Annotated in this window: 83 protein-coding genes, 4 tRNA genes and 3 pseudogenes (2 of these 90 running past the window's edge); 42 read left to right on the top strand and 48 right to left on the bottom strand. The window is 64.8% G+C overall.

Translation table 11 applies throughout. From position 1 onward, the window contains the following. The 16 genes from KF745_11015 to guaA form a co-directional block, all read right to left on the bottom strand. Positions 1 to 225, bottom strand: the 5' portion of a protein-coding gene (locus KF745_11015; GenBank protein ID MBX3358943.1) for a hypothetical protein. Its footprint begins 1,092 nt before the window's first position; only the first 225 of its 1,317 coding nucleotides appear in the window; its start codon is at positions 223 to 225; its stop codon lies off the left edge, out of view. Between the two features lie 14 nt (positions 226 to 239). Next, on the bottom strand, positions 240 to 704 hold the full coding sequence (locus tag KF745_11010; GenBank protein ID MBX3358942.1) for a hypothetical protein: 465 nt from the start codon (positions 702 to 704) through the stop codon (positions 240 to 242). A gap of 167 nt (positions 705 to 871) precedes the next feature. Continuing rightward, on the bottom strand, positions 872 to 1,777 hold the full coding sequence (locus KF745_11005; GenBank protein ID MBX3358941.1) for a hypothetical protein: 906 nt from the start codon (positions 1,775 to 1,777) through the stop codon (positions 872 to 874). A gap of 62 nt (positions 1,778 to 1,839) precedes the next feature. Beyond that, positions 1,840 to 2,409 carry a prepilin-type N-terminal cleavage/methylation domain-containing protein gene (locus KF745_11000; GenBank protein ID MBX3358940.1) on the bottom strand — a complete coding sequence of 190 codons (570 nt, stop codon included), beginning with the start codon at positions 2,407 to 2,409 and terminating at the stop codon, positions 1,840 to 1,842. 96 nt (positions 2,410 to 2,505) lie between these two features. Next, positions 2,506 to 2,991, bottom strand: a complete 486-nt coding sequence (locus tag KF745_10995; protein ID MBX3358939.1) for a prepilin-type N-terminal cleavage/methylation domain-containing protein — start codon at positions 2,989 to 2,991, stop codon at positions 2,506 to 2,508. Between the two features lie 89 nt (positions 2,992 to 3,080). Further along, positions 3,081 to 3,641, bottom strand: coding sequence for a hypothetical protein (locus KF745_10990; protein ID MBX3358938.1), 561 nt, complete (start codon positions 3,639 to 3,641; stop codon positions 3,081 to 3,083). Between the two features lie 54 nt (positions 3,642 to 3,695). Beyond that, complete coding sequence (pilO, locus tag KF745_10985) at positions 3,696 to 4,256, bottom strand: type 4a pilus biogenesis protein PilO (protein MBX3358937.1); 561 nt, start codon at positions 4,254 to 4,256, stop codon at positions 3,696 to 3,698. Then, positions 4,253 to 4,876 (bottom strand): hypothetical protein, encoded by a 624-nt coding sequence (locus KF745_10980; protein ID MBX3358936.1) that lies wholly within the window; start codon positions 4,874 to 4,876, stop codon positions 4,253 to 4,255. Before KF745_10980 ends, pilO begins: the two co-directional genes overlap by 4 nt. Then, positions 4,873 to 5,943, bottom strand: coding sequence for a hypothetical protein (locus KF745_10975; protein MBX3358935.1), 1,071 nt, complete (start codon positions 5,941 to 5,943; stop codon positions 4,873 to 4,875). Before KF745_10975 ends, KF745_10980 begins: the two co-directional genes overlap by 4 nt. After that, entirely contained in the window at positions 5,944 to 7,167 is a 1,224-nt protein-coding gene (locus KF745_10970) for a type II secretion system F family protein (protein MBX3358934.1), read from the bottom strand. Next, positions 7,164 to 9,302 carry a Flp pilus assembly complex ATPase component TadA gene (gene tadA, locus KF745_10965; protein ID MBX3358933.1) on the bottom strand — a complete coding sequence of 713 codons (2,139 nt, stop codon included), beginning with the start codon at positions 9,300 to 9,302 and terminating at the stop codon, positions 7,164 to 7,166. The genes KF745_10970 and tadA overlap by 4 nt, the downstream gene beginning before the upstream one ends. A 41-nt stretch (positions 9,303 to 9,343) precedes the next feature. Then, complete coding sequence (locus KF745_10960) at positions 9,344 to 11,065, bottom strand: PAS domain-containing protein (protein MBX3358932.1); 1,722 nt, start codon at positions 11,063 to 11,065, stop codon at positions 9,344 to 9,346. A 343-nt stretch (positions 11,066 to 11,408) separates the two neighbouring features. Next, on the bottom strand, positions 11,409 to 12,224 hold the full coding sequence (gene tsf / locus KF745_10955; GenBank protein MBX3358931.1) for a translation elongation factor Ts: 816 nt from the start codon (positions 12,222 to 12,224) through the stop codon (positions 11,409 to 11,411). 140 nt (positions 12,225 to 12,364) lie between these two features. After that, positions 12,365 to 13,216, bottom strand: a complete 852-nt coding sequence (rpsB, locus tag KF745_10950; GenBank protein MBX3358930.1) for a 30S ribosomal protein S2 — start codon at positions 13,214 to 13,216, stop codon at positions 12,365 to 12,367. Between the two features lie 334 nt (positions 13,217 to 13,550). Beyond that, positions 13,551 to 13,955 (bottom strand): secondary thiamine-phosphate synthase enzyme YjbQ, encoded by a 405-nt coding sequence (locus tag KF745_10945; protein ID MBX3358929.1) that lies wholly within the window; start codon positions 13,953 to 13,955, stop codon positions 13,551 to 13,553. A gap of 3 nt (positions 13,956 to 13,958) precedes the next feature. Beyond that, on the bottom strand, positions 13,959 to 15,578 hold the full coding sequence (guaA, locus tag KF745_10940; protein ID MBX3358928.1) for a glutamine-hydrolyzing GMP synthase: 1,620 nt from the start codon (positions 15,576 to 15,578) through the stop codon (positions 13,959 to 13,961). An 81-nt stretch (positions 15,579 to 15,659) separates the two neighbouring features. Here guaA and KF745_10935 point away from each other — a divergent pair, with 81 nt between their 5' ends. From KF745_10935 to KF745_10920, 4 genes are read left to right on the top strand one after another with little or no spacing between them, the layout of a single operon-like run. Beyond that, complete coding sequence (locus KF745_10935; GenBank protein ID MBX3358927.1) at positions 15,660 to 16,034, top strand: HEAT repeat domain-containing protein; 375 nt, start codon at positions 15,660 to 15,662, stop codon at positions 16,032 to 16,034. A gap of 32 nt (positions 16,035 to 16,066) precedes the next feature. Next, on the top strand, positions 16,067 to 16,576 hold the full coding sequence (locus KF745_10930; GenBank protein MBX3358926.1) for an ATP-binding protein: 510 nt from the start codon (positions 16,067 to 16,069) through the stop codon (positions 16,574 to 16,576). A 10-nt stretch (positions 16,577 to 16,586) separates the two neighbouring features. Further along, positions 16,587 to 16,940 (top strand): STAS domain-containing protein, encoded by a 354-nt coding sequence (locus tag KF745_10925; protein MBX3358925.1) that lies wholly within the window; start codon positions 16,587 to 16,589, stop codon positions 16,938 to 16,940. 32 nt (positions 16,941 to 16,972) lie between these two features. Next, positions 16,973 to 17,818, top strand: coding sequence for an ABC transporter permease (locus tag KF745_10920; protein ID MBX3358924.1), 846 nt, complete (start codon positions 16,973 to 16,975; stop codon positions 17,816 to 17,818). Positions 17,819 to 17,860: 42 nt separating this feature from the next. Here the strand turns inward: KF745_10920 and treY are convergent, their stop codons facing one another. The 5 genes from treY to KF745_10895 all read right to left on the bottom strand — a co-directional run bounded on the left by treY (position 17,861) and on the right by KF745_10895 (position 27,902). Next, on the bottom strand, positions 17,861 to 20,317 hold the full coding sequence (gene treY / locus KF745_10915; GenBank protein MBX3358923.1) for a malto-oligosyltrehalose synthase: 2,457 nt from the start codon (positions 20,315 to 20,317) through the stop codon (positions 17,861 to 17,863). Next, positions 20,314 to 22,707, bottom strand: a complete 2,394-nt coding sequence (locus KF745_10910; protein ID MBX3358922.1) for a DUF3536 domain-containing protein — start codon at positions 22,705 to 22,707, stop codon at positions 20,314 to 20,316. Before KF745_10910 ends, treY begins: the two co-directional genes overlap by 4 nt. Then, positions 22,704 to 24,530, bottom strand: a complete 1,827-nt coding sequence (gene treZ / locus KF745_10905; GenBank protein MBX3358921.1) for a malto-oligosyltrehalose trehalohydrolase — start codon at positions 24,528 to 24,530, stop codon at positions 22,704 to 22,706. The genes KF745_10910 and treZ overlap by 4 nt, the downstream gene beginning before the upstream one ends. Further along, positions 24,527 to 26,548, bottom strand: a complete 2,022-nt coding sequence (malQ, locus tag KF745_10900; GenBank protein MBX3358920.1) for a 4-alpha-glucanotransferase — start codon at positions 26,546 to 26,548, stop codon at positions 24,527 to 24,529. The genes treZ and malQ overlap by 4 nt, the downstream gene beginning before the upstream one ends. Before the next feature lie 157 nt (positions 26,549 to 26,705). Further along, positions 26,706 to 27,902 (bottom strand): redoxin domain-containing protein, encoded by a 1,197-nt coding sequence (locus KF745_10895; GenBank protein ID MBX3358919.1) that lies wholly within the window; start codon positions 27,900 to 27,902, stop codon positions 26,706 to 26,708. A 138-nt stretch (positions 27,903 to 28,040) separates the two neighbouring features. Between KF745_10895 and KF745_10890 the strand changes: the two genes are divergently transcribed. Next, positions 28,041 to 28,748 carry an LON peptidase substrate-binding domain-containing protein gene (locus tag KF745_10890; GenBank protein ID MBX3358918.1) on the top strand — a complete coding sequence of 236 codons (708 nt, stop codon included), beginning with the start codon at positions 28,041 to 28,043 and terminating at the stop codon, positions 28,746 to 28,748. Here KF745_10890 and KF745_10885 read toward each other — a convergent pair. Both KF745_10885 and ligA read right to left on the bottom strand, forming a co-directional pair. Next, entirely contained in the window at positions 28,745 to 29,311 is a 567-nt protein-coding gene (locus KF745_10885) for an SIS domain-containing protein (GenBank protein MBX3358917.1), read from the bottom strand. The genes KF745_10890 and KF745_10885 overlap by 4 nt on opposite strands. 50 nt (positions 29,312 to 29,361) lie before the next feature. Then, positions 29,362 to 31,599, bottom strand: a complete 2,238-nt coding sequence (ligA, locus tag KF745_10880; protein ID MBX3358916.1) for an NAD-dependent DNA ligase LigA — start codon at positions 31,597 to 31,599, stop codon at positions 29,362 to 29,364. 69 nt (positions 31,600 to 31,668) lie between these two features. Here ligA and KF745_10875 point away from each other — a divergent pair, with 69 nt between their 5' ends. The 4 genes from KF745_10875 (at position 31,669) to KF745_10860 (ending at position 33,754) form a co-directional block, all read left to right on the top strand. Next, positions 31,669 to 32,607, top strand: coding sequence for a bifunctional 5,10-methylenetetrahydrofolate dehydrogenase/5,10-methenyltetrahydrofolate cyclohydrolase (locus KF745_10875; GenBank protein ID MBX3358915.1), 939 nt, complete (start codon positions 31,669 to 31,671; stop codon positions 32,605 to 32,607). Then, complete coding sequence (locus KF745_10870; GenBank protein ID MBX3358914.1) at positions 32,607 to 33,197, top strand: hypothetical protein; 591 nt, start codon at positions 32,607 to 32,609, stop codon at positions 33,195 to 33,197. The genes KF745_10875 and KF745_10870 overlap by 1 nt, the downstream gene beginning before the upstream one ends. A 117-nt stretch (positions 33,198 to 33,314) precedes the next feature. Beyond that, complete coding sequence (locus tag KF745_10865) at positions 33,315 to 33,614, top strand: twin-arginine translocase TatA/TatE family subunit (GenBank protein MBX3358913.1); 300 nt, start codon at positions 33,315 to 33,317, stop codon at positions 33,612 to 33,614. A 65-nt stretch (positions 33,615 to 33,679) separates the two neighbouring features. Beyond that, a tRNA-Met gene (locus tag KF745_10860) sits at positions 33,680 to 33,754 on the top strand. A 272-nt stretch (positions 33,755 to 34,026) separates the two neighbouring features. On the opposite strand, the pseudogene KF745_10855 reads toward KF745_10860, so the two are convergent. The 3 genes and pseudogenes from KF745_10855 to KF745_10845 all read right to left on the bottom strand — a co-directional run bounded on the left by KF745_10855 (position 34,027) and on the right by KF745_10845 (position 36,326). Then, positions 34,027 to 34,545, bottom strand: a pseudogene (locus tag KF745_10855) (site-specific integrase). A gap of 195 nt (positions 34,546 to 34,740) precedes the next feature. Continuing rightward, positions 34,741 to 35,208, bottom strand: a pseudogene (locus tag KF745_10850) (site-specific integrase). 5 nt (positions 35,209 to 35,213) lie between these two features. Beyond that, positions 35,214 to 36,326: a hypothetical protein gene (locus KF745_10845; GenBank protein ID MBX3358912.1), complete on the bottom strand. Its 1,113-nt coding sequence runs from the start codon at positions 36,324 to 36,326 to the stop codon at positions 35,214 to 35,216. Positions 36,327 to 36,682: 356 nt separating this feature from the next. Between KF745_10845 and kdpF the strand changes: the two genes are divergently transcribed. The 7 genes and pseudogenes from kdpF to KF745_10810 all read left to right on the top strand — a co-directional run bounded on the left by kdpF (position 36,683) and on the right by KF745_10810 (position 45,733). Then, positions 36,683 to 36,775 carry a K(+)-transporting ATPase subunit F gene (gene kdpF, locus KF745_10840; GenBank protein MBX3358911.1) on the top strand — a complete coding sequence of 31 codons (93 nt, stop codon included), beginning with the start codon at positions 36,683 to 36,685 and terminating at the stop codon, positions 36,773 to 36,775. Further along, positions 36,772 to 38,592, top strand: coding sequence for a potassium-transporting ATPase subunit KdpA (kdpA, locus tag KF745_10835; protein ID MBX3358910.1), 1,821 nt, complete (start codon positions 36,772 to 36,774; stop codon positions 38,590 to 38,592). Before kdpF ends, kdpA begins: the two co-directional genes overlap by 4 nt. 9 nt (positions 38,593 to 38,601) lie before the next feature. Further along, on the top strand, positions 38,602 to 40,689 hold the full coding sequence (gene kdpB, locus KF745_10830; protein ID MBX3358909.1) for a potassium-transporting ATPase subunit KdpB: 2,088 nt from the start codon (positions 38,602 to 38,604) through the stop codon (positions 40,687 to 40,689). After that, entirely contained in the window at positions 40,686 to 41,306 is a 621-nt protein-coding gene (kdpC, locus tag KF745_10825) for a potassium-transporting ATPase subunit KdpC (GenBank protein MBX3358908.1), read from the top strand. The genes kdpB and kdpC overlap by 4 nt, the downstream gene beginning before the upstream one ends. 30 nt (positions 41,307 to 41,336) lie before the next feature. Beyond that, entirely contained in the window at positions 41,337 to 44,114 is a 2,778-nt protein-coding gene (locus tag KF745_10820) for a sensor histidine kinase KdpD (protein ID MBX3358907.1), read from the top strand. Continuing rightward, positions 44,111 to 44,854, top strand: coding sequence for a response regulator (locus KF745_10815; protein MBX3358906.1), 744 nt, complete (start codon positions 44,111 to 44,113; stop codon positions 44,852 to 44,854). The genes KF745_10820 and KF745_10815 overlap by 4 nt, the downstream gene beginning before the upstream one ends. Before the next feature lie 711 nt (positions 44,855 to 45,565). Further along, positions 45,566 to 45,733: pseudogene (locus tag KF745_10810) on the top strand (transposase). A gap of 136 nt (positions 45,734 to 45,869) precedes the next feature. On the opposite strand, the gene KF745_10805 reads toward KF745_10810, so the two are convergent. From KF745_10805 to KF745_10795, 3 genes are all read right to left on the bottom strand, one after another. Next, complete coding sequence (locus KF745_10805) at positions 45,870 to 46,454, bottom strand: thioredoxin family protein (protein MBX3358905.1); 585 nt, start codon at positions 46,452 to 46,454, stop codon at positions 45,870 to 45,872. A 452-nt stretch (positions 46,455 to 46,906) separates the two neighbouring features. Beyond that, on the bottom strand, positions 46,907 to 47,335 hold the full coding sequence (locus tag KF745_10800; GenBank protein ID MBX3358904.1) for a hypothetical protein: 429 nt from the start codon (positions 47,333 to 47,335) through the stop codon (positions 46,907 to 46,909). Positions 47,336 to 47,421: 86 nt separating this feature from the next. Beyond that, positions 47,422 to 50,598, bottom strand: coding sequence for a S8 family serine peptidase (locus KF745_10795; GenBank protein ID MBX3358903.1), 3,177 nt, complete (start codon positions 50,596 to 50,598; stop codon positions 47,422 to 47,424). A gap of 185 nt (positions 50,599 to 50,783) precedes the next feature. On the opposite strand from KF745_10795, the gene KF745_10790 reads away from it, so the two are divergent. Continuing rightward, positions 50,784 to 51,188, top strand: a complete 405-nt coding sequence (locus tag KF745_10790) for a hypothetical protein (GenBank protein ID MBX3358902.1) — start codon at positions 50,784 to 50,786, stop codon at positions 51,186 to 51,188. A gap of 14 nt (positions 51,189 to 51,202) precedes the next feature. Here the strand turns inward: KF745_10790 and KF745_10785 are convergent, their stop codons facing one another. Beyond that, on the bottom strand, positions 51,203 to 52,477 hold the full coding sequence (locus KF745_10785; GenBank protein ID MBX3358901.1) for a hypothetical protein: 1,275 nt from the start codon (positions 52,475 to 52,477) through the stop codon (positions 51,203 to 51,205). Positions 52,478 to 52,606: 129 nt separating this feature from the next. Between KF745_10785 and thiS the strand changes: the two genes are divergently transcribed. Next, positions 52,607 to 52,807, top strand: coding sequence for a sulfur carrier protein ThiS (gene thiS / locus KF745_10780; protein ID MBX3358900.1), 201 nt, complete (start codon positions 52,607 to 52,609; stop codon positions 52,805 to 52,807). Positions 52,808 to 52,838: 31 nt separating this feature from the next. Next, the gene (locus KF745_10775; GenBank protein ID MBX3358899.1) at positions 52,839 to 53,705 is read left to right on the top strand and encodes a thiazole synthase; all 867 of its coding nucleotides are present in this window, start codon (positions 52,839 to 52,841) and stop codon (positions 53,703 to 53,705) included. A 183-nt stretch (positions 53,706 to 53,888) separates the two neighbouring features. Here KF745_10775 and KF745_10770 read toward each other — a convergent pair whose 3' ends face one another. After that, on the bottom strand, positions 53,889 to 55,754 hold the full coding sequence (locus KF745_10770) for a thioredoxin domain-containing protein (protein ID MBX3358898.1): 1,866 nt from the start codon (positions 55,752 to 55,754) through the stop codon (positions 53,889 to 53,891). Between the two features lie 155 nt (positions 55,755 to 55,909). Here KF745_10770 and KF745_10765 point away from each other — a divergent pair, with 155 nt between their 5' ends. From KF745_10765 to KF745_10745, 5 genes are all read left to right on the top strand, one after another. Then, positions 55,910 to 57,832 (top strand): hypothetical protein, encoded by a 1,923-nt coding sequence (locus KF745_10765; GenBank protein ID MBX3358897.1) that lies wholly within the window; start codon positions 55,910 to 55,912, stop codon positions 57,830 to 57,832. Between the two features lie 632 nt (positions 57,833 to 58,464). Beyond that, a complete protein-coding gene (locus KF745_10760) occupies positions 58,465 to 59,883 on the top strand; it encodes a TolC family protein (protein MBX3358896.1) in 1,419 nt (472 codons plus the stop codon). Then, entirely contained in the window at positions 59,880 to 61,928 is a 2,049-nt protein-coding gene (locus tag KF745_10755) for an efflux RND transporter periplasmic adaptor subunit (protein MBX3358895.1), read from the top strand. Before KF745_10760 ends, KF745_10755 begins: the two co-directional genes overlap by 4 nt. Next, a complete protein-coding gene (locus tag KF745_10750) occupies positions 61,925 to 65,584 on the top strand; it encodes an efflux RND transporter permease subunit (GenBank protein ID MBX3358894.1) in 3,660 nt (1,219 codons plus the stop codon). Before KF745_10755 ends, KF745_10750 begins: the two co-directional genes overlap by 4 nt. 59 nt (positions 65,585 to 65,643) lie before the next feature. After that, positions 65,644 to 68,055 (top strand): copper-translocating P-type ATPase, encoded by a 2,412-nt coding sequence (locus KF745_10745; GenBank protein ID MBX3358893.1) that lies wholly within the window; start codon positions 65,644 to 65,646, stop codon positions 68,053 to 68,055. Positions 68,056 to 68,075: 20 nt separating this feature from the next. Here KF745_10745 and KF745_10740 read toward each other — a convergent pair whose 3' ends face one another. Continuing rightward, a complete protein-coding gene (locus KF745_10740) occupies positions 68,076 to 68,294 on the bottom strand; it encodes a DUF3185 family protein (protein MBX3358892.1) in 219 nt (72 codons plus the stop codon). Positions 68,295 to 68,455: 161 nt separating this feature from the next. Then, a tRNA-Val gene (locus KF745_10735) sits at positions 68,456 to 68,529 on the bottom strand. 1,761 nt (positions 68,530 to 70,290) lie between these two features. Here KF745_10735 and KF745_10730 point away from each other — a divergent pair. Continuing rightward, positions 70,291 to 71,070 carry a VOC family protein gene (locus tag KF745_10730; GenBank protein MBX3358891.1) on the top strand — a complete coding sequence of 260 codons (780 nt, stop codon included), beginning with the start codon at positions 70,291 to 70,293 and terminating at the stop codon, positions 71,068 to 71,070. 686 nt (positions 71,071 to 71,756) lie between these two features. On the opposite strand, the gene KF745_10725 is transcribed toward KF745_10730, so the two are convergent. Next, positions 71,757 to 75,194: a protein kinase gene (locus KF745_10725; protein MBX3358890.1), complete on the bottom strand. Its 3,438-nt coding sequence runs from the start codon at positions 75,192 to 75,194 to the stop codon at positions 71,757 to 71,759. 42 nt (positions 75,195 to 75,236) lie between these two features. Then, the gene (locus KF745_10720) at positions 75,237 to 75,878 is read right to left on the bottom strand and encodes a sigma-70 family RNA polymerase sigma factor (GenBank protein ID MBX3358889.1); all 642 of its coding nucleotides are present in this window, start codon (positions 75,876 to 75,878) and stop codon (positions 75,237 to 75,239) included. Positions 75,879 to 76,118: 240 nt separating this feature from the next. On the opposite strand from KF745_10720, the gene KF745_10715 reads away from it, so the two are divergent. The 7 genes from KF745_10715 (at position 76,119) to KF745_10685 (ending at position 82,683) form a co-directional block, all read left to right on the top strand. After that, positions 76,119 to 77,183: an NAD(P)-dependent alcohol dehydrogenase gene (locus KF745_10715; GenBank protein MBX3358888.1), complete on the top strand. Its 1,065-nt coding sequence runs from the start codon at positions 76,119 to 76,121 to the stop codon at positions 77,181 to 77,183. Positions 77,184 to 77,290: 107 nt separating this feature from the next. Further along, positions 77,291 to 78,028 carry a hypothetical protein gene (locus KF745_10710; protein ID MBX3358887.1) on the top strand — a complete coding sequence of 246 codons (738 nt, stop codon included), beginning with the start codon at positions 77,291 to 77,293 and terminating at the stop codon, positions 78,026 to 78,028. A 293-nt stretch (positions 78,029 to 78,321) separates the two neighbouring features. After that, entirely contained in the window at positions 78,322 to 79,188 is an 867-nt protein-coding gene (locus KF745_10705) for an alpha/beta hydrolase (protein MBX3358886.1), read from the top strand. A 174-nt stretch (positions 79,189 to 79,362) separates the two neighbouring features. Continuing rightward, positions 79,363 to 80,193 (top strand): alpha/beta hydrolase, encoded by an 831-nt coding sequence (locus tag KF745_10700; GenBank protein ID MBX3358885.1) that lies wholly within the window; start codon positions 79,363 to 79,365, stop codon positions 80,191 to 80,193. Between the two features lie 534 nt (positions 80,194 to 80,727). Beyond that, a complete protein-coding gene (locus KF745_10695) occupies positions 80,728 to 81,135 on the top strand; it encodes a hypothetical protein (protein ID MBX3358884.1) in 408 nt (135 codons plus the stop codon). A gap of 271 nt (positions 81,136 to 81,406) precedes the next feature. Then, positions 81,407 to 82,477 (top strand): hypothetical protein, encoded by a 1,071-nt coding sequence (locus tag KF745_10690; protein MBX3358883.1) that lies wholly within the window; start codon positions 81,407 to 81,409, stop codon positions 82,475 to 82,477. Beyond that, positions 82,474 to 82,683, top strand: a complete 210-nt coding sequence (locus tag KF745_10685; GenBank protein MBX3358882.1) for a hypothetical protein — start codon at positions 82,474 to 82,476, stop codon at positions 82,681 to 82,683. Before KF745_10690 ends, KF745_10685 begins: the two co-directional genes overlap by 4 nt. Before the next feature lie 150 nt (positions 82,684 to 82,833). On the opposite strand, the gene KF745_10680 is transcribed toward KF745_10685, so the two are convergent. The 8 genes from KF745_10680 to KF745_10645 all read right to left on the bottom strand — a co-directional run bounded on the left by KF745_10680 (position 82,834) and on the right by KF745_10645 (position 95,870). Beyond that, positions 82,834 to 83,811: a hypothetical protein gene (locus KF745_10680; GenBank protein ID MBX3358881.1), complete on the bottom strand. Its 978-nt coding sequence runs from the start codon at positions 83,809 to 83,811 to the stop codon at positions 82,834 to 82,836. Between the two features lie 74 nt (positions 83,812 to 83,885). Next, the gene (locus KF745_10675) at positions 83,886 to 87,665 is read right to left on the bottom strand and encodes a hypothetical protein (protein MBX3358880.1); all 3,780 of its coding nucleotides are present in this window, start codon (positions 87,663 to 87,665) and stop codon (positions 83,886 to 83,888) included. A 621-nt stretch (positions 87,666 to 88,286) separates the two neighbouring features. Further along, a complete protein-coding gene (locus KF745_10670) occupies positions 88,287 to 89,801 on the bottom strand; it encodes a hypothetical protein (GenBank protein MBX3358879.1) in 1,515 nt (504 codons plus the stop codon). 235 nt (positions 89,802 to 90,036) lie between these two features. After that, positions 90,037 to 91,212 carry a tyrosine-type recombinase/integrase gene (locus KF745_10665; protein MBX3358878.1) on the bottom strand — a complete coding sequence of 392 codons (1,176 nt, stop codon included), beginning with the start codon at positions 91,210 to 91,212 and terminating at the stop codon, positions 90,037 to 90,039. Between the two features lie 139 nt (positions 91,213 to 91,351). Next, positions 91,352 to 91,425: transfer RNA gene (locus KF745_10660), tRNA-Met, on the bottom strand. Between the two features lie 76 nt (positions 91,426 to 91,501). After that, positions 91,502 to 92,722 carry an esterase-like activity of phytase family protein gene (locus KF745_10655; GenBank protein MBX3358877.1) on the bottom strand — a complete coding sequence of 407 codons (1,221 nt, stop codon included), beginning with the start codon at positions 92,720 to 92,722 and terminating at the stop codon, positions 91,502 to 91,504. Positions 92,723 to 92,815: 93 nt separating this feature from the next. Beyond that, positions 92,816 to 94,708 carry a lamin tail domain-containing protein gene (locus tag KF745_10650; GenBank protein ID MBX3358876.1) on the bottom strand — a complete coding sequence of 631 codons (1,893 nt, stop codon included), beginning with the start codon at positions 94,706 to 94,708 and terminating at the stop codon, positions 92,816 to 92,818. Between the two features lie 184 nt (positions 94,709 to 94,892). Further along, the gene (locus tag KF745_10645; protein ID MBX3358875.1) at positions 94,893 to 95,870 is read right to left on the bottom strand and encodes a prepilin-type N-terminal cleavage/methylation domain-containing protein; all 978 of its coding nucleotides are present in this window, start codon (positions 95,868 to 95,870) and stop codon (positions 94,893 to 94,895) included. 268 nt (positions 95,871 to 96,138) lie between these two features. Between KF745_10645 and KF745_10640 the strand changes: the two genes are divergently transcribed. The 4 genes from KF745_10640 (at position 96,139) to KF745_10625 (ending at position 101,980) form a co-directional block, all read left to right on the top strand. Then, entirely contained in the window at positions 96,139 to 96,867 is a 729-nt protein-coding gene (locus KF745_10640; GenBank protein ID MBX3358874.1) for a hypothetical protein, read from the top strand. A gap of 84 nt (positions 96,868 to 96,951) precedes the next feature. After that, the gene (locus KF745_10635; GenBank protein MBX3358873.1) at positions 96,952 to 97,758 is read left to right on the top strand and encodes an inositol monophosphatase family protein; all 807 of its coding nucleotides are present in this window, start codon (positions 96,952 to 96,954) and stop codon (positions 97,756 to 97,758) included. A 103-nt stretch (positions 97,759 to 97,861) separates the two neighbouring features. Continuing rightward, the gene (gene mutS, locus KF745_10630) at positions 97,862 to 100,585 is read left to right on the top strand and encodes a DNA mismatch repair protein MutS (protein MBX3358872.1); all 2,724 of its coding nucleotides are present in this window, start codon (positions 97,862 to 97,864) and stop codon (positions 100,583 to 100,585) included. Positions 100,586 to 100,825: 240 nt separating this feature from the next. Then, entirely contained in the window at positions 100,826 to 101,980 is a 1,155-nt protein-coding gene (locus KF745_10625) for a patatin-like phospholipase family protein (GenBank protein ID MBX3358871.1), read from the top strand. 10 nt (positions 101,981 to 101,990) lie between these two features. Here the strand turns inward: KF745_10625 and KF745_10620 are convergent, their stop codons facing one another. The 4 genes from KF745_10620 to KF745_10605 form a co-directional block, all read right to left on the bottom strand. After that, positions 101,991 to 103,922 (bottom strand): NHL repeat-containing protein, encoded by a 1,932-nt coding sequence (locus KF745_10620; protein MBX3358870.1) that lies wholly within the window; start codon positions 103,920 to 103,922, stop codon positions 101,991 to 101,993. 181 nt (positions 103,923 to 104,103) lie between these two features. Beyond that, entirely contained in the window at positions 104,104 to 104,796 is a 693-nt protein-coding gene (locus tag KF745_10615; GenBank protein MBX3358869.1) for a hypothetical protein, read from the bottom strand. 175 nt (positions 104,797 to 104,971) lie between these two features. Then, positions 104,972 to 105,883 carry a hypothetical protein gene (locus KF745_10610; protein ID MBX3358868.1) on the bottom strand — a complete coding sequence of 304 codons (912 nt, stop codon included), beginning with the start codon at positions 105,881 to 105,883 and terminating at the stop codon, positions 104,972 to 104,974. 710 nt (positions 105,884 to 106,593) lie between these two features. Then, positions 106,594 to 108,366, bottom strand: coding sequence for an acyl-CoA carboxylase subunit beta (locus tag KF745_10605; protein MBX3358867.1), 1,773 nt, complete (start codon positions 108,364 to 108,366; stop codon positions 106,594 to 106,596). 662 nt (positions 108,367 to 109,028) lie between these two features. Here KF745_10605 and KF745_10600 point away from each other — a divergent pair. The 6 genes from KF745_10600 to ribD all read left to right on the top strand — a co-directional run bounded on the left by KF745_10600 (position 109,029) and on the right by ribD (position 114,651). Further along, positions 109,029 to 110,090: a LacI family DNA-binding transcriptional regulator gene (locus KF745_10600; GenBank protein ID MBX3358866.1), complete on the top strand. Its 1,062-nt coding sequence runs from the start codon at positions 109,029 to 109,031 to the stop codon at positions 110,088 to 110,090. A 412-nt stretch (positions 110,091 to 110,502) separates the two neighbouring features. Beyond that, the gene (recA, locus tag KF745_10595) at positions 110,503 to 111,783 is read left to right on the top strand and encodes a recombinase RecA (GenBank protein ID MBX3358865.1); all 1,281 of its coding nucleotides are present in this window, start codon (positions 110,503 to 110,505) and stop codon (positions 111,781 to 111,783) included. 89 nt (positions 111,784 to 111,872) lie between these two features. After that, positions 111,873 to 112,274 carry a DUF4259 domain-containing protein gene (locus KF745_10590; protein ID MBX3358864.1) on the top strand — a complete coding sequence of 134 codons (402 nt, stop codon included), beginning with the start codon at positions 111,873 to 111,875 and terminating at the stop codon, positions 112,272 to 112,274. Between the two features lie 47 nt (positions 112,275 to 112,321). Next, positions 112,322 to 112,405, top strand: a tRNA-Leu gene (locus KF745_10585). Positions 112,406 to 112,503: 98 nt separating this feature from the next. Further along, entirely contained in the window at positions 112,504 to 113,508 is a 1,005-nt protein-coding gene (locus KF745_10580) for a hypothetical protein (GenBank protein MBX3358863.1), read from the top strand. Positions 113,509 to 113,511: 3 nt separating this feature from the next. Beyond that, the gene (ribD, locus tag KF745_10575; protein ID MBX3358862.1) at positions 113,512 to 114,651 is read left to right on the top strand and encodes a bifunctional diaminohydroxyphosphoribosylaminopyrimidine deaminase/5-amino-6-(5-phosphoribosylamino)uracil reductase RibD; all 1,140 of its coding nucleotides are present in this window, start codon (positions 113,512 to 113,514) and stop codon (positions 114,649 to 114,651) included. A gap of 14 nt (positions 114,652 to 114,665) precedes the next feature. Here the strand turns inward: ribD and KF745_10570 are convergent, their stop codons facing one another. Beyond that, positions 114,666 to 115,343, bottom strand: partial view of an aminomethyltransferase family protein gene (locus KF745_10570; protein ID MBX3358861.1) — the 3' portion only. The gene runs 552 nt beyond the window's last position; the window shows 678 of its 1,230 coding nt (coding positions 553-1,230); its start codon lies off the right edge, out of view; its stop codon occupies positions 114,666 to 114,668.

Raw genomic sequence — 115,343 nt, 5'->3', positions numbered from 1 at the left:
GGCAAGGGCCAGGTCAACAGCGGACTGTGCCAGGACGCTGCACTCATCAAAGTCACGAAGATCAGCCACGGTTCGTGTCGAGAGTCTCGACACCGCGATTGCGGATGCTCCGATGAGTGCGCACACGGCGGCCAGCCCGAGAACGAGGATGTAGATGCCGCCGCGCGGCATGCGGCGGCGGTGGCGGCAGCAACGTGCGGCAGTGATAGCGTGGGGTGGAGTCATGTCGCAGTCTCAGCTCATTGAAAAGGCAGATTGAGCGTGCCGGTAGCTGAAGTGACCGGCGCCGCATCGGTGCCGAGTTGAAGTGTGATGGTGACGCCCGTCGTGACGGTGGCGCCGGGATCTGGAACGAAGTCAAAGGCGCCTTGCGGCGACCGGAATCCAACGAGCGTGACCGCGCCGCCCCGCGGGCTGGTGGCGGTTACGGTTATGCGCTTCAAGCCGAGATCGGTGCTCAACGCGGACCCCATCGGGTCGGTTGGTGAGACCCTTGCGACCGCGACCGCCCGCTGCCAGCCAGCGCCGGCCGCCAAAGATCCGCCGGCGCGATCGGTGAGCTGCTTTTCAACGTACCCGTTGTAGTCGTCGACATCGTCCCAGGCCGATCGCGACGACTCGCCGACTTCGGGACCGAACAGCGGAGTCGCGCACGGTTCGCTGTACCGCGTTTGCATGATTTCGGCCATCAGATCCCGTGCCAAGCATTCGCCGGTCCGGATGTCAGCGTGACGCCGAGTGGACGAGATGGCAGCGCCGACCGTTCGCAGCGAGGCGACCACAAGAACGCCGACAATCACTGTGGCGATCGCGGCCTCAGCGAGGCTGAACCCGGCTGTAGCCGGCCGGTTGTGGTGCGGTCGTTGCCGAATCATGGTGTCTTGCAGTCATTGCGAGTCGAGACGGTCCCGACCAAGGCGAACCTCAGGTCGAGATCGTCCGAAGGAATGGTCCACGTGGAGCCCTGATTCGAGGAGGTCATCATGTGCGTGCCGTTGGCCAAGCCGCCGGACAGTTCTTCGTACTCGACATCGCAGGTGTCGCCGCTCGAGTGAATCAGGCGGATGCAAACGCTCTGGCCGGGGACAAGCCCGGTAATCGGGCCGATATCTAAGGTCTTCGTGGAGTACGATCCCGACAGAGACGACATCGGCACCGCTGTTTGTCCTAGGACACGTGTGGTTGGCAGGCGATCGCCGTCTGCCGCGACGATCTGAATCCACATCGAGCCGCTGTTGCCGCCATGCTGCCTCAGATTGAGCCGTACGGCAGTGATGCTCCATTCGACAGCGCTTGCTGGAAACTCGGGTTGGACGTATTGAGCGGCCCACCTGTCGGACTTGATTTCGTAGTTCTTCTTGCTTGCCAGCAGGGCATGGTCAAACGCCGCAAGGGTGCCTGGCGCGCTGGTCGACATGGGTGGGGTGGACCTTGTCGTGTACCCAAGAGCGAACTCCTGGACCTCACGAGCAATGGGCACAGGGGTCCCCGAGTTGTGCGTGCGTGTCAGAAGGCGGCTCGACTTTGACCACTCGTATCGGACCGAATCGGGCTTGCCATCGCCGTCGCGATCAGGTACAACCAGAGAGATAGCGATTGATGAAGCATCGTCGATCTGGCTGGCCACCTGAATGTCCGCTTTGATATCGTCAATCACGCTCGCCGCGGAGAGCTGGCGCCCCGCCACGGTCGCAGACTGGTCGATCGCCTTGGCTGAGATGAGCATGACCGACCCGAGCGTTGCGACCAGGATGCCAACGATCGCGGCGGCGAGCACGACCTCAACGAGCGTAAAGCCCGGCCGTGGACTACAACCATATCGACTGGTGTGACGGGGCATCATGGCCGCAGCTCCGTCACGCCGCTGCCTGCCGAAGTGTGGCGAAGGGTGCCGGCGCCGACGATTGACGTCGTTCCGGTCGTCGAATCAAAGAGAACCCGACGACGCTCCCCGCCGGCCGCGACGATGACCTCGCCGCTGCTCTTTGCTACGCCCATGTAGTTGAACAGGATCACATTGCTTCCACCGAAGTCCACGGACTGGATCGAGGCGTGGTACGGCTCGCCGGTCAGGACGATTTCGTAGCCTTGACCGGGCTTGTCGAGCGAGGCCTCCCCGGACACGGTGTACCCGCGTCCGCCGGAGAGAAAGCTGATCGTGATGTCTCGGCTGGAGATGCGAGAGGCTACGCGGACACGCTCGATATCCATGGCCATCCGCTGGGCTGCGAGATCCGCCCGGTAGCGGGCTGTCGCGGCCGCGAATCGCGGGAGAGCTACCGCGGCCAGGACGGCCGCGAGGGAAAGCACGATGACCAGTTCGAACACAGTGAACGCACGATGCGAGACGGCCGCGCTGCGGCATGCCAGGCCAGCGGCGTGAGGTCCTGACTCGTGTTTGGGGATCATCGTGACGCTCGGGCTGTAGTGGGGGAGGGCTGGAACAAAGCCGCCCAACCACCGTGGTGATTGGGCGACGAGAGGTGCGGCACAGGAGTTAGGGACTTAGTACGTGCTGTACGCGTTGCCTTCGGTGTCCTTCTCGGTGGCGGGCAGGTTCGCCGTAATGGCCCCAGTCGCGCTGTCGTAGACCCAGCCCGCGGTCGTGCCGCCTTGTGTCGCGACAAACGCCCGCTGGCCCTTGTTGGAGCCGATGGGCAGGGCGGGAATCTCGCGGGCGATGTAGGGGCCGTACACATGGGTCAGTGTCTTCGTTGCCGAGACGGCGCCGGACGCGTCCGAGTACTGGATGAGCTGGTTCGTGATGCTCGTGACATCGGTGGGGAACTTGCCGTCGTGCTCGGCGGCATAGAGTTCCACTGCGCGGCGGAGGACCGATAGGTTGCCGCGAAGGGCGTTCTCCGAGGCGCTGGTGCTGCCGCGGCTGAGCCGCGGGATGGCGATGGCGCCGATGATCCCGATGATCACCACCACAATGACCAACTCGACAAGGCTGAACGCACGGGGCTTGGTACGCATCGCAACGGCCATTGGGCGGCTCCTCTTCTTCGTGAAGAATCGTGCTTAGGCCGCGTCCATTCGCGCGGCTTGAAGTGCTATCGACAGCAACCTGACCTGAGTTAAGGGCGGCTGGCCTTCTGCAGAGGAACATGCAGCGTGATTCTGGTGTTCTCGGACTCGAATACCGCGGCGGCGGTCGGGTCGTTGCGCGTGGGGATCGACGCAGAGACGAGCGTAAACTCGTCCAGCACGTCTCCCACCTTGTAGTGGCGGTCTCCGATCACGGCAATTGGTGAGCCGTCGAACTCAATGACGCCGCGGAGCGTGTACTTCGACGTGAACGCTGCCGCGGCCTTGTCATCGAGGGCGGTGAGCGGTCCTTCGTTGTTATCGGTCTTGGACGCAGCTTTCCCCAGGCGGAACGCATCGCGGACTGTGGGCGACTCCGTTGATGCCGCGATCTCCCGGAGCTTTGAAGCGAGAGCCGCGGCGGAATCTACCCGAGGCGAGATCTCCGGCTTGTCACTCGGCTTGGCGCCAACCTGGATCGCCTCGACAGGCGATGCGGCGGCGGACTCCGGGCCGGCTCCACCACCCAGAAAGAGGCGGTCCACGAGGAACGCGCCCACGGTGATCCCGAGGGCTGCGCCAAACATACGGCGGGTGTTCTTCTTGCTCATGATGGGTGAACTGACGATTCACCCGGCGCGGATGCAAGGGCCGCGGCAGAAAAGTCAGGTGCGCTGTTCCGGTGGCGCCACGTACCACAGTAAGTCCAGCACGATCAACGGTGAGTTATTGGCATCGCTGCCGTTACCGGACAGATCGATGGCTGACGTGCCCAGGTCGTGGCGAGCGGTGATCTTGCGGATGAAGTAGGTGCACTGGGAGTACGTTCCGCGTGCCTGGAGCCGGATCGGGACCGTGCCGAACCGCTCTTTGTAGGTAGGCGGGCTCTGCTGCAGGCTCTCGATAACGATGCCTGTCTCTGCTGCAAGCGCTGTGAGCTGCGACATGCACTCGTTGATCCTCCCTGCCGGGTGCAGGCGGACCGGGGAGGCGTCGAGGTCGGCTTGAAGTCTCGCCTCCTCGCTCTGCTGGGTGCCGATCATGGAACCAAGGCTGCCGATCTGCGACTGCGCCTCGGCCAGCGCCGATTGGGCTGCGGAGTAGGTCGACTTCGACCGCAGAATCGGGGCCAGGCCGGCAAAATATGCCACCGCGGTTGCGGCCGCGAGTGTCGCGATCGCAGCGGCTGTGACACTCTCGTTGCTCATTGTGGAAGGCAGTTTCATTCCTTCTGGCCTCCCAGGCGGCACTCGACCTCGAACGCGACAAGCTGAACGCCCGAGGTGCTCGGCTCAAGGCGTGTTTCGAGCAGTTTTACCGTATCAAACAGGTGAGAGTCCTGGAGCTTCTGGACGAGCTGCGGCGGGACGCTCTGTTCCTTCGCGATGCCGCTGATCTGCACGACAAAGAGCGTGGTGGTGGCACGGGCTGGCGGAACCGAGGCCGCATCGCCTGTCGGTTTGGCGGGAGGCGGAGGCTGCTCCACACGGAGCCGGAACCGGCGCAGGGCCGCATCATCACCGAGGCACTCGGCGAGCAGCGAAAGCAGGACACTCCAGTCGGGCTGCTCCGTGACCGCACGATTGGCTGCAAGGCGCCGCTTGAGATCATCGATCCGACGCGACAGACCGTGCGACTCAGCTTCACGGGATTTCAGGCGTGATTGCTGTTCGGCAAGGCGGTATTCCAGGTCTGTGCTCTCCGTACTCCATGCCGCGGAGGCGGCGCCCAGTCCGCCTACGAGCCCCATCGCGTACAGCGTTCCTCCGATGATCCATCGGCGGGCCGTTCGGCGGGCTGCTGTGACCTTGAGTCGCCGGGCGGGGATGAGGTTGGCCGTCATCATGAGGTGAATCCCGATTGGAGCGCCAGACCCAGTGCTGTCGCGAGCGGCGCCGACGGGCAGACTCCGCTGTAGCCGTCCCCTCCCGCAAGTACTCCGAGTGGATCCGCGATGCGGATCGGTGTGTGAAGACGCTGCTCCAACGCGAGCGCAAGCCCGCGGATACCGCACGCGTCGCCCGACATCAGCACCAGGTCCACGCTGGCCTCTGGATAGCGGTGCAGCACGTAGGAAAGTGCCATGCTCAACTCGCGGGCCAGCGACTCGCCCTGCTCGGCCACAAGCGCATCCACGGAACGATCTACGGGCTGAGCGGCTTGGCCATCAGTACTCGTGCCCGTCCGTACCAGGGCACGCCGAGTCAGGGATCCGTTGAACCCCAACTGACGGGACGCCAGATCGAGGATCGGCGGTGCGCCGACTTCTGTCGTCGATCGCTGATACACGATGGCACCGTTGTAACTCAGGACAATCGTGGTGTCGCTCCAATCCATGTCGACATTCGCCACGATGTGCTTGGACGACGGCGCCAGCGTTCGCATAGCCCTTGCGAGTGCCAGCGGCCTCGGTTCCAATGCGACCGCCTCGAGCCCTTTGCACTCCAGGGCGTTGAGCAACGCATCCGCGTCACGGTGGGTGCAGCCGAGGGCCAGAATCGGAGTGGAGGCCTTCGATCGGGCGGGGCGAGGCAGAGGCCAACTCGCCGACTCAACCTCCTGTGGCCCGCACCCCGCCGCACGCCCGAGCTCAACCCGGGAGATGACGCCGAGTGCGGCGCCGGATGAAGACGGCACCGTAGCCTGTTGGTCAAGTTCAAACATCGTCGCGATGAGGGTGGGATCCGGAAGGGAGATCACAGTGCTGGTGCCGACGAACCCCTGCCGTTCGAGCACCTCGACGAGCCGGGCCGTATCGCGGTCCGAGGGGATCGCGAGCCCGGGATCCAGCCGCTTTACCACCGCGGCCGCGACGATCGCATATTGACTTCCGCGTCGCTCGATCTGGAGAGCGCGGAAGGTCTCGGCGGCAAGATCGAGTCCGAACGGGCTTGGTGGGAGTACCAGTGTCACTCATCCACCCCCTGATCCGGCGGCAGCCGTGAGGTCAAACAACGGAAGGAAGATACTCAATGCTACGAAACCGACGATGCCGCCCAGCACGACAAGGATTGCAGGCTCGATCAGGCTCATCGTCGACTTGACGACAACCTCGTTGTCTTCGTCCAGGAACTCCGACAGATTGACCAGGATCGGTCCCACCTGCCCCGATCGCTCGCCAGTGACGAACGCCTCGTACACCGCGGGCGAGATAAGCGGGTTCTCCCGCATAACCGAGCTGATCGGCTTTCCATGAATCACGGCCTGTTCCGCCTTGTCCATGAGTCGGCGGTACGGGTCGCTCCCCGCGGCGTCGCGCGTGAGCACGATCGCGTCCAGGAGCGGAACCTTTGCTTCGCTGAGCACGCCCAGCGTGCGGACAAGGCGGGCCGTCGCCATGGAGCGAAGGAAGGGTCCAACCACCGGGGACTTCATGGCAAGCGCTTCGCAGGTTCGTGGGCCGCGCTCGGACCTGATGAACCAGGCCAAGGTGCCGCCGGCCAGCCCCGCGGCGATTAGGTACGCCCACCAGTATCCGGTCAGCGAATCGCTCACGTCGAGCAACATCTGAGTCGAGGCGGGCACTTTGGCGCCGAGCGTCTGAAACAGACCGGCAAAGCGGGGCAGGACCCCGACCAGCATTGTGATGACCACGGCCACCGACATGGTCATGAGCATGATGGGGTAGGCGAGGGCCCCGGTCACGGTGTTCCTGATCTTCAGCGTCTTGCGGGTCATCTGGGCGAGCCGGTCCAGCATGACCGAGAGCTGACCGCTGGCCTCACCCGCCGCGATCAGGCTGCGGTACACGGCGTCGAAGTATGCGGGGTGGTGCGACATGGCGTCCGAGAGGGGTTCGCCCTCTTCGACACGCCTGAGCACGTCGGCAATGACCGTTCGGAACTGGCATCGGTCAAGCTGACGCTCAACGGCAGCAAGGGCCTGCACCACGCTTGTTCCGGTCGATGTGAGCACCGCGAGTTGACGGGTGGCCGATGCGACAGTTTTCAGGCGGTTGCCGCCCAGGCTGAACCGAAACTGAGCCTTTGGCATGTCGGCGGTCGCTGCCGAGGTAATGCCAGTGACGTACACACCGGTCGCATACAGGGCCTCGGTGGCCTCGTGCGCGCTGGCGGCCTCGATCTCACCGCTGACCGCCTCCCCGAGCCGGTTGTAGGCCTGATACACGAGTTTCACGCGGCCTCCTTCACCGGGGCTGCCACGGTCGGGTTCGTAGCATCATCGTCGGTGTGGGTGACGCGAAGGACTTCCTCAAGGCTCGTCTTGCCGTCCAGGGCCAGCATGACGCCCTCCTGCCTGAGCGGCAGCCAGCCCTTCTCGGCGAGTTTGGCCCTGAACTCATGGCTTGGCGCGCTGTTGTGGACCATACGCCGAAGCTCCTGCGTGACCTCCATGACCTCATAGATTCCCAGCCGGCCTTGGAATCCGCTGTCGTGGCACTGCCGGCAGCCGGTTCCCTTCCGGAATGGGCGGCCCGTCATGTGGGGGAGCCCCGCGTCCGCGAGCACATCCGCCGATGGGTAGTAGTTCGTAATGCAGGCCTGGCACAGCGTCCTCGCGAGCCGCTGGGCCACCACGCCGTTGATCGCGCTCGATAGCAGGTACGGCTTGACGTTCATGTCAACGAGCCTGGTCACCGCGCCGGGGGCATCGTTGGTATGCAGGGTTGCCAGCACGAGGTGGCCGGTCAGGGCGGCCTGGACCGCGACGCGTGCGGTCTCCTCGTCTCGGATCTCTCCGACCATGATCACGTCCGGGTCCTGGCGGAGCGTGCTGCGCAGCACCCGGGCAAAGTTCAGGCCAATCTGATCCATGACTTGGATCTGGTTGACCAAGTCGAGCTGGTACTCGACCGGATCTTCAACGGTCACGATGTTTGTTTCTGGGTCGCGGAGGAGATCGAGAGCTGAATAGAGCGTGGTCGTCTTCCCGCTTCCGGTCGGCCCGGTGACCAGCACCAGCCCGTGCGGCCGGTCCAAGATCGAACGGAAGGTGGTCAGGGCGTCCGCGCGGAAGCCCAGGTCTTCGAGTCGCACCTTCAGGTTCTGCTTGTCGAGCACGCGGAGGACGAGTTTCTCGCCCAGCAGCGTCGGCATACTGGACACACGCAGGTCAATCTCGCGGCCTTCGGCGATGATGTGAACGCGGCCCTCCTGGGGCAGCCGTTTCTCGGCGATGTCCATCTTGCCGATGACCTTCACGCGGGAAACGATCGCCGCGTGCATGCCCGCCGGCGGCTTCATGAGATCGCGGAGCGCCCCGTCGATCCGGTAGCGGACTCGGGTTCCCCTCTTCTCCGGCTCAATGTGGATGTCGCTGGCTCCATCCTTGACGGCCGTCAGCAGGGCCACGTTGACCAAGTTCACGATTGGATTGCCGGCGACCATCTTGTCGAGATCGGTGGCCGGTCCCTCGTCGACGGTCTCTCGCTCGACTACACGCACGTCGGAGTCGGTCAGCGATGTCAGGAATGCCTCGACATCAACATCGCCGCCCGCGTATTTCTTGATGTATTCAAGAACGTTGCTCTCAAGGGCAAGCACCGATCGGACCTTGAGGCCTGTGACCTTCTTAAGCCGGTCGATCGCGGGAAGGGACTGCGGCTCGGCCATCGCCACTGTCAGGGTGCCCTTGACCCGGAACATCGGGATGAGCTTCAGCCGCTCCGCCTCCTCGGCCCCGATCAACTTTAGCAGCGAGGGATCGATCAGGCCGTGGCGCAGATGGCAGCCCTTGACGCCAAGACGTCGTGCCAGAGACCTTACCAGCGAGCTCGGCTTGACGATTCCCTGCTCAACGAGCATCTCTCCCAGCATCCGACCGGTTCCTCGTTGAGCCGCGAGGGCCTGCTGCAACTGTTCGTTGGAGAGGACCCCGTCTTCGACCAGCGCTTCACCTACACGGAGGGCCCGACCGGAAGGAACGGTGACCAGCGATGACGCATCGGCTGATGCCGGGAGGGAGCCCTGGCCGGCAGCGACAAAGCTCCTCGTCGCATCGGAGACCTCGAGAAAGTGCTCGAAGAGCGGCGTGACGTCGGTAAGATCGAACACCTCGCGGAGTGTCTCACCCGCGGCAGCGATCTTGAGCGATTGCCCGGTTTCGTTGACCTGCTCGGCGGCCGCGACAAGCGCCTCCAGGCCCGCGCTGTCGAGGAACGGGATAGCGGAGGCATCGATGACGCTGCGCCCGAGTGATCGGGTCCACGTTACCGCCATACGCTGCGAGAAAACCTGTGCCTCACCCTGGACCAGCGGCCCGATTGGTTTGAGGATGGTAATGGCGCCGTGCTTGGTCTCGCGGATTTCCATGCCGCGTATTCTCCTGGCGTCGCCGTCGACGACGTCGTGCGTCAGGCGGCCTGGGCCAGCCGGGGGAGCGTCAGGGTGAACGTGCTGCCTTGATCCAACTCGGAATCGACGGTGATGTCGCCGCCGTGCAGGCGGATCACGTCACGAGCGATGGCAAGACCCAGGCCGGTGCCGGTGATCTTTGCAATACGGCGGTCACGGCTCCGATAGAACTTCTCAAAGATCCTTTCCCGCTCCTCCGCGGCGACACCGATGCCGCTGTCCTTCACCATGACCATCACCGAAGTCGGCGTGTCCTGAAGCGTAACCACGACGGTTCCGTTTGCAGGTGTGTACTTGATGGCATTGCCGATGAGGTTGTGCAGGGACATCGCGATCTTGTCCCGATCGCCGCGGATGACAGGGAGTTTCGGTGGCAGGTCGAAGTTGAGCGTGATGTTCTTCTCCCTGGCCATCGCCTGGTAGTCGGCCCGCAACTCCTCGAGTAGGGCATCAAACCGGACGTCATCTGCGTGGAGCTTTAGAGACCCGGACTCCATTTCGGCAACCGACAGCATGTCGCTGACCATCCGTTCGAGCCGGCGGGCCTCCTGGTTGATCACATTCACACACTCGCCCCTCGTTGTCGCGCTCTCCTCGCCGGATTCGAGAAGGGTCTCGATGTAGAGGCGGATATTCGTCAGCGGGGTCCGCAACTCGTGGGTGGCCTGGGCGACAAAGGAGTCGCGGGCTCGATCCGCCACGCGCTGCTGGGTCAGATCATCAATGATCAGCAGGCCGGCCCCGGATGCGTCGCCCGCGGGGCGGAACAGGCTGTATCGAAGCACGCTGGCATCGTCGCCGGTTCCGGAGGTGACCTCGATTGAAGCCCTGCGGCGCTGTCCGCCGCCCTCGCCGAATACGCCGTTGATCATGAGCTTGACACGATCGTCCTCGATGCGCTCGACGAGAAGGCGACCTGGCAGGTCGACTTTCTTCGCGCCCAGGAGCACGCTCGCCGCTCCGTTCGCGAAGCGGATACGTCCAGCGCCATCGAGCAGCACCATCCCCTGGGGGAGGGCATCGCAGCCGCGTTCGAGCAGGCTCTCAACGCCCTGCGTCGACGAGGCCGTTCCGTCGATCTGCTCATCCAGCGAGGCGCTTCGATCGGACTCCCTCGTAGCGAGGTAGGAGTTCCAGGCTGTGGCTTCGTCGCCAAATCGCGGGCTGATCGAGAGGGCATCAGGCGACGTGTCTCCGGCTGCCAGGGCCCGCATGGAGCTTTGGATGGCCCGCAGCGGCCGCAGGGTTCGGACTGTCACCCGAATCAGGGCCAGGATCGAGAGCGCCGCCAACAGGCCGATAACGAGGAGACCGCCGGCGAACAGGCCGTCGTTCCAGGGCAGTGCAGGACGGGCGGCCCGTACAACCACGGTCGCGGTCTTGCCATCGCCTAGATCCAGAGCTCGATGCGCTTCGACGGGGCTGGCGCGGGGCGAGTCGCCCGTGAGCCGAGCCTGGGAGGGCCATACGGCCGGGATCTCCTTGACCGTCACACGCTGCGGATCGACGTGGGCAAGAATCCCGCCGTCCGGAAGCTCAATGTAGCATTCCTCAAGCCCCGACCGCTGGGCGACCTCGCTGACCAGCATGCGGAGGGGCGTCAGATCATTGCGCTCAATTAGACTCTGGGCGGAGGTGGCGACGGCGTCGGCAATGCGAGAAGCCAAGTCCAGGCGCTGACCGGTCTGAAGGTCCTGCCAGGAGCGGAGCGTCCAGCCCAAGCACGCAGCAGCTGTGAGCAATGGGATGACAACCGCCAATAGCCCGATGAGAGCGATCGGAGTTCGTCGGCGCCAGCGACTCATGGCCGTCGGCCGGGGCGCCGGCGGAGTCGAGTTGACGTCGTCAGGCGGCATCGATAGATCCTCGTTCTTGGACGCGAGTTGGGCCGGGTAATCAGCCCGTCGATGGACTATCGGCCGCGCAGGCAAGACGGTGAAGCCCGATTCGCGGTGGCGAGATGGCCGTGGTGTTACCGGACCTGTGGTGTTTGTCGGGCTGCCAACGAAATAGGGCGGCCGCCAATCGGCGCCGCCCTGCTCAAGTTCAAGTCAACCAGCGGAATCAGGCCTGGCCGACCTGCCAGCGATAGAACCCGACGATCCGGGCGCCCGCTCCAACAATGTCCTTGACCTTCTTTGTTGGGTCCTTGATGAACGGCTGCTCCAGAAGCGCAATCTCCTCGAAGAACTTGCGCATTCCGCCCTCGACCATCTTCTCGGCAATCTCCTTCGGCTTGCCGGACTCGATCGCCTGCTCGATGCGGAACTTCCGCTCCTTCTCAACGACGTCGGCCGGGATGTCGTCCGCCGAGACGCCGAGCGGCCGGGGGTGCGCGGCGGTGATGTGCATGCACACCTGCCGGAGCGTGTCATCGCTGATCGAGCCCTCGGCGTGAACAAGGACCCCAGTCTTGCCGTCATGGTGGACGTAGGTGCCGTAGGCCGTCTCGCCCGCCTTTCCGATCACCTTGTGGCCGCGGGCCAGTGCACAGTTCTCGCCGGTAGTGATGCGGAGGTCGTCGACGATCGACGTCATCGGCGCGGTCGCCGTGATCTCCCCTGCATGCGCATCGAGCGCCAACTCTGCGAGACGATTGGCAACGCTGATGAACTTCTCGTTCTTCGCCGTAAAGTCGGTCTCGGCACGCAGCTCGATAATGGCCGCGGAACCGGCCCCCGGATTGGTAGCGATGGCGATCCGGCCCTCGCCCGCGGCACGCTCGGTGCGGGCGTCCATCTTGCCCTTGAGCTTCTTGCGGAGCAGGTCCTCCGCCGCCTCCATATTGCCCGAGGACTCCTGGAGCGCCTTCTTGCACTCCATCATCGACAGCCCGGTCTTGTTCCGCAGGGCCATCACCGTCTTGGCATCAATCTCCATCGAACCGCTCCTTCGCGATCGGCGTCCAGGTACCGAGACCCGGCTGGTTAGACTTGGGCACCGCACGCATGCACCAATTCGGGCGCGAGAGTGCGGAACTGAGTTCGTGACGTGCGCGGCGAGAGGCTCACCGCGCCTGCTTACCCGGGCTTGGCCGCCAGCGACTCGCCGGTCGCGGGGGATTCTTCCCCTTCACCCTTGCCGGCCCGGGCATCATCAGCCCGGAACTGCGCCCGACGGGAGCGGCGAGGCTGGGCCTCGCCCGATGCGTTCTGCGCGGGTTCTTCGCCGCCGGACTTGGCGGTGTCACGCATCTGCTTGCCCTCGGCCACGGCTAAACACAGTTCGCGGATCACCACATCGATCGACCGCATCGAATCGTCGTTGCCCGGGATCGGGATGTCGGCCATATCCGGGTCGCCGTCGGTGTCGATCAGGCAGATCGTGGGAATGCCGAGCTTGCGGGCCTCGTTGAGCGCGTTGACCTCTCGCTTGACGTCGATGACGACCATCGCGCCGGGCAGCTTTTCCATGTTCCGGATGCCGCGGAGGTTGCGATCGATCTTGGCCTTCTCTCGCTTGAGCTGGCTCTCCATCTTCTTGGAGTAGGAGGCGAAATTGTCGGTCTTCTCGATCGTCTCGAGCTCCTCGAGCCTTTTGAGCCGCTGACGGATGGTTCGGAAGTTGGTCAGCGTGCCGCCGAGCCACCGCTCCGTCACCCAGTGCTGCTTGACATCCCCAACCCGCTGTTCGAGAACCGACCGGGCTTGCCGCTTCGTTCCCACGAAGCACACGTCCTTGCCGTCCGAGACGACGCGGGCAAGGTACTTCTTTGCCAGCAGGAGACCTTTCACGGTCTCCTTGATATCGATGATGTGAATCCCGTTGCGCTTCCCGTAGATGAACGGCCCCATCTTGGGGTTCCATCCGGACGAGCGCTGGCCGAAGTGAATTCCGGCCTCGATCAGATCCTGCACAAGAGTCGTCGACATGGTCCACCATTTCCTTGCAGCGACACCGCGTGAAGCGAATCGGCAACCGCCACTGGCGGTCGGGCCGACGCGGAACCTGCCGCGCCGAACCCTCGCTCACGCACAAGGGCGCTTCCGCTCCGAGCCGGGCCCCGTTGGCCCGAGTCTCCGGATTTGACGTCTTGAACTGCCTCGCCCGTGCCTGTCACGGGCCCCGGCCCCGGGCGCCGATCACGCCCGATGCCGCAGTATAGGCCCTCCCATCACCCGGACAAGCGGCCTACGGCAGCGGGTAGCAGCGGGCCAGGGTGACCCACTCCCAGGTAGGCCAACCGACAGCCCCTTGGCGCGAGAATCAGCTGATCGAAACGAGCACCGAACGAGACCTTGCCCCGTTCCGGTGTTCCCAGAGGTAGACGGCCTGCCAGGTTCCCAGCCCAAGGCGCCCTGCGACCACAGGAATGCCCACGCTCGTCGCGGTCAGAACCGAGCGGATGTGCGAGGGCATGTCGTCCGGACCTTCGTCGGTATGGGTGAACAAGGGGTCCCCATCCCGAACCAGGCGGGACATCCATGATTCCAGATCACGCCTGACCGCCGGATCGGTGTTTTCCTGGATCACGATGCTTGCCGAGGTGTGCTGAACGAACACAGTGCACAACCCCTCGGTGGTTGCTGCGAGATCCACGACCGCCTGGACCTGGTCGGTGATGTCGTGCAGGCCCTTGCCGCGGGTTTCGACCGTGATGCGGCGGACCATGTCCTACTCCCACTCGATTGTTGCGGGAGGCTTGCTCGAGATGTCATAGACCACACGGTTGACCCCGCGGACTTCGTTGATGATCCGGTTCGATATGGTCGCGAGCAACTCGTGTGGGAGCCTTGCCCAATCGGCGGTCATGAAGTCCTGGGACTCGACCGCCCGCAGGGCCACCACGCTCTCGTACGTGCGTCCGTCGCCCATAACGCCCACGCTCCGCACCGGCAGAAGCACCGCAAAGACCTGGCTCGTGCTGCGGTAGAGATTGGCCCCCATGATCTCTTCGAGCAGGATCTCATCACACCGGCGGAGCAACTCGAGCTTCTCGCGGGTCACCTCCCCGAGTACACGCACGGCCAGGCCGGGGCCCGGGAAGGGGTGTCGCCAGATCATCATTTCGGGCAGGCCGAGCACGCCGCCGAGCTTCCGCACCTCGTCCTTGAACAGATCCCGCATCGGCTCCACAAGATCAAAGCCCAGGTCCTTGGGCAGGCCGCCAACATTGTGGTGCAGCTTGATCGTCGCGCTCGTGCCCGCGTGGCCGTACCCCGATTCGATGACGTCGGGATACAGCGTCCCCTGGGCCAGGAACTTCACGCTCGGGAGATCCGCCGAGGCCGCCTTGAACTCCTCTATGAACCGATGGCCGATGCGGCGGCGTTTCTCCTGCGGGTCTTCCACCCCTCGAAGATCGGCGAGAAATCGCTCGCCGGCGTCCACGACTCGGAGGTCGATCGAGAAGTGATCCCGGAACGTCGTCTCGACGAACTCTCGCTCAGCGTTCCGCAACAGACCCGTATCGATGAAGATGCACGTCAGTCGGTCACCGACGGCCCGGTGCAGCAGCGCGGCCGTCACCGCCGAGTCAACGCCGCCTGAGAGGCCGCAGACAACCCGGTGATCGCCGATCTGCTCGCGAGCCTGCGCGATCGCGGTCTGAACATAGTCCGACATCGTCCATGTGCCGGCGCACTTGCAGATTTCGTACAGGAAGTTCTGCAGGAGCGTTGATCCGTGTGGGGTGTGCGTCACTTCGGGATGGAACTGGACGCCGTAGAAGCGGCGGTTCCCGGCGTGCAGCCGCACCGCCGCGAGCGGGCACGATTCCGTGCCCGCGACCACCTCGAGTTCGCCGGGTGCAACCTCGGCTTCCGCATCCGGTTCATTGAGGACTTGGTCGCCATGCGACATCCACACGACGGTTCGCTCGGGAACTGCCGCAAAGAGCTCCGAGCCTCGGGCGACCGTGATGTGCGCCTTGCCGAACTCGCGATGATCATGCCTGGCAACCCGGTATCCCATGGCCCGGCACGCCCATTGCATGCCGTAGCAGATGCCCAGAACCGGGATTCCCAGGTCCAGCAGGCCTGGATCGCATTGTGGCGATCCCTCCTCGTACACGCTCGCCGGGCCGCCGGAGAGGATGATTCCCTTGGGCTTGTACGCCGCGATTGTGGCCGCCGGGGTTGCGGGGGACACCAGAAACGAGAAGACACCTGCCTCCCGAACGCGTCGGGCGATCAGCTGAGCCGTCTGCGACCCAAAGTCGACAATGACCACCACCTCGTCGTGGGGAAACCGTCGGGGGCTGGCGGGGTCAACCGTGCTGCCGGGTCGTGTCATGGCGAACTATAACCAAGACCACTCGCCGCCCCCGCGAGGGCCCCGCTTTCGTCGTGCGGTTGGTTGAGGTACCATGACCACGTGAGTATCGCAGACAGTCAGGCCGCTGTGATCGCCCTGCTGGCCGCCGGGATGATGATCCCGATAGCCGTGTGCGGATGCGCCTCGGCCCCACCGCCATCCTTTGACTCGTACAGCCCCGACAGCCGTCTGAATGCCATCCGCATCGCCGTTCAGTCCGACGATCGTCGCGCCATCCCCTCGATTGTTTCTCTCCTGGACGACGACGATGCGGCTGTTCGGCTGTACGCCATCACCAGCCTGAAGTACTTTACCGGTGAAGACCTGGGCTATGACTACGCGGCTCCTGTGTGGGACCGCCGCGTGGCGGTCGATCGATGGGTCGAGTGGTGCAAGGTCAATGCTCCCATCGAAGGGAGCGAGCAGCCCGCCTGATGTGGGCGTGTGTCCTCGCGTGGGTCGTTCATATGGACCAGCCATCCGAGATCCGTATCGAAATGATGAGCAACCCGCTGTACCTCAGCGGTGCCCGGGAAATGGTTGCCTCTGTGGCTAGGCGACTGGCCTTTACCGACGAGGCCTGCGGCCAGATTGCCCTGGCCGTCGACGAGGCGCTGTGCAACGTGATCCGCCACGGCTATGGGCGTGCTCCCGACCGCCCGATCTGGATCAGCCTGACCCCCGTCGGCGGCGTGGCCACTCCCGGGTCTTCAGACAACCCCACCGTGGCGCTCAGAATTGTCATCGAAGATGACGCTAAACAGGTCGATCCCACCACGATCAAGTCAAGGAATCTTGAAGACGTCCGGCCGGGGGGGCTCGGGGTGCACATCATCCGACACGTCATGGACGATGTGTCGTACGAACGCCGCAGCGACAACTCAGGAAGAGGGATGCGGCTCACAATGACCAAGAAACGGACGGAATCTGCCACCGATCCGGCGGGCGACCCTTCCCGGGCCGAGCCGACCGCGTAAGGATCCACTCATGGGTGAACTCAACGGAGACACGATCAAGATCACGTGGACGCCCCGCGGTGGCGCCACAGTGGTGCTGCCCGAAGGAGATATCGACCTCACGGCGTCGCCCGTGTTCCGGCAGGCCCTCAAACAGGTGCAGTCCACCAAGCCCGCGACTATGGTGGTCGACCTTTCGCAGGTGCCGTACATGGATTCCTCTGGGGTCGCAACTCTTGTCGAGGCGATGCAGATTGCTCGGAAGAGCGGTTCGACGATGGTTCTCGCCGCGCTCACCGACAAGGTGCGGTCGATCTTCGAGATCGCCAGGCTCGATACCGTGTTTAAGATCACCACCACTGTCGACGCGGCTCTCGGTGCCTGATCCGAGGTGCGGGTACGGACCATACAGGACACATGGCTGACGACGTTGTCAACACGCAATCCGCGCCGACCGGTATGGCCGGAGTTGTCGCCGCGATAGGTGAGCGGCTCTTCGATGTTCTCGACCAAATCGGGTCCGCGTGGTTTCTGGTGGTCGAGATGACCCACTGGATCCTTCGGTGGGCCGTGTACCGCCGGGTGCGGCTGGGCCGCCCGGCGATTGTGTCGCAGATCGTTCGGATTGGTGTGAGATCGATCTTCATCATCTCGCTCGTCTCGGGCTGCGTGGGGCTGATCCTGGTCCTGCAGATGGCTCCGCCGCTGGACGATTTCGGCAGCAAGGATCTTGTGGCCAATATCACCGGCGTCGCGGTCTTCCGCGAACTCGGCCCGCTGATCGCCGCGATCGTGCTGACCGGTTTTGCCGGAGCCGCCATCGCCGCCGAGATCGGCACGATGGTTGTTGGAGAGGAGATCGAGGCCCTCGAAGCCCACGCCCTGAACCCCGTCAGGTTCCTGGTGATTCCACGCGTCCTTGCGTCGGTCATCAGCATGACCTGCCTCGCGGTGCTCTCCGACCTTGTCGCGGTCACCTCCGGCCTCTTCACCGCCGCCTTGGCCCTGGGGATCGCCCCGCAGAAGTACTACTCGAACATGGTCGACCAACTCAAGTTCGTGGACTTCGCAACGGGCATCGGCAAGTCTGTGGTCTTCGGGCTGCTCATTGGTCTTATCGCGTGCACCAACGGGCTGAAAGTCACCGGCGGCGCTGCGGGCGTCGGCAAGGCGACCACCGGTACCGTCGTGCAATCGGTCGTCGCCATCGTCATCGCCGACTTGATCTTCACCGCCATCTTCTACGCGTGGAAGTTGACCTGACTCTGTGCAACACATCCCGGCTTGCGGGATCCGTTCGGCTGCCTACCACGTTTCCCAGACGCCTTCGACGACGATGCTGGCCCAAAGCGCGGACAGCCCGGACACCGTCCCTCGCAGTTGATCAGCACCTGCTGGTGTAACGGTCTGCTGATGATCGTCCGGCCGCAGGGCCACGCTCGCCGAGCACCGGTGTTGGTCGGCTGTGACACGCCATTGGCAATGGCTTGGGCTGCGCTCGAATGATTCAAGTGTCATGCGAGCACCTTCGGCCAGCAGCCGTCGTCGGACGGTTAGTACCCGCCACGTGACAAAGAGCTTGGCCGCATCGCTGTCGGGGTCGTCCAGGAGCGAGGCCGCCGCGGCGGCCGGGCTTGAACGCCATTGAGCCTGGATGTCAGCCAAGAGGGTGCGGCGGGCTTCGAAATCGACGGGACGCCGGTTGTCCGGGTCGACGAAGGACAGGGCGAGGCACTCGGTGCCCTGGTACCAATCAGGAGTACCTGGGAATAGGGACTTGAGCATCACAATGGCGAGGGACATGCGAGCTGCCATGAGCCTGGTCGCGCGCGCAAGTTTGGCCATTTCACCTCTGACACCCGCTAGGGCATCGCTGTAGAGCAGCAGATCAACGGCGTGCGAGCAGGCGGCCTCGTAGTCACTTGATGGACTAATCCAGGTCGTAGCCCGCTTTGCCTCACGAGTCGCCTTGGTGATGTAATCCTTGAGGCGATCACCGAGAGCGGCGTCAAAGGCACCTGCCGGAGGACCGAGGGCAAAGGCTGAGTGGAGGATCAGCGAGAGATCGCCAGCGGCAGGCAAGCGGTCGCTGGTGCGATGAGGTGACAGCTCGGCGAGGAGCGGGATGGCCTGGTCGAGGATCCGCGTCCAGTCGGCAGGGAACCATGTGAGCACCGCCAAGCGGGCACGCACATCCTCTGACCGCTTGGCATCGTGTGTATCTGTCGCGTTCATCGATAGCGTATGAACCCGGCGCTGCAATGCAAGCCACTCAATCTGAGCTCGGGGATCCTGCGGGATCGGCTCCGTTCCAACGTCGTTGAGAGCGAGGATCGCGATATCGCGATAAAGAGCGGTGTCCTCAACCCCCTTCGCGGCGACAGGTCCAGTGAACTGTTGCCACGTTCGCAGCGTTTCGATCGCTTGCAAGCGAGCCTGGCCGGAATGGAAGGGCGCCGAGAGCGTGAGGAGCCCGGCGAGGTTCCGGACCGCGGACAAGTGGTTCGGCGATCGAGCGAGCGACTCGGCCCCGCGAGCGGCGTCGCGAATGCACTCCACGTCGCTGCGACAAGGGCCCGCCGAATCGGCGTACGTGCGATACCGAGAGAGGCAGGCCGATAGATCGGCGATCGCCACTCGCAAAGAAGCCGCGTCACATTCAAGGCCGACGCCTCGGAGGCAGGAATCTGCCGCACGGCAGAGTCGCGAGAGTTCTGGACCAAAGAGAGAGCGTGCAACCTCCCGCTTGCTGGCAACCGCTAGGTGGTGGAAGTCTGGTGCGCCCGCACCGATTGCCACGGTATGACGACGGAGTACGGCTATGCCCGTTGGATCGGTCATCATCGACGCCGCAGCGGCAAGGAACTCGTATCCCGTGGCGCCGTCCAGTGGCCAGGCGGAAGGAAGGGACTCGCCGCGTGCGAGGATCTTCTCGACGAAGACCGGGACGGAGTCGGGGTTCGCGGAGCAGAGCCCGTCCCGAAGTCGCTTAAGGTACTGAAGGGGATCACGCAGGCCGTCAATGTGATCGACCCGTACGGCGTCGACAAGGCGGCGGGCGACAAGCGAGAACAGTGCCGCGTGTGTCCGGTCGAACACGACCGGATCTTCGACGCGGAGGCCGGCGAGATCAGAGATATCAAAGAACCGCCGGTAGTTGAGTCGACGCAGGCCGTCGCGCCAATACGTCAGGACGTAGTGCTGTCGGGAGAGCACATTGCCGAGATTGTCTCCCGAGCGGACCGCCTCGATGTCTCCTTCGCTGAGTGGGAAGTGTCGTTCGAAGTAGCAGAGCGAGCCGTTGGGTTCAAACGTGATCTCGCCTCTTGCGATCACCTCTGCGAGAGGGGCCCCAAGAACCGGCAGGACGACTCGGCCACCTTCGCTTGCCCAGTCCACATCGAAAAAACGGTCGTACTCGGAGTCCGGACCGTGCTTGAGAAGGTTGTACCACCACGGGTTTGCATGGTGGGCTGCCATGTGATTGGGAACAATGTCAAGCACGATTCCGAGCCCGCGATCATGGGCTGTCGAGGAGAGCCGCTCGAAGGCCGACGCGCCGCCCAGCTCGGTACGGATGCGGGTCGGATCGGTCTGGTCGTAGCCGTGGGAACTGCCGGGCGTAGCTTCAAATATCGGCGAAAGATAGAGGTGCGACACTCCAAGGTCCGCGAGGTAACCGACAATCGCCGCTGCTGCGTCGAACCCAAAGCGAGGAGTGAGCTGGATCCGGTAGGTCGCGATCGGGCTCGGCCGCTTCACACGCGGACCTCCAATGCCGCTCCTAACTCGCGGAGCAGGGCAAGGTCCGCGGATCGGTCAAGGGAGCCTGCGATCTCCGCGGCAAGGGGCCGCACGCGGTCCAGGTAGAACTCCTGGAGCGGCCAGAGATCGACGTTGAATGGAAGTGTGTCAACGAATCTCACCAAAGCGAGGAGGAACCGACAACTGTCGATTGTGTCCTGGGGTGTAGACGCAATCTCGCGGCTCATGGCGTTCGAGACACTCTGCCCCACGGTCTGCTCATCCAGCGTAATGCCGCTCCTCGCTGCCTCGTCGACGAGCTCGGCGGCGAGGGCAAGATCGGGGGCCGGCTCTTCGAACAGGCGGCGCAGCCTCTGGCTCAGCACGAAGGAGCCGATCACCTGGATCCTGCGGGGAACGGTCAGTTTCAACGAGCGCAGGAACCTGGCGAGTGGCGCGTGCTGTTCATAGATCTGCGTGTAGGAGCTGTCGATCTGTTCCAGCGCCGGCTTGAGGATCCGACGAACGACGGCGTGCTGCTCGTCCCGGAAGAGGGAGGCGATGGAGTACGATGTCCCGCCGAACTCCCTGTCCATGAGCTTAAGGACTTCCGCAAAGTCAGCCCGATCGAACGCCTCCTCCGCGGCGGTCCGAACAGCCGCAAAGGCAGCATCTCCGGCATAAACCCGAACACCGCACGATACCGTGTGATCCCCCATGTGCAGAGCGCAGTACGAGAGCCTTGCGGCCTCAAAGTCGATGCCGGAGTGGAATGTCGCGTTCCCGACGACGAGGCGGGCACGCCCCGAGGTCCGCCGGTTCCCCTCGTCCCCGTTGATCTCAAAGGCGTAAACACGGTCCTTCGTGCCATCGAACAACCGGTGGACCGCGTAGTGAGCTGCCACGCGGTCGAGGCCCAGCATGGCCGGCCGCACACACTGGTTGTACACCGCGCGACCATCGGGGAACTCCTTGGAGTTGCCCGGTGATGCGGCGAGCCGCTCCAGTAGTCCCTCCTCCAGGTCGAGGCCCAGGGTCCTCTTCGCGAGTTGGATCACTCGTGCTGCGTATTGGATGACCTGAACGGTCTCGATCCCGGAGACGTCATCAAAGAACCAGGCGCAGCTCGTGTACATGAGCATCGCGTGGCGCTGCAGCTCCATAAGTTGAATGGCGGCTCGGCGTTCGTGATCTTGAAGTGGTCGGGCCGCGTGGGCGGTGAGAAACCGGTCAACCGAGTCGGGAGAGCGATCGAGGATGACACCGATGTACGCATCGCGTGCAGCCCACGGATCCTTGTACAACTGCCCGCCTACCTCCTCGAAGCGCTCGAGCACGGCGTCCCGCAGCCAGTCCAGCGAATCACGTAGGGGGGACCGCCACCGCTGGTGCAGTCCCGCCTTGCCGGAGTTGCACCCGCAATCGGACCGCCACCTCTCGACACCGTGGACACAACTCCACGAACTGTTCTCGTGGATCCGTGCCTCCATCGTGGGGGGGTGTCGTTCGAGAAAAAGTCCGTAGTTGATCACCTCGACAGAAGGATCCGCCTCGATCGTGGCCAGCGCCGCGGCGAGCGCCATTTCGCCATGACGGTGGTGGTGGCCGTAGCTCTCCCCGTCGGTGGCAATGTGCATGAGCTGATCGTGGGATCTGGCATCGCTGAATCCGCTCATCAGACGTGTGGCGAAGCGATCCCCGCTGTTCAGCAGGCCCTCAAAGGCGACTCCCTGGGAGACCGGGCCATCGTAGAAGAGCAGTGCGATGGACCGGCCTGAGGGCAGCAGGCAGGTGTAGGCGCGGGTCGGATCGACGCCCTCTCCAACCTCATCCCACGGGGCGTCGCCGATTGGGCGCACTGCCGCGCACTGCCGCGGCGCCAGCACGGTGAACGCAATGCCGGCCTCTGCCATCGCCTCCAGGGTAGGGGTATTCGCCGCGGTCTCGGGCATCCACATGCCCTCGGGCTTGCGACCGAATCGCGATTCAAAGTCCCGGACACCCCAGAGCACCTGGGTCGCCAGGTCGCGTTCGTTGCAGAGTGGAAGGATCGCGTGGTTGTAGCCCTGAGCCATCGCGGAACCGTGACCCCCGAAGCGCTCGACACTGGCGCGGTCGCTGTCGATGATCCGGGCATACACCCCCGGCGCAGCGTCCTTCATCCAAGCCAGCAGCGTGGGGCCGAAGTTGAAACTGATCCGCTCGTAGTTGCTGACCGCGCGTTCGATCGTGCCGTCGCCGTCAAGCAGGCGGGCGCGAGCATTGGTCGCGTAGCACTCCCGCGTGATCCGCTCATTCCAGTCGTGATTGGGGTAGGCGGACTCCTGCATCTCCACCGCCTCCAGCCACGCGTTCTCGCGCGGTGGCTGGTAGAAGTGCCCGTGGATGCAGAGGTACCGTCGGGTCATTCGTGCACCTGTGCCCGCAACACGAGAGCGGTCCGCCCCGGAATCGTAAGCGGAGCGGATGTGTTCCAATCGGGGCACGATCCGGATCTCTCTCCGCCCCATCGGGCCTCGTCCGAACTCAGCAGGACGTGGAACACGGGTGGATCTCCGGGTGTCGGATCAACGCGGGCGGGATCACCGCCGGTATTGGCGATGATGAGCGTGCACGCGGGCGTCGGGTATTTCAACTCAACCACGGCGCCGCGTGAGGTCGCGGCAACGCCATTCGAGCGGCCCGGGATGTCGAGCGTCCGGCGGAGCCGAAGCAACTCAGTGTAGTACCGGAGCATCGCCGCGTGCCGTTGGTCCTCGCGCAGGCCCCAATCGACCTTTGAGCGAAGAAACGTGGCCTCGTCCTGGGGATCAGGCACGCCGCCAGGAGGCTGAAACTCGGCAAACTCCTGGGCGCGACCCTGCTGCACCGCGCGGATCAGAGCGTCGTCGCCGTGGCTGACAAAGTACTGGAACGGCGCCGCCTCGGCGTGCTCCTCACCCATCCACAGCATCGGCGTGAACGGTGACAGCAGCACAAGTGCGGCGGCAACTCTCGCGCCGTCGAGCCCGGCGTTCCGATCAAGACGATCGCCCGCGGGGCGATTGCCCACCTGGTCGTGATTCTGGGAGAACACGATAAGGCTGGAACGAGCCACGTCGTCGGCCATGGCTCCGTGCCGCCGGCCGTGCACGCTGGAGTATTCGCCGACGAACACGAACCTGTCGCGCACGGCCTTGGCGATCTGAGATGGGTCTCCGAAGGATCTGTAATAGCCGCGGCGATCGCCGGTGAGGGACGCTCTGATCGCGTGGTGGTAGTCGTCGTTCCAGCACCCATCAAGACCCATCCCTCCACGCGAGCGTGGCCGCACCAGACGAGGGTCGTTGTCGCTGGACTCGGCGATGATGAGCACCCGCCGATTCAGCCGCCGTGCCTCGGCATGGTTCCTCGCCGCGAGTTCTTCGACAAACGTGCTGGCAGTGTGGTCCATGATCGCATGCACCGCGTCCAGGCGGAGGCCGTCGACGCCGCAATCGAGGGTCCAGTAGAGGCTGTTCTGGATGAAGAACTCGCGGACGTGATCTGAGCCGCGGCTGTCGAAGTTGAGGGCGGCGCCCCACGGGGTCTTGTAGCGATCAGTGAAGTACGGCCCGAACTCTCCCAGGTAGTTCCCCTCAGGGCCGAGGTGGTTGTACACCACGTCGAGAAAGATCGCGAGCCCATGCTCGTGACAGGCGCGAACGAGCCGCCGGAGTCCGGCAACTCCGCCGTACGACCATTGAGCCGCGAACAGGTTTACGTCGTCGTACCCCCAGTTGCGCTCGCCGGGGAACTGGCTGATCGGCATCAACTCGAGCGCGGTCACTCCGAGGCTCTGCAGATCCGGCAGGCGTGTGATGATGGCGTCGAACGTGCCATCGGGCGTAAATGTGCCGACGTGGAGTTCATAGAGAACGTGGTCGGCCAGCGGGGCGTTGACGAACGGCGACGCGGCTGACGCGGGAGCGCGCGATGTCACACGCGAGGGGCCGTGCACGCCCTCGGGCTGTGCGAGCGAAGCCGGGTCCGGTCGGAGCCGCTTGTCCGCGAACATGTACTGGTAGGCCGTGCCTTCGGGCGCTTCCGTAGTGAGCGTGTGATAGCCATCCGAATCGACGACCATCAGCTCGGCTCGATCTGAGCCCGGGAAATGCACCCAGAGGCGATCCTGCAGCGGAGCCCAGACGGTGAACCGCGTCCGACGGTCGTCGAGCGGGCACGCCCCGACTTGCGGAAGCACGGTGGTCATCGGCGGCGCCTCCGCCTGGTGGCGCGTCGCTCCGCGCGAAGAAGCGACAACTGAGCGGCGATTGCACGGCTGCGCACGATCGTGGGCAGGGATCTTGCCGCGAGTCGACGCCAGTTCGGATACTCCGACGAAGTTCCGGGCACGTTTTGTGGAAGTCGCTCCCCCCAGAGGTCCTCGAGATTGATGAGGGAGAGCAGGGCGGGGCCACGGGCTTGAAGCCGCATGAGCGACATCGCTGCGTCGCGTGCCGTGCTCGCGGGCATGCGGCACCGTCGAAGGTCACCGGCGACCATGCGGCGGATGTCGGACCGCGCCGCACGCTCCCGAGCAGCGCCCGCGCCGTCGAGATGGCCCAGGGCATGCCGAAGGGTCACATCATCCGCATTCCAGAACCCGGCAAACGTTGGTGTATCGTGGGTGTTCAGGCTGGCGAGTGCATGCCGACTAGCGGGCGCAATCGTCCTCCCGGGCTTCGCATCGAAAGCAAACTGCTGGACGTACATGCCCAGGAGTCCCCGCCGTTTCATGAGCCGTCGCACCGGAGGCGGAACGGTCCCGAGATCCTCGCCGACGACTATCGCGCCAGCGCGGGCCGCTTCGATCATGACAACGGCAAACAGCTCGTCTTCAGGGTAGCGGATGTACGCGCCATCGGTCCCCGCGTGCCCGATGGGGACGCAGAACATCCTGTACAACCCCATCACGTGGTCAATCCGAATCACCCCGGCAATCGACAGCATCCGCCGGAGGATGCGGCGCAGGTGCGAGTAGCCGTCGGCCCGTCCCGCTAGCGGGTGCATCGGAGGGAATCCCCAGACTTGGCCGTCGGCGTTCAGGGCGTCCGGCGGCGCTCCGGCCGAAAAGCCGTGGAGAAAGAGATCCGGGCGGGTGAGGGTGTCGAATCCCCCGGCGTGAACGCCGATCGGAAGGTCAAGATACAGTGGGCTGCGCGAGGAGGTCCCTTGCTTCAACGCGGCGATCTGTTCCGCGGCGAGATACTGCGCGTAGACATAGAGGTCAACGTCGCGCGGATTGATCTTGGCGTCGGGAAGGCGTCCAGACCGCCAGGAGGCCGGCCAAGCCCTCCAGTCCTTGCGAGTAGAGTCGACGAGTGCACGAAACTGTGCATACCTGACCGCCTCGGCGCTCGAGTTCGAAACGACTTCCGTCCACCGTTGTGGCAACTGCCTCGCGATGGATGCCATGGCTGACAGAGTTCTGCGAGCATCGCTCCACGACCGCCGATAGTCCACGGCGAGCCCCTGCCGCCGAGGCGTTCCTCGGCTCGCGTCGCGGCGGGTGGGGCGGCCGCGTTTGGCCAGCGGCGTCCATTCCGGCGCCCGGCTTGGGTCAACGAAGAGCTCGTTCCACATGAGCCGGGAGACTGGGGCATACGGGCTCGGATCGAACGGCTCACCCATGAACGACGGGAACAGCGGAAGCGTTCCCACAAGGGCGCCAGCGGACGCCTCAGCCCAGTCACAGAGCGTTTTGAGATCCGAGTACGTCCCGATCCCAAACGGCCCGCCCGGCGATACCGCGTGCAGGGGCAGGAACACGGCGAGGCGTCGCCCGGAGCGAGCGACAGATCTCGCCAGGGATCGTGGTCGGGCCAGGACATGGACCCTGGCGTCCTGCCGTGCGCCGTCAAGGAGGAGCCGGTGGACACCAAGCGGTATCGGACGGGGGAGCCGCGCGATCAGACGCCTTGACCCAGTCTGTGTTGCCAGTTGAACCGGGACCCGCCCACCGTCCTCAAGGACGAGGACGCCGGTGCGCGACGCAGCTCTCGCCGTGCGAGGCACCTCAAACGAGCGAGCGCCAGCAAGGGTTACAGCCGCTTCATCGGTCGTGGAGTTCGAGACCTGTACCAGCGCCTCGCAGATCCGGCGGACAACACCTGTTGGGGGAGTGCGCGATACTCCGAGCCCATCGACATATCTGGTAAGCACCCCCGCGCCGGCCGCTAGACGCTCCAGCGTCGAGGAATCCGCGGGCGAGCGCGGGCCCCTACGCATGTCTTGAGGTCCCGTCTTCGAGTCGCTGGTCAGTCCGCGAGTGCGACTGAACACCCTGGCCCGGCATGACTGCAGAGCGTGGACCCATGGGTCACGTTATTGGGAGGCGCGGCGCCAGACCACCCGATACCTAAAGAAAACGCAAGCCGAGTTCGGATCATGGTGACTGCAGAGCTCGCAGGGCGGCGAGAATGTCGGCAGGCTCCGCTCGCTTCCGGTAATCGGCGTCGATGAACGCGTAGGCGATCCGAGAATCCTTGCCGATGACGTACGTGACTGGGAGAGGCAACTCCCAGGAGTCGTCGCCGTTGAACCGCGGCATGTCCAGCCGTCCCTTGAATGCGTTGACGACGCTCTCCGGAAGGCGATAGGCGACGCCGTATTGGTGGGCGACCGAGTTTCCCGGGTCGCTCAGAACAGCGAACTCGAGCAAGTTCTTCTCCTGGGTCGAGAGCGACGAGTCGGGCATCTGCGGCGACACGGCGACAAGGTGAGCCCCTCCTGCCGCTTTGAAGTCCGCGAGAGACTCCTGATAGGTCCGAAGCTGCAGGTTGCAGTACGGGCACCACCCGCCTCGGTACCAGGTCAGCACAACTGGGCCAGACTTGAGCAACTCGGCAAGCCGCACGGGCGGGCCAGCCGCACTCATCAGCGTGAAGTCAGGCGCGCTGGCCCCGACCTTCAGGGCGCTCTCCAACACCCCCGATGCGGCGATCTCGCGGATTCCCTCTTCGTAGACCGCAATCCGCTCGGCCGGCGCCGCCTTGTTCGCCCGGTCCCGCAACTCGTCGAGTTGGCGCTGGAGCGAGGCTGGGGTGCCCATCCGCGGCGACTCACCGGTAAGCCGCTTCCAGTTCGCGTCGGCCTTGGCGGTGAGTCCCTCCTGGTCCTTCAGGAACGATGCGCGAGTATTGGTGAAGAAGTCCTTGTAGAACAGGAATAGCCGGTCGCCGGCCACGACGTACGACGTCGGGTCGACCTCGACCTTGGCACCGTCCTTGCCCATCGCATACGTGCACCACCCGCCGTGGGCCGGCTGGTACTTGGAGGGATTGGACCTGAACAGATCAAGATGTGCCTTTGACGAAAACCGGTACGTGACGCCGTTGTGCGCCATTTCGAAGCGGGCATCCCCCTTCGTTGCGGTCCCTCCACCCTCAGGGAAGTATGCCACAGGGTCGTACCCATCGACGGCAACGCTGCCGACGGTCAGGTTGTAGGTGCTGGTCGCATCGGTGGCCAGGGGAGATTGCGGAACCTGCTGGGCCTCCGCCATCGGTGTTCCCCGTGGAACAGCTGTTGCCAGAGCGCCAATCACCAGCCCAGCAAGAACAGCGGTCGTCCGTCGTGTCATCTTCAACTCCCTTGACAAGGCTACACCGGATCTCAGATGCCGGCCTGAGGCGGAGGATTCGGCCGTGTGATCGGCATGGCATCCCAGAGGAGCTCGCGGAGTCTTCTCGTTTCTGGGGCGGCTTGTTACCATAGTGGCATGTCCGAAGAGACCACTGTCAGCGTGAACTTCAGCCGACCAATACCCCTGTTGCCGCAGGGCACCGCCCGGTTGCTTCCGCACGGTGTGCTCCCCGTCGAAGTCACCGAGGACCGATACCGCCAGTTGGTCAGCGATGCCCTCGACGGCCAAGGCCAGATCGGCATGGCGGTTGTTGATGGTGACTGGCCGCGGTCCGACCCGCCCGATACGGCTCCTTTCAGGCCGGCCGTGTGCGTCGGCCAGATCATCGATCATCACCGGTTCCCCGATGGTCGGTACGCGGTGGCGATGCAGGGGATCTGTCGCGCGGTCATCAAGGAGGAGATCCCGTCAGAGGACGGGCGGCCCTATCGGCAAGCGATGCTCGAACCGGTTGGTCTTGAGACTGCGGACGAGGAAGTCCTGACCGCCGTGCGGCACCAGCTTGGCGACATGCTCTCCACAGCGCCCATGACGGATCTCCGTGATGCCGCGGCGTTTGCCCACCACCTCCGCGACGAGCAGGTGCCCACGACGGCCCTGCTGGACCTGCTTTCCTTCGTGTTGCTGACCGAGCCCGGGCTTCGCTACCGGCTCCTCGAGCAAGCCGATGCTCGCCGACGGGCAGCACTGGTCCTGACGGAGTTGGAATCGGTTCGCCTGCTGCTCACCCGGGCAGGCCCCCAGAGGCTGGCCGAGCTACCCAAGGGGTGCTGTTGGAACTAGAGCGCTGCTTCAGCGACCTCCACCCAGGCGTGCAGGATCAGCATGTGCAGTTCCTGGATCCGGTCGCTCGTCTCCCCGGGCACGTCCAGGGGATGATCACAGACCGCCGCCGCCTCTCCGCCACCGCGACCAAGCAGGCCAATGACGATCATCTCCTTCGCACGCCCAACGCGAGCCGCACGGACGATGTTCTCCGAGTTCCCGCTGGTGCTGAGCACGATCAGCACGTCGCCCTGCTGGCCCAGGGCCTCCACCCACCGCGAAAAGACCTCCTCGAACCCATAATCGTTGGCCGTGCAGGTAATGTGCCCCGCATCGGTGCAGGCGATCGCCGGCAGCGGGGGCCTCTCCTTCCTGAATCGCCCCGTCATCTCCTCCGCAAAGTGCGCTGCGTCGCACGCCGATCCTCCGTTCCCGCAGATCATGACCTTGGCGCCCTTGCCCAACCGCTCCGCGATCAGAGTCCCGGCGCCGGCTATCCGCCCGACCAGGTCTGCATCCGCCACCAACGCATCGAGCGCCCCGCGTGCCGCTGCCAACGACTTGGAAACAGTCTCGTCCATGCCCGCAGTCTACTGGTCTCGTCCGCCGACTTCCCGGCAGCACGAGGGCCTCAGCCCCGTTCCCCGCGCGCCTCCTTGAGCGCCGCCATCAGCCTCTCTTCGTCCCACACCGCCACACCCAACTCCGTCGCCCGCTCCAGCTTGCTCCCGGCCTTCTCGCCGGCGATCAGCACGTCCGTTTTGCTCGACACCGATCCCGATACCTTGGCCCCGAGCGATTCAAGGATCTCCTTCAGGGCCTCCCTTTCAAACCCCTCCAGCGTCCCTGTAATGACAACCGTCTTTCCCGAAAACGGTGTGGATACGCCCGTTCCGCCCGCGGGCGCTCTGGCGTACTCGCGCGATGCGAGATCAACCCCGGCCAGCCGCAGCTCCTCGAAGGTGTGCCGGGCAGCCTTGCTGTGCAGGTACGCATGGACAACCGGGGCTGTCTCCGCCCCAAGTCCGGTCTCAGGCTGATCCTTCGGATCGCCCAGCCCATACTTCTCGCGGTCGGCCTTGCGCTGAGCCGCGTGCTTGGGTCTGAGCTGCCACTCCTCGGCTGCGAGCAGGGCATCGAGATCGGCAAACTGGCGTGCTAGAGCCTTCGACGTCGAATCACCAACATGACGGATCCCCATTCCCGCAAGCACCTTGGCGAGTCCGCGTGATTTGGCCTCCTCGATCGAGGCGAGCAGGTTGTCGACCTTTCGTTCGCCCATGCGGTCAAGCTCCACGAGCGCGGCCCGGTGCTCCTTGAGCCGAAAGATGTCGGCAAACGTCTCCAGCGGAATCCGCCCCGCGGCATCCTCCGCTTCAGCGGTCGCGCGGATCAGGTCGACGGTCTTTTCGCCCAACCCCTCGATATCCATCTGCTTCCGCCCCGCGAACCAGATCAGCTTCTCACGAACCTGCGCCGGACACTCGGGATTCACGCACCGGCGCGTCGTCTCCTTGGCCGGGTCGTCCACCGCCTCCGGTGGTTCGACTTCTACCGGGCCATCGCACTCGGGACAGGCCTCCGGCGCTGCAATCTTCTTCGCGTTCTTCGGCCTCTTTGCGATCACCACCCCGGCGACATACGGGATGATCTCCCCAGCCTTCTCGATGTACACCGTGTCGCCGATCCGGATGTCCGTCCGTGACGCTGCGGGGTCGTTTGGATCGGTCGAGGCGTCGCGTACCCGGCCGTAGTTGTGCAAAGTCGCGTGTTGCACCACCGTTCCGGCGAGCAACACCGGCTCCATTACCGCCCGCGGCGTGATCTTCCCCGACTTGCCAACCTGCGGGTCAACCCGCAGAAGCGTCGTCGTTGTCCGCTCCGCCGGGTACTTGTACGCGATAAACGCCCGCGGCGACTTCCCGGTCACACCAAGCTTCTGCTGTTGCGCGAACGAGTCCAATCGCACGACCACCCCGTCCGTGGCATACGGCCGCTTGGTCCGCGCCACATCAAACGCCCTGATCGCCTCGGCGATCTCCGCGATATCCCCTGTCACGGCGAGCGGTGGGTTGACCGCCACCCCAAGCTCCTTCAGACGGTCAAGCATCTCGCTGTGTGTCGCGGCGAAGTTCGCTTCGCTGATCTGGCCCCGGCCGTGCGCGACAAAGCCGAGCCGCCGCGACGCCGTCACTCGCGGGTCGAGTTGTTTCAGCGTTCCCGCCGCCGCGTTCCTCGGATTCAGGAACGGGTCCTCTCCTTCGTTCTCCCGTTCGGCGTTGACCCGCTGGAACTCCTTGAGCGGAAAGTACACCTCGCCCCGAAGCTCCAGCACGTCGGGGATCTTCTTTCCCTTCAATACCAGCGGCACGGCGCGGATGGTGCGCACGTTCGCGATCACATCATCCCCCTTCACTCCGTCACCCCGCGTCACCGCCCTCACGAGCCGGCCTCGCTCATACCTCAGGGACATCGCGATCCCATCGATCTTCGCATCGGCAACGAATACCGGCGACTCATCGCTGAACAGGCCGCCGCCGCGCAGGTCCCGCACGATGCGGTCGTGCCAATCCAGCAAACCGCGGTTCTCCGCATGACCGAGCTCGTAGGTATTATCGATCGACAGCATCGGCACCGTGTGCGCCACCGCCTTGAATCCGTCGATCGGCTCGCCGCCCACGCGGTGCGTGGGCGAGTCCGGATCATCCAGTGTCGGGTGCTGCCGCTCCAGTCCCGCAAGCTCCGCCAGAAGCCGGTCGAACTCGGCGTCCGACATCAGCGGAGACGCATCGACGAAATACGCCCGGTTGGCCCGGTCGAGAAGATCCCGCAGTTCCTGCACGCGTTGCTTGGCGCTGGGTGTGCTCACGGCGGCATCGTATCGAGCATCGTGAATCGCCCGCCAGCCCCGTTCTGCCGCCGCCGTTATCATGTCCGTATGACCGCACGCATCATCGACGGCAAGGCCCTGGCCGAGTCCTACCGCAGGCAGATCGCCGCGCGTGTCGACCAGGTCCGGGCCCGCGGCGGTCGTGTCCGCCTCGACGCCGTCCTCGTCGGTTCAGTCGACAGCGCGTCGCACGTCTACGCCAGCAACCAGGGACGCACCTGCGCTGAACTGGGTATCGAATACAAGCTCCACGCCCTGCCCGACGGCGCCGGCTTCGACGACATCGCCGGCCGCGTCCTGCTGCTCAACACCCAGGACGAGGCGACCGCGATCATGGTCCACGTCCCCCTCCCCGATGGCATCGATCCCTACTCGATCCAGCGGCTGATCGCCCCTGAGAAGGACGTCGAAGGCGTCAACCCGGCCAATATCGGCAACATCGTCTACGGCCGCTCCTCGCTCGCTCCCTGCACCGCCCTTGCCACCGTTCGAATGATCGATGCGGCCACCGCTCAGCCGGAGGCCGGAGCCTCGTCCGGAGCCATTGGGGCAACGAGTGCAGGAGAGGGGGTGGGGGGGGCGCTCCGTGGTAAGGTCGCCGTGTGCATCGGCGCCGGTGATGTCGTCGGCAAGCCCATCGCCGTCATGCTCATGCGCCGGGAGGCCACGGTCGTCTCCTGCAACAAGTGGTCCCCCCGGATCAAGGAGCTTGCCAACGCGGCAGACATCCTTGTGGCCGCCGCGGGCGTCCCCGGTCTGATCACCGCCGGTATGGTCAAGCCCAGGGCCATCGTCGTCGACGTCGGCGTCAGCCGCGTCCCAGGCCCTGACGGCAAGATGCGCACCGTCGGTGACGTCGCCTTTGAGGAAGTAAAGCAGGTCGCCGGGTGGGTCAGCCCCGTGCCGGGTGGGGTCGGGCCGATGACCGTCGCGATGCTCCTGCTCAACGTCGTCGAGGCAGCGGAACGCGTCTGGGGCGTCCGCTGATGCCCCTCCGCACCGTGTTGATCCTGGGCGACTCGCACCGGCTTGCGTACCAGCCCTGCCTCACCGAGATCCTGCTGGAGGACCGCCTGACCCTCGTGGGGCCCGCGCAGTCCTGCGGTAGCGCGGCAGCCATGGCCGACACCATCCCCGAATGGCTGGTCCAGTTCGACCCCGATCTGGGCGTCTTCGCCTGCCCGCCGATCGCGGCCGAGGACCTGGCTCGGTCCAAAGACGACGATGACGGCCCCCCATGGCCGTCCTTCTCCTTGTACGAATCGACCGTCCTTCGCATCGCCGAACTGGTCCGTCGCCACTGCGGCCGCCAGACGCTGTTCGTTCCCACGCCCCCGGTCGACGATCGCCGTTTTGGCAGCGCCGCCTCCCAGGCCAACCGGACCATCGTTCAGTTCAATCACGTCGCCACCACCCTCCTCGCCCAGCTCAACGTCGCCTCGGCCTCGCTCCACCACGACCTCGCCAGGGCCGAAGCCGACTGCTTTGCCGAGGATGGCGTCACCCTGAGCCCGGCGGGCAACGAGCTGGCCGCCGCGAGCGTTGCCACGGGGATCCACGGGCTGATGCGGGCGTAGCCGCGGCTCCACGGCATGCCCGTGTCGAGACCCCGGGCCTCCTAGTATTGAGTGTTCCCGGCGTCCTTCCCGCCGCACGATGCGCTCGATGGCCGCCGACCGCCTGCGAGATGACCCATGACGCTGAACGTGCTCGCCCTTGGGATGCCGCAAGGGATGGAATGGCTGGTGATCTTCGGGATCGCGCTGCTGCTCTTCGGCCGGAGGCTCCCGGAGGTGGGGAGGAGCATCGGCCAGTCCCTGGTCGAGTTCAAGCGGGGCCTCAAGGGCGTGCAGGACGACATCGAGGACCAGGCGAGCCGCCCCGCAGCGCGCACGCACCCGTCGCTCCCGAACCAGTCCGGCAACTCCCCATCCGAGTCGGGCGTAGAAGCCCCGGAGAAGGCCCGTGTCAGCCGTTCCGACAACGTCGACTGACTCGCCTCCCAATGCCCGCCGCGACCGATCCGGACCGGTCAAGGCCGGCTAGTATTGCCGCAAATGCCGAGGTAGCTCAGCTGGTTTAGAGCGCTGGATTCATAACCCGGAGGTCGGCGGTTCGAGTCCGCCCCTCGGCACTTTTACCTGACGCGGCACTGAGTGGCACGGAGTGGCCTAAAGGGTCATCCCGGTGTGAGTTACGCGCGTCGGGCCCACTCCTATCCGAAGCATCCTCGCGGCACGGAGCGGCACCGAATGGCACGGAACGGTGCCGAGTTTGCGTAGGTTTTTGCGTAGGTCCAGAAACCGGGGTGCGCCCGAGAGTTCCGGTGGCGAGGGCGCGCGGGGCGCGAGAACGGCTCCCGCCCACATCGGGCAAACCGTTGACGATCGCCCCAAGGTCCGCCAGGGCCACCCTCGCGTAGACCTTCATGGTCAACCTGGGGTCGGTATGCCGAGCGAGATCCATCGCCTGCTTCAAGTTTGCGCCGGTCTGCACAACGGCCGAGATGAAGTGCACGCGCAGGCAGTGGAAGTCGGCCACGCGCCCCTCGGCGTCGGTCGCCAGCAGGAAGTCGTTCTTCTCACGCTCGGCCCTCTCGGCGGCCGTAGCGGCCTCAGCCAGCCACGCGGCGCGGGCGGTGCCCAGGTCGGCCCGGAGCAGCAGTGCGGCCTTCCCACTCGGCAGGGGGCACACCGGCCGCCCCTCGGGCTTGCCCTTCAACCACGGCCGGAGTTGGTCGGCGAACGCACCTGGGATCGGCTGGATGGCTTCCCGGCGGTTCTTCGTGTACGAGGCCCGGCAGCGGATCGCCGGCGTGTCGCTGTCCAGGTCGAAACTTTCGGGTGTGAGGCTGGCGACTTCGGACGCGCGGAACCCGGTCTGAGCGGCGATCCGGTAAGCCCAGCCCCGTTCGGGGTAGTGCATGCGCACCGGCACGAGCCGGAGTTGCTTCTTCGCGTCCCGTTCCGGCCGCTGGACTGTCACCCAATCGGACGATTCCGCGGCGGCGATCAGCTGGGCGAGTTCGTCGGCGGTGAAGTTGCGACGCACCCGGCGGCGGTCGGCCTCGGCGTTGAACCCGCGCAGGCCTGCAAGGACGTCGGCCGACGTGCGCTGGTTGGCGAACAGCCACCGGGAGAAGCCCTTGACCGCCACGACGTAGTGGCTCGCGGTCTTGGCGCTCAGCCCCTTGGCGTCCTTTAGCCGGGCGACGGCACCCTGCACCGCGGCGAGGGTCAGCCCGTCTAGCCGCTCGGCCGCGCTCTCGGCGATGATCGCCTTCACCCGTGACTCCAGGGCGTTGATCGTGTCGTCGCTGGTGCCCTTGTCGCGCAGGTAGTCCAGAAACTCGTCCAGGTGATCGGCGATCGGCCGTGCGGCCTGTTCGGCCCGTGCCATCGCGTGCACGTCGATCAACCCTTCGGCCCGCTGGCGGGATTCATCCTCCCACTTGCGGGCGATCCGCTCGGCGGTTTTCTGCTCGGCGGTGCCCGTGGACCGCTCGCCACACGCTACGACAAGAAGCCCGACAACTTCCTCGGCTTCGCCTGGCTCGCTGCACTCCTCGCCGGACCCCTGAATGCCCATACTACCTAGAAGTTGACCTGCGCTCCGATGGTCCCGATGAGTTGGGTGTCATCGCCACCGTTGAAGCTGGAGGTCGTGTCCCCGAGGAACAGAGCGGAAATCCCGGCGTTGAGCGTCCACTTGCCCCATCGATCAGCAACGGGGAGTGGTATCGACGCCTTGGCCCCCACTTGCACGAACCCGAAGGTGTCGTCATCGCCTGCTGCGTTCTCGTAGTAGTTGTGGAGGCTCAGCCCGATCGAGGTTGGGAACGTGATGGCGACCGGCGTCCGCCCGGCATCGAACGAAAGCCCCGGGGCGATGCCGAGTTCCAGGTACGTTCCAGGTTCAGTGCCATCGCCGTCTGAGCCGCCGGCATTGGTCTCGATTCCAAGCAGCGCATAGGGATGGATCGCGAGCTTGCCGAACAGAGCGCTATCGTCAAAGGCAAGCATGAAGTCCAGTTCCTGGACCGTCTGGTAGGCATCGCTCGGGCTGGTCAGGAACGTGTAGGTCGTAGTCAGGCTGAGCTTGTCCTGGGTGATCACGACGCCCGCGAGCAGATCGGCCTCGTACCAGTATTGAACCAGATCACTCGTTTGCGAGCCCCCGTTGGGCCCGAAGCTGTTCCACGTGCCGACCAGCGCATCCACCTTGAGGTCGCCCTCCTCCAGAAGATTGAAGTTCAACCTGGCAGCGGGCTGGACGATCAATCCATGATCCTGCTGGCGTATGCCGTGGAAGAAGTACGCGTTTGTGACGTCGAGGTTGAGCTGCAGGCTCAAAGGGCTCTTGTCGTCCTGACTCGGGTCACCTGCGGGCTCCGCTTTAGGCGACTCGGTCGACGTCGTCACCGTCGAGTTCGTGGCAGCCTGTGGGGGTTGGCTCGCGGGACCCTGGGCGTGCGCGACGCTGGCGCCGATGCTTGGGGCAATCGCAAATGCTGCGACGAGGCGGCGCTCCATGCTCGGCCCGTCCCGCAATATCGCCTCGCCCCGGCTCTCGGAGCTCAGTCGCTTCGATCTTTGTCGCTGGTTCTCCTGCCATTCTCGCAGGAACACTCGGAGCAGATTCAGTTCTGCGAGAACTCCGGCAGCGACGAGTGCAACGGACACGATGGCGATCGATGTGCTGTTCATGGCCGGGCTCCAGCGCGAGGGGTGCATGTCCTCAGCGATGGATGGAGTGTGGCCGGACGAGCATCCACTGTCGCTCAGCGCGGCATCAAGACAGCATGCCCCAGCGCAAGCGAGGCATAAGCGAGGTCACCAACGGTGGCTGCCCTTATGCGCCCTTTATGCGCACCGGGCCAGTTTTGATGCCGCGCTGATCGACGCCGCCGCACCTTGCCTCGATACTCCCCCGATCATGATCCGCGGGAGTCAGCCATGAACGACCTCGTGTACATCCTCCTCTTCCTAGCACTGGTCGCGGCAACCGTGTCACTCGTTGGCCTCTGCGACCGGCTGATGCCGCGGGAACATGGAGAGAAGCCATGACCTGGATCTACGTGCTCGGGGCGATTGTCGCCTTCGCATTGCTCGTCTATCTGGTCTGCGCCCTGCTCAAGCCGGAGTGGTTTCAATGACTGGCAGCGCAGTGTTTCAACTCGTCCTGTACTTGGTCGTCCTGATTGCCTTGGTCAAGCCCCTGGGCTGGTACATGGCGTGCATCTATCAGGGCAAGCCGTGCGGGCTGGACCGGGTGCTCAGTCCAGTCGAGCGACTCTTCTACCGGACGGCCGGCATCCGACCCGACGCGGAGATGGGATGGAAAACGTACACGCTTGCCCTGCTGGCCATCAACGCGCTGGGGTTCCTTGCCGTCTATGGACTACAAAGGCTCCAGGGCGGTCTCCCGCTCAACCCCCAGAAAGTCGGCGCCGTAACGCCCGATTCGTCGTTCAACACCGCCATCTCGTTCGCTACCAACACCAACTGGCAGGGATACAGCGGCGAGACCACGATGTCGTACCTCACCCAGATGCTCGGGCTTGGGGTCCAGAACTTCCTCTCGGCCGCGACGGGGATGGCGGCGCTCGTGGCGCTGATCCGAGGGCTGGCTCGTCGCGGCGGGGGCGCGGCCACGATCGGCAACTTCTGGGTGGACCTGACGCGGAGCGTCCTCTACATCCTGCTCCCGCTGTCACTGATCCTGGCGACCGCGCTCGTCAGCCAAGGGGTCGTGCAGACATTCAAGCCGTGTCAGTCGGTGTCGCTCACACAGCCGCTGAGCTACGACGACCCGGTGAAGGACGATGTCGGCAGCCCGGTCAACGGCCCCGACGGCAAGCAGACCACCAGGCTCATTGAGGTCAAGGAGCAGTTGCTCCCTCTCGGTCCCGCGGCGTCGCAGATCGCGATCAAACAACTGGGCACCAACGGCGGCGGGTTCTTCAACGTCAACTCGGCGCATCCATTCGAGAACCCGACGCCGCTCTCCAACTTCCTCCAAGTGCTCTCGATCCTGCTCATCGCTGGTGCTCTCTGCTGGACCTTCGGAGACATGATCGGTGATCGCCGGCAAGGCTGGGCCGTGCTCGCTGCGATGGGCGCGATCTTTGTCGTGCTTCTAGCGGCGTGTTACTGGTCCGAGCAGGCCGGTAGTCCTCGCTTGGGTACTCTCGGAGTCGATCAGACGGCCTCCGCCCTCCAGCCCGGCGGCAACATGGAGGGCAAGGAAGCCCGATTCGGCATCGCCAACTCGGCGCTTTGGGCCACTGCGACCACCGCGGCCTCGAACGGCTCTGTCAACTCGATGCACGATTCGTACACGCCGCTGGGCGGGTTGGTGCCCATGTGGCTGATGCAGCTCGGGGAGGTCATCTTCGGTGGCGTGGGCTCGGGCCTCTACGGGATGCTGATGTTCGTGATCGTCGCGGTCTTCGTCGCGGGGCTCATGGTCGGCCGAACACCCGAGTACCTGGGCAAGAAGATCGAGCCGTACGAAATGAAGATGGCCGCGATCGCGGTGCTTGTGCCCAATGCCTTGGTGCTCCTCGGTGCGAGTATTGGAGTCCTCTGGCCCTCGAACGCTGCGAACGCTTCAAATCCCGCGGCGCACGGCTTCAGCGAGATCCTCTACGCATTCTCCTCGGCCTCGAACAACAACGGCTCGGCGTTCGCGGGCTACGGAGCCAACAACCCGTTCAACAACACCGCCCTCGGCCTGTGCATGTTCTTCAGCCGCTACTGGATCATCGTCGTGGTCCTGGCGACCGCCGGATCTCTCGCGGCCAAGAAGCCTGTGCCCGTAACCGCGGGCACGTTGCCGACGCATACCCCGGTGTTCGTCGGATGGCTCATCGCGGTCATCATCATCGTCGGAGCATTGACGTTTGTCCCCGCGCTGGCGCTCGGCCCGATCGTCGAGCAGCTCCAGTTGGCCACCGCCTCGGGAGGTTGACCAGTGCCCATGTCCACCACTCCTGCAACCCGTTCGATCTTCGACCCGACGATCATCAAGGGCGCGGTTCTTGATTCGCTCCGCAAGCTGAGCCCGCGTGAGCAGGTCCGCAACCCGGTGATGTTCGTCGTCTTCGTGGTCAGCATGCTGACGACCGTGCAGTGGGTTCACGCGATCGTCGCAGAGGGTGAGGCCCGCGCGGCGTTCATCGGGTGGGTATCGCTCTGGCTCTGGTTTACGGTGCTGTTCGCCAACTTTGCCGAAGCGATGGCGGAGGGTCGGGGCAAAGCGCAGGCGGCCAGTCTCCGCAAGACCCGACGGGACGTGATAGCCCGCAAGCTCGCCGGTCCGTCGCGGTCCGCGGCGGCCACGGAGGTGCCCAGCGGCACGCTCCGCAAGGGGGACATCGTGCTGGTCGAGGCGGGGCAGGTCATACCCGGCGATGGAGAGATCATCGAGGGGATCGCGTCGGTCAACGAATCGGCGATCACTGGCGAGTCCGCGCCCGTCATTCGTGAGGCGGGTGGTGACCGCTCGGCGGTCACCGGCGGCACGACGGTGCTTTCCGACTGGATCATGGTTCGAATCGCAGCCAATCCAGGCGAGACATTCCTGGACCGCATGATCTCCCTCATCGAGGGCGCCAAGCGCCAGAAGACTCCGAACGAGATCGCGCTGGACATCCTGCTTGCCAAGCTCACGATCATCTTCTTACTCGCGTGCGTTACGCTCTTGCCCTACTCGATCTACGCCGTCAAGGCCGCGGGCACGGGAGTCCCGGTGACCATGACCGTGTTGGTGGCGCTCTTGGTATGCCTGATTCCAACGACGATCGGCGGACTCCTCTCGGCTATTCGGATCGCCGGCATGGACCGCCTTGTTCAGGCGAATGTCATCGCCACCAGCGGCCGGGCGGTAGAGGCGGCCGGTGATGTCGATGTCCTGCTCCTGGATAAGACTGGAACGATCACGCTCGGCAATCGCCAGGCCACCCAGTTCATCCCGGTGGACGGGACGACGGTCGAGGAACTGGCGGACGCGGCGCAGCTCGCATCCCTCGCCGACGAGACGCCGGAGGGGCGAAGCATCGTCGTGCTCGCGAAGAGGCACGGCCTGCGTGAGCGGAACATCTATGAGCTCGGGGCAACGTTCACCCCATTCTCGGCACAGACCCGGATGAGCGGTGTATCTCTTAACGGCCCGCAGGGCCGCGAACTGCGAAAAGGAGCGGCCGACGCGATCGACGGTTACGTCACCCGCATGGGCGCACACCCGAGCGAGGAAGCCAGGCGTGTCGTCGAAGAGGTCGCCAAGCGCGGCTCAACACCGCTTGTGGTCGCTGACGGCAAGGGCCGCACATACGGAGTCGTCGAGCTCAAAGACATCGTCAAGGGCGGCATCGCCGAGCGATTCGCCGAGATGCGCCGCATGGGCATCAAGACCGTGATGATTACCGGCGACAACCCAATCACGGCCGCGGCTATTGCTGCTGAAGCCGGTGTGGACGACTTCCTGGCCCAGGCAACGCCGGAGAACAAGCTCGAGCTGATCCGCAAGCACCAGCAAGGTGGACGGCTGGTCGCCATGACCGGCGACGGAACGAACGACGCCCCGGCCCTGGCCCAGGCCGATGTGGCCGTGGCCATGAACACCGGCACGCAGGCCGCAAAGGAAGCTGGGAACATGGTCGACCTGGATTCCAACCCCACCAAGCTCATCGAGGTCGTGCAGATCGGCAAGCAGCTCCTGATGACCCGCGGTTCGCTCACGACCTTCTCGATCGCCAACGACGTGGCGAAGTACTTCGCGATCATCCCGGTGGCGTTCGCCTCCACCTATCCGCAGCTCGACGCCCTCAACATCATGCGACTCAACCCGTCAACGGCGATCGTGTCGGCTGTCATCTTCAACGCTCTGATCATCATCGCGCTTATCCCGCTTGCCCTTCGCGGCGTCACGTACAAGCCGGTCGAGGCCTCCGTCCTGCTCCGCAACAACCTGCTTATTTACGGCCTGGGTGGCCTGGTCGTGCCGTTCATCGGGATCAAAGTGCTTGACCTGCTGCTCAGCCTGCTTGTCCAAGGAGTGTCTTCGTGACTTCTCTGCTTCGCCCTGCGCTGGTTCTCTTCGTTCTCCTCACCCTCCTGACCGGGATCGCTTACCCCGCCGCGGTGACTGGGATCGCACAGCTGCTGTTCCCCTCTCAGGCAAATGGTTCAGTCCTGCTTGTGGACGGCAAGCCCGCCGGATCATCGCTCATCGGGCAGGAGTTCAGCGGCGAGGGTGGCGCCAAGTACTTCTGGGGTCGTCTGTCAGCCACTTCGCCCGTGCCATATGCGGCGTTCAACCCGGACAAGTCGACGGGCTCATCGGGATCGAACCTCGGCCCGCTCAACCCTGCCCTGACGGACAATGCCAGGAACCGAATCGAAGCACTCAAGGCCGCGGACGCGGCTGTCGGGTATCTGCGTCCCCGTGATCAGCCGGTACCCGTGGATCTCGTTACCTCATCCGCCAGCGGACTCGATCCGCACATTTCTATCGCAGCGGCTGAGTATCAACTGCCGCGCGTTGCAAGGGCCAGGGGTATGACGGACGATCGGGTCCGGGAGTTGCTCCGGGCGCACACGCACGCGAGGCAGCTCTGGGTGCTCGGCGAGCCGACCGTCAACGTGCTTGAAATCAATCTGGCACTCGAGGCGACCGACCGGTAACGATCTGGTCTTCTCATACGATACCGCTGCATGCCCGATCGCCGTCCCGATCCTGCCGATCTTCTCACTCGCGCCGAGCGGGAGGAGGCTCGCCGCGGACGCGGAAAGTTGAAGATCTTCTTCGGGTCGGCGCCGGGCGTCGGCAAGACCTACTCGATGCTCGCGGCGGTGCAGCGACTGGGGCGAGAGGGGGTGGACATCGTCATCGGGCTCGTTGAGACACACGGCCGCACTGAGACCGAGCAGATGCTGCTCGGCCTGGACATCCTGCCCCGCCGCGAGGCACAGTACCGCGGGCCCGACAGGCAGGCGGTCCCTGTGACGCTCCGCGAGTTCGACCTCGATGCGGCGCTCACGCGGAAGCCGGAGTTCATCGTCCTCGACGAACTCGCGCACACGAACGCCCCGGGCTCTCGGTTCGAGAAGCGGTGGCAGGACGTTGAGGAGCTCCTCCAAGCCGGGATCAACGTCTACACGACGCTGAACGTTCAGCACATCGAAAGCCTGAACGACGTGGTCGCCCAGATCACCGGAGTGCAGGTCCGCGAGACCGTACCGGACTCGGTAGCGGATGAGGCCGACGAAATCGAACTCGTGGACCTCCCGCCGGAGGTGCTGCTGGAGCGCCTCAAGACAGGACGTGTCTACGTCCCCGAGAGCATCCAGGCAGCCAGCGAGTCCTTTTTCCGTCTGGGCAACCTGATCGCCTTGCGAGAACTGGCCCTTCGACGCACCGCGCAGTGGGTCGATCGCCAGATGCGGGAGTACAAGGCCGGCCAGGGCATCCGCACAATCTGGCCCGCGGCCGAGCGCATCCTGGTTGCCGTCAGCCCGAGCCCGGCCTCGGGCAAGATCGTTCGGGCCGCCAAACGCATGGCCGCCGGACTGCACGCCGACCTGCTGGCGGTCTACGTCGAGACGCCGCGGACAGCGTCGATTGGGCAGGCGGATCGGGACCGGGTCATGCAGACGCTTCGTCTGGCAGAAAGCCTCGGAGCCGGGACCTCAACCCTGAGCGGGACGAATGCCGCTGCCGAACTCGTGGCGTTCGCGCGAGCACGCAACGTGAGCAAGATCGTCGTCGGCAAGACGGGCCGTTCACGCCTTCGCGAAGCCCTGCTCGGGTCATTCATGAGCAACCTCGTCCGACTCAGCGGCGATATCGACATCTATGTCATCCGAGGGGATTCCGATGCAGCCCCTTCTGTCGGCGATCCGGTTCTGTCGGCGATCGCTGGCCTCAGCCGCCTTCCGAATCACCGCCACGGCGCCTGGCGCTACCTGCTCGCCTCGGGTGTCATGGGACTGTGCACGCTGCTGGGGCTTGTGGTTCTCAAGCGGCTCGACCTGTCCAACATCGCCATGCTCTACCTGGCCGGAGTCGTTGTCACGGCGGTCTGGGCCGGCCGTGGACCAGCCGTGCTCGCCGCTATTCTCGGTGTTGCTGCGTTCGACTACTTCTTCGTCCCACCGCGGCTGACGTTCGCGGTCTCCGATGTGCAGTACGTGCTGACGTTCGTGGTCATGACGGGGGTGGGACTGCTGATTGCCAGCCTGACGTCTCGGCTCGGCAGCCTCGCCGAGGCCGCGAGGCTGCGCGAGCGGCGGACGTCGCTGCTCTACGCGATGTCCAGGGAGTTGGCCGCCGCAAGGGACCGCCGCGAGGTCGCGACCGTTTCCGCTCGTCATGTCCATGACTCCTTCGGCTGCGACGCGGCTCTGCTCCTCCCGGGCCCCGTCGATCATCCTGCTGCGATGGAAGTCGTGGCCAGCGCGGGCTCGCCGGACTGGATCGAAGATGCGGGAGGGAGAGAGCGCGGTGTGGCCCGGTGGGCCTTCGACCACGGCAAGGCGGCGGGAATCGGGACTCAGTCGCTTCCGGGCTCCACCGGGCGGTTCCAGCCGCTCACGTCCTCGCTAGGCAAGATTGGAGTGCTCGCGTTGCGCCCCCGTGAGGCGGATGCGTTCTCGTCGACTCCGCAGCAACTGCTGCTGGACACATTCGTCAACCAGATCAGCCTTGCACTCGAGCGGGTGTCGCTCATCGAGGGCCAGCAGGCCGCGCGGATCGAAGCAGAAGCGGAGCGTCTCCGCGGCGCCCTGCTCAGCTCGGTGTCGCACGACCTGAGGACGCCCCTGGCCACAATCGCCGGCGCTGCTACCGTTCTGCAGTCGGGTCGCGACCTCGATGAGCCGACTCGAACGGAGCTGATCGACAGCATCATTCAGGAGGCCGACAGACTCAACGATCTCATCGCCAACCTGATGTTCGCGACTCGCCTTGAGGCCGGCGGCGTCGAACTCCGCCGAGAGTGGGCAACCGTCGAGGAACTGGTCGGGTCCGGGCTTGCCCGGCACAGGGATGCGCTGCGGGTACGACCTTTCGGGGTTCGTGTTTCCCCCGATCTGCCGCTGGTCCGTGTCGACAATGCGATTCTCCCCCAGGTCGTGCACAACCTGGTCGACAATGCCCTCCGCTACACCCCGGACGGAACGCCGGTCGAGGTTGCGGCGTGGGCCACGGAGTCCAACGTCATCGTCAAGGTCGCCGATCAAGGCCCCGGGCTTACCGACGATGAGCGTGCCAAGGTCTTTCATCGCTTCTACCGGGGCCGGGCCGCGCAGCCAACCGGCAGCCGGAGCGGCATCGGTCTTGGCCTGACCATCTGCGAGGGAATCATCAAGGCTCACGGTGGGCGCATCTGGGCAGAGCCGAACTCGCCGCGAGGTGTCGCGTTCTACTTCTCTCTGCCGATCGACCGACCGCAGCCGGTTGTTCCTGCAGAGGTGTCGGAGGCTGTCACGTGACGATGCCCTCCAATGGCCCACTGATCCTGGTGGTTGAAGATGAGGAGCCCATCCGACGGTTCCTCCGCGCCACCCTGGAAAGCCAGGGATACCGCGTCAAGGAAGCCGGAACAGCCGACGAGGGGCTGATGCAGGCCCGCAGCCAACGACCGGATCTCATCCTGTTGGACCTGGGGCTTCCTGACGGAGATGGGATCGACGTCACCAGGTCCATCCGATCGGATTCGGCGGTGCCGATTGTCGTTCTTTCCGCCCGCGGCCAAGAACCTGACAAAGTCGCCGCACTCGATGCCGGCGCCGACGACTATCTCACAAAGCCCTTCGGCGTGAGCGAACTCGCCGCACGCATCCGCGTCGCCCTTCGGCACGCATCACGCCCCGCGGGCTCGGCGACCCCCGTGTACGAAGCCACCGCGGACGGGCGGACGCTCCACGTCAACGTCGACACTCGCGTGGTCAGGGTGGCGGACGAGAACGGGGTTCGACCGATTCGTCTCACTCCGACCGAGTTCAAGCTGCTGGCGTTCCTCATCAAGCACGCCGGCAAGGTTCTGACGCATCAACAGATCCTGAAGGAAGTCTGGGGCCCAACGCACGCACGCGATGTCCAGTACCTCCGCGTCTACGCCGGCCAACTCCGCCAGAAGCTCGAGGCCAGCGCCGCCCAGCCCCAGTTCGTGCTCACGGAGCCCGGGATCGGGTATCGGCTGACCCCACCGAACGACGCCGTTGCACGCTGAGCTGTCGGTGCGGTCAGGACGCATTCTGACGCCGGACCAGTTGTCCGGTAGTCCCACCACCAACCGCACGTCGACCCGATTTCGCGACGCATTCAGGACGCATCGGCTCGGACCCACGATCGTCGGATTGTTGATCACGAATACCGAAAACCGTCAGCGTCGGAGTCGCCCTCGCCCGAATCCAAAGCCATGCCGCGCCCAATTGGCTGCGCGATGACCGTGGACATCGCTCCGGTCAACGGCGGCTTCGGCCCGATCACCCCGCGTTGATCGAGTCTCGCCAACGCGTGCAGATTCAGGAAGTTCTACATCCCGTTTGCCGATTGTGCGTACGCGCTACCCATTTCTACCTGCTCACGCATCCATGCAGCAGTACGGGGTTCGTGCATGCGAATGATCGACAGCAGTATCTTGGTCACCTTGATGAACACGATCTCGCCGGTGGGCAACACCACCCCATAATGCGTGATGAGCTCGGTCCTCCCAACGGGAATCAGTCCGAGACTCCCGGACTTCTGCCAGTGCGTCAACATCGCAAACACGACCTGGCTGCGGGGGGTCGGTAGCAGGAGGATTGGCCGCTGGTTCGTCCCGCTGCACAATGCCTCGCCGACCCGCGACGGACGTCACTCCCATCGAGTGACCAGAGTTGGCTCGAGCGCGACAAAGGAGATACGCTCGGACAGTTGGAGTTCCTCAACAACGCCTCGGCACGGCATCGAGCCGAGCGTGGTGAAGCTGCCGGAGGCCAAACGCGGCTTCGTGCTGCTGCCCAGGCGTTGGGTCGTGGAGCGCAGCTTCGCACGGGCGGCATGATTCCGCCGGCTGACCAAGGACTACGAACGCCTGCCCACGATCCTGGCCGGGCTCCACCTCGTGGTGTTAGCCTGCCTCATGCTCGCCCATCTCTTGAACGCAAGTGCATCACGCCCTCTAGGTCGCCACGTCGCTATCGCGACCTCAGCCCCTTCGACTTCATCCGTGGTCCGAGTCTCTTCTTCTCCTGGGCTGAACGCTATCTGGCGTACACAGGCTCATTCCCCACCTTCCACTTGATGTTGCAGCCGATACTCGGGCGCTGCTCCGTTGGCGCCGGGTTGCCCGCGAGGAGCGCATCGACGGCGGCACGCAGGTCGCGGCCGGTGACCGGGATATCGTTGCCCGGTCGGCTCTCATCGAACTGGCCGCGGTAGACAAGGGAACGGGAGGAATCGAAGAGGAAGAAGTCGGGGGTGCAGGCGGCGTGGTACGCCTTGGCAACGGCCTGCGACTCGTCGAAGAGGTAGGGGAAGGTGTAGCCGAAGTTGGCGGCTTCGGTGCGCATGGCGGCGGGGGCGTCATCCGGATACCGCTCGGCGTCGTTGGAGTTGATGGCGACGATAGCGAGGCCCTTGTGGGAGTAGTCTCGCGCGAACGCGGCGAGGCCGGTTCGGAGGTGCTTGACGAAGGGGCAGTGGTTGCAGATGAACATGACGAGCAGCAGAGGCTTGGCCGCGAAGTCGTTGAGGCTGACCGGCGACCCGTCTTCCCCTGCATTGGGGAGGGTGAACGCCGGAGCGCGGGTGCCAAGGGGTAGCATGGTGGACGGAGTGCGTGCCATGAGATCCTCTCTTTAGGGGAGTCGAGGCTCGGCGTCGGCTGAGTTCGAATGGACGCCACCGCGGGGGTGTTGGTGCAAGGCGCCGAGGATCGTATGGCGCGGTGCAAAAAGAAAATCCCGGCTGCGACCGGTCAGTTCGCAGCCGGGGTTCGAGGACATTTGGGTGCCCTCTCTCGCCTCTCTCTCGCTCCGAGTCTCTCTCTCTCCTGCGGACCTCTCTCTCTTGTTCTCCGACCGTCTCTCCGCCTCTCTCTCTCCTGCCGTGTTACTCCCCTTTCGGGGCACGGGGTTGTCGGATAACGAGGCCGCGCTCAACGACCGGTTGAGGCATTGTCAATGTACCTACTCCAGCGGGAGTGTCAAGGCCGTCACAGGCCGTTTGCACGGAAAAAACGGCCTTTTTGCGCGAGGCCCGAAAACCACGGGCTTTTGAGAGTCCGGGCGGGGGCCGGCTACCGAACGGTCAGACCGCCGGACCGACAGAGCGCAATGAAGCGTTCGAGCGCGATGCGGTTGATGCCGCTGAAGTACTCGAAGGGGCTGACGGTTGCGCCGGGGCGCATCATGCGGACAGGGAGCTGGCCCGGCATGTCCAGACGGCTGACGGACTTGTCCTCGAGCGCGTCAAACCGGGGAAGATCGGGGAGGCTGGACTCAAGGCTGTCGGCTAAGGCGCGGGCGTCCTCATCGGGCACTTTGAGCGTCAGTCCCGGCTTAGAGTAGCTCCAGGCGTCAGGTGAATAGTCGGGCGATCCATCCTCTTCGATGGGCTGGGGTATACCCGAGGGGTTCCAGCCGCGGCTCTTGGCGAGCCGGACCATCATCAGCCAGTCGGCGGCGCTGCACCAGAATGTTCCGCCATCGGCTTTGAAGGTCAGCATGGGAGGCCGTCCTCGGGACGGGCCCCGCACGGAGTGTGGCGGGGCCCGTCCGAAGAGTACGGCGAGTGGATGATCCCGAGCCGGGGTCAGCAGCCGTTGGCAACCGCCGCGAGCCAGGCTTGGATGAAGGTCGCGATGTCCGAGGGGTCCACGGTGCCGCTCTGATCGACGTCGGCCAGGAGGGTGCCGTTGGTCAGGTCAAGCGACCACTGGTTGATAAACGCGGCGACATCGCTGGGGGTGATGAAGGTGTCGTGATCCCAGTCGGCGATGCAGGTCTGCGGGTTGGTGCAGGCGATCGATGTGACCATGACCGCATCCACCGCGGCCTCAACGGAGGTGGAGTTGGTGGCGTTGTCGTTCGCGGTGAAACGGAGGCGGAGTTGAGAACTGCCGACGGGGATGGTGGCAACCTGGGAAATCCATGACCCGGTGATAGTGCCTGAGGCGGAACCAAAGACCTCGATGTCGGTCCAGGTGGCTCCGTTGTTCAGGGAGTACTCAACGCGGAGAACGTCGCCGCCGGCGGTGCTGGAGGTGCGGTGGAACCACCGCTTGTACGAGACCGAGAGCGGCCCGTTCGGGGCGTTGATCTGCGGCGACGTGAGGGCGGTGAAGCCCCAGTCGACGTCGGGGCTGACCGAGTTGTTCGCGGTGACGTAGCAGGAACCGGAACCGTCGCCGTCGACGCTGGGGGCTCCGGTGGCGGCCGGTGTGATCGGAACGCCTCGCTCCCACGCGCCGGCGAAGGTACCGCCCGCGATCGGGGTGTTGGCGACGGTCCAGCCCTGATCGGTCTCGAAGTTGTCGGCGAAGGCAACGTTGGTCTCGCCGACGTTGGCGACGAAGAGGCTTGCGGGGGCGGTGTTGGGGAGCGTAATGGCGCCCGAGGCGTCGCCCTCGGCGGCGAAGTACACCTGCAGGATGGATCCGCACAGGGGTGCGGTGAGATTGGCTCGGTAACGGTTGCCGGTGACCAGCGACATCGGCGCGGATGTGAAGGGATCACTCGTGCTGGTACGGGTATACACCTTCACAGAGCCGGGAACAAGCGACTGGTTGATCGCGAGGACGTCCACATCCACGCTCAGAGGAGATCCGGGGAGTATGAGGGTGGGGATCTGGGTGACAAGGCTCAGAGAGAGCCCGCTGTACGAACCGGGGACGCCGGCAAGAGAGAACGGCTGGGCGCCCTGGGGGACGTTGAAACCGATAACCTCGACCCGCCAGGTGCCGGGCATCGGGTTGTCGACGAGAACCTGCTCGATGTTGTCCCTGCGGTTCGGGGTCGTGCGAACGGCGGCCGCGCTGGGGTTGGCCGGATCGAGGGTCCAGGGGTAGAAGACGGCATCGTTCGGGGCGATGAGGCGGAGGTCGAGGTCGTTCACCAGGGTCGAAGCACCGGTGGTGTTCGGGGTGCCAGGCGCGTCGTCCCACGCGAGGCTGATCTTCAGGGGCTGGCCGCCGGCGACCTCGATGGTCCGCTGGAAGGTCTCGCCCTGGTTGATCTGGGCCTCGAGGTAGGCGCCGGAAATGACGAAGTCCGCAGCGGGGATGCCGCGCATGGACCCGTAGCCGGTCTGGTAGTCGGGGCCGGGGGTCAGCAGGTCAAGGGCGGTGTGGGTGAGCCAGAGCTTGAGCGTGGAGTTCCGCGGGTCGTCGGCACCGGGGAAGGTGCGGCGGAACTGCTGGAGGAGGAGGGTGCTCACGCCGGTCACGGTCGGGCAGGCCATCGAGGTGCCGCAAGACCCGCCGTAGGACGTGTCGCTGGCGCTCGTTGAACTGGTGACCGTGTTGTCGCCGTCGGACTGGCAGCCGGGGGCGGAGATGTCGGGCTTGAGGCGGCCGTCGTCGGTGGGGCCCCAGGAGGAGAAGGTGGTCATGGAGTCGTTGTTGGAGTTGAGCGCGCCGACGGTGATGTGGTTCTTGGCGGTCGCTGGCGGGGCGGTGGAGAAGTAATCGCCGAAGCCTTCGACGTCGCAGCGATTGCCCTGGCGCTCGTTGCCGTTGGCCCAGACGACGCGGATGGGTCGTCCGAGGCTGCCGCGGACCAGGGAGTCAAGGAGGGCGTCGGTGACGCCGTAGTCGCCCTGGAGGGAGCAGGGGAAGCCGTTGGTCTCGGTGTTGGTGCCGATGGAGTTGTTGGCGATATCAGCGCTGTTCGGAGCGGCGAAGGCGAGGGTGTAGTCGGCCTCGAGGTCGCAGACGCGGTCGTAGAGGAAATACGTGCCGGTGCCAACGCCGGTGTTCAGGGCGCCCGAGAGAATAAAGGCCGCCGGGGCCATTCCACGGTGGATGTTGCCGCCTTCTCCAGCGCCGTTGCCGGCGACCGTACCCGCGACGTGGGTCGAGTGGGATGAGACCGAGGCTCCATCAACACTGATAATGCGCTGCCCACCGCCACCGGTAGAACTAAAGGTCTGGTGGGTGAGGCGGGCGGAGCCGGCGTCGTAGACGAACGGGCGGATGCCGGCGCCGTCGAGCGAGTAGGCGGGGCCGTTCAGTGTGTCGGCGCCGACGCGGGCGCGGTTGGAGTCGTTGGCCACTGCGGCGGCCGCGAGAGCCTTGGAGGCTTCGGTAACGGCACCGATGTGCGTGGCGACGGAGGTGACGGACATTGCCGGGTAGGGGGACTCAATCCACATGACCGAGTCCTCGCCGGCGAGTGCGAGGATATTGGCCAGGGGCATTTCGGCGACCATTACCGGGAGGCTGCGCAGTTCGCCGATGACTGTCGCCTTGTACTTCTGGAGCATCCGGATGCCGGTGAGGCCCATCGCGTCGTCGGCGTGGAACATGACGTTCACGGCGACGATAGCGTCTTGGTCCTTGCCGGCCACGACGGTGTAGGCGGGGGGGGCCATGTCGGCGAGGAAGGGGTGCAGCTTCCACTCGGGGCGAATGGCGGAAACTGCGATGAGCGAGGCCACCTGGTCCAACGACTTGATGTCGGGTTTGGAGACGGAGGCAAAGAAGGCATTGGAGCCCAGGGGATTCTGCAGGCGGAGGCCGGCTGCCTCCATGACGCCGCGGTCGGCCAGCGAAACCGGGCCCGAGAACTGCACGACCGCGTGCCCACCGTTTTTGCCGGCGATCGCCGCGAGCGGGGCGGTGCGGCCGGGTCCATCGGCCAGAGGGGAGAGGACTGCCGGGCCAGTTCGGAACTGGATCGGTGTGGGCTGTGTTGCCGTATTCGTGGCTGCGGCGAGCGAAATCGACGTAGTCACAACGGCCGCGAGGAATGCGGCAACCAGGAGCTTCATGTGCAGGTCTCTCCTTCCCACGAGGGACTGTGAACCGAACCGACCGCCACAGAGACGGTCCATGAGGACGCTACAGACTACCACGATTGACCGAGAGTTCCCAGGAGCCGGAAAGATTCGGGCCTGCGGGGGGCGTGGCTGGTGAACACACGGGCCGGGGCAAGCCGATCTGATAGTGATCGGTTATGACCCGTACGCGTCAAATCCTGATGGGTTTCAAGCTGGGGGGAGTCCTGGTGTTGGCCGCGTGCTCATCGCCCGGGTCCGCCGGGCGGTCTGGCGTCGCGGCGGGGTACTCCTTCGGCCGGCTGAAGACGGAGCTGGGCCCGGAGGTCTCGGTGCAGACGATTGCCGCGGCGGCCGAGCGGACGCTGCGGAAGCGGGGGTACTCGGTGTTCATTGACCCGCACACGGAGGATCGGGCGGTCGTCCAGGGACGGGGCCCGAAGTCCGCCGAGCATGAGACGACGACGGTCGAGTCGTGGGTGACCAAGTCTGGCACCGTGGTCGAGGTGTACGTCAGCCCCTGGGGGGACGAGGGGGCGAGCTATGCCATCCTCGACGAGGTGCTGGCGAGCATCGGGCGGTAGTTGCGGGGATTGGCTTACTTCCGGGCGTTGGCAACGGTGCCGCGAGGCCGGGAGCGTTCCCATGCTTCGATCGCGGCGTCGACCCTGGGACCCTGAAGGGGGAGCGAGAGGGAGACCTTGAGGCCCTCCTCGGCGAGCAGGCCCTCGAGAAACTCGGCGAAGGACGCGTCGGTCATCTCGGAGATCTTCGGGCGCTTGTCGCGGGTGGCGAGCCGGTCGAGCGATTTGGGTGCGAGGTCGTCGATGGTGGCGGCGAGCAAGTCGGGCATGGCGTCGTCGTGGCCGCGGGCGCCGGACTCGGCGCGGCGGGCGTCGAGCCAGTCGGCCTTGCGCTTGGAGAACTGCTTTCCAAGCGACTCTCGCTTCTCGCGGATGTCCATGACCTTCATGTACGAAGCGCCGGCGAACATGATGGGCATGAGGGTCTTCCGGCCGGCATCATCAGCGATCGATTTGAGGCTGGCAAGGCGGCCTGAGCGGACATCGTCGGTGAGTTCGAGCACGGTGTTGTCGAGGACGTGGATGGTGGACGCGATGATGTCCCACTCCGCCTTGGTGCGGGGCATGTACTTCGAGAGGGGCGGGAGGTGGGTCGGGAGGGCGACGTACCAGCGCCCGCCGTCCTCCTTGAGGGGGATTCCGACGGGCGGCAGGATGATCTCGTTGTCGAGCGTGACGGTAGCGAGGTCGTCGGCGATCTTGATCGTCGCGAGGCGGGGTGTGTTCTGGTCAATCCAGGAGTACGGGTCGGCGAAGAGGTCGGCGACCAGGTTCTTGAGTTCGTCCTCGGAGACGCCCTGCGAGCGGTCGGCGGGGCCGGCGGCGGCGTTGATCCCGCCGGGACCGGCGTTGACCGAGATGTTGATGCCTCGGCGCCCGCGGTCGCCGCCGGAACGCTGAACCTGGATGCCGCCCTGAGAGGAGCCGCCGGAAAGGACACGGGACAGCAGCCCGCCGGCCTTGGAGTTCGGGTCGCTCGCGGCGAGCTGGGCCTCGGCCTTTCGGCGGGCGACCTCTTCGGGGAATCGCTCCTGGATTGCGCCGGCGAGTTGCTGGAGGTGGCCCAGGAAAACGCCGAGGCGATCGAGCACGGCACGCATGTGCGCGGATTCGGCGAAGACCAGATCGCTCAGGCGGTTGGCCTCGTTGTTCTTGACCATCTCGACCGCGGACTTGACCACATCGTCGGGCGTGGCCTGGCTGTAGGTGTGCCGTGGTTTGCAACCCCAGAAGGGGATGAGAACCAGGGCAAGGGCAAGCGCGGTCAGTAGACGAGGGATGGGCCTCATGCTTGCCTCTCGGGAGTCATGGATCCGCCGACGCAGGGCGTCCATGTAGATCGTACCGGGGCATGGGGGACGCGGGTGCGGGCTGGTGCGGGAGACGGGGTGGCCGGTGGCTGATCGCTACACTTCAAGATGAAGATCGTGGTCAATGGAGAGCAGCGGAACGCGGCCGAGGGGGCAACAGTGGAGTCGCTGCTCAAGGAACTCGGGCTTGATCGCCAGCCGTGCGCCGTGGAGGTGAACCAGCGGCTGGTGACCAAGGCCAAGCACGGGCTGGAGCCGCTTCGTGAGGGGGACCGCGTCGAGGTTGTGACGCTGGTGGGCGGCGGGTGAGACAGGGGCGCGGCAGAAGGAGCGGCACGCGATGACGAGCGCGGCATCACTTGGCAGCAACGGCGTGGCGGCGGGGCCGGAGGACGGGCTGGTTCTCGGACGTCGCCGCTTCAAGAGCCGGTTGATCGTCGGGACGGGGAAGTACACCGACCTCTCCACCATGCAGCGGGCCCTCGAGGTGTCGGGCTCCGAGGTGGTGACGGTGGCTGTGCGGCGAGAGCGGCTGTACAACGACAAGGGGGAGAGCCTGCTCCAGTCCATTGACACGTCGCGGTACACGATCCTGCCCAACACGGCGGGGTGCTTCACGGCGTCGGACGCGGTGCGGGTGGCGAGGCTGGGGCGCGAGATCCTGGAGCAACTGGGGAATGCAGGGGCGTCCTGGGTCAAGCTGGAAGTGCTGGGGGACAAGAAGACGCTGCTCCCCGATCCGGTGGGAACGCTGGAGGCGTGCCGCGAGCTGGTCAAGGACGGGTTCGAGGTGCTGTGCTATTCGTCGGACGATCCGATCGTGGCCGTTCGCCTGAGGGACGCGGGGGCGACGAGCGTGATGCCGGCGGGCTCGCCGATCGGCTCGGGGCAGGGAATCCTGAACCGCAACAGCATCGTGCTGTGCCTGGAGGCGCTCAAGCAGGGGGATCCCGCGTACCCGGTGATTGTCGATGCGGGGGTCGGGGTCGCGAGCGACGTGTCACAGGCGATGGAACTTGGGGCCGACGGCGTGCTGCTCAACACGGCGGTCGCATCGGCGAAGGATCCGGTGATGATGGCCGAGGCGATGCGACTGGGGACGATCGCCGGGAGGAAGTCGTACCTGGCTGGGCGGATCCCCAAGAGGTTGTACGCGTCGGCGTCGTCGCCGTGGGAAGGCGTGGTGTCGTACATTCCCGGTGAGTAGGTTTCGAGGTATGCTGACGGTGGTGGGGCCAATCAACGACAGGAAGCGTGCGTCATGACACTGAAGCAGAAGACGAAGATGGGCAACTTCATGGCGTTTGTGCTGGTGGCCATCGCGGTCGTCTGCATCGGCGGGCTGATCGTGATGGTGGTGCTCAACTCGCTCTGATGCAACGGCTGCGGATCACTTGCGGCCCGCCGACTCGTTGACGGCCTGTTCGAGAACCGAAGCGCCATCGAGCCGCCAGCGAGGCATCGTGCGGTCGTTGATGATCACGGTGGGGATGCCGTTGACGCCGGCGCGGGCCGCGGCATGTACATCGGCCTGGATCGCGGCGGCGACAGAGGGGGAGTTCATCCGGTCCAGCAGGGCGTTGGCGTCCAGGCCCATCGAGGTGGCGGCCTGCCGGATCGAGGCGTCCGAGAGGCCCTGGGCATTCTTCTGGAGCCAGGCGTGCATCTTCCAAAAGGCCTCAGCGCCGCCGATCTGCCCGGCGGCTTCGGCGGCCGCGGCGGCCCGGCAGGCGAGGGGGTACGCGTCGGCGCCGACGTTGGGATTGCACGCGCGGCTGAAGGGGAAGAAGCGGTATTCGTAGCGGATGTCGCCGCGGGAGTCGGCGAGGGCGCGAACGGCGGCGTCGGCCTCGGCGGCCAGGGGGACGAAGTAGTCGCCGAAGACGATCATGCGGATCTTGGCGTCGGCGGGGCCGATGGCGTAGGACGTGGGGCGGGGGGCGACCGGGATGGCGGGGTTGTCGCGCCAGTCGGCGACGTACTTCTCGGCGGCGGTGGGGGGGCGATCGGCGGCGGCGGTACGGGCGGGCGGGTTGGCCGCGGCGACGTCGGCGACCGTTCTCGCCACGGCCTGGCCGGCAACCCAGCCCTTCATCTCGACACCGTTGATGAAGATCATGGGGGTGCGGAAGATGCCGAGGGAGGTTCCTTCGGCGATGTCGGACTTGATGAGGTCGGTGGTCGACGCGGCGGACATGGCCGTCTGGAAGCGGACCCAGTCGAGGCCCATGGATTCGACCTGGGCGCGGAGATCGGATTGGGTAAACTGGCCGGCGCGATCAAAGAGCCAGCGGTGCATGGTCCAGAACGCGTCGTTTCCGCCGACGATGCCCGCGGCTTCGGCGGCGCGTGCCGCGTTGCACGCGTTCACGTGCAGGTTCGGGGCCGAGGGATTGCATTCCGTGCAGAGCGGAAAGTGCTTGTGCGAGATGGAGACATCGGGGCGGTCGGAGATCTGACGGATCTGGCTCTCGATGATGCGGCAGTCGGGGCACTGGTAGTCGGAGAAGACGACAACGCGGATTGGGGACTTCTCCGGGCCTTCGCGGTAGCGGCCGGTGAAGACGTGGGCGGGCTGATCGGGGCGTGCGGCCGCGGGCGGGGCGGTGTCGGGTTGCTGGGTGGAGTGCTTGATGATCTCGCGGGAGCTGGCCTGGCGATCCATCTCGACGGCCCGCTCGGCCTGGGCGTGGAGGGTGAGAAGCACGATGAGGGCCAAGGCGCCGGTGGCGCCGGCGAGGGGGAGCGGCCATCGGCGGGTTGGCTGCGGCGAGGGAGCGCGATCGAGGAACTCGGCGAGGACCCAGAGGAGCAGGTTGGCGCCGTGTGCGGTGAGGCAATAGGGGCAGAGGATGCCGGTCCATATGGACACTGTGATGAAGAAGAGGGAAACGATCGCGCCGGCACGGATGAACCACCGAAGCCACATGGGGATCACCCCGGTCACCCACGCGGCGATCCAGGCGTGAAGTACACCTGTCCAGAACGCCAGGCCGGCGAAGGAGACGGGCCATCCGAGGCCGGGAATCGTGCCCCAGATGCTCTGGGAGGCCTTGGCGCAGGGGCTCTGGGATCCGCCGCAGCCCGGGAGAGCGAACTTCCAGATGCTCTCCATTGCGAGCATCAGGGTTGCGGCGATCGTGACTTCGAGCAAGAGGAGGCCGGTGACCATGGTGGCGGCCGGGAGCGCGGGTCGCTGAGCGGGGTGCTGGGCGCTCGCCGACGCCGTCCTGGGGTGTCCGGGCGATTTGGGCATCATGGCAGGATACGCGGAAGGTGTGCGGGTGTTCGGAACGGTGGGCCTGTAACGTGTGTGTGCGGTTGCGAGAAATCAACGCGAAGAGGCTGATGGAGCGGCGGGCATCGCCGCGGGATGATGTATCCTTGGTTGTTCCACAGGGGCGTTTTGCCATGGTTGGATCAACCGCATGGTTCGCGGCAGTGGTCTGCGCGAGCATGGCGGCCGCGGCGTCGGCGGCGACCTGGGGGGGCGTTGGAGCTGCGTGGTCAGCGTCGGGGGAGTTCCTGACGAGCCGGCCGGGGGCGAGGGTGTGGACCAGTGGTGGCGGGCGGGTCACGACGGTGTACGGGGAGGCGTTCTCGACTGGGGCATCAGCAGAGGCGAGCGCCGCCGCGTTTGTCGCGAGTCACGCCGCAGCGGTCTTTAGCGTCGGGGCGGATGAGTTGGCGCCCGTGAGCATGCTCGCGGATGGTCGGGCGACCCAGCCGGTGATGCTTGATGCTGGGTCGGGGGCCGCCAAGTTCACGCTGGTGTACTTCAGCCAGTTTCGGTCGGGGTACCCGGTGTACATGGCGGATCTTCGATTGCTGGTCCGGAACGAGCCGGGATTCCCTTTGGTCCTGGCGAAGTCGGCGCTGCGGGATCTGGGTGGATATGTGCCGCCGCGAGAGGAGTGGATACTGCCGGCGGGGCGCGCGTACGAGGCTGCGGCGGCACTATTCGGGCCCAAGGCGTTCAGCAGGTACTCGCCAACCACCCTGGTGATCTGGGCCGGTGTCGACGACACAGCCGCGCCGCCGGCGCTGTGCTACCGGTTTGTGGCCGAAGGGGGGGTGGTCGGACAGCCCGGGCACTTGAAGCACCTGTTTCTTGTGGATGCTGTATCCGGGAAGGTCGTGCACCGCGAGGATCAGGTTCTTCATGTTGATGTGACGGGGTCCGTGCGTGGGCTTGCCACGCCCGATGCGAACGCCGCGGCGTGTAGCGCGTTGCAGGAGACCGCGCTGCCGTATGCGAGGGTCGTGGTGGGGGGGGAGATCGCGTACGCGGATTCGAACGGCGAGTTTGCGGTCGGGGCCGGCGCCGGGCCCGGTCCGGTCGTGGTGGAGTCCGGGGTGCGGGGGGAGTTCTTCCGGGTGTTTCGGTACGTCGGCACGGCGCCGGTTGATGCGACGGTGCTTTCCGGCGCCGCCGCGCCCGCGGTTCCGTTTGGGGTGGTGCATAACGCCGGTGGGGGCGAGGCCACGACCGCGGAGGTGAATGCGTACCTCGGCGCCAACGCCGTGAGGGATCACGTTCTGCGGTACAACCCGTCTTTCCCGGTGGTGGCGCAGCAGAGGGAGTTCGCGGTGAACGTGATGGTGCCCGGCGCGTGCAACGCCGGGTACACGGGCGATGCGATCAACTTCTATCCGGCCGGGGGCGGGTGCCGCAACTCGGCGTTCGGAACCGTGATCTACCACGAGTATGGCCACCACGTCGTGAGCAGCGCGGGCTCGGGCCAGGGGCAGTACGGTGAGGGATTCGGCGACTGTCTCGCCATGACGCTGGTGGACGACCCCGTCCTTGGGACCGGATTGCAGCAGTGCAGCGCGGGCATCCGATCGGCGGTCAACTCGATGCGGTATCCGTGCAGCGGCGTTGCGCACACGTGCGGGACGCTCTTGTCGGGGTGCGTCTGGTCGGTGCGGAACGGGATCGCCGCGGCACACCCATCGACGTACCGCGACACGATCTCGTCGCTCGTTATCAACAGCGTGCTGCTGCACCAGGGAACGGAGATCACCCCGCTGATCAGCATCGACTTCCTGACGCTCGATGATGACGATGCGAACATCCTGAACGGGACGCCGCACTCGGCTGCCATCAGCGCCGGATTCGCAGCGCACGGCATGCTGGGGGGGTGCCCGGCAGACTGGGATCGGAACGGCTCGGTGGACCCGCAGGATGTCGCGTTGTTCATTGGAGCGTGGTTGGCATCGGTCCAAGCGGGGACGCTGACGGCCGACTTCGATGCAAGTGGGGCGGTGGATCCGGCGGATATCGCGGTGTACGTCTTGGCGTGGCTGGGAGCGGTGAGCGGGGGGTGCTGAACAGGTATCGAATAGGGTTCGTATCGATGGATGCAGCCCGGATGCCCCTGTGCCGATAGAATCAAGGGCTGACATTGGGCCTGCATGGCCCGCGTGAACCGAACTTCGCCGGAGCGTCGCGATACTCGTATGACCTTGCTTTTTCGGACTTTCCTTGTGATCGCGATGGTTGCTCAGTCTCTTCAGGGACTGGCAGCAGTGCAGTGCGCCGCGATCGCACCGGGGTCTGATGCGGCGCAGGTGGAATGCGGGTGCTGTGGGAGCGATGACGACGCTCCGATCTGTCACCGGGGGTCCCAGGGACGGATGGTGTGCAACTGCGATGCCCCGTCACGGGACGAGCCTCGGCCCCCGGCACGGGGGGTCGAGAACAGGCCGGTTGAGCAGGCCTTAGCGTTTAACCCGGTGCTGGTCGCCGTTTTGCCGGAGCCCGTGACGCCCTCGGCAGTCAGGCGCGGGTGGGAGGGTTCGCTTCGGCGATCGTGTTCATCAACTCGGCCGCTCCTGTGTGTCTGGGTGGTGTAGACGTGGGCTCTGCTGAGCGGCACTGCGCGCTCGGCGAGTGAACCCGCGTCTATCTCTGCTGTCGTCCTGTTCGGGCGGCGAGCATCACCCACACCTTGGAGCCAGTTATGTTCATTTGTCGCGCTGAGGCGGCGGCGCGCGCGCTCGCCGTGATCGTCGTGTCGGTTGCTACGACGGGGTGCGCCCTGACGCCGGACGGCACTTCCGAAGAGATGAGCCGTATCGCCAGGCAGGGCGGCAGGTACGAGCCCGGGATCGAGGAGCGGTCGCTCCCCGAGTTGCCTGCGCAGGCCACGTGGGAGGATGTGCTCCGGCGGGCATTCCTCGCCAACGGCGAGCTGGAGGCGGCCTACTTCGACTGGAAGGCCGCGGCGGAGCGGATCGAGGTCGCCTCGGCCTGGCCGAACTCTCGGCTGATGCTCGGGTACTCGTACACCTTCTCCGGCGGCAACATGAAGGGGTTTGACCGGAACTCCTTCTCGTTCAGCCCGGATTCGATGGAGAGCCTGCTGTGGCCGACGAAGGCTGCCCAGCAGGGGAAGGTCGCTCTCGATGAGGCCCGGGCCGCAGGAGCCCGCTTCCGCGCTGCCAAGTTCGACCTGCAGCGCCGGGTGCTGGTGGCCTGGGCCGAGTTCGGGCTGCTGGCTGAGAAGGCACGCATCGAGCGGGAGCGGCGTTCGCTCGCCCAGTTGACGTTCGAGACCGCCCGGTCGCGACTGCTCGGCGGCGGGATGCAGCAGGACCTGCTGAGGGCCGAGGTGGAGGTGCGTGTCGCGGATGACACGGTTCGGGCGATCGAGGCCGAGCTTGCATCGGCGCGGGCCTTGCTCAACAGCATGCTCGCGCGGGCGCCGGACGCTCCGCTCGCCGCACCGACTCCGATGCAGCCGCCGCGGGAGATCGCGGCGGACGATGCGGCTCTTCTGCAGGCTGCTGTCGACCTGAACCCCGAGTTGGAGGTCCTGGCCCACCAGACGGCGGGACGGGCCGATGCGCTCGAACTGGCGAAGATGCAGTGGCTGCCGGACATCAACCCGACGTTCGCGTTCACGGGGAGCGCCTCGCAGGCGATCGGCGCCGCGATCATGCTCCCGACCACGATCAAGGAGATCGAGGGGGGAATCAAGGAGGCGGGCGCGAACCTGCGGGGGTCGGAGGCCATGCTCCGCCAGGCCAGGAGAGACCGTGAGGGCTTGTTCGTCGCGACGCTCGTGTCACTCCGAGATGCGGAGCGACAGGCAGCGCTGTTCAGCGGGAACATCGTGCCCGCGGCCGAGCGAATCGCGGCGATCTCTCGCCAGTCGTACTCCGCGGGCATGGTCGGATACCTCGACATGATCGAGGCGGAACGGACACTGCTGGCGTCCCGCCTGACCGCCGCAGAGGCGCGAGCAGTGAGAGAGAAGAGGCTTGCCGAGATCGAGGCCCTCATGGGAGTCGACATCGAGACGATTGCGGACCTTGGAGCCGGCGCGACTTCTGGCGTGCCCTTCGCCGCTTCACACAAACCAGGAGTTCATCCATGACTCGACAAATCCAGGATCGTGTTGAGGCGCCGCGCCGACGCGGGCGAGGACGAACGTACGTGCTCTTGCTGATTGCCGCCGCGGGCGGCGTGTACGCCGGTGTCCAGTGGCAGGGCCGGATTGCGCCTCTGCTCGGCATGGGCGTCGCACCCAGCGGCGACGCTGGCAGCCAGGGCAGCACATCCAGCGATTCGCAGCAACTCTGGACATGCGGCATGCATCCGCAGGTGATCCAGGACCGGCCGGGCGACTGCCCCATCTGCCATATGAAACTCACACCGCTGAATGTGGGCAGCGGGAGTCCTCAGCCAGGCGGTCGCGGGCACGACCACGCGGCGACAGCCGGAGAGGGTCAGAGGGGGCGGGAGGCGGAGCGAAGGGTCAAGTACTGGTGGGATCCGATGCTGAGCCCGCCGTACATCTCGGATCGTCCTGGAAAGAGTCCGATGGGGATGGACCTCGTCCCTGTGTATGAAGACGACGTTCCAGTCCCGGGCGTGCTCGACGGGACTGGTGCGGTGGTCATCGATCCTGCCGTCGTCCAGAACATGGGGATCCGGGTGTCGATGGTCACCCAGGGGCCGCTGACAAGACGGGTTCGTCTAGTTGGTTACCTGGATGAGGCTCAGCCGAATGCCAGCGACATCAACCTCCTGGTCTCCGGCTGGGTACGGCGGCTCTACGCCGACACGGAAGGGATGCATGTCAAGGCTGGAGATCCACTGTTCGACCTGTACAGCCCGGAGTTGCAGATCGCCATCGAGGAACTGATCGCCTCGCGGCGGGCGAGGGGCCTGTCCGCGGCGGGAGGCGATGTATCGGAGGGGGATGCCATGGGTATGGCGGCCTCGTTGTACGACGCGACCGTGAGGAAGCTGGAGTTGCTCGGGCTTCCGCGGGCACAGATCGAGGCGCTCGCGAAGAGAGATCGTGCGCCGGACACCGTCACGTTCGTGAGCCCTATCACCGGCGATGTGACTGAGAAGTCGGTGGTTGAAGGCTCCGCCGTCAAGGCGGGAGACCGCGTGCTGCGCATCGTCGACTTCTCGACGCTGTGGGTTGACGGTCAGGTCTTCGAGCGTGACCTGCCGTTTGTGCATGTCGGTCAGCGGGCGAGCGCCTCGATTGCGTCGCGGCCGGGCGAGCCCATCAACGGAGAGATCGTCTTCGTCGATCCTCGCGTCAACGAGTCGACTCGGACGGCTGTGGCGCGGATGTCGATCCCGAATCCGGACCGGGCCCTTAAGCCGGGGATGTACGCGACGGTACGGCTTGATTCCCTGATCGCCGAGAACGCGGTGCTGGCGCCGCGCGAAGCGATTATCGACACGGGCGAGTCTCAGGTGGCGTTCGTGGCCGAGGCGGTCGGTCGCTTCCAGCCGCGGAGAGTCAAGATGGGGCTTGCAAGTGAGGGCGGGCTTGTGCAGGTCATCGAGGGGTTGGCGCCCGGCGAGGCGGTGGTGACGAGCGGACAGTTTCTCGTCGATTCCGAGAGCCGCCTGAGGGAGGCGATCCAGAAGTTCCTCAACGAGAAGAAGGCGCCGGTGGCGAAGGCGTCCGACCCGGGGGCGAGGGTGGGCATCAAGGTCACTCCGGAACAGCAGGAGCGAGAGGATGCGCTGGTGCTCCAGTACCTGGCTATTGCCGAGCGGCTTGGGAACAAGGAGCCGGAGGGATCGCCGCCATCGGTAGACGTGGCGCCGCTCATCGCCGCGGCTCGTGCGCTGCAGGCTGAAGCGGCGGGGGGTGGCCTTGCAAGCCGGGCGGCGGACGTGATCAGGGTCGCCGAGACGATGAAGGATCAGCCGATCACCCGTCAGCGAGAGCTGTTCGGGGGACTTAGTGATCTCGTGATCGCCCTGGTCGAAACGGCGCCTCAGTCCTCGGCGGTTGCGGGCACGCTGTTCGTCGTGCACTGTCCGATGGCCCCCGGGAGCTGGCTCCAGCGGACGGAGGATATCGCCAACCCCTACTACGCGAGCGAGATGAAGCGGTGCGGCGAGGTCGTCAAGGTGATCGACGCGAACCGCGAGGCCCACCCGTGATCGCACGAATCATCGAGTTGTCGATCAGGAATCGCGTCCTCGTGCTGTTGCTCACGGCGATGCTCGTCGGGGCCGGTGTGTGGAACCTCTTCCATATCCGGCTTGATGCGATCCCCGACCTGTCGGATGTTCAGGTGATCGTGACCACCGAGTACCCGGGGCAGAACCCGCAGGTCGTCGACGATCAGGTGACCTACCCGCTGGCCAGCGCCATGCTCGCGGTGCCGGGGTCGACCGTGGTGCGCGGGTTCAGCATGTTTGAGCAGTCGTTCGTGTATGTCCTGTTCGAGGACGGAACGGATATCTACTGGGCACGCAGCCGGGTTCTGGAGTACCTCAACTTTGCTAGAGACCGGCTACCGAAGGGCGTCGAGCCCAAGCTCGGCCCGGATGCAACGGGTGTTGGCTGGGTGTATCAGTACGTTCTCTACCCGGGCTACTACAGCCCCGATCACCCCAAGGGGCTCTGGCACGATCCGGACGCCAACGCGTGGTACGCCTCGGTGGACAACGCACCGGCGGACCGGCGGGAGCACCTGACGAGGGTCCGGGCATGGGAGAACCCGGGGCGCGATCCGATCTCGGGCGCCAAGCTCGTGTCTGCGAATCAGGACCTGGCGCAGCTCCGCAGCCTGCAGGACTGGTACCTCCGCTACCCACTGACGTCGGTCGAGGATGTCTCAGAGGTCGCGTCCATCGGCGGCTTTGTCAAGCAGTACCAAGTCGTACTCGATCCGCAGATTCTGCAGGCCTATCGGCTGCCGCTGCGCGACGTCATCGGCGCGATCGAGCGGTCGAATAACGACGTTGGGGGGTCCGTGATCGAGCTGTCGGAGAGCGAGTACATGGTCCGCAGCCGCGGCTACCTCAAGGGGCTCGAGGACCTTGCGAAGGTGCCGGTCGGGCTCGGAGATCGGGGCACGCCGATCATGCTCGGCGACGTCGCGACGCTGCAGATCGGGGGCGAAGCAAGGCGCGGCGTCGGCGAACTCGACGGTGAGGGCGAGGCGGTAGGCGGGGTCGTGGTCGCACGGTTCGGTGCGAACGCGTTCAAGGTCATCCGCGATGTCAAGGCGAAACTGGCCGCGCTGGAGGACGGGCTTCCGCCGGGAGTGTTCATCAAGACAACCTATGATCGTTCCGAACTTATCAGCCGGTCGATCCGGACGCTCCGCAACACCCTCGTCGAGGAGATCATCGTCGTCGGGCTGGTGTGCATGCTGTTCCTGATCCATCTGCGCAGCGAGCTGGTGGCCGTGTTCGTGGTTCCGTCGAGCGTGATCGCGGCGCTGCTGGTCATGAACCTGCTTGGGATCAATGCCAACATCATGTCCCTCGGCGGCATCGCGATCTCCATCGGCGTCGTGGTCGACTCGGCCGTGATCATGGTGGAGAACGGTCACAAGCACCTCGACCGCGAGGAGGAGCGGATCCATGCGGGCCACGCGCCGACACCGAGACTGGAGATCATCCTCGCCGCCGCCAAGGAGGTGGGGCCGCAGCTGTTCTTCTCGCTGCTGATCATCACGGTGTCGTTCCTTCCGGTATTCGTGCTTGGGGGCGAGGCGGGGCGGCTCTTCAAGCCGCTGGCCTACACCAAGACGTTCGCGATGTCGGCGGCGGCGCTGCTGTCGATCACCATCATTCCGGTGCTGATGTACTACTTCATCACCTCGCGTGTGCTGCCTGCGAGGTGGGGGCGGCTGGTCAATGCTCTGATCACGGTGGCCGCGGTGGCCTTGCCCGCAGCTGCGATCCTGCTGGTCGTGGACTCGATGCCTCACCTGGCGCCGTACGGCTGGTGGTGTGCGGGAGGGTGGGCGGTGCTCGCCGCGATGCTGCTGCTCCCGCAGAGGATAATCCACGAGCAGCAGAGCCCCATCAGCCGCGTGCTCCAGTGGGTGTACGCGCCGGTCTTCCGTGCGGCGATGGCGCGCCCCTGGCTTGTGTTGCTGGTGGCCGCAGCGGCGCTGGCGTCGACATGGTACCCGATGTCAAGGATGGGCAGCGAGTTCATGCCGCCGCTGGACGAGGGCGATCTGCTCTACATGCCGACGACGGACCCCTCGATCAGCATCACAAAAAGCAAGGAACTTCTCCAGCAGACCGACCGGCTGATCAAGACGTTTCCCGAGGTGCTCAGTGTTCACGGAAAGATCGGTCGGGCGGATACGGCCACCGACCCGGCACCTCTGTCGATGCTTGAAACAGTGGTTCAGCTGAACCCTGATCACAGCCAGTGGCGTTCGCGCCCGGTGTCGTATTGGTTCAGCGAGTGGCCGGAGTGGCTCAAGCGGCCGTTCACGGCGACGTTCTGGCCGGAGCGGCGGCCGATTACGACCGAGGAACTCAAGTTCGGCTGGCAGGACCCCGACGGGACCATGCATCACGGGCTCAACACGGTCGTGATGTTCCCGGGCCTGGCCAACGCCTGGCCGTTCCCGATCGAGAACCGGATCAACATGCTGGCGACCGGGATCAAGACTCCGGTGGGGATCAAGATCCTGGGGCCCGACCTGCGAGTCCTCAGCGACCTTGCCGAGCGGGCGGCGAGCACGGTGCGCACGATTCCCGGCACCATCTCGGCCTACTCGGAGCGCACCTTCGGCGGCTTCTACCTCGATGTCGATATCGACCGCGATGCCGCCGCGAGGTTTGGGCTGACGGTGGGGGATGTGCAGGACGTCATCGAGGCCGCGATCGGCGGAACGAATGTCACGACGACCGTCGAGGGGCTGGAGCGGTACCCGCTCAACGTGAGGTACCTGCGTGATTTCCGCGATGACATCCCGGCCCTGGAGGCCGTGCTCGTCACGGGTTCGATCCCGGATGCGTCAGGGAACACGGTCCAGGTGCCACTCGGCGAACTGGCGTCCATCAGGATCAACCCTGGGGCTCCGATGATCCGGTCGGAGAATGCCATGCGGACGGCGTGGGTGTACGTGGACATCGCCGGGCGCGACCTTGGCGGGTACATCGCGGAGGCTCGGCGCGTCATTGCGGCGCAGGTCGATCTCCCGCGGGGGTACACGCTGGTGTTCTCCGGACAGTTCGAGTTCTGGGAGAAGACCATCCCGAGGCTGGTCGCCGCGAGCATCCTGGCGCTGGGAGTGATCATCGTCCTGCTCTATGTCAGCAGCCGATCATGGCTGCGAGTCGGGATCGTGATGCTCGCGGTGCCCTTCAGCCTGGTCGGGGCGTTCTGGTTCATGTACGCGCTGGACTACAACCTGTCGCTTGCGGTGATTATCGGCATCATCGCGCTCGCGGGACTGGATGCCGAAACGGGGATGGTGATGCTGCTGTACCTTGACAGCAGCTTCGACCGCTTCAAGTCGCAGGGTCGGATGAGCTCTGCCGCCGACCTGTACGAGGCGGTTCACGACGGTGCGGTCATGCGGATCCGGCCCAAAGCCATGACCGTCGCGGCGACGTTCATCGGCTTGGTGCCCCTGCTGTGGGCTGCCGGCACCGGTGCCGACACGATGCGGCGCATCGCGGCGCCGATGATCGGCGGCTTGCTAATCAGTTTCATCATGGAGCTGATCGCCTATCCGGTGGTGTTCTACCTGGTGAAGCGGTGGCAGCACCGGCATGAGTTCGCGCAGGAAGTCCTGTCGCCAGCAGGCCAAATGGAAACCGCCGCACACGGATAGACTGCCACGCGGCGAGTGTTGGACGTGATGTCGCGACTGGCCAGATAGCGAGGCTTCCCATGAGCCATCAACACGACCACCACCAAGAGACCGATCAGGACGCTCGTATCGCCAACCCGGCGATAGAGCGCTGTGATCTTGCTATCGAAGGGATGTCGTGCGCCTCCTGCGCGGTGCGCATTGAGAAGCGGTTGAGCAGGCAGCCCGGAGTGGCCACGGCCGGCGTGAACTTCGCGACGAAGGTGGCAACGGTGCGGTACGACCCGTCGGTGATTGATCCATCCCGACTGGCGACTGCAGTCGAAGACCTCGGCTACACCGCGGTCGTGCACTCGTCACCAGGCAAGGTTGGGCGACCTGCTCCACCACACGGGCACGCGGGCCACGACCACGCGTCGATGCGGGCGCCCAGCGGTCCATCCGCCGGCGATGCCGCAGATCACTCCGCGCACATGCATGCAGGGGAGGGCGAGGCCCGCAGGGTTCTGGTCAGGACCATCGTGGGCGCGGCGCTGGCGCTCCCGGTGCTCGTCATCGCGATGTCGCACGGGCGGGTGGCCGCGTTCAACGTCTCGTGGATCAACTGGCTCCAGCTCAGCCTTACGGCACCGGTCGTGTTCTGGTGTGGATGGCAGTTCTTTCGATCGGCATGGAGGGGGCTCGTTCACTTCAGTGCGAACATGGACACGCTTGTCGCGATGGGGACGGGCGCGGCGTTCTTCTATTCGTTCGCGGCCACGGTCTGGCCGGAGTTCTTTGCGCACGCGTCCGGCGGTTCCACGCACGCCGGCTCCGCGGCGACGACGGTTCCGGTGTACTACGAGGCCGCGGCGGTCATTGTCGTGCTCATCCTTCTCGGAAAATACTTTGAAGCCCGGGCGACGGGACGCACGACCGCCGCGATCAAGAGGCTGGTCGGGTTGCAGGCCAAGACTGCTCGGATCGTACGAGGCGGGTTCGAGCAGGATGTGCCGGTCGAGTCTGTGGCCGTCGGCGATACGGTGCTGGTGCGGCCGGGCGAAAAGATCCCGGTTGACGGGCGTGTGGAGAGCGGCCGGTCGGCTGTCGATGAGTCGATGCTGACCGGCGAGAGCATCCCGGTGGAGAAAGCGGCTGATGACAGTGTCTTCGGCGCCACCATGAACTCGACGGGGTCGCTACGGCTGGTCGCGACGAAGGTCGGCGCCGACACGGCGCTGCAGCAGATCGTCCGGCTTGTGCAGGAGGCCCAGGGAAGCAAGGCCCCGATCGCGCGACTGGTCGACCGCATCAGCGGGATCTTCGTACCGGTCGTCATCGTCACCGCGCTGGCGACCTTCGCGGTCTGGTGGCTGGTGTGGACGGGAGACGAACGCCTCAGCATGGCCCTGATCGCGGGTGTGTCGGTGCTCATCATCGCGTGTCCCTGTGCGCTCGGCCTGGCGACGCCAACGGCGGTCATGGTCGGCACCGGACGGGGCGCCGAGCAGGGGATTCTCATCAAGGGCGGGGAGGCTCTTGAGACGGCCCACAAGCTGACCGCGATCGTTCTCGATAAGACGGGCACAATCACGGAGGGCAGGCCGTCGGTGGCTGAGGTGGCGCCCGCCACGGGTTTCGACGACGCCGAACTTGTGAGGGTGGCCGCGTCGGCCGAGCGCCACAGCGAGCATCCGCTCGCGGCCGCGATTGTTCGCGAGGCGGCGGCGCGGGGCGTGTCGCTCTCGGAGCCAGAGCGGTTCGAGGCAATCGTTGGGCACGGAGTCGAAGCCGTCGTCGATGGTCGGGCCGTGCTCGTCGGGAACGCGGCGATGCTCGAGCAGCGTGGCATCAAGGTCACCCTCGGCGGAAGGGCCGAGGAACTCGCAGGGCAGGGGCGAACGCCGATGTTTGTGGCCGTGGATGGACGCGAGGCCGGGATCGTGGCGGTCGCAGACACCGTTCGTCCTGAGTCCAAGGGCGCGATCGCGGCCATGCATGGAATGGGCCTCCGCGTCGTCATGCTGACCGGCGACAACCGCCGCGTCGCCGAGGCCGTCGCCTCCAGCGTCGCCGTCGATCAGGTCTTCGCCGAGGTGCTGCCAAAGGACAAGGCGGAGCACGTGCGGTCGCTCCAGTCCGAGGGGCATGTCGTGGCCATGGTCGGAGACGGGATCAACGATGCGCCGGCCCTCACTCAGGCCGACGTAGGCATGGCGATCGGTACGGGAACCGACGTAGCAATGGAATCGGCCGACATCACGCTGATGCGGGGCGACCTTCGGGCGGTGGCCGGCGCCATCAGGCTGTCGCGAGCCACCATGCGGACGATCAGGCAGAACCTCTTCTGGGCGTTCATCTACAACACCATCGGCATCCCCATCGCCGCGGGGGTGCTCTACCCCGTGACCGGATGGCTGCTTTCTCCAATCATCGCGAGCGGAGCGATGGCGTTCAGCAGCGTGAGCGTGGTGCTCAACAGCCTGCGGCTCCGCCATGCCAGGCTTGAGTAACGACACTGCGCACGCCGGATCTACTGACGGCCGGCTCGGGATGGCACCAGGGTCGAAGCGATGCCCACGGCAATCGCCGCGATGCCACCGATGGTCATCCACACGGCACGGTCGGTCGGGGAGCCGGTGAAGAACTCTGAGACCTGCGAGCCGAAGGAGTCAAACGCCTGGAGCCCCATGATGAGCAGGATGGCGCCGATGATCAGCAGCGCGATTCCGACAATGCGTTGGGGTTGCATGTGTTGCCTTTCGCATGACGTGGCCGCGAACACGCCCGCCGAGCGATCGGTCGCACACATCACGGACCGAAGCCCGGCTGAACAACACATCAACGCGCGTTGAAGATCGACGATTCCGACAAAAGGGCCGCTTGGCCGAAAATCAGCCGGAATCGGGCAAATGGGCGCAACAGGGCTCGAACCTGTGACCTCAGCTATGTGACAGCTGCGCTCTAGCCAACTGAGCTATGCGCCCCGGGTGTCCTGTCCGTTCCGAACAGGATCGGGATGACAATACGCCGGTTGATGGACGGGTGCAAGCCGGCCGGTGAGGGTGCAGAGGCCTGCCGCCCATGATCGGCATGCGGACCAGCCTCTCCGGGTGGCTACGCGGCGGCATACCCACGCTTGCCTGTGCGGCTGGCCCCACATCGACGGGAAGGGCACGATGCTGATTGTCGGTGTGGGTCGACGCGCTGCCGCACCTGGCGCGGGTGACGTCCGAACGTACATCCAAGCGGGAAAGTGTCTTTGGCTTCTGCTGCCGCTGCTGCATGGACGGCAAAGGCTGCTTCCGAGGCGTGCCCATGCCCCAGGCTTCGAGCCACAAGTCGCGAATCCCTTGCTGTGCGCCATCTGTGGAATGAAGACACCTCACCTGCTCGGCTGCAATCTGCGCGGTGGACACGGCCACGATGGGGAACATGTTGCGGACTTGGTTCCTCCCACAGCAGACGTCTGACGGCTGGGGTTCCCGTTCGACTGGGAGTCTCGACCTCGGGGCAGCACGGGCCGAACATCTGGCGCAGGTAGTAGACGTCCGTCTGGGCGCTCTTCGCGGTCTTCACGAGCCGCATCTGGCGGACGTACGCGGCGACGATCTCGCCGATCGGTGTCCGTGTCGGGAGCGGATCATCGAATCCCGCGGCGAGCCTGGACTCGATCTTCCTGAGCCGTTCCTTGGCAACCTGGAGCGACGAAGTCTTGAGGGCTACCCGCCGCTGCTTCGTTCCGATGTCCCACTGGGCGTAGTAGGTGCCGCCGCGCTTCTTAAGACTGGCCGCGGGACCGTGCTGGTCCTCATGGCAGGTCCGGGCTTTCGCGGACGCGGGGCCAAAACAGAGGTCAAATGGCCACCGCGGGCACGAAAAAAGGACCTGCGATGTTGCGCAAGTTCCCTTCACACAAGAAGTAGCGGGGGCCAGCTATGGCGACCGTCGACATTCTCCGGCAAGCCCCCGGGGCTCCGCGACGATATCGATTCGGGCTGTGTTTGGGTCCTACTTCAGCAAGGCCGCATAGGAGAAAAGGTCAGAGCCGACAGGTCACTGACGCTCCTTCCGCGTCACGGCGGGGCCGTCTATCAGCCTGACAGAAAGGGAGCCTCCTCGTGGGGATAGGGGGTGCGGCGCAGAGCCACGCCCCGTCGCTTCTACAACGAACGCGCGTTGCCCGCTGGTAGTCCACGCATCCGAGCAGCATCCGCCGCGTACCACGGTCGGACCGTACCGCGTGAGCCCAAGTTAGTAGCTTGGTGGTCAGCACCGGCGGGTCCTGTGGGATGAGTGTCCCCGTCGCCTGCGTCTCTGTGAGTGAGAGCGTTCCCGCCAGCAGCGCCGCTGCCAGGGGAGCCGGCCACGCCAGCGGCCAAACAACCCAGAACGCGGTCTGCACCGGGCCCGCGCCGCACGCGACGGTCTGCATCCGCGCTTCGTTCTACGAATCGCACCCAGTCCAGCGGGCCGCGACATCTGCGATAGACAGGAAGCGGGCGAGGTAAGCGATCGACAGCAAGGGCCAGGAGTCCGCCACCGGAGCCCAGTGTCGTGGGGATACGCTCAGGATGCCACCCGGCTGGCTCCGGTCGAACTTGGAGCCCGGTACGTGGTCGTGCAGTTGCCGGGTGCGGCTGGAGCGAGGACCCAAAACACTCAAGGAGACGCAGATGTTCGACCCTACCGAGGAGAGTTCACAAGTGGCGCGCCGAGAAGTTCTGAAAGCGGCGGCAGGAGTGATTGTGACCGGATCGATCGCCTCCACCATGCTTACCAGTCCGGCCGCGGGTCAAACAGCGGCCGCCCCGAGTGAGAGCGGGGGAAAGGGCGGATCGCTCGTGGCTCGGCTGCGGGGGGTGCAGCACGTCGGCCTCACCGTCCAGAACATGGACCGGGCCTTCGAGTTTTACACGGAGGTCCTCGGCGGCACCGAGATCATGCGCGACGGCGATTTCCAGGGGGAACGAATCCACAACACGTTGCTCACCGACCAGGAGATTGAGGCACGCGTGCGGAAGATCAATCCACGCACCATGGGAATCCCGGATCTGAAGAACGGCTTACAGCGGCTCGATGTTCGGTTCATCCAGTTTGACAACGTGGTGCTCGAACTGCTGCAGTACCGAGACGCCGGTCAGCCTTCCGGCACAGGCGACAGCTTCGCCGCGCCCCTGGATCTCATGAGCCCTGCCTTCCCGCGGATGATGCATATCTGCTTCCACATCCGGGACGATGCCGACTTCAACACATTCATCGCAGACCTGGAGGCAGAGGCGTCCCGCCGGGGCATGTCCCAAGTGAAGGCGAATCGTGTTGTCACCGTAACCACCGAAGAGGCGCGGCTCGCCGCACCCCTTGAGGCCAACAGCAACGGCGTCACGGAGGGCCGGTCCAATGGCTGGCGGTTGATCTACTGCAAGGGTCCAGAGGGCGAGCAGCTTGAGTTCGTGCAGGCGCTCCCGCCGGTCAAACGCGTCTTCGACGAGGCGAGAGAGGCTCGGCAAGGCGCTTCTAGACGTTGATGGATCGTATCGAGCTGTTGTCTTCTCACCACGATGCTGGCAGAGTGCCTCCACCAGGTCTCTTACCAGTGGAGAGCACCGATCATGTCGCAACAGTACTCTGGAATCGTGATATTCGCGGCATGTGCCGCGGTCGCGCTCACGACGGGGGATGCGCCACCGGGCGCGACGGATCGATCGCCGACTACGAACAAATCCCATCCGTGGCGGTCGCGGTCGTCGCCGAGGTTCGCGCCAAGCCCGGCAAAGAAAGCGAACTGCGTACCGCTACCTAGTCGCTTATCGCCCATGTCCGCCGCGAACCCAATAACCTGACTCTACCTCCTGCACGAGGACCGCGAGTCGCGCGGCCACTTCGTCTTCTACGAGATCTTCGCAAGCAAGGCGGACTTCGAGTCCCGAAACTGTACGCCCCACGCGCAGGCGTGGTTCGCGAGACTACCCGAGGTTATTCACCTGGAGATCCTCGGAAACTGATCGCCGTCGTCCCATCTCATTCACGTCTCACTTTCGAGGAAACGCACATGGCCGGCTTGGCAACAATCAATCCGGCGGACGGCCGTGAAATCGATACGTTCACGTACTACAGCCAGTCCCGGACCGACACAACGCTCAATCGGACGCTTCTCTGCCGAGTCGCTGCGGGTCGAGGTCTGTGTCGCCAGTAATTCGGCGGAGTGCGTTAGTCAGTTGGGCGAGAGCGCTGACTCCGCCTCCCGACGGAGCACGTTCGCCTCGAGCCAGTTGTGGAGGTGCAAGCCGGCCTCCGCGTCGGCCTCGGGCGGCACGCCGTCGCGGTACTGATCCAGCCAGTGCTGGGACCTTGTCAGCAAGGCGCGAGCCTCCTCCGTCTTGCCCTGGCGTTGCCGGGTGAGCGACAACCACAGCCAGTTCACCACGGCGCGGCCCGGACGCGCATCGGTCTTCAGGCTCTGTTCAAAAAACGCCCCCGCCTCGTCGTACCGGCCGGCTCGGTACGCCAAGGCTCCTTGCTGCGTTTGTGCCCAGAACTGGGTGGCATTCAAGCGGAGCTCAGTGTGCTTGGCGAGTCGGTCGACAAGAGCGGGGTGAGGAAGTCCACAATCGGCAAGCGTGGCCGCCCTAGCTACGAGGTAGGCGCGTGCACCTCTGGTTCCCTCTCCTTCAATTAAAGTGCTGCACACTGATCGGTAGCCCGTCGCATAGCCCGAGAGCAACTGAACGGCGGCGCACTCAAACCAAAACTCACCGTCGTCATTCGGACCACTCTCGAGGACACGTGCGTAGAAGCTGTTTGCCCCTGCCCAATCGCCCTTGGCGGCGAGTTCGCGGCCACGCTTCAGCGAGGCGACGTCTATCTGAATAGGCCGATCTGCGGACGGCGCCGCGATTTGCGCTCGCGCGATCAGTGTCTCCAGTTCGCGCCAGAGCATACGGCATTGAGCCTGTTGCTCCTGCGGCCAACTCCGCAGCGGACGGGCATCGCGTATCGATGCAAGTCGCGGCTCCCACCTCCATGAATAGACCGTCCTTAGAAGTGTCTGTCGCTCTGGTTCCTTGCCGCCGGCCAGCACGGCTGACCACCCTTCAATATCGGCACGCAGCCACGAGACAGCAATGTTGAGCAATCGAACCCGCTCTGTCGCGTCCTTCATCTGTTCGGAGGCCCTGGCCGCAGCGCATGCCGCTTCGAAGCGTGTTTGAGAGAAGACATCGTTGGCAACGGTGGGATCGGCGGTGAACGCCTCCTCGTAAAGCCGAACCGCCTCTCCGTAGCGCTTTTTGAGCAGGCACACCGAGGCGAGCTGTCGGCGGCGGAACGCCCCGACCTGCTCGGTTCCGGCCAGCACGTCGCTCACCTGCTGCTCTCGCGCGAGGAGGTCCTTGTATTGAACCACCAGGCGGGCGATCGACTCACCATCCGGTACTTCCTGGGGCAAGTCGCCCAGGAACTGTTTGGCCGCGGCGAGCGCTTCGTCAATACGGCCGTCTTTCATCAGCGTCTGGCACATGACACCTGTCGCAAACGTGTGATGTGGATCGATCGCGAGCGCATCGCGGCAAGCGATGATGGCCTCGTCGTATCGACCAAACTGCATGAAGCAGATGCCGAGGTTCGCGTACACCGTCGCGGAGCGTGGATCAACATCGATGGCCCGCCAAGCGTAGTCGATCGCCTCGGCCGTTCGCCCCTGGTAGGACATCTCCGCGCTCAAGTTCATGGGAACGATCAGGGTGTCCGGACGGATCGCTCGTGCCGCGAGGTAGTACCCAACCGACTCGGGACTGCGCTTCTTCTGGAGCAGACTCCCGATCTGCAAGTTCACCCAAAAATCGCTGGGATACTGGAGCTGGACGCGCCGGCAGAACGCAATGGGCTCACCCTTGGCGCGGTCGAGGCGGCGGCCGAGCGCAACCAGTATCGAGGGCGATTGTTCGCTGATCGTCGCTTCGTTAGCCAGTGTGGTCAGCGCCTCGACATCATCGATGATGGATGCATCACGCACCTTGTCGCGCCAACGAGGGTCTGGGTCGGCATCTCGGGCGACCGCGTAGATCTTGTCGAGTAGATCCCGGCTCGGGACGACTGTTGACCAGTCGTCGAGAGCCGCGATCAACTCGTTGCGGATCGGAGAAGAGCGGATACGCTCCGCAACGGCCGCAGGCGGGAGGGTCTCCAAAGTCAATCCGGCCGCGTCGAACGCTTCTTTGTACTGTGCTGCCGACTCGGCGAAATTGACTCTCCCACCGATGATCTCCGCGCCACCGAGCCGGATCGCGGCCAGTTGCGTTACAAGCCCCAGATCGCGTTCAGACTGACGGATGCGTGCGCGAGCGTCGGATACGTCGCGGTCGCCCAGCCTGCCCTTGGCGCGTTCGAGCGCTTCGCGCGCATCGGCCCATTGGCCGCTGCGCTCCGAGCGCTCCAGTTCGGCCAGATCATTGTTCACGCTGCGCCGCAGCTCGGCGCGGGCCCAGAGGGCCCGATCGAGTACAACACCGCCCGCCGCGACAACGACGGCCAGAAAGACAGCCGCCACCGAGGCGGCGGGGTGACGGCGCGCCCACTTAAGCAAGCGTTCGGCGGCGCTTGTCCGTCGCGCGGCGATCGGCTCGCCTCGCAGGAACCGCCCGATGTCTTCCGCGAGGGCCGCTGCGGTCGGATACCGCCGCGCCGGGTCCTTTCGGAGGCAGGCCAGGCAGATTGTCTCAAGATCGCGTGGCACAGTGGGGTTGAGACGCGAGGGCGGAGCCGGTTCTGTTTGGATCACCTGCCGTACGGTTTCAACCGGAGAGTCGCCCCGGAAGGGGGGCCGGCCCGTCAGCATCTCATAGAGGATCGCCCCGAGTGCATAGATGTCGACGCTTGTGCTCTGCCCGTCGGTCTTGCCGCTTGCTTGCTCGGGAGACATGTAGCTGGGTGTACCGAACTGGAATCCGGATACGGTTAGCGTGGCGTCGACGTCATGGCGTCGAGCGAGCCCGAAGTCGGTGATCTTGGGCGTGCCGTCCGCGGTGAGCAAGATGTTGGCCGGTTTCAAGTCACGGTGAGTGATCCCGGCGCGGTGTGCACAGGCAACCGCGTCCGCGAGGAGCGCGAGCATCGAAGCGGCTCGGTGCGCCGGCTGAGGCGTATTGGCGAGACAGCTGCCCAGGTGTTGCCCGTCCACGAACTCCATCGTGAAGTACGGCTTGCCCTCGACTTCACCGACGTCATGGACGGTGACGATGTTCGGGTGCCCAAGCGCTGCGATCGCCCGCGCTTCACGGATGTGTCTTTGCCTTTCCGTCGGGCTCGACAACGCGCCGGCGAGCGGCATCTTAATCGCGACCGTTCGATGTAGCGCGAGGTGAGCCGCCTTGTACACCACGCCCATCCCGCCGTAGCCAAGGACGCTCTGAATCTCGTATCCAGGAATCAGAGGGAATGAGCGGTCCAGCGACATCGCGGGCTCGTCGGCCCTCAATTCATCAGAGGAGGGAAAGAGCTCCTTGAGCTCTCCCTCGAGCGCCCGAGCCACGATCGACAATCGACGAACCCTGTCAAGGAGATCCGGGCGGTTGCGGCAGACATCCTCTGCGGTCTGGCCAGACTCGATGATCTGTTGGGCAAGTTCGTTGATGATGACCTGCTCTTGATCCATAGGGGCCTCATCGTTGGCGGGAGCCGCACCATCCAGCGTGGCCTACGCAGACGGTTCATCTGCGCCGCCCTTGGTGAAGTCCGGGGGGCACAGATCGGCCAACTCCTGGCTCAAGAGCAAGACGCTGCTGCTCAGGTGCCGCTGCACGGTGCGGACCGAGACGCCCAGCAACTCAGCGGCTTCGGGCTGCGACATCCCCTGGATGCGGACCAGATCGAACGCCTCGCGAGAGCCGTCTGGCAGGTTCTCGATCGCCTCCAGGATTCGAACCACATTCGGTCCGACGGTGGTGTCGGGTTCGGTCGATCGAGGGACCAACTCCTCAAATAGCTCGACCGCGCGGGGCCCCTTGTCTAAGCGTCGGGCCACGTCATTGAGCTCCCATCGCATGTGCTGGCTGGCGATGTGAAAGAACTGACGCACCGTTACCGGCCGCGCTTCCCGCATCGCCTTGAGCATCCGCTCCGTGACGGCGCTGAGCAGTTCGGTGGCCTGCAGGTTGACGGGCGGCCGCGCGAGGCGCGGGTAGCTGCGGGAAAGAAGCCGTGCGCAGAGCAGGTGCAGACGCCGAGCCGCCAACCCCAGCAAATCACGGATGACAGGCTCCGCCGGCGAGTTGCTCTCAGGATGACGCAGGTCGTCCAGGTAACGCTGAATCGCAACCGTGGTGCGCTCCGCTTGCACGGAGCGATTGTACTGAGGACGTGGCGCTTGGTTCCCTCGGCCCGATGTGCCCCTCACCGCACCCGAACCAGTTGAACATTGGCGATCCCCGGCGCTTAGTGCCAACAAGCGAAGCGCGGGTTCCACGCTGGTGGACGAACTCACGCTGCAGTCGCTGGAGGCTGCCAGTTCACGCTGTCGTGGGGTCACGCTCAGTACTCGCGAGCCAAATCTGAACGAGTCTGGCTCAAGGGGTCAACTATGAAAGCCGCTCGAATTAGAGAGTACAACAAGCCGCTCGTTCTGGAGGACGTGCCCGTACCGGACATCCGGCCCGACGAGGCGCTGGTGCAGGTGCGAGCGTGCGGGATGTGCCGGTCCGACGTGCAGCTGATCGACGGGTACTTCCGGAAATACGCGGAGATCCCGACCCCGATCATCCCGGGCCACGAGATTACGGGGGTTGTGGACAGACTCGGCTCGCTGGTCCAGAAGGCGCTTGGGCTCCACGAGGGCGATCATGTAGTTGTCGCGCCCGGCTGGGGTGACGGCACCTGCCGGCACTGCCTGGTCGGCAACACGCAGATCTGCCCGAACGTGCGATGGCCTGGGTTCGGGCCGCACGGCGGTTATTCGGAGTACATCCCTGTTCCTGCGCGGTATCTGGTGAAAGCCGACCGCCGCCTTCCGTTCGAAGAGCTCGCGCCGCTCACCGATGCGGGGCTGACTCCCTACCGCGGGATCAAGAAGCTCCGCGACGCCGGCGCGCTGGGCGCAAACCGCGTGATGGGGGTCTTCGGCATCGGCGGGCTCGGCGCCTACGCCGTGCAGTATGCCAAGCTGCTCGGCGGCGGCGCGACCGTCGTGGCATTCGCCCGGAACGCCGACAAGCTCGCTGTTGCGAAGAAATACGGCGTTGACCATGCCATCAACATCGAGGCCAAAGCCACAGCGGACGTCGCACGCGAGCTCGACGCCGCCACCGGCCAGCCGGATCTGGATGCGATCATCGACTGCACCGGCGCTCCGGCGATGGTGCAACTCGCGTTCAGCCTGCTGGGCATCGGCGGCCACTACGTCGATGTCGGCTTGGTGGGCGACCGCATCGACATCCCGCTCTTCCCCCGCGTTTCCCGTGAGCAAACGCTCTCGGGCTCCTACTGGGGGAACAACTCCGATCTCACCGAGGTCGTGAAGCTGGCGACCCAGGGCAAGATCCGCCACACCATCACCACCATCTCGCTCGACCAGGTCAACGAGCACATCGAGCTCCTGCGTGCGGGCGATGTCGTGGGCCGAGCCGTCGTCAAGTTCCCGCAGCAGTAGCCGGCCGTTCTCAACCCAGTCCGCACCATCCGAGCCGCTCACATGTTCGCGCGGCCCACACCGGTAAGTCCTGGACCAGAACTGATCATCCAACGAGGAGCCACACCGTGTCACAGCCACTTCCGCGAAAGGCACTCATCGCCGTCTCGAGCTTCAACGGAGCGATCTACCCCGGTGGCCACCGGACCGGGGTGTTCTTCGTCGAGGCGCTCCACCCGTACCTGGCTCTGACCGCGGCGGGATTCGAGGTGGACCTCGCATCCGAAACCGGCACATGCGGTTTCGACGACATCTCGTTGACGCTCCCCTTCCTGTCCGGGAGTGAGCACGCGATCCTGAACAACCCCAAGCACCCGTTCATGATCAAGATCAAATCGCAGCTCAAGAAGGCATCGGACCTGAGGCCGCAGGACTATGGCTTTTTCTTCGCTTCCGCCGGCCATGCCGCTCTGTACGACTATCCGAAGGCGAAGGGCCTGCAGGCGATCGCGGCGGACGTCTGGAGTCGCGGCGGTGTAGTCGGCGCCGTGTGCCACGGTCCTGCGATTCTCCCGGGCGTCATCGACCCCAAGACCGGCAAGTCCATCATCCACGGAAGGACCGTGACCGGGTTCATGGTGGAAGGCGAACTCATCTTCAACATTCTCGACAAGATGCGGCAGGACGGCGTCGTCCCCATCGTTGAAGCCGTTACTGCGGCGGGGGCGTTCTACAGCGGCGCGGTCGGCGCCTTCGACGACTACTCGATCGCGTCGGGTCGCTTGGTGACGGGCACCAACCCGGCCAGCAGCCGCAGCGCGGCCGAGCGGGGCGTGAAACTCTTCGACAACCTCGATCCTCGGTGAGCGGCCGCGGCCCTCGCGAGAGCGGATCTGCCTCGCCAAACCGCTGTTGCCGGCCCGCCGCTGGTGCTCCCCGACGGCTGGCCGCTGCCTTACCTCAACACAGAAGCTGTCGGCTGTTTCACGTTGACACACTCTTCACCACACCCTGGAGGTCCATCATGTCGACTTCTCGCTGGACGACCATTTCGGTCTGCACGTTGATCTTGGCGGCTGTCATCGCAGTCTTCGTCGGGCTGGGTCCGGTAAGGCCCGCGTCATCCACCGTTACGCCCGCTCCGGCCCAGCCTCCGCGGGTGCTCTACAAGACCGTTAAGGCCGGCGGCGTGGACGTTTTCTACAGAGAGGCCGGCCCCGCGAACGCCCCCTCGCTCCTCCTCCTTCACGGCTTTCCGACCAGCTCGCAGATGTTCCGGAACCTCATCCCGGCCCTGGCCGATCGGTACCACGTCATCGCACCCGACTATCCGGGGTTCGGCCACAGTTCCATGCCCCCGCACGACGTGTTCTCGTACACCTTCGAGAATCTGGCGAAGGTCATGGACGAGTTCACGACGAAGGTCGGTCTGACACGGTACGCAGTCTACGTGCAGGACTACGGTGCGCCCATTGGCTATCGCCTGGCCGCCGCGCATCCCGACCGCATCTCCGCCATCATCGTGCAGAACGGCAACGCCTACGACGAGGGCATCGATAACGACTTCTGGAAGCCGATCAAAGCGTACTGGGCCGAGCCGCAAAACATGGAACGGCGCAACGTGATCCGTAATCTGCTCACCTACGACGCCACGAAGTGGCAGTACACCGAGGGCGCTCCGAACGCAGAGTTTGTGAGCCCCGACGGCGCGGCCCACGACCAGTTCCTGCTTAACCGCAAGGGCAACGACGAGATCCAGCTCGATCTATTCCTGAGCTACGGCAGCAACCCTCCGCTCTACCCGGCCTGGCAGAAGTACTTCCGGAAGTCTCAGCCGCCGATGCTCATCGTCTGGGGCAAGAACGACAAGATCTTTCCCCCCGCCGGGGCCGAGCCGTACAAACGCGACCTCAAGACGCTCGAGTTCCATCTGCTGGATGCGGGGCACTTCGCGCTGGAAACAAACGGCGATGAAATCGCCGGGCTTATGCGGGACTTCCTTGCTCGAAACGTGAAGTCGCGCTGAGCGCGGCCGCTTCAGGGAACCATCGCCATGCACTCCGACTCGATGCAACCATTCACCCGACGCGACATGCTGGGCTTGGGCGCCGGCTTGGCGGCGTACACGCTGATGCCCGGGGTGTCCGCTGACGGTGCTCTTCGCACTTCCCATGAAAAGGCTGATCAGGGAGACTCGCACATGACCAGCGTTACCACAAAGGACGGTGCCCAGATCTTCTTCAAGGACTGGGGACCCAAAGACAAACAGCCCGTAGTCTTCCACCACGGGTGGCCCCTCTCCTCTGACGATTGGGACGCCCAGTTGCTGTACTTTCTGCAGAAGGGCTACCGGGTCGTCGCCCACGATCGCCGAGGCCACGGACGGTCGAGCCAGATCAGCGACGGCCACGACATGGACCACTACGCCGCAGATGCTGCGGCCGTGTTCGATCACCTCGACCTGAGGAATGCGGTCCACATCGGGCACTCCACCGGCGGCGGCGAAGCCGCTCGATACGTCGCCCGTCACGGCAAGGGCCGCGTTGCCAAGCTCGTGCTCATCGGCGCGGTGCCGCCGATCAGGATCAAGACGCCCTCGAATCCGGGCGGCACGCCGATCGAAGTGTTCGACGGACTCCGTGTGCAACTGGCCGCCAACCGACCGCAGTTCTACCTCGATCTGGCAAGCGGGCCCTTCTACGGATTCAACCGACCCGGGTCCCAGCCCTCCGAGGGGGTCATCCGAAACTGGTGGCGTCAGGGGATGATGGGCAGCGCCAAGGCGCACCACGACGGCATTAAAGCCTTCTCGGAAACGGACTTCACGGAGGACCTCAACGCGATTGATGTACCGACGCTGGTCATGCATGGCGATGACGACCAGATCGTGCCGATTGCCGATTCGGCGCTGCTCTCCGTCAAGCTGCTCAGCAAGGGCAGTCTCAAGGTCTATGAGAAACTCCCGCACGGTATGTGCACCACGCACGCGGATGTGATCAACCACGACCTTCAGGCCTTCATCAGCGGCTGAGATCGGACTGCTTTCGCCAGCAATCATGCAATGCCATTGCGATGTGCGAATGGCGCGAGTCCGGTGCAATCCGATCTTTCACCGTGCAATCGCCTCTTGTTCCGTCGGCAAGTCGGCGGTTCAGATCGGGGTCCACCATGAAAATCGGCCCTGGCGCTAGCGCCAGGGCCGATTCAATAGCGGGGGCAGGATTTGAACCTGCGACCTCCGGGTTATGAGGGGTCGCAGCCTGTTTTCCCGAACTTCTGGCGTCGCCGGAACTTGCTGAGTCGTCAGGAGCTTACGTACTCCCGACGTGCGGTCCATTCTGACCATATCGACCGCGTTTTGCAAGTCGTAGGGACAGAACAGGGGACACCGAAAACACGCGACCTCCGGGCGGTTCATGGGGAAGTCGTGGTCTGAATCTTGCTGGTACCCTTCGGGAGCAGACCCACCCGATACCCGTCGCCCGTCGCTGCGGTATTGGGTGGGTCTGCGTCGATCACGCCAGCGACCGCTTGACACCTCGGCTGTACGGCTTACACTGAGTGTATGACTTACACTGAAGGGCTCCCGTGGGGTTGGTGCCGCGAGTGCGAACGGGTGCGCCGGTCATCGGACGATCTGGACCTGATCTGCTCCAGCTGCGGGGAGTCGATGGTCGCATCGGGAAAGATGACGCAGGCCCAGCGAGAGGCCGAGAAGTTCTCGAAGTGGGCTGATGATGTGATGGAACGGGGACTTTGGGGACCGTCGCCCGGGGGAGCAGCGGGAGAGTTGAAGTGTTCACGGGCGCACATCGACATGCTTGTTGCGGCGGGGGTTCTTGAGCGGGTCACATACGACGCGGGGGGGCACTTCATGATCATGATTTCGCAGCGGTCCATCGAGGGGGCGAAGCAGAACAAGCGGCAAACGGGGTCGTGGGCCCCAAGGGGGCGTGAGCGTGAGCAGGGATGATTGGATCGTGAGTCCACTTCGCATCGTTGTGGACGGAGCTATCCGGTGGTTTGTTGTCCTGACACGAGGACCGGAGCGCCGGGTCTACGAGTTGGCAGTCAGTCAGAGAAAGGGCAGCGTACAGCTGCAGGCCGCGGATCCTCTCGTGGCGGCATCGGTGGTTCGCAGTCAGAATCGCTAGCACTTTGCGCCAGCAGCCAGCCAGTCCTGCGTGTTGCAGGAGTCAGCCAGCCATGGGCCACATCGGAGCATCAGCTCCGGGAAGCGGTCCATGGCAGTACCAGGTACGGGCACGAAGACAACTGAGACGGCCGCGAGCGCGGCGGCGCCAGCCGCCCGTCGCGGCCGATCCTCTTTGCTTGAATACTCCCAGAATGTTGTAACAAACGAGAAGGGCGAGCAATCGTTCGAGGCCATCCGCTGCGGATGCGATTGCTGGTACTGCGATGACTGCTGCCGCCGGAAGGGGTACACCCTGCGGGCCGAGCTGATGCCGGTGCTGCGCACGTTCGCCGGTCGGATGATGCTCACGCTCACGGTGGACCCGGAGCTGTTCCCCACGCCCCGCGATGCGTACCTGTACATCCGGAAAGCCCGGGCGATCTCCCGGCTCATGCAGGATCTTGACCGTGGTGGCCATCTCCACTCTCGTCGCTACCTCTACGTCGTGGAGTTCCAGGAGAAGTCCGAGCAGGCCCACTTCCACGTGCTCATCGACGCCAGTTTCGTTCCCAAGACCGCTATCGATGCGGCCTGGTCCAAGTTCCGTCCCCAGCAGGCTGGACCGGTCGCCCCAAACCGTCCGGCCTTCGGCACGACTCGCTTCTCGCGGCGATCGTTCGAGGGCGGTGCGGAGCACGCCGCGCGATACATGACGAAGTACCTCGTGAAGACACCAGAATACGGATGGCCTACCTGGGTCCTGGAGATGGGTGCGAAGAAGCGGGTGCCCAGGTATCGAGCAAGCCGCGGGTTCTGGAACCGCCCAAGTGCCCGAAGTCTGCCAACCGGCGCCAAGCGGACCGTCGTTCCGCGGAGCTACGGGGAGCGGGTCGCGGAGTGCGGTACCACCACGAATCTGTTCGCGGCTGCCGATCGGGTCGACCACTCCACGGGCGAGGTCTCCCGGGTGCGGGTGTGGCGTGCCCGGCTGGAGGTTCCCGTCGCTGCGTTAGCCGTTGCGGGCGAACCTTGCGGCAAGGCGGGCCGCTGCGTCGTGGTCGAGGCTCGCGGCGAGCATGCGTGCATCGCTGCGTTGTCGATGGCGGCTGGCCTGCCGATACGCGTCATCGCGTCGGCCTCGGGCGTACGGCGGGCGGCAGACACGGGAGTCGCGGAATGAGCCCCCGGCAACCCCAGCCGCGGGCGCCATCGCCCTACCTGTCTCCCAGGGAGCTTGCCGAGCGCTGGCGGTGCTCTCGCTCAAGTGTCGATCGGATCGCCCGGCGGGCTGGCCTGACACGGCTCTGCCTGGGCGAGGGACGAAACGGGATCGTCAGGTACATCCGGGAGGAGGTCGAGATGCTCGAACAGTCGCGGCGGATCTGACCGCGACACATTCCAGCCCTACCCCGCATGCCGCCCCGGAGACCGCAAGTCCGCCGGGGTGGCGGCGCAGACATACCACGCAGTGACCTAGTCGCACGAGGCTATGCTCCGTCGACTCTTTCGCACATTAAAATCGGCCTGACTATAGTCTCAACGCTCAGGAATCACCGTCCACACCGCCGCCTCTGTTGCCGCAGCGTCAATCGGAACAATCATCTCTGTCGTCCCTTGAACAGTAAACGTAGCGACACCAGCAGCCTCAATATCCGCCACTCGACCATCCTGAAGTGCACGCACGAGCCCAGCAGCCGCTCGATTATACATAATTGGACCGGCCACAACAAAGTACGTTCCAGGTGACAACATAACCGGTGTCGCACTATGAAGATCCGCCCATGCCCGTCCAGTCTCATCAACACGGAACGACCATATGCCAGCGCCATCCTGGGAAACAACCGTGACCCAATACTCTTTCATTGTTGGCACAAATGGCATACCCCTTGCGTTAGATACAATTATCCGCACGGGCACCGTGCCGATGGCAGGCGGAGCCACGATCAAATCACCTAACGCCACATCTGATGAGGTTTGCGCAGCAGTCAGGTGGACTACTCTCACAGCATTATCCTCGCCAGGCCAAAGAAACAGGTCAGCAGCCTCTCCCGCGGGCACACCACCAACAACAAAGGTACCATCTACCGGACTTGGCTCTTGCGGCACAGGCAGTGGAGCGTCGTTGACGAACACAATGGACTCGACGCCCGTACCATCGGGCCTAACTACCTTTCCCGAGACCGTCACGGCTGGTCGCCCCGCAATAGTCACATTGTACGAATCAACACCTGGCTGCAAATCCACCAAATAATATTGCCTAAAGGCATTATTACTAACACTCTGCTGATATCTGGCCACTGCAGCCGCGTATTCATCAGCATCCGCAACAGGGATAACCGCCGATAGCGCGACTACCAGCCTCGATTCTACTGTCGGTACTTCAAGCTGAAATAAGACACCCCCCTGAGAATCTGTAGGCAGTCTCGGCGGATTGCTCGGAGTTGCCACACTAACATATATTCCAGCCACCGGCTGATTGGCTCGATCCTTCACCTGCACATTCAGTTGCACCATTCGACTAGTAGCCGGCGGCTGTATGCCTCCAAACGCTACTGCACAGCCAACAACGCATGCAAATATAGTCATTTTCATTTGTCCAATCCTGTAGTATTAAAATCAAGCAGTCCGCGTGATAATAGACGCGCAATTTCCTCTCTTATTGGCGTAGACTGAGTCTCACCTGGCGCCCCAACCGGTATGATTTGACGACTGTGTTGTGTTGCACCAAACACCTTGTGAATAAGGTGCTGGTTTGGTCCAGGTTCGCCAGCGCCATTGAGCTGAGACTCAATATTCACCACCAGATCACTACGCTCTACTGTTAGCGTATCAAATACAGTTCTGCTTACAAAGTTCCTGCTGGAAATCTGAAGGAGATCTCGTCCCTCGGTCTGTGGATGATACCCTGCAGCGATACCGCCTAGAGGAATCCATGGAACCGCACGGTAGCCCGTCGGGTAGCTCGCCGAGTAACCCATCCCGCCCACAGAGGCAATAGATTCACCTGTCAGAAGAGCCCTCGCAACGCTGTCGCTGGCCAAGTCGGCAATTGCTGTGGGAAGGTCAGATCTTCCTGGCTTATACAAGCGACTAAAAAAATCCTCCGCGACCTGAGGTGAGCCTCCGGCCCATGTCTCCATCCCATAGCGAGCTCCCCACAGTCGCTTCTCGGCCGTGGTACCTGGAGTCACTGTCAGCACAAGACCATCAGCCAATGGGGATCCCTTAAAGGGAGAACCAATGGTGATAAATCGTCGAATATCTCCTGCCAAATAGTTATCATCCCTGATATAGCGCCATCGTCCATCGTCAGCAACAGATGGATCAAATGGCGCAACAGGCGCGTGCCGCCGAAAGTCCAACATCGGCCAGTTAGCGCGAGGCATGGTGCTTCTCAAAAACACATTTCGGTTAGCGATACCGTCGACACCGCTGATATACGCCCGAGTAATCTGCCCTCCCATGCTGTGCCCAACTACATCCGCTCGCGTTGCTGCATACTTAATGCCAAAAAAGGCTCGAGTAGCAAGATGCTGGAAACTCGCAGTAGCATTTGGAAGCCATGGCGTGTGCGGCCCAATATCATCATTTGCTGTTCTATAATCATGCAGCGCTTCACGAATTTTCAGCGGCACTTTCATAAACGAAGCGTCGTAACCTTGCAAATTTTTATATTCATAATCTACAAAATACAATCTCGTTGGCAGGGGTGCATCGTAAAGTTCGTTATACTGCGATGAATGCCAATAGTCACCGGCCGATCCGAACAAGCCGTGCACCAACACAATGGGTGGTCGTCGCAGCTTAAACGGGATAACAGTTTGCATATACCCATTGACCTCGACTCCGAAATACACTTCGCACGTTTCCTGTGAGTTGAGAATGCCGCACACTTCCGGATTGTAGAAAGGGTCCAGATAGCTCGCAGGCGGCACGTAAAATGCCTTCTGATCCGTCATAGTCGTTTGACAGCTATACCCAATTGTTCCGTCGGGTGGAACAAATGGCATAGGAAGCGACGGCAGCTCCAGCTCCGTCTCATTCTTTGCTGTTCCGCTGAAACCGCCAAAGTGCGTGGGTATCTCACAGACAGCGAGACCGCCGCGTGGAAATACGCTAAGACGAAGTTCAACATTCAAGTCTGGAGGCGTTACTCGCAGTAGACACACGCTGGCTCCATCTGTAATGGCTCCACCAACCTCTGACGATGGATGAGCCACACTGGGGTCATCCAAATTCCTGTTTTCCAATGTGAGTGCATATGTATTGGGATCCGTTGCTGGACCCCAGTATCGCAAATCGTACACCGTCAATCGTGCTGGCGTTATATACACGATGTCGGATCCAATTACTGTCGTACCGGCCCGCATAACGGCTTGAACGCTGAGTGCGTTGGCGATGGTGTCTACAGGTCGAATGGCTTCAACGAACACTGTAATAGTGCGCCGCTCACCGGCTTGCATTCCAGGCGCAAGTTGTGATACGGCATAATGCACTCCTGGTTTGATAAAATCGCCAGGTGTTCTTCCGGGTTGCCGGGCTTGACCTCGCCAAAGCCGCAGGTGCCCGTCCGGCAGTGGCGGTAGCGGGTACTCGTACCAGCGTGCCACTGGTGAATCGCCGTGAGCAATTCTTGCGGGCAGCTCCGCCGGCGACGAGGCGCTGTATTCAAAGCTCACTGTCATTTCCGAGATATTATCAAACGGGCCGAGATCTACGACGATCGGTACCAGGCTAGTGAAATCGGAGCTTGGTGTTCCCCACGGCGATCCATTTGCGTCCGTACGACCAAGTCCATCTGCGTAATCCGGCACCCCATCGCGATCACTGTCGCCAGCTGCAATGAATACTACTTTACCAGGCGCATGCGATTCGGCAGCCTCCTCGGATACGCTGCGATCAACCCCGTAACCGCTGTTGTTGTCGCTGTCAATTGACAGTGCGATGGCCCTGGCAGGGTCGCTTGGGCGTCTGAACCGAACGCGCCATGTTCCGGGAAACCGGACTGGCAAACCAGGAGTACAGTCATAGAATCTGTCATTGCCGCGTCGCCAGAGACCATTTTGGTCTGTTAGCCAACCGTTGTCATTGTCGTTATCACAAGGACGATATGTTTCGCATAGTGGATTTTGGCACTGTGGCTCGGGGCCGACACATTCCATTATCGGATGTTCAAGACCTATGGCGCTAGCCGCTAAATAGCAATAACCGTTGTAGAACGACGTGCCGTCACCGCATTCCCTATAATAGGTGTCAAACCAGCTTGGCCGCCCACTGTATTTAATTGATGTAGTATAGTCTCTCCAAGTGGATAGCAGCATTCCGGACGAGGCACCTCGCACGGTCGGGTAAGATTCACTCGTTGTAGTTCGGTACGGTCCGACCTGTATTGTCCATCGAGCGCTTGTACTAAAGTACCACATTTCGCCTACAAATGTGTCTCCTTCGAACGGCGCCCAACCTCCGTCGGCAACATCCAGCGGGTCACTGTGTTGCGAAATCTCGACGCCATCGTCTGCGCCGTCGCCGTCAGTGTCTCTTTGGGTGGGATCTGTACCGAGACCGAACTCCTGCGCGTTGCCCAAGCCATCACCGTCTAGGTCTGCGCTACCATCTGTTGGGTCGAGCGGATTAAATCCATATGAAACTTCCCATCCATCTGGAACGGAATCACCGTCCGTATCAGCTATAGATGGATTTGTGCGATAGATAAACATCTCCTCCGCATCGGTTAGTCCGTCACCATCCGTATCCGTTGTTGCGATTGGTGGCACGGAAGAGGGGTCGAGTGGGTCAAATCCTCGAGCTAGTTCCCATCCATCAGGTACTCCATCCTGATCAGTGTCAGCGTTTCCTGGGTCAAGTCCAATTTTTAACTCAAACTCGTCATAGACGCCGTCTCGATCGGCGTCACGTAGGAGATACTCAACTCGCTGCGAATCAAGTAGTCCGAATTCTCCAGTTCGTGGCTGTAGAGGATTAAGCCCGAGTTCAATCTCCGCCAAATCCTGAACACCGTCTCCATCCGTGTCGAATCGTCGTGGATCCGTGTGAAAGTCACAAATTTCTTGGATATCGGACAAGCCGTCGCGATCGGTATCGAGGGTGTTGTCGGGCTTTGATTGCGCATCAGTCGGTGAGGTGCCTAGTCGAACTTCGCAGCCATCTGGGATCGAGTCTCCGTCTGTATCTGGATTATACGGATCTGGATCTATCCAGTCAGGAATCCCGTCTCCATCGGAATCTGGGCTGATCTCAAATTGACAGTCGGCGTACGCTGCACAGCCACTTGGAGCAACATATGTAACGCGGATAAGCACGCCAGATCCGATGTTCTTTGTAGTGTACTCAAAGTACTGGCTAATCAACGGCAATGGTGCGTGAATCAACGCGTGCTCGCCATACTCGACTGTCCAGATGTACGTGCCGCCAGGCGGCGACCCGACGGCGTCAAGTTGTCCGAAGCGGTTCGTGGCTAGCCAGCCCGCCGATGGACATCCATAAATACCGACGCTTGCCGGAGGGTCGCAAACGACCAAGAAGCTGCAGCAGGCGCAGATGGGATCACCACTCATTGGGACAAATGTTACGCACACGACATAGGATCCGGGTTGGTCGGGCGTGAAGGACCATCCCGGCTCAGAGCCACCACCAGTTCCGACGAGCACGCCGTTCCTGCACACGGTCCAGCTAAATGTGCCCGAGGCGCTACAGCCCGCTACGGTTGCGGTAATCTGGACGGGTTGGCCCGGCATAATGTTACTGGTAGGGCAAGTCAGACCCACAGAGCATATCGTTGATTGAGATGCTCCAGAGCATCCGCAGCTCTGGGCCACTGCGAATGACGCCGGACCAATTGCTGCGGCTGCGACAATCACTAGACACAAAGCAATCATGGTACGGGTGATGCTGATAATAAAATGCTGAAACATTGGGGTAACTCCGGAGCAGAGCGAAGCAGGGGCACTCGATGCGTATAAATAGGATTTCTAGCAGACGATGAGATCGGTGGTCCACGCATTAATAAAAGCAGCAAGATCGGCAGAGTCGGTCACTCCGGTGTTGTCGAAGTCTGCGATAGTTGTGCCCTGCGCGATATCGGCCGACCAGGATTGAATGAAGGCGGCGATGTCCGTTGGCTCGATAATGCCGTTGTGATCCCAGTCGCTGCGGCACGGGCTGCCAGGATGAACGTTCATCATCATCAGCGCCGAGTATGCTGCCGTGGATGGCGTGACGCCATTGTCGTCAATATTGCCTACAAAGTGAATCTTTGCGTAACCAGAGAGATCCCTGTCCGCAACTACCAGTCCATCGACACCCCGTAGTGAAGCTACCACCGCAGGATAATCGGCCAAGCCATCCCCGGTTAGATCCACACTATCGCCAGTTGTGACGACTCGTCGACCGTTGATGAAGAGCGCTTGGCCAGTCACACTTCCGATATGGACATCCCATACGAAAACGATGTCGCGGTTCTCATTAATCGCCACGTCGCGGAGGCGTGTGCCGAGGATGGCGCCATCTACGATGTTACCAGTACGGTACTGGATTTCACCATCGATCATAAGAATGGCGGTTGGCAGCGCCAGAGGCACCGACGGATCGGAGGTAGTTGCCGCGAGGAACCAATGCCCAGAGCCGGTGATTCCCATTTGCTGAAACGATGCCCAGGTCTCTGGGGGCCTGCGGCCTGCAGCGACCACGGGCCGCCCCTGAAGTACGATGTCACCAGCAACAAGCGCGGTTCCGTCGAGCACGACGGCTTGGTACACTGGACCTGCATGATCCGCTACCGTGACCTCAGCAATATATCGATCACCAGCTGGCGAAAACCCGAAAGCTGGTCCAACGGTGGCGATTGACGACAATGGCTCTGCAAGTCCAGGGACTAGTTGATTATAAATCAATACTGGCTCTGGGGTATGCCCAAAGAATAGTCCCCAACTTAATGAAAGGCCTCCCGGGGCTCCTGCTAAGCCTGCGAGCCAGTAGGGGGTGCCGTTCGTAGTGATGCCGGGGCGGCTGGTGAATCGCCAAAATCGCTCCGGCTCGAGGCCTGGGATGACGTCGGATTGGATCGCAAGAAGTGTGTCGTCTACCCACACTGAGTCCTTGAAGCCGACTGAGCCTATCGCCATTTCGGCGCTGTAGGCGATTTGACCCTTCTTGCTAACGCCGAGTTTTGCTTCGAATTCAGCCTGTGGAAGAATCTCACTAAAGGACTCAGTACGGAGTAGCGCGGGTGGGTCTCCGTTCACCTGACCCCAAATGTGGCTCAATCGTCTCGTGCCACCCTGGACAGCTATTTCTGTTTGCACAGTAACGGCGAAGCCGGCAGCGTGGTCGGTCGCAGGAGAGCCAATTGACACCACCGACTGCCCAGCAGGGATGGCCAGGAGCGGATCACCAACCTTGATTACCACACTTGGCTGGGCACCAGCCGGCGCGCAGAAGAGCGACATGGAGAGAGACAGGGCGATATTGCTGTGTACTCGTGTCATGGGAGTTCCAAGATCGCGGTGCCGGGCTGCTTCGATGACGTTAATCGACAATCAAGCGTCACAGGCGATGCACCTAGCTGTGACACATCGGGCCCAGATCGTGTCCAGAACATATCCACTTGCCAGGAGATACGCAAGTGACTCCGCGCGATGTGCCGAGCCTTGTGCAAAAATTGTGCAAAGCCCATCGCCTTACTCCCACGTGCGCGGGGAGGCCTGGAGTTGCACACGGGCATCAAATTGCATCCGGCATGAGGTAATCACTGTTCGAAAACTCCACATCGGTTCCCATCGCGTCTGGTACCAGCGCTGCATAGTGCTTCCGGCAGATCTCCGGCGAGTTCCCCATCAACGTGGCGATCTTGTACAGGCTGACGCCCTTCTGGGCAAGTTGGCTCCCGAAGGTGTGCCGGAAGTGCAGGCAGGTCCATGCGAGCCCCGCCCGCTCCTGGGCGGTCCTGAGATCGCTGGACAGGTTGTCGGGGTCGTACGGCAGACCGTGCGGGCTGGGGAAGTACAGACCCGCCGGGTTGGGGGTTGGGCGGTAGCGCAGCAGCCACCGCGCGAGGTCCCGGCTGATGGGGACCGCACGGTTTACCCTGGTCTTAGGCTGCCACGAGCGATCGCCGATGGTCTTTGCCCGGATCCGGATCATGCCGCGAGCGCCCGCATGCAGGTCAACGTCGGCAGCAGTGAGCCAGAGGGCCTCCTCCCGGCGGAGCCCGGCATAGATGTACATTGCCACCATGGTCTGGAGCTGGCGGTGGTCCTCGAGGGCCTCGAGCTGCTCATCGATCTGCCGGAGCGTGAGGTACCGGATCTCCGGGGCAGGCTCCCGGTACCGGTCGACCCGTGCCGCCGGGTTGCGGTCGCCGGGTAGGCGGACCCGGCCATCCCTGATCGCCCAGTTGAACAGCCTGTTGACGATCTCGCGGTAGCGGTTCGCAGTCTTCGGGGCGAGCCCCTTGGCGCGGACCAAGCGGCCGATGAACTCGGTGATCTGCGCAGTCGAGACCTGCTCGATGAACGCCGCATCGAGCGGGGCGACGTCTCGCGGCGTGCTGCCCGGCGTCGGCGGACGCTTGGTCGTTGCCGGCGTAACCACCCGGCTTGTGATCTCGATCTCGGGGCAGCACGGGCCGAACATCTGACGCAGGTAGTAGACGTCCGTCTGGGCGCTCTTCGCGGTCTTCACGAGCCGCATCTGGCGGACATACGCGGCGACGATCTCGCCGATCGGCGTTCGTGTCGGGAGCGGGTCATCGAATCCCGCGGCGAGCCTGGACTCGATCTTCCTGAGCCGTTCCTTGGCGACCTGGAGCGACGAAGTCTTGAGGGTTACCCGCCGCTGCTTCGTTCCGATATACCACTGGGCGTAGTAGGTGCCGCCGCGCTTCTTGAGACTGGCCACTGAGACCTCCGGGACCGTGCTGGTCCTCGTGGCAGGTCCCGGCTCTCGCGGACGCGGGGCCAAAACAGGGGTCAAAGGGCCGCCGCGGGCACGAAAAAAGGGACCTGCGATGTTGCGCAAGTCCCTTTCACACAAGAAGTAGCGGGGGCAGGATTTGAACCTGCGACCTCCGGGTTATGAGCCCGACGAGCTACCAGGCTGCTCTACCCCGCAGTCTTGACCCCAGCGTAGACCGCTGGCACGACGGGGTCAATGCACGGATAGCCGGAGGAACGTCGAGCGTCGGCTGCTACTCCGTCTGGGCGGTGCCCGCGCCCCCCGGATCCGGCAACGTAAACAGCCACAGGAACGTTGGCGAGTCGGGTCTGAAGTCGTTGTCGCTCGTGACGAGGATCGTCTGGCGGCCGTCGGGCATCGGTGGACCGATTGCGAGTCCCTCGATCTTCTCCGGGAAACTCGTGCTCGCCAGTCCAAACTCCGGCGAGAGCAGGTCGACTGCCACCGACTTCGTGACCGGGGTCACTCCGTCGGGAAGGCCGGTGGACGGTAGCGAAGAGATCGCGGACACATCCGTCGCACCGCCAATCGCGAATCGGATGATGGACTTGACGCGGGATTCCGCGGCCGAACGACCGTCCCGCTCGATGGCGAGCAGGTCGCCATTCGGGAGGCACAGGAGTTCGTTGAGCCCCAGCGACGCATTGGAGAGCACGTAGACGAACTCACGAGTCGCGCCGCTCCGAAGGTCGATCTCGAGCAACCGTACGTTGACCCCGATCCGCCGACCGTCGGACGACAGCGCCCCATCCTGGATCAGCGGGCTCTGCAGTGCCGCGTACAGCCTGCGGCCATCCGGAGTGATCGCCAGGCCCTCGAAACCCCGGTTGGGCTGGCGGCCGACCGTGTTCGTGGGCGGAAGCTCATCGCGAGGATTCGCGGATGGATGGACACACGCGAACGCCGCGGGGATCGCGAGCCACGACTGAAGCCGGCCATCTGCCCCGAATCGCCCGATACCCGTGCGGTACTCCTCGGCGATGTACACACTCCCATCGGGCCCGATCCGCACGGCCTCCGGGTCAAGTCGGAACGCGTCGACGTCCGGCGCGTCCGCATCGTCATCCTGCCTGAGCGAAGCAGACCCGATGAACGCCCTGCCGTCGGCTGTTGAAAGCAACGTCGTCTGGACCAGCTTCGGAGTGATCGTGCCCGCGGCCAGATCAACAGCCAGATCCATGGTGAACATGCGGCACCGGTACGGCGCGGCGCCATCGAGCGGCCCGCGATCGGCGACAAAGAGATACCGACCAGCCTGCGGCGTCGACGTGACCCCGGACCCAAGCGATGCCAGCACGTTGTTGGCAACGTTCGGCGTGATCGACTCCGTGAGTCCGGAGGTGTCCGTCGCGTCCGCCGCGATCGTCCCCCGGGCCACGAGTTCGACACGCTGGATGTTCGACTGGGGCTGGGCCAGTCCAACAGGCAGGATCAACAGCAGCGGGATCAGCATCAGAGCTCCTTGTGAGTATGCCGGGAAAAAGGCCGCCCGCGGCGATCAAGCCACGGGCGGAGGAATACCTGTTGACGTGGCCGCGGGGCCCGTTCATGGGCAACCGAGCTGTCCGGAGGTCAGGCCGCCGATCCAGCTCTGGATGAACACTCCGATGTCAGCCGGTTCCACAGCGCCGTTGCAGTCGATATCGGCGTACAGCGACACACCCGGGAGCCCGGGGTTGGAGACCGCGAACGACCAGGACTGCACGAACTGCGCGATATCCGAGGGCTCGACGACGTTGTTCCGGTCCCAGTCGCCGATGCACTGGGCCGAGTCAGCCGTGCCATCGGGTCCGCCGGCGATGGGGAGGCCGTTCTGATTCGGCGCCGTCCGGTTGAAGCAGTCGGGTCCGGAGGGTCCACACAGCACAGCCGGAGAGGCGAGGCTGCGCGGGAAGTCGGGGAACGCAATATCAAAGTCGTTGAAGTTCTGGTTGGTGTCCTGGCAACCGTTGTTCTTGCGAACCGCGGAGAGGATGTTCGACAGGTTGCCCGTCGCGGCGGCGCCCTCGAAGCACAGGGCACTGGATCCATACCCGACGAAGTCAACCACGGAGGCATCCGCGCAGTTCGTGCCGATCGGCGTCGTGGAGTTGCACAGCGCCAGCCGGCCCGCGTCGTTGGCCATCGCCACGCCCACGCTCTGCTCGTCGAGCGGGTTGTACCCAAGGATGTCGGCGGTGAACGGCAGACCGTTGATATCGGAGCCGCGGTTGGTCTGGATCAGCACATACCGCCCCGCCGGGATCGAGCCACTCAGATTGATCGTCCGCGAGGCATCGAACTGCTGCGAGAACGAGGGGGCGTACTGGAGGGACCACCCGGCCAGATTCACCGTGCTCCCCGAACGGTTGTGCAGCTCAACGAAGTCCGCGTAGAGCGGCGCGCCGGAGTTGCCGCCGCCGCCAAACACCGCGCTGATCACCATCGGAGCCGTCGAGTTCTGCGAGCAGTTCGCCACGGCCAGCGTGATCGATCCGTTCGAGGAACGCGCCTGCGCATCGGCAACCGTGAACCCGAGCGACCGGCTTCCCGGCGTGAGGTTGCCCGGGAGCGTCGCGGTGTAGGAGAATACGCCGTCGCCGGGGACGGTGTCCCCATTCGTGCCGTCGTCAAACAGGGTCTGAGAGGCCGACCCGCCGATCGTCGAGAGGTTGGCCGTCACGGTGATGCCCGTGCTCGGGGGATTAAGACCGCCGCTGGCGGCGACGGAGACCGTCACCGTCGTTTCTGTGGAACAGATGGCGCCGGGTTGCGCCGCGCCGCTGCCAGTGGGGGGGGTCGGTGACGAGCCCATACCGCTGACCGTCACCATGTCGAAGCGATTGGTGCCGCCGCCGGCGTAGGTGGATGTGGCGGTCGCGGCGGAGTACAGCGAACCAAGGCCCGGATCGAACACGGCGACGATGCGGAACTTGAAGTTCGGGTTGTTGCTCGCGGCGGGCACGGCCGAGAGATCGGCGGTGCGGCCGTTGAACCACGTATCGCCACCGGTGGCCTCGAACACCGGTCCCGCGATGAAGTTCACGCCGTCGGTGGAGTACATAAACTGGGAGAAGCGAGAGGATGTGTTGCTGTGGCGGTGATCCCAGGTGACCACGATGTTCGTGAAGCCCACCGTGGAGACCGCGAACTCAACACCTGCGGTGCCGGAGCCCGCACCCTGTGCGGGGTAGTTGGTCGTCTGGTACCCGCTGTCGTCGCCGACATTGGGATCGCTGGAACCGCCCGACGCATCGCCGCTGGCAAAGGTCGAGGTGATCCCGCCGATATCCGTCAGGACGCCCGCGCCGATGGCCGGCGTAGTGACGCCCGTTCCGGTGTTGCCGTCCGGTACGGGGCTGTTGAACGTCCACTGGGTCACCGTCTGCTGGGCCGACGCGGCTGCTGTGGCAGCAAACACCGCAGCCGCAGCGATCCAAGCATTTCTCCGATACGACATGCTGTCCTCCTGGTTAGCCGAAAACGTGGGTCCTGCTCTTCGAGCCAGAGATTAGATCTTGGATCGTGAATGTCACCGCTCGGTTGATGAAGATCGGGTGAAGGCGAAGAACAAACGGTTGACTGTGCGCGCACCCGCCGCGCATCACCCTGATCCGACGTTGTGATCGCGCCCTCGTCGCCTCCTAGAACGGCAGGCCCGGTGTGCTGAGCCAGCCACCGAACACCTTGCCCTCGATCTCGTGGTACTTGAGCGCCGTGATGCCGCCGGGGTACGCGGTCTGCGTGCCGCCGAACTCGCCATCACGATTGGTATCGGTGAATGTCTCCGCGTGCCCATCTGCAAACCCAATGTTGCCGTAGATGCGGTCGTGGTTGGCCCCGCCGCGGCTCATGAAGCTCCCCTTGCCATGCACGGGTCCGAAGTCCGTGTAGTCCTGTCGACCCCACACAATCCCCCGCCCGGGCACGTTCGCGACAGCGGGCCCGTCCGTCGTCGCCTTGGCGCCGGTGACCAGAACGCCGTTGATGCTCACGGTGTCGAGGCCGGTCTTGATCGTGCCGTCGGCAAGAAGCGGGACCCGCGACGGGCTGATATCGCTCGAAATCCAGTGCTCACGCAGCGGCCCCTGCACATAGCGAATGTCCTTGACATCCGGCGAGCCGCCCGGAGAAAGGGTGCGGGTCGCCGTGTAGGCCATCTGCCACGATTGGCAGTAGTTCGTGTTGAACCCCTCTTTGATAAGCCGATCCAACTCGGTCTGCGGGAACGTCTGGTACGGGTTGTCATTGGCCCGCTGCAGGTTCAGGTTCTGGCACGACTGCGCAACACTCGATGGGCAGAGCACCTGCCCCGGCGTCGCATACCCACCGTTGTTGTAGTCCGCCACCCAGCCCACCTCGTCGAACCGGCCGTACCCGGATTTGCGCCGGTTGTCGAAGGGCCCGGTCGAGAACAGGCCCTTGAAGTCATTGGCGTGCGTCGTGGCCGCGATCGACAACTGCCGCAGGTTGGCGCCGCACTTGGTCTGCCGAGCCGACTCCCGTGCCCCCGCCAGCGAGGGCAGCAGAATCGAGACCAGCACCGCGATAATGGCGATTACCACCAGAAGTTCGATCAGGGTGAACGCGCGGCGGCCTTGAGAGAAGAGTCGACGGGGCATGCGGGTGTCCGTGGGTGCTCGGGCAAGGGCCATCTCAGTCTGCCACTGAGGACCGCACGGTACTTGCGGTCACGCCGCGGCATCTCAAAGACTTTGACAAGAATGCGCTAAGAGCCCCGCGCGTCCGTGGATCGGCTTGACGGAATCTTGACTGACGGCCGAGCAGGCTGACACATGGTGCCCGCTAGTCTCCCCGCTCGGAACTTCCGGCGGGTGTGATCATGTGTTTCGCACGGCCGGGCAGACACCACGAGAGGAGAGATGAGCTATGTCCATGCGCCGTGCCTTCCCGTTGATCGTCGGCCTGTCGCTCGCTGCAGCGGCCAATGCCGATATCGTCACGCAGTGGGACTTCAATACGCCGTCGCCCGGTGACGGGAACAACGGCACCGGAATTCTCACGCCAAACCTCGGGTCCGGCCTGCTCACCCCGATCGGCGGGATCACCGCGTCGTTTGCCAGCGGCGATGCGACCGGCGGCTCGAGCGACCCGAACGTCGGCGACGACAGCGCGTACAACACGACGTCCTACCCCGCCCAGGGCACGGCGTCCGGTACCGCCGGCGTCCGGTTCGACGTCAGCACCGCCGGCTTCTCGGGCATCTCCGTCGCCTTCGACCTCCGCCACAGCAACACGTCGTCGCGGTTTATCCAGTTCCAGTACTCGCTCGACGGCTCGACGTTCATCACGGCCGGCCTGGCGGGCGACGGGATCTTCGAAGCGAACTCCGGCGGCGACTTCTGGTACAACCTCCGCAGCGTCGACCTCTCGTCGATCGCCGCCGCCGACAACAATCCCGCCTTCGCGTTCCGCTTTGTGTCCATCTTCGATCCCTCCGCGGGCAATGCCTACTCCGCGGCCACCGCGACCAGCAGCTACGCCGGTTCGGGGACCCTGCGGTACGACATGGTCACCGTCAACGCCGTCCCCGCCCCCGGGGCCGCCGCCCTGGTTGTGGCCGGTGGAATCGTGGCGACCCGCCGCCGCCGGCGCTAATACCGCCTTTTCTCGCAGCCCCGGGGAGCCCTTTCCCCGGGGCTATTCTCTGCGCTGCTCGCACTTGGTTAGTACGATGCCGAGATGATCCCTCACCCCGACGCCGACGTGGAGCGCCGACTCTCGGCGGCACGAGAACTCGCCCACGCCGCGGGGGACCTCGCCAACTCGTACTTCAACCGCGCCGGTCTTCGCGTCGAGGAGAAGTCGGACGGCTCCCCGGTGACCCGTGCCGATCGCGAAGCCGAGCAGCTCATCCGGCGTGTACTGGCAGATCGATTCCCCGATGACGGCGTCCTCGGCGAGGAGTTTGGAGAGTCAACCGGTACGAGCGGATGGCGATGGATTGTCGACCCGATCGACGGCACCGCGTCGTTCGTCCGCGGGGTCCCGCTGTGGGGCACAATGATCGCGGCCGAGCGAGCCGGGGAGTGCACCGCCGGCGTGATCACGCTCGCCGCACTTGGGGAAACCGTCTGGGCGGCGAGCGGAGGGGGTGCGTGGCACGCCGCTCGCCCTGACGAATTCCCTCAACCGGCTCGGGTGAGCACGGTTGACGCGATCGGAAGCGCCCTGTGCTGCACCACTTCTACTGATTACTTCAGTCAGGCTGGCCAACTGCCGGCATTCGGCCGTCTCGCAGAGTCCTTCAATTCCATACGAGGCTGGAGCGATTGCTCCGCCCTCGTGCTGGTCGCAACAGGACGTATCGATGCCGTCGTCGAACCCGTGATGAAGCCCTGGGACATGGCCGCGGCGATCCCGATCCTGCGTGAGGCCGGCGGACGCTGCACCGATTGGCACGGGAACGTGACCGCTCACGGTGGAGCCGGCGTAGCCACTAACGGTCGCATTCACGACGAGCTGATCACCCTCCTCAACCGGAAGTAGCCCGCCCATTCCGACCAGAGGATCGGGCAGTTCGGGCAACGTACGCTTCGCGGATTCTGCCGGGTGTTTCCGGCAGCGCGGCGCACGTTTCTCCCACCCCCCAATGGCCGACCCACGCGAAACTCCGGCGATGCAGCAATACTACCGCTTCAAGCGGCAGCACCCTGATTGCGTCCTGCTCTTCCGCATCGGCGACTTCTACGAGATGTTCGACGACGACGCCGTGGCCGTTTCAAAGGCCATCGGCCTGACGCTCACCCAGCGCACCGAGGGCGTCCCCATGGCGGGCGTGCCCTACCACCAACTCGAAAACTACCTCCGGAAACTGATCGGGCACGGCTTCCGCGTTGCCGTCTGCGAGCAGATCCAAGATGCGGCGGAGGCTAAGGGCATCGTCGAGCGCGGTGTGACCCGTGTGCTCACGCCGGGGACGCTCGTCGATGAATCACTGCTGGAGGCCGATGCGAGCAGTCGGCTCGCCGCGGTCGCCTTCGTCGAGAGCGGTGACCGGCCGCGCGGCGCCGCGGCGGTGGTCGATCTCGCCAGCGGCGAGTTCATCGTGTTCGACGCCGAGTACGAGCCGCTCCTCGATGAACTCTCCCGCCGCGGGGTGACCGAGGTGCTCTACGCGGCAACCGCGACCGGGCAGGTACCCGATCGCGTACAGGGCGTGCTGAGCGTGCTCGGAGTCGCCGGCACCGGGCGGCCGGCCTGGCAGTTCCGCGGCGCCGAGGGACGCGAGGCCCTGCTCGAGCAGTTCGCCGTCGGCACACTCGCCGGGTTCGGGCTCGGCGACGATGACCACGCCATAGGGCCCGCGGGCGCAGTGCTCCGGTACCTGCGCGACACGCAGGCCCCGGGCGATCCCGGTTCGACACCTCGCACGGGCCCCCTCCGCCACCTCCGCCCGCCACGCCGCGAGGACCCGGCCACCGGGCTGGTCATCGATTCAACGACCCTGCGGGCCCTTGAGGTCGTACGAACGCTCCGCGACGGCGATGCGGCGGGCTCCCTGCTCGGCGTCTTCTCCGGACCGGGCGGCGGATGTGTCACGCCGATGGGCAAGCGGCTGCTCCGAGACTGGCTCTGCCGCCCGCTGTCCGATGGCTCAGCGATCGCCCACCGTCAGCGGGCGGTCGCGACGATGGTCGAGGATCGTCGGACCGCCGGGACCCTCCGTGAGTCCCTCGGCGGTGTCCAGGATGTCACGCGGATCGCCGCCCGGTTGGCCCTCGACCGGGCCACTCCGCGGGACTTGGTGGCCCTCGCCAAGTCGCTCGGCCAGGTGCAGTCCCTGTCCGAATCCCTCGCAGGTGCGCCGGCCCTCATCGGCTTTGCGGAGCGTCTCGAGGCCGTTGCGGACCAAATCGCGCCCCTCGCGGCCAGCATCGCCGCCGCGTGCGTGGATTCGCCGCCTCATCACCTCCGTGAAGGGGGCCTGATCCGCGACGGTTTCGACGCCGATCTGGACGAGTCGCGAGGTTTGCAGCGAGACGGCGCGGCATGGCTGGCTACTTACCAGAAAACCCTGGTCGAGGCGCACTCCCTGTCGGGGATCAAGGTCGGCTTCAACAAGGTCTTCGGCTACTACATCGAACTGACCAAATCCCAGGCCAGGAGCGCCCCTCCTTCCTTTACTAGAAAACAGACGCTGACCAACGCCGAGCGATTCATCACGCCGGAACTCAAGGATTTTGAGGAGAAGGCCACCCGTGCCGAGGCCCGCGCGATCGCGCGGGAGCAGGCGATCTTTGCCCGGTTGTGCGCCGAATCGGCTTCATCGATTCCAGCCATCGGCGCCTTCGCCGATGCCTGCGCCGAGATCGATGTGCTGCAGTGCTTCGCCGAGAAGGCGGCCCGCCGATCCTGGGTGCGTCCGGAGATCGTTGATGAGCCCGTGCTCAGCATCACCCAGGGGCGGCACCCCGTGCTCGATGAGTTGCTCGGCACGAACTTCGTCCCGAACGACGTCGGACTTGGGATCGGCGAAGGCGACACGGCCGCCGGCCCCCGCCTGGCTCTGATCACCGGACCGAACATGGCCGGCAAGAGTACGTTCATCCGGCAGACCGCCCTGCTCGCCCTGCTCGCGCACACCGGCTCGTTTGTGCCCGCGCAGCGGGCCCTCGTTGGCCTGGCCGACAGGATCTTCACGCGTGTCGGCGCCGATGATGCGCTGCACGCCGGGCAGAGCACGTTCATGGTCGAGATGACCGAGACCGCCCGGATCCTGCACCACGCCACCGAGCGGTCCATCGTGATATTGGACGAGATCGGCCGCGGCACCAGCACCCTCGACGGGCTCGCACTCGCATGGGCGATCGCCGAAACGCTCGCCGCGCCAGGGGGCCGGGAACCGCGATCCCGCCGCGGCGCCCCCCGGACCCTGTTCGCAACGCACTACCACGAACTCACCGGGCTCGAGGAGCAACTCCAGGGCCGGGTCATGAACCTGCACGTGTCGGTGCGGGAGTGGGGGGAGTCGATCGTCTTCCTCCACCGCATCCTGCCCGGCCGGACCAGCCAGTCCTATGGCATCCACGTCGCGAAACTCGCGGGCATCCCGAGCGACACCGTCCGCCGCGCCCGAGAGGTGCTCGAGTCCCTCGCCGTGCACCACTCCGGTTCCGAGCCCGGCCATATCCCACCGCGGCGGCCCGAGGATGTCACCGGCACAAGGCCGGTGCCCAACGGCCAGCTCTCGCTCTTTACGGAGTATGTCCCGCACCCGGCGATCGATGCGCTGCGAGAGATCAAGATCGACACGCTCACCCCGCTCCAGGCCTTCGATGCGCTGAGGCAGCTCAAGGGGATGACCGACGGGTAACCGATCGCTTCCCATTATCCGGGGGGCACTCGCCCGTCGGGTCCACTTCAGTTGGCCGCCGTGATATGCTGCCACGCCCTGCGGTTTTGCCCGCGGGTGATGGCCCGCACGCTCGGGCCGTTTGATGGAGCCCGAGTTGACGGAGGATGTCGGATGATTCTCGATGATCGTGGTACCAGTTTGAATGCGGCCTGCCTTGGACTGAGTCTGGTTGCCGCCGGGCTTGCGGGAGCCGCGGCGATGTCCGGGTGCTCCGCGCCGGCGCGCCCGATCCTCACGGACGCACAACTGGCCCAGCGGGCCCACACCGATTCCGAGGAGATGGCGGAAGCCCTCCACGACGCGGTTGGAAGGCTCATAGTCCGAGTTCAGGAGAAGGAGGCCGAGTCGGGGCCGCCGGTCCTGAACATCCTCGCGCTCTCCGGCGGCGGTGACTACGGCGCTTTCGGCGCGGGGTTTCTCGTCGGATGGGGCACGGTTCAGGATCCCGAATGGCGTCGCCCCGACTTCGATGTCGTAACCGGTGTCAGCACGGGCGCCATGCTGGCGCCCTTTGCCTACATCGGCACCGACGAGACCTGCAGCCAGGTGAATGCCTTCTACCGAGATCCGAAACCGGACTGGATCGAGGAGCGAGGCCTGCTGTATTTCCTCCCCTCAAACCCGTCGTTCATGACCCTTCCGGGCCTGGAGCGGGATCTCCGGCACGCGGTCGATGAACCGTTCGTGGACCAGATGGCCGCGCAGTCGGCCAAGGGCAAGGTGCTCATCGTGAGCGCCACCGACCTGGACCTCGGCCGCCAGAAGTTCTGGGATGTGGGCATGCTCGCGGAAGAGGCGAGCACAAGCGGCGACCCTCGCCCGGTGCAGGAGGTCATGCTCGCGTCAGCGTCGATCCCGGTGGTCTTCCCCCCGACCGGGATCAGCGAATCGATCTACGCGGACGGAGGGATCACCGCCAATGTCTTCCTCCGCCTCGACTGGCGCAACCCGAACGCGTTCATCCCTCGCTGGCGGGCCGCGAACCCGGGCAAACCGCTCCCGAAGGTCCGTTACTGGATCATCATCAACAACCAACTGACCCACGCCCCAAAGACTGTGCAGCTCAAGTGGCCCGCGATTGCCGCGCCGAGCCTCGAGATCGCGATCCGCTCGGCGACCCTCGCGGAGGTCGCTCTGCTGGCCGCCGAGGCCGACTACGTCAACGCCGCATTCAACGCGGACATCGAGGTCCGCGTCGTCGGAATCCCCTCCGACTGGCGCCCACCGGTCGAGGGCGATTTCGAGAAGCCGACCATGGATTCCCTGTCCGACCTCGGCCGCAAGCTCGGCGCGGACCCGGCCTCATGGAAGATCTGGGCCGCGCCGAACCTGACCGATATGCCCGTCCGCTGATTGCGCCGTTCTACGGTCGCTGCGGCGGGCCGATGAGGGGCGTCTTGACCGGCGCCGCCAGACCGATGAACACGACCATTCCGTCACCCCCCGGGTTGATTTGGATCGGGATCGTCCGCCAGTTGTTGGCAAGCCACACGTTGCCCGAGGGATCGATCGAAACCGCGGTGTTTCGGTCGAGGGCGTCGCTGTAGAAGCCCAGCGGCGAGAGCGGCTCGCCGGTCGATCCGTTGAACCCCGAGACGCGGAACCCGCCGAAGTTGGCCACCCACACGTTGTCGTTGCCATCCACCGCGATGCCCCACGGGATCCACAGCCCGCCGCCGGTGTAGTTGCCGACGAAGTTGCCGTCCGAATCGAGATGCGTGATCGAGGCCGAGGTTAGATCCGGGGCGAGCTGCCCGTAATCCTGGGCCCCTCCCACATCGCAGTACGTGCACGGCATGTTGACGACGCCGGAGTTGGAGATCCAGACGCCGTCGTGGCTGTCGACCGCGATCCCCATCGGTCGGTTGATCCCGGTTTCCGGGCCGGCGAGCGCGGTCCGCGTGCCTTCAGGCGAGAGGCGGAAGGCGGTGAAGTTCAGGTTGTCCGTGACCCAGGCGTTCCCCGAGCCGTCGATCGCGATGCCAAACGGCCTGGAGTTCGCCGTCTGCGGGCACATTCCCGGCTTGAGCCGAGAGTTGCTGTCGATGCCGTAGACCCAGTTCGTGTCCGGGTGGCCCGAGATGTACTTGGTGACGCTCCCGCCGCAGGCGTTCGCGATCCAGATGCTCCCCTTCTGGTCCGAGACGGTCGACTGCGGCGACGCGATACACCCCTGGGTGAAGCCGGTCGGCGGGCTGAGCGGCATCCCGGCGGCGTTGAGCTTTGACACGCTGTTTGCGGGCGGCGCAAACCGGCACGGGCACGTCGACCCGAAGAACCCGAAGTTCCCCAGCCACACGTTGCCCTCAGGGTCCACGGTGATCCCGAACCCGACGCCGTCGACACCCGCCGGGTTTCCGTCGAACGGCGCCCCGGGCGCATCCTCCCCGGTCGCGGTCAGCTTGAGCACCATCCTCCCGCCGCACGTGGGAAGCAGCCGGTTGTGCCGGAACATGTAGTTGTTGCAGATCCACACGTCGCCGCGGGCGTCGAACGCCATGGCGCCAGGCCCGTCGAACTCGTGCCCGTTCCCGGTGTACTTGAGCGCTAGTGTCCACGTGATCGGCGCGTGCGACCTCGACGGCTGGTACGGCTGATAGGCCTGCGAGACCAGGTACAGCGCCAGCGGGTTCTGCCACGGGTAGTGGGCGATGTTGACGGCCGCCTGCAGCGTGTCGGCGGGCGGCGGCCCTCCGGGCGGCGTGGCGAGGAACAGCAGCGCGCCGAAGTGCCCGCCCCGGATCGCGCCCGCCAACAGGTTGGCCAGCGAGTTGAACGTCTGCATCGTCGACGTCGCGTTCCCATTGGGCGGCGTGCCGAGCACGTGACCGACGGTGCCGTTTCGTACATCGACCAGGTTGCGCAGCGTCCCAGCGGCGTTCTGCAGCCCGGGCCATTTTCCACCGATCGCGGCCCCGTCGATGAACTGCGCCATCGCGTAGGCCGTGGCGATCGTGGTCCGCTCGTTGATCGTGACCGTCTCGGGGCAGGTCCCGCTCCCGAGAACCGTCGCGAGTCGAGTGGTCGGGTGCGGCCCATCGGCGATCAGGTACAGCACCGCATCAGGATTCTGCGGCGGCTGGAAGTGGATCGCGAAGTGCCCGTTGCGGTCCGCGACATCCGACCCGAGCGGCGCCGAGGCGGCCTCGCCGTTCCCGGCGACGTACAGCGTGACGGTCGAGAACCCCAGCGGAGTGTTGGCGCTGCGGACTTTTCCTCTCTGGACATCCGCCGAAGCGGTGGGAGCCAGAGCGGCCACGAGTACAACCAGGACGGACGCGATCGTCAGTTTCATTTGGGCCTCCTATGAAACGCGTGCTGAATCCAGCCTAGCGCACATTGGGGCCCATGCAACCCGTTTTTCCGATCTCAGCAAAAACCAGCGAGCACCCGGACTCGAAACCGGGCTCGGCTCGCGAGGGTACGTATGGAGAGGTGGGGGTGGGGTGGATGGGGCCTCCCCCTCCCCCCGCGGATCAATCGTTGGGCACGTAGTCGTAGTTGTGAATGTTCACCGTGAGACTCTTGCTGGGCACCTCCACGGTGGCGTATTGCAGGTGGTGCAGCCCGGAGTTCATGGTCTTGAACGTCGCCGAGATGGTCACCTGGTCCCCTTCGAACGTTGTCGAGATCTGGACACTGGTGGGAAGCAGCGAGGCCCCATCGAGAGTCATGCTGAACGTATCGCCGGGAACGACCACGCCGCTCCCGTTCACCTGAAGGAGCGACCGGCCGTCGGGAGAGGTGATCGGCTGCACCTGCGCCTGGGACAGGAACTCGACCACCTTGCCGCCGGCCGGCAGCGTGTACTGGTCGACGAGCTTGCCGAGCCCCTCGGCGAACTTCTCGAGCTTCTTCCGCTGCCCCTCGGCGATCGCCTTGCGGAAGAACCCGCCCGGGAGGCGGCCCTGCTGGTCGTTGAGCAGCGTCCTCTGGGGCTGCCCGTCGGGGCCGAGGTTGACCAGATCGATCCGTAGATCCTGCATCGCCTCGCCCTTGAGGACCTCCGTCCGGCAGTTCCAGTTGTACTGCGCCAGCATCGTCGCGTTCTTCTGGCGGGCAGCGACGATCCCGTTGGCCAGGCCCTCGTTGCGCACCTGCGCGAGGGCAGTCAGTGGCAGCATCAGGGCCGCGGCGAGGGCGATCCACAGCGTGTTCATCCGGTTCATCGTGCATTCTCCTGTGCATTGGGAGCGGCGTCCGCTCACGCCGACAGCGTAGCCGCAACACAACCATCGTGGGCGGCAGGATCCTGAGCAGCATGATGCTCTCGCTCGCTCCTGGTCGCGAGCGTTCGGCGGGATGACGGCGGGGGTAGGGGGCCTCCCTCCACCTCGTCGCGGCTCAACACCCGTTCGTGAGAGCTCTGAGCCACTCGTTCACAAAGGCGGCGATATCGGCCGGCTCGACGGCGCCGTTGTGGTCAAAGTCGGTGTCTAGCTCTCCCGTCGTGCGGCCCGCAAGCCACGCCTTGACAAAGGCTGCAATGTCGACAGGGTTGAGATCATAATCGCAATTAAAGTCTGCATGGCAGATGGTATACGTGGCGGTGTCACTCGCAATTTCCGGGCAACCTAGGGCAGTCCAGACGATGCAGCGTATCCCATAGTGATGAACATCGGGGCAGCTGAAAAGGTGAATCTCCACTGTCGGCGAATCCTGAGGTGTCACGGATGCGAACCCGCCACAAGCGAGCGGAATAGGCTCACCCGCGAGACTCTGCCACGCACCGCTTGGAGCAACCTGGACCTGCCATCGGTAGTGCAAGGTGTCCTCACCCGAGGCGACTACAGTGAACCTTGCAGAGCCTGATCGGCAGGAACTCTGCGCCAGGGGCTGGCTTCCAATCGTTGCGCCGGAGCACACATCCACCAATTCCCAAGTTTCGTTGTAGTTCTGAGTATTCCGCTGCTGACCTCCGAACAGGACGGTCACGCGACGAGCCGGGTCGTAGGCCATGCCGAAGTAATCTCTCGCGGACGGAGTACCCGCCGTCCGGAGGGTCCAGGTTCCACCGCTCAACTCCCAGGTATCGTCGTGAAACGTGCCCAGACCGAACTGCTCGCTCCCGCCATAGAGCACGGATACCTGCCTGGCCGGGTCATAGACCAACTTGGCGGCCTCCCGGGGTGGTGGCTGGATACCCCCGATTTGTGTCCACGTTACGCCATTCCAAGACCATGTGTCGCCCCTAGTGCCTGTACTGTCCGCGCCGCCGAAGAGCAAGGTGACACCCTGACTTGCATCATAAGCCATGGCATGACGGGAACGAGCCGACGGGCCGGTTGTGGATCGCAATGTCCACACCGTCCCATTCCACTCCCATGTCTCGCCATTGTACAGGCTCGTTGCGGTGGAGCCCCCAAAGAGCACCGAAACGGCGCGGACCGAATCGTAGGCCATCGCGTGATCATCGCGCGGCGACGGACCACTCACTATTCGTTGCGACCACGCCGTCCCGTCCCACTCCCACGTATCTGCAAGGAACCCGTTTGTGTGGGCGTTGCCACCGAATAGCACGATTACACGCCGGGCAGAGTCATACTCCATTGCAGTCTTAACCCGAATCGACGGCACGCTGTCAAACCGACGGGTCCAGCCTGTACCATCCCACTCCCAATGCTCAGAGACAACGCCAGTATTCAGAATCAGTCCCCCGAGTACCACAGTGACCCCGCGAGCCGCATCGTGAGCCATGCCAAACATTTTGCGCGGCGATGGACCACTCGCCATCCGCTGGACCCATGCTACCGGTTGCGCCGCTACCGATGTGCTAGTACAGGCGATACATGCCATTGCGATGAGGTGATTGCAGAAACGCTGGTCAAACAGAATCCACATGCGGCAACTCGACATAATGGCTAATCGCATACGGGACGCAACTACGCAAACGACGAATCCGACATGGCGAACGAGTATATCAGATCGATTCGGGCATGCAAGCTCTGTCAGCCGTTGCTGACACATCACGTCTGCAACACCCCGGTCCTGAACGGCTTGCCATAGTCCCACCCCTCCGTTGCCTGCAGCGCTGCGATGAGTTCGTCGCGTGTCTTGTGCGGCTCGATGAGCCGGTCCACCCAGCCGCGGGCCGCACCGTGCCGGATGTCGGCCTGCTCGGTGTAGCCGGCGTGGATCGCCGAGTAGATCGCGGTGTGCGTCGCCTCGTCGATGGTCTCGCCCTTGCGATTCCGGCTGGCCTCCTCGATGGTCGTCAGCACGCCCGTCGCCTGGTTCGCGCCCATCACGGCGCACTTGGCGCTGGGCCACGCGAAGGAGATGAACTGGTCGAACGCCCGCCCGCACATCGCGTAGTTCCCGGCGCCGTAACTGCCGCCGGTGATGACGACGATCTTGGGGACGATGCAGTTGGACATCGCGTTGACCATCTTCGCGCCGGCGCGGATGATGCCGCCCTGCTCGCTGTCGCGACCGACCATGAACCCGGTCGTGTCGTGGAGGAAGACGAGGGGGATCTTCCGCTGGTTGCAGTCCATGATGAACCGCGCGGCCTTGTCGGCGCTGTCGTCGTAGATCACGCCGGGCATCTGCACGGCCTTGGTCGGGCCGCTCTTGCCGCCCGCCACGCTCCGCTGCACCAGTTTCTTCTGGTTCGCGACGATGCCGCAGGCGTGCCCGCCGATCTTCGCGTAGCCGCAGACGATGCTCTGGCCGTACTCGGCCTTGTACTCATCGAAGTCCGGCTCGAGGGTCTTGTGGCCGTCGTCGTTGGGCACCGCCCGCCCGTCGACGATGCACGCGATGACCTCCTCGACGTCGTACTGGGCGCCGGGCTTGTCGGTAAAGACGGTGTGCACGTCGTCGGCGGGGCGGACCGGCGACACCGCGGGGCCCGCGGGAGCGGATCTCGGCGTGTTCCCACCGGCGTCCCCGTACTTGGCAACCAGTGATCGCAGCCTCGCGATGCACGCCGCGTCGTCCTTCTCCTTGAAATCGATCGTCCCGCTGATCGCCGCGTGCATGCTCGCCCCGCCGAGTTCCTCGTCCGTCACTTCCTGCCCGATCGCCGCCTTCACCAGCGCCGGACCGGCGAGGTACAGCCCGCTCCCATCGGTCATCAGCAGCGTGTCGCACAGCACGGGCAGGTAGCCTCCGCCCGCGACGCAGTACCCCATGATCGCCGCGATCTGCGGGATCCCCTCGGCGCTGATCACCGCGTTGTTGCGGAAGATGCGTCCGAAGTCGTCGGTGTCCGGGAAGACGTCCTCCTGCAGGGGCAGGAAGACGCCCGCGCTGTCCACGAGATAGATCAGCGGCAGGCGGGCCATCATCGCGATTGTTTGCGCCCGGATGATCTTCTTGCACGTCATCGGGAAGAACGCGCCGGCCTTCACCGTCGCATCGTTCGCAATAATCATGCAGCGGCGGCCGTGAACCGTTCCGATCCCGGTCACCACTCCCGCGGCGGGGGCGCCGCCGAACTCCTTATACATCCCGAAGGCGGACCAGAGGCCGAGTTCCTGGAATGTCGACACCGGCAGGGGTGTGGCGCTGGTCGTTGTGTGGGGGGGAGGGGTACCCCCCCCTCCCCTGTCGCCCGACGGATCGACCAGCAGCACGATCCGCTCCCTCGCGGTCAGCCGCCCCTTCTCGTGCTGCCGCTCGATCGCAGCAGCGCCGCCGCCAAGGCGGATCTTTGACTCGGCCTCCAGCAGGTCTTTGGTCAGCGTGCCGAGCGAGGCGGACTGCGGGGCACTATCAGTGGTCAACTTCGACATGCGGGCTCCGGGGCGGAAACGTTGGGGAATGGGTCTGGGCGAGAGGGTAGCGGCTGGCTCCGGTATCAGTCCTGTCTCAAAATATGCTGGCCTTTCTCTCAGCAGGTCACGGCTCGCGGCTCACACGGCAGGTCGCCATGCTGCGTTCCCGCGTCAGGCGCGTGGCGTCACACGCGCAAGCCCCGCCCTCCACACCCCTATCCCTCGTGAGCAGGGAGTTGGGGCAGTGGTTGGCCACGTGTTTTCTGCCCTTTGGGGGAGCGGCCTGATATTCGGGTCGGTTCTCCTGAGGGCCTTGGGGTGAGGCGTGGCGGAGGAGGGGGGCCCCCCCCTCCCCCCCCTGCGGGCCGATGAGCCCCGCTATCCCAGGGCGACAGGGCGCACCTGTGCGCACAAGGGCGTGCAGTGCGCCCCCCGGCTGTGTTCGCAAGCAGGGACTTGCACTGGGATTACGAGAAGTTCTCGAAAGCGGCCCGATGGAGCCTCCAGCGAGCGCCGGCGTGCGCACAAACGCGCCATCCGGACGGAGCAATCTGCAATGGACCCTTGACCCCGGCGCGACGTCTGGTAGGCTGGGGTGTCGCAAGCGATTGCGTTTGCGGCAGTTTGGGTCGGAGGGGTCCGCTCCATGGCAGCGCGGCGTGAACGCGTCGGTGACCGCCATGGCCGTAACCATGAACCAGATCGCGAAGCGGCTCGGCCTTTCCCAGGCGACGGTGTCGCGTGCGCTGACAAACAAGTGGCAGGGCCTCATCTCGGCCGAGACGCACGACCGCGTGATCGCGGTCGCCGAGGAGTTGGGCTACCGGCCGAACCGCTTCGCCCGTGCGCTTGTCACTGGCCGCACCGGGGTGGTCGCGCTGTGGATCCGCAACCCCGAGGCGCCCTTCTACTCAAGTGTTCTCCACGGTGTGATGGGGCACGCACGCCGCGCGGGATACCAGCTCTTCCTGACCGGGCACCACCAGGACCGCGGCGGTGAGCCCGAGCCGGGATTCCAGGGTACCTGGCCGGTCGACGGCGTCCTCGCCGTGGACTGCCCAAGACGGGTCCGCGCGTACATGGCGAGCGTCAGTAGCGCCGAGGCGAGGGTGGATACGGCAGTGCTCCCTCCGATCATCGGGATGAGCAGCGACTACGCCGAAGACCTGGACTACGTCGCGTTTGACGTCGAGTCCGGCGTGCTCGAAGCCGTGCGCCACCTGGTGAGCATCGGCTGCCGGCGGATCGCGCACCTGACGGGGTGGTGCACGATCGACCGCGTCCGCCGCGGACGCGCGGCGGCGTACCAGCGGGTGCTGCGCGAGTCCGGTCTGCCGTCGCGGTTCCTCTCGGCGCCCAACGAGACGCGTGCGGCGGCCCGCGAGGTGGTGCGCGAGGACATCGAGCGACACGGGTCCTTCGACGGGCTCTTCTGCCTGAACGACGACATGGCGATCGGCGCCTGCTGTGGGATCCGCGACGCCGGGCTCCGCGTGGGCGAGGACGTCGCGGTGGTCGGGTGCGACGGCATCGTGGACGGCGAGTTCCTGGCCACTTCGCTCAGCACGATCGTGCAGCCGGTGGAGCAGATGTGCGACCTGGCGTGGGAGGCTCTCTCGAGGCGGATGGCCGAGCCGACGTCCCCGGTCCGGCAGGTGGTGCTGCATCCGTGGCTGAAGGTGCGGGAATCGACGCTGCGTTTCGCATCAACTGCGGGTGCGCTGGCGCTGGAGGCGAACTAGCGGAGATTCAAACACGAACATTCCAGGGTCTCGTGGGGAGCGGATAGGGGTCCGGGGGGTGGTGTGTGAACCGTGGGGGTTCACTCTCGGACGGCAGGCAAGGAGTGTTGCCTGCCGTCCTTTTTTGGGTGCTGCGGGGGTGCGTGGGGGATTGGGCAGTCTCGAAGTGTCGGCGAAGCAATGACTTACGTTATTTGTTGCCCTCGCGAAACCCAAACATTGACAATGCGTTTGGGCCTTGGTATGCTCAGGTCACACCGGGCCCGCGAGCAGCGCCGCCCCCGGTTGGAAGAGGCGATTCATGGACGCTTCGCCCTTTCAAGACCAGCGCTGAGGTTCGTGCGCCCGCGACAGCCCGGTGACATCCGGAGCGGCGGCTACGCACGGCCGACATGCAGGAAAGGACCTGAGCATGGCTCGCAGCAGTGGCTCGTCGTCGCCCTCCCCGTCCGCACCAGCCGGTTCCCGGAACGGAACCAGCGGAACCACGATCGAAGCCAAGCCGTCGCCCGGCGCGGCGGGGACCGGGACAAGTGGGGGATCACACACAATCAATCGAAGCAGTTCACCGGTGGCCCAGGCGTCGGGGCCGGCATCCGGCGGTGCTTCGGGCTCCAGACCCGCGCCGGCCGCACCACCCGCCGCGCCGGCGGCGCCCAGCAAGGAGAAACTCCACGCGCTGGGCAACGCGGTGACGCAGATCGAGAAGGCCTTCGGCAAAGGCTCGATCATGCGGCTGGACGAGAAGGCGTACCTCAACATCCCCGGCATCTCGACCGGGGCCCTCTCGCTCGACCTGGCGCTGGGAGGCAAGGGGATCCCCCGCGGCAGGATCGTCGAGGTCTTCGGCCCGGAGTCCTCCGGCAAGACGACCCTGGCCCTCACCGTCGCGGCCCACGCGCAGCGGGACGGCGGCGTCGCGGCGTTCATCGACGCGGAACACGCGCTGGACCCGACGTGGGCGCGCCGCATCGGCGTCAACATCGACAACATGCTTGTGAGCCAGCCGGATACCGGCGAGCAGGCGCTGGAGATCTGCGAACTGCTCGTGCGGTCCAACGCGGTGGACGTGATCGTGGTCGACTCGGTCGCGGCCCTGATCCCGCGGGCCGAGATCGAGGGGGAGATGGGCGAGGCCCAGGTCGGCCTGCAGGCAAGGCTCATGAGCCAGGCGATGCGGAAGCTCACCGGCGTGATCGCCCGCAGCAACTGCACCGTCATCTTCATCAACCAGATCCGCGAGAAGATCGGCGTGATGTTCGGCAGCCCCGAGACCACCCCCGGCGGCCGCGCCCTGAAGTTCTACTCCTCGGTGCGCATCGACATCCGCCGCACCGGCTCGCTCAAGGAGGGGGACATCGCGGTGGGCAACCACGTCCGCTGCCGCGTCGTGAAGAACAAGGTCGCCCCGCCGTTCCGCGAGGCGGAGTTCGACATCATGTTCGACGAGGGGATCTCCGCCGCGGGCGACCTGGTCGACCTGGCGGTCGAGGCGAACGTGATCGACAAGAGCGGGGCGTGGTTCTCCTACGGCGAGGTGCGGGTCGGCCAGGGCCGCGAGGCCGCGAAGAAGTTCCTGAAGGACAACCCGGACCTGTTCAAGGAGATCCGGCAGAAGGTGCTGGCGATCAAGGTCGCCCAGCCCGCCGCCGCCAAAGCCACCGAGACGACCGGCGACGCCGACGACGAATGATCAAAACGATGTGACCAGACCTCTCCCCCGCGCCCGCCGGCAGGCGTGCGCGGGACTTCCTGAACGGGCACGCACCGGAGCACCAGCAAATGGGAACGTGGGAGGTCGGCGCCTTCGACAACGACGGCGCAATGGACTGGATGGGCGAGTTCCTCGACGACCCCTCCATGGACGCGGTCCGTGAAGCGCTCAACGCCGTCATCACGGCCGAGTCGCGGTACGACGCGGATACCTTTGTGTGTGAGTGCGCCATTGCCGCCGCAGAAGTCGTTGCAGCGGCCGCGGGCAAGCCCCTCCCGGGCCTGCCCGAGGAACTGGCGGCGTGGCTCAAGCAGGCCCGGCCGAAGGCTCCGCCCCGGCTGCTCAGCATGGCCGAGAAGGCGGTCGCCCGGGTTCGCACGGACAGCGAACTGATGGAGTGCTGGGAGGACTCTGACTCGGTCGCGACATGGCACGCCGCGATGGACGATCTCGCGGCGCGCCTGGCATAGATCCGTTGCCACGGGTTTGGCCCGTGGATATCCTTGCTCCCCAACCCGCGGCCGTGGCGGAACTGGCAGACGCGCTAGGTTCAGGTCCTAGTGGGGTAACACCCGTGGAGGTTCGACTCCTCTCGGCCGCATTGGAACAAATTGGGCGGTCCCGGGCACCACCGGGGCCGCCCGGTTTCGTTTTGGCGCGGGCCGCCCGCCTGCCCGCCCGCAAGTTACCATGGCCGCCATGTCGCTGGTGTTGGCGGGGATCGATGAAGCAGGATACGGGCCGATGCTCGGGCCGCTGTGCGTTGGCTTCAGCGCGTTCCGGATCGTCGTGTGGGAGAGCGGGGAGGGCGCCCCGGACCTGTGGGACCTTCTCTCCGCGGGCGTGTGCCGCAAGCCGGGCGACCGCCGGCGGCGGGTCGCCGTGGAGGACTCCAAGAAGCTCAAGCTCGCGAACTCCTCGCAGCGGCACCACCCCGTAGCGCACCTCGAACGCGGAGTGCTCGCGTTCCTGGGCGCGATGGGGGACGAGGGGGTGCGGGTCACCACGGATACAGAACTCTTCGACCGGCTCTTCGTGACGCCCGAGGGGCACGACTGGTACGCCTGCGAGCCGCGCCCGATCCCGGTGGGCCAGTCCGCAGAGGAGACGGGCATCACCGCTAACACGATCCGGCTCGCCGCGCACGGTGCCGGGGTCGAAGTGCTGGCGATGCGATGCCGGGCGGTGGGGGAGGCTCAGTTCAACGACATCGTCGACCGCGCCGGAACCAAGGCCGCGGCGACCGAACTTGCGATCGGCTCGTACCTGCGCAGCGCGTGGGACCGTTGGGCCGCCGAGCCCAACCGGGCCGATGGGGGCCCCCGGATTGTCTGCGACCGCCAGGGGGGCCGGACGGACTACGGGCCGGTCCTGACCAGGCTGGTGCCGGATGCCACGGTGAGCGTCCTCGAGGAATCCGACCGCGCCTGCCGCTACCGGCTCACCGGCGATGGCCGGGAGATGACCGTCCTGTTCCTCGCCGAGGCCGAGAGCCGGCACCTGCCCGTGGCGCTCGCGTCGATGGTGGCGAAGTATGTGCGGGAACTCATGATGGCGCGGTTCAACGCGTACTGGTGCGGCCTGTGCCCGGACCTCAAGCCCACGGCTGGATACACGCTCGATGCGCGCCGCTGGCTCAGGGATGCGCAGGCGGCGGGGGTGGTCGCAGACCAGCAGCGGCGGGTCATGGTCCGGAGGTCCTGACGCGTGAGCACCCCGGCGGTAGCCAAGGCGATGCTCGACATGGCCGCCCGGGCCGCGCTGCGTGGCGCCGGCGATGTCGAGCCCAACCCGATGGTCGGATGCGTGCTGCGGGCCCCGGATGGGCGTGTGATTGGAATCGGCCACCACCGCCGATTCGGCGGGCCTCACGCGGAGGTCGAGGCGATCGCCGATTGCCGTCGCCGCGGCGAGAGCCCCGCGGGCGCCACCGCGTACGTGACCCTCGAGCCGTGCAACGCCCACGGCAAGCAGCCGCCGTGCAGCGAGGCGCTGATCGCCGCGAGGGTCGCAAAGGTGGTCGCCTCGCGCCGCGATCCGAATCCGGCGAAGGCGGGCGGAGCCGAGCGGTTGCGGGACGCCGGCATCGCCGTCGAGTTCACGGATGCAAGCCCGCTCGCATCGTCGCTGGCCGATGCGTGGGTGAAGCGGCTGACGACCGGACTGCCATGGGTGATTGCAAAGTGGGCTCAGAGCATCGACGGCCGCATCGCGACGCGCACCGGTGACAGCCAGTGGATCAGCGGTGAAGCGAGCCGGCACGCGGTGCACCGGCTGCGGGCCCGCGTGGACGCCATCATCGTCGGGATCGGGACAGTCAGGGCGGATAATCCGCGGCTGACCGCCCGCGGGGTCGCGCGGGTCCGGCGTGTCGCGACACGGGTGGTCATCGACCCCGGGCTCGAACTCGGCACGGACAGCGCCCTGGCGACCACGGCGAGCGAGGCTCCCGTGCTCGTGGCCACGACGCGCACCTCGCTGGAGCAAAGACAGGCCCACGCCGATCGGTTACGGGCCCTCGGCGTCACGATCGAGCCGTTCGATGTAACCGGCGCCGAGCGGGATCTGGGCGGCGTTTCAATCGAATCGCTGCTGAGAAGCCTGAGCACCCGCGGCGCGGCCGTGGTGATGGTCGAGGGGGGGGCAGGCGTGCTGGGAAGGATGCTCGCCGGCGGATTGATCGACGAGGCGAGGGTGTATGTCGGCCCCTTGCTGATGGCCGATACCGAGGCGCCCTCGGCGGTCCGGGGTTTGAACCCGGACCATCTGGCCGGGGCCGTCCGGCCGCGTCTGGCTCGGGTAAAACGGCGTGGCGGGGATGTCGAACTCTGGTATCGAGTGCGATAGGTCGCCGTCGGCGCTCACTCGCCCCGCTTCCAGAACCGCAACGACTCTCGTACCGAGGCACGCAGCGGCGCGTGGCCCGGGATGTGGATGTGCACCGACGCGCCGGGGGTGGTGTGCTTGAACTTCATCATGGCGAAGCAGACCGGGCGGGAGCCGAGCATCGGGCTGAGCGTGGAACTGGTGACGGCGCCCACCGGCTCCGCCGCGGGATCGTTGGACTCGGTGACCGGCGTGCCCGTGACCGGCTGGGGAGGCGGCGCGTCCGGGGTGGGATCCGGCAGGTCGGGGAACTCAAACGCAACGACCTTCTGCTTGGGATGGCCCAGCGACTGCATGCGGGCGACGATCTCCTGGCCGAGGTAGCAGCCTTTCTTGAAGCTCACGCGGTCGGCGAGCGCACCGTCGCCCGCCTCGTGGGGGAGCGAGTCTGGACCGAAGTCGAGGTAGTAGAGCGGCGTTCCCGCCTCGATCCGCGCGACGTTGTACGCGTGCCACCCCGCGCGGATGGCCCGCGGCGGACCCGCATGCGCGCGCTCAACCAGATCGAACGCGCGGTCCGGGCGATCGATCGGTCCCGAGAGCGGTTCCGCAAGCGCGGAGTAGACCGCGGCGGCGTGCGGGGTATCGAGCAGCAGCTCGTACCCGGGATCGCCGGTCGAATCCTGCCGCCAGATCGTCACGGCCGCATCGGC

Source organism: Phycisphaeraceae bacterium, assembly GCA_019636655.1.
GTDB lineage: Bacteria > Planctomycetota > Phycisphaerae > Phycisphaerales > UBA1924 > JAHBXB01.
Note: the sequence above shows the minus strand (reverse complement) of the source record. Positions and strands in the feature narration are given on the sequence as shown.

Coding starts and splice junctions, on each gene's coding strand:
- KF745_10645 (MBX3358875.1), bottom strand. CDS start 95,870: ATGCCCCGTCGACTCTTCTCTCAAGGCCGCCGCGCGTTCACCCTGATC.
- KF745_10605 (MBX3358867.1), bottom strand. CDS start 108,366: ATGTCGAAGTTGACCACTGATAGTGCCCCGCAGTCCGCCTCGCTCGGC.
- KF745_10580 (MBX3358863.1), top strand. CDS start 112,504: ATGTCGCTGGTGTTGGCGGGGATCGATGAAGCAGGATACGGGCCGATG.
- KF745_10800 (MBX3358904.1), bottom strand. CDS start 47,335: ATGCTGACCTTCAAAGCCGATGGCGGAACATTCTGGTGCAGCGCCGCC.
- KF745_10755 (MBX3358895.1), top strand. CDS start 59,880: ATGACTCGACAAATCCAGGATCGTGTTGAGGCGCCGCGCCGACGCGGG.
- KF745_10600 (MBX3358866.1), top strand. CDS start 109,029: ATGGCCGTAACCATGAACCAGATCGCGAAGCGGCTCGGCCTTTCCCAG.
- KF745_10870 (MBX3358914.1), top strand. CDS start 32,607: ATGCCCCTCCGCACCGTGTTGATCCTGGGCGACTCGCACCGGCTTGCG.
- KF745_10620 (MBX3358870.1), bottom strand. CDS start 103,922: ATGAAACTGACGATCGCGTCCGTCCTGGTTGTACTCGTGGCCGCTCTG.
- KF745_10990 (MBX3358938.1), bottom strand. CDS start 3,641: ATGAGCAAGAAGAACACCCGCCGTATGTTTGGCGCAGCCCTCGGGATC.
- KF745_10775 (MBX3358899.1), top strand. CDS start 52,839: ATGACGAGCGCGGCATCACTTGGCAGCAACGGCGTGGCGGCGGGGCCG.
- KF745_10785 (MBX3358901.1), bottom strand. CDS start 52,477: ATGAGGCCCATCCCTCGTCTACTGACCGCGCTTGCCCTTGCCCTGGTT.
- KF745_10980 (MBX3358936.1), bottom strand. CDS start 4,876: ATGATGACGGCCAACCTCATCCCCGCCCGGCGACTCAAGGTCACAGCA.
- KF745_10995 (MBX3358939.1), bottom strand. CDS start 2,991: ATGGCCGTTGCGATGCGTACCAAGCCCCGTGCGTTCAGCCTTGTCGAG.
- KF745_10655 (MBX3358877.1), bottom strand. CDS start 92,722: ATGCTGATCCCGCTGCTGTTGATCCTGCCTGTTGGACTGGCCCAGCCC.
- KF745_10910 (MBX3358922.1), bottom strand. CDS start 22,707: ATGACCCGACGGTACCTCTGCATCCACGGGCACTTCTACCAGCCACCG.
- KF745_10895 (MBX3358919.1), bottom strand. CDS start 27,902: ATGACACGACGGACGACCGCTGTTCTTGCTGGGCTGGTGATTGGCGCT.
- KF745_10670 (MBX3358879.1), bottom strand. CDS start 89,801: ATGACACGAGTACACAGCAATATCGCCCTGTCTCTCTCCATGTCGCTC.
- KF745_10690 (MBX3358883.1), top strand. CDS start 81,407: ATGGCAGTACCAGGTACGGGCACGAAGACAACTGAGACGGCCGCGAGC.
- recA (MBX3358865.1), top strand. CDS start 110,503: ATGGCTCGCAGCAGTGGCTCGTCGTCGCCCTCCCCGTCCGCACCAGCC.
- kdpA (MBX3358910.1), top strand. CDS start 36,772: ATGACTGGCAGCGCAGTGTTTCAACTCGTCCTGTACTTGGTCGTCCTG.
- KF745_10700 (MBX3358885.1), top strand. CDS start 79,363: ATGACCAGCGTTACCACAAAGGACGGTGCCCAGATCTTCTTCAAGGAC.
- KF745_10715 (MBX3358888.1), top strand. CDS start 76,119: ATGAAAGCCGCTCGAATTAGAGAGTACAACAAGCCGCTCGTTCTGGAG.
- KF745_10795 (MBX3358903.1), bottom strand. CDS start 50,598: ATGAAGCTCCTGGTTGCCGCATTCCTCGCGGCCGTTGTGACTACGTCG.
- KF745_10680 (MBX3358881.1), bottom strand. CDS start 83,811: ATGGTGCAACTGAATGTGCAGGTGAAGGATCGAGCCAATCAGCCGGTG.
- KF745_10745 (MBX3358893.1), top strand. CDS start 65,644: ATGAGCCATCAACACGACCACCACCAAGAGACCGATCAGGACGCTCGT.
- KF745_10875 (MBX3358915.1), top strand. CDS start 31,669: ATGACCGCACGCATCATCGACGGCAAGGCCCTGGCCGAGTCCTACCGC.
- KF745_10845 (MBX3358912.1), bottom strand. CDS start 36,326: ATGAACAGCACATCGATCGCCATCGTGTCCGTTGCACTCGTCGCTGCC.
- KF745_10685 (MBX3358882.1), top strand. CDS start 82,474: ATGAGCCCCCGGCAACCCCAGCCGCGGGCGCCATCGCCCTACCTGTCT.
- KF745_10610 (MBX3358868.1), bottom strand. CDS start 105,883: ATGGCTTATGATGCAAGTCAGGGTGTCACCTTGCTCTTCGGCGGCGCG.
- KF745_10640 (MBX3358874.1), top strand. CDS start 96,139: ATGTCCATGCGCCGTGCCTTCCCGTTGATCGTCGGCCTGTCGCTCGCT.
- kdpF (MBX3358911.1), top strand. CDS start 36,683: ATGACCTGGATCTACGTGCTCGGGGCGATTGTCGCCTTCGCATTGCTC.
- KF745_10890 (MBX3358918.1), top strand. CDS start 28,041: ATGTCCGAAGAGACCACTGTCAGCGTGAACTTCAGCCGACCAATACCC.
- KF745_10590 (MBX3358864.1), top strand. CDS start 111,873: ATGGGAACGTGGGAGGTCGGCGCCTTCGACAACGACGGCGCAATGGAC.
- malQ (MBX3358920.1), bottom strand. CDS start 26,548: ATGCGTAGGGGCCCGCGCTCGCCCGCGGATTCCTCGACGCTGGAGCGT.
- KF745_10820 (MBX3358907.1), top strand. CDS start 41,337: ATGCCCGATCGCCGTCCCGATCCTGCCGATCTTCTCACTCGCGCCGAG.
- guaA (MBX3358928.1), bottom strand. CDS start 15,578: ATGACACGACCCGGCAGCACGGTTGACCCCGCCAGCCCCCGACGGTTT.
- tsf (MBX3358931.1), bottom strand. CDS start 12,224: ATGGAGATTGATGCCAAGACGGTGATGGCCCTGCGGAACAAGACCGGG.
- KF745_10920 (MBX3358924.1), top strand. CDS start 16,973: ATGGCTGACGACGTTGTCAACACGCAATCCGCGCCGACCGGTATGGCC.
- KF745_10725 (MBX3358890.1), bottom strand. CDS start 75,194: ATGGATCAAGAGCAGGTCATCATCAACGAACTTGCCCAACAGATCATC.
- KF745_10625 (MBX3358871.1), top strand. CDS start 100,826: ATGTCCGGGTGCTCCGCGCCGGCGCGCCCGATCCTCACGGACGCACAA.
- KF745_10635 (MBX3358873.1), top strand. CDS start 96,952: ATGATCCCTCACCCCGACGCCGACGTGGAGCGCCGACTCTCGGCGGCA.
- kdpB (MBX3358909.1), top strand. CDS start 38,602: ATGTCCACCACTCCTGCAACCCGTTCGATCTTCGACCCGACGATCATC.
- mutS (MBX3358872.1), top strand. CDS start 97,862: ATGGCCGACCCACGCGAAACTCCGGCGATGCAGCAATACTACCGCTTC.
- KF745_10615 (MBX3358869.1), bottom strand. CDS start 104,796: ATGAACCGGATGAACACGCTGTGGATCGCCCTCGCCGCGGCCCTGATG.
- KF745_10805 (MBX3358905.1), bottom strand. CDS start 46,454: ATGGCACGCACTCCGTCCACCATGCTACCCCTTGGCACCCGCGCTCCG.
- KF745_10925 (MBX3358925.1), top strand. CDS start 16,587: ATGGGTGAACTCAACGGAGACACGATCAAGATCACGTGGACGCCCCGC.
- KF745_10865 (MBX3358913.1), top strand. CDS start 33,315: ATGACGCTGAACGTGCTCGCCCTTGGGATGCCGCAAGGGATGGAATGG.
- KF745_11000 (MBX3358940.1), bottom strand. CDS start 2,409: ATGATCCCCAAACACGAGTCAGGACCTCACGCCGCTGGCCTGGCATGC.
- thiS (MBX3358900.1), top strand. CDS start 52,607: ATGAAGATCGTGGTCAATGGAGAGCAGCGGAACGCGGCCGAGGGGGCA.
- treZ (MBX3358921.1), bottom strand. CDS start 24,530: ATGACCACCGTGCTTCCGCAAGTCGGGGCGTGCCCGCTCGACGACCGT.
- pilO (MBX3358937.1), bottom strand. CDS start 4,256: ATGAAACTGCCTTCCACAATGAGCAACGAGAGTGTCACAGCCGCTGCG.
- KF745_10765 (MBX3358897.1), top strand. CDS start 55,910: ATGGTTGGATCAACCGCATGGTTCGCGGCAGTGGTCTGCGCGAGCATG.
- KF745_10650 (MBX3358876.1), bottom strand. CDS start 94,708: ATGTCGTATCGGAGAAATGCTTGGATCGCTGCGGCTGCGGTGTTTGCT.
- KF745_10740 (MBX3358892.1), bottom strand. CDS start 68,294: ATGCAACCCCAACGCATTGTCGGAATCGCGCTGCTGATCATCGGCGCC.
- KF745_10790 (MBX3358902.1), top strand. CDS start 50,784: ATGACCCGTACGCGTCAAATCCTGATGGGTTTCAAGCTGGGGGGAGTC.
- KF745_10760 (MBX3358896.1), top strand. CDS start 58,465: ATGTTCATTTGTCGCGCTGAGGCGGCGGCGCGCGCGCTCGCCGTGATC.
- KF745_10885 (MBX3358917.1), bottom strand. CDS start 29,311: ATGGACGAGACTGTTTCCAAGTCGTTGGCAGCGGCACGCGGGGCGCTC.
- KF745_10945 (MBX3358929.1), bottom strand. CDS start 13,955: ATGGTCCGCCGCATCACGGTCGAAACCCGCGGCAAGGGCCTGCACGAC.
- KF745_10930 (MBX3358926.1), top strand. CDS start 16,067: ATGGACCAGCCATCCGAGATCCGTATCGAAATGATGAGCAACCCGCTG.
- tadA (MBX3358933.1), bottom strand. CDS start 9,302: ATGGAAATCCGCGAGACCAAGCACGGCGCCATTACCATCCTCAAACCA.
- KF745_10695 (MBX3358884.1), top strand. CDS start 80,728: ATGACTTACACTGAAGGGCTCCCGTGGGGTTGGTGCCGCGAGTGCGAA.
- KF745_10770 (MBX3358898.1), bottom strand. CDS start 55,754: ATGCCCAAATCGCCCGGACACCCCAGGACGGCGTCGGCGAGCGCCCAG.
- rpsB (MBX3358930.1), bottom strand. CDS start 13,216: ATGTCGACGACTCTTGTGCAGGATCTGATCGAGGCCGGAATTCACTTC.